The following is a 113260-nucleotide window of genomic DNA, read 5'->3' on the forward strand; positions in this document are numbered from 1 at the left end:
GAGGAATTGGCAGTGTCCCAACCCGAGGGCGCGCGATTTGGCCAATCCCTCCTCGGAGAGATCGACCCCCAGGTAATCGCTGACGCGTTCCGCGGGAATCATGGAGGCGAGACGGCCGCTGCCACAGCCCAGATCCAAAAGGGAAAACGTCCCCGGTGTGGCGAGGATGGTTTCAGTCAGCACGAGATGGCGGTTTTTTTCATCCTCGCCCCAGAAGTGGTCCCACGCTCCGCTGCGGTATTCCCGGTCGAGGAATTCCTGGGGCACGGGTTTGCCGCCTCCCCTGGGTCCCCGAATGAAGCGGTAATCGATGGCTTCCCATGCCCTGTGCAGCCAATTCATGATGGGAATCCCTTTGCGTAGTGGAAGTACACTTCTTCCGGTCGCCTGAAAACCTGGAAAAATCCGCCGGGTAGACCTGGTGCCGCGTGTTGGCTGGCGTGGGCGGCCACCGCTGAGGCGCGCGACCTTCTTTCTTCCGGTCCGACGTAGTGGTAATGCCATTCCCGGCAACCCCGCATGGCCCGCCACAGGGAAGGTGGCGACCAACGGGCCCAAACCGCGTATTCGAGCACCAGGGGACGGAGTTGGCTCTTTTCGATGGCAGCATAAAGCATGCGGCAGGCTGCCCGGTGTTCGCAACTGGGTTCGTCCCGCGCGGTCACCAGCACCATGGAGGGCCGGAGACTTTCCAGGAACGTGGCAAGTTCCGCCACCCGTCCTGGTTCGTTTTGTGCCAGCTGTTCCAGCCGCCCGTCGGGCCAATCGAAGAAATGCAGTCGCTCGGCGGGTATGCCCAAGTGGGTCGCGGCTGTCTGTTCCTCGATCCGCCGCACCCGGCGCAGCTGTTCCTCCGGCCAGGCAGGATCGCCGGGGTGGGAAGCCGCGCCATCCGTCAGGCAAAGGATGTGGATATCTCTCCCGCGTTGGCCGGCTTCCAACATCCATCCGCCGCAACCCAGGGCGGCATCGTCCGGATGCGGGGCGACGACCAGGATCGGACCGGGCCCGAAATCGGGCCAAGTCCGGCTGCCCCCCCGGATCAGGAGCCAAAGTAAGGATAGGAAGGGTCTTCGGACCAGGTCAGCAATCATGGAGCAATCCTTGGTAGAGATCGAGGTAACGTTCCACGGCCGAGGTGGCACTGAAGCGGGCTTCCGCATCCCGGCGGCAGGCGGCGCGATCGATCAAAGACAAACGTTCCACCGCTTCGACACCCCCGTCAAGGGTGCGGAACAAGAATCCGTTCTGTCCCGGGTGGACGATCTCCGGGGCGGCGCCGCGCGGGCAGGTCAGCACCGGGGTGCCGCAGGCCAGGGCTTCGGCAAAGACGATGCCGAACGGTTCTTCCCACTGGATGGGAAGCAGCAGTGCGGCAGCCGAGGAGAGGAGTTCATTTTTGCGGAAATCATCGACCTCGCCGACCCATTCCACCCCGTTCTTTCCCAGCTCGGGCTCGATGTGTTTTTGCCAAAAGGCCTGCCCGCCGGGATCCGAAGGGATGTTCCCGGCCAGAATGAGGCGGCGTCCGGCTTTGCGGGCGATGGCGATGGCGAGATCCGGGCCCTTGATGCGGTCGATGCGACTCAGGAAGACCAGAGGAGCATCGGCCGGTACATGCGGGCCGTAGGTGCAGGCGGCGGTTTCGACAAAGTTGGGAATGGTGGTCCAGTCACCACCGGCCTTCCGGCCCATGTCACAGATAAAGTCACTGCATCCGCTGAACCGGAGGCAGGCTCCGCCCAGCAGGGCGGCGATGCGCACCCCCGCGCCTCCGGTGTGGCGCTGGTAGGACATCACCATGGGTTGGCGGTCGGCCATGAGGGGCAGGAGGAGGGCCAGGCGGGAAAAGCTGTGCACCACGTCCGGTTGGAATCGCCGGGTGCTTTGGGCGAGGTGCGCAGCTTGTCGCATTTGAGATGTGAGTCCGGTGGTGCCGAGGTCGGGCCATGAAAACAGCCGGACGCCCGGGCAGGTGGAATCGGGATGGGCCACCAGGGCGACCGCGTGGCCCCTGCCGACCAAGCCCCGGGCCAGGGCGTCGATGATCCGTTCGATGCCACCGTAGCCGGTGGGGGGCACCGGAATCCCCGGATCGGCGGTGAGGAGGATTTTCATCCGGCCAGGGCCTCCCGGACTGAAGCCAAGAATCCGGTCTGCTCAACCTCCCAACAGTAGCGGGTTTCGGCCAGCCGGCGGGCTTCCCGACGGGCATGGTCCACCCCGGCGGGGTTGTTGAAGTGGGCATCCACGGCCGCGGCGGTGGCATCGGGTTGTGCGGGGTCGGCCAGCAGGGCGGCCGAGCGTATCTCCGGGAAAAAAGCGGACTGGGCCGAAGTCGGACTGAGCCATTGCGGTATACCAGCGAGCAGATAGGCGAATATTTTATTCGTCAAGCAAAGGTCCCGGTTGGGGGGCTGGGATTCCTCCAGGGAAAGACCCATGTGGGCGTCGGCGGCCAGCCGCACCATTTCATCCGGAGGAGCGGGAGGAAGGACAAGGATCCGGCAGGGACGGGGTTCCCGTGCGGCCAGCTGTTGCAAATGCGCGATGAAGCCCGGGTCGGGAAATCCGCGCAGATGCAACTCGGCTGGGTGGCGGAGTCGGCCCAGCACACGGACGGCATTCTCCAAGCCCCGGCCCGGCCCGATGGTCTGGGAGAACCAGTAGAAACGGAGGGTTTCCCCGGGACAAAACGACGCCTGTCCGGGTGTGTGGGGGGCATCGCGCTTAGAAAAAACATTGAGGACGGGGCGGATGGGGCGGGTGGTGAATTCCCCCGCTGCGCGGGCGATGCCCGGCGAGGCGGCGGTCAGGTGGTGGCAAAGGGGGAGCCACTTGGCCAGGAGGATGCGCAGGGCCCGATGCTCGGCGGTATCGTTACGGGCGAAGCTTGTTTCCGTGGGATGAAAATCTTCCAGATCAAATCCCAGTCGGGCATGGTTGCGGCAGGCGGCCCCGGCGGCGGCGGCCAGGCCGGCCGGGCAGTGGCCGATGTATAGTTGCGCGGGTATGTGCGAGGCGGCAGCGGTAAGTGTGGAGGCATGGGCATGATGGGCGGTGGCGGCCCATGATGCGGGGATGGGGGTGGAAGTTTTCAGCCAGAAGCGCGCCAGGGCACGGCGTGCCTTGGCCTGGAGGTTGTGCGGCATCGGCACCCGGGTGACTTTCCACGAAACGGAGTCGAGGATCGACCGGTCCAGGGGCTCGACCGGCGGGTAGTGCCGCCCGCTGAGGACATGGATATCATACCCGGCTTCGTGCAAGGCTTGGGCCTCGCGGACCAAACGGGGAGTTGAGGCCAGGTGCCCCGGGGTGATCAGACAAATCTTGGCGTTCATGGGACCGGGGTGGCGGCGATCCACTGGTTATGGAGGGGTGGCCGGAATTCCGGCAGCCATCTCCGCCAAGCGGCTGGGCGGATGACCTCGGTTTGATAACCCCATTCCCGGAGGAGATGGAGGGATTCGATTTCGAGTTCCAGGGAGTGGGTTTCAATGAGCAGCCGGGCTTTGCGTTGTCGCAAAATGGAGGAACCGCTGCGGAGGATACGGGCTTCCGCCCCCTCGGTGTCGATCTTGATGAGCACCGGGGCAGGCAGCAGTCGGGCCACTTCATCCAAGGAGACGGTTCCTTCCCGGTCGTCGATGAATTCCCCGCTGAGGGTGAGGGCAGGCGGCGTCCCGGGAAAATTCAAAAACAGGTTGCGCTTCATCCGTTCGCGACAGGCCTCGTCCGGTTCGTAGGCCAGGACGGGGGCAGTGGGATGGATTTTGGCAAACCAGAGGGAAAGCTCGCCCGAACCCGCGCCTATGTCGACGAAGGCATGCGCCCCCTTGGCCAGCCGGCGGAGCGAGGCATGCGTTTCCATTTCGTATAAACCGGCCCAGATCTGGGTCTCGAAGGCTGGATCGATTTCCAACCAAAGTCCGCGGTAGAGTCCGGAAAGGATGCGCCTGGGACGGGGGCCTTGTCCCAGGGGGAGGAGGGATTTGACGAAGGATTTCATTTTAGGAACAACCTTTAAGTTTGGACAAGACCGATTCGCGCAGGGTGCGGCGGTAGTCGGACCATTGCCAGGCAGCGGCTGTGGCGCGGGCCGCCGGGCGCATGGCCCCAAGTTCCGGGCGGTGGTCGAGGGACCACTGCAGTGCCTGGATAAGGGCGTCCGTGCTGCCGGCTTCGATGAGGAGGCCGTTTTCCCGGTCGCGCAGAAGGTCGGTCGCTCCGGCCTTGGGGGTGGCCAGGACCGGCAGGCCGGAGGACCAGGCTTCTGTGGCCACCAGCCCGAATCCGTCGCAGAGGGTGGGAAAAACCAGGAGATCGGCCCGCTGGTATTCCAGCATGAGTTGGCTGCGGGGAATGGAGCCGCCGAATTCCACGCCGTCGGGAAGTGGATGGGTCAACCGGCGCGGCAGTTCAACGCGTCCGAAAATCCGCAAGCAGGCGTGTCGGTGGAAACCGCCCTTGCGCCAGGCTTCCAGGAGGTAGTGGGCGCCCTTCCTCATGCCAAAGGTGCCGGCCCACAGAATGACCATGGGTCCAAGGCCCCGCGTTCCGCCCGATACCGCCACCCCTTCTTCGACCGTCTCCGGGGCCCCGTAGGGAATAACGATCATCTTGGAGGTGTCGAGCCCGGCGGCGGCATAGGAATCCCGGCTGAAGCGCGAGGCGCAGACGCGGACGTCGGCCGCGGCCCATTCGGCGCGGCGGCGGGCGGTCCGCCGGTCTTCACGTTCGGCGGTATAAGCATGATAGGCCGTGGCCAATTCGGGAAGGACCTGCATTTCGCGTTCCAGAATGGACTGGACAAATAGGGGCTCGGGGGCGGGCAGCTCGTAAACGCAGGGAATACCGAGGGAGCGGGCCCGAGTGAGGGTCGCCAACGAGCTGTATTCAAAGCCATAGACCGCGCGCAGTCCCTGGGGAAGACCGGAAGCGACCAAACGGTCGAATCGGGTTTCGGACCATTCCCAAACCCGGTCGGTCAGACGTCCGTCGCGGTCGATCAGACCGGAAGCCAAACGCAGGAGCTCGCCGGTGGGGTGGGTTTCGATGTGGCTGAAGGGAATGCCGCCGTCGTTGCGGCGCTTCCAGCGGGCCTCGAGCGGATAACTGGCCAGCTTGGCCAGCCGGAAGAGGGCTCTTTGTCCGTGGGAGTTTGGACGGTGGACGAGGGTGGTGACCAAGCGGTCAAGAAGTCCGGCCTCGTGGAAAGCCAAGGCGGCTTGTTGGACGAAGGGGGCGACGGAAGGGTGGAAGACGCGGATCATAGGCGGGAGGATTCGGCAAATCGGGCGGCGGTGTGGTGGTCCAGGAAATCCCACCAATCGCGGTGGGCCGATGGCGAGCGGACCAGCCGCCAGAGGAGCCGGGGCCTGAGGAACAGCGTGACCAGCAGCCGGGCCAGACGCAAGGGGGATTCCCGGTGCCAGAAGAAAAAGGCGGCCGGGGTATAAAGGGCGGCCAAAAGAAGCGGGGCGGTGCATGGGGGCTTTTGGGAAACAGCCCACGCCCAAAGGTGCTCCAACGTTTCCGTTTGTCTTGGAAATCGCTTCACGGATTGCCGCACGAACGTGGCGGCGAGCATGGCCTGCATTTCGGCCCATTCAGCACGATCAAACGAACGCGCGGTGGTGCGTGTGAGGGAAAAATGCGCTTTGGGCGTATTCACCAACACCAAGGGATGGGGGAACATGCGCTCGCGGAACACTTCCACCACAGCGATGGGCACATCGGGTGTCCTCCAGTCATCGCCCGGGCGCGAGCGGAGGAGGAGGGCGCTCTGGGAATGGAGAGCGCCGATGGACTGGAGTGGTCGGCCCCACGACATCAGGGAGTGGGGCCCGCTGCCGTCTTCGATGGGCCAAGTGGTGGTGCCGGTGTCGGTGAACGCACCCTCTACCTCTTCCTTCCAGATCCGCATGTTGGCCCAGAAGACGACGACCTCCGGATGCGCCTCTGCGGCATCAAGCATGCTGCGAAGGAAGTCGGGTTCCCACCAGTTGTCATCCTCCAACATGGAATAAAAGGGAGCGGGGGAGCCTTGGAAAAAAAGGTTGAAGGTGGCCGTGCCTCCGAGATTCCTTGGGTGGACGTCCATCCGGATTCGGGGATCACCAAGCTCGCTGACAATGCGGGAAGGGAGTGGATCGCTGGGATCGTCATTGTGCACTTCGGCCGCCCATTGGGTGAAGGTTTGGGCCCGGAGTGAATCGAGTGCCCGTTGCAGAAGATGGGGTCTGCGGAAGGTGGGCACATAGACTTGGACGAGGGGTGTGGTTGTGTGGGAGGGCGGCATGCGGGGGCATCAATCGGAGTGGATTTGCCTGGGAGTTTTGCCCTGCAAACGGTGACGGAAGTTTTCCAGTGGCCTTTCCACCAGCCGGAAGAAGCACCAACCGGCGGCGAGGCCCAGCAGGACATGCCCCAACCAGAAGAAAAGGTAAGAAGGGCTGTTTGTGGAAATGTAGCGGTGGGCCAGATTGTGAGCCGGACTCATGACCGGGAGGTGGACGAGGTAGACCGAATAGGAAATCGTTCCAAGGGCGGCCAGCAAGCGGGGAGGGCGGGGCCAGGATGTGCCGAAGCGGACCACCAGGACCATCAGCAGGGCGCTGGCCGCCGCCACTGCATGGGCCGCCTGGCCGAAGAAGAGAGAAAATAGAAGCAGTCCGAATGGATAGGCAAGTGCGGCCTGGCGCAGCCGGCATGCCAGATGGGATTGCAGGGCCAGACGTGCGGCACAACCGGCGGCGAATTGGGGCCAAAGATCCAGCAGGGCCGTGCTTCCCCGTGGCAGTAGATGGGCCACAAGCGTGATCGCGGCCAGATAAAGGATTCTCGAGGCGGCGCCTGCAAAGAGAGGTAGAAGAGCGGCAGCGGCAATCAGGTAAAAGCCGATTTCGTAGCACAGGCTCCAATTGACCAGGATCGGGGATTGGATTCCGATCCAATGTCCCGTCAACAACAGGTCGGCCAGGATGTCCGGGGCCCGGGCGGGCCAGTTTGCCGGAATACCGCGCCCGTTGAACGGCGCGGCCAGGCAGGCCAGAACCACGGCGAAAACCCAGGCGACCCAGTAGGCCGGGAAAATGCGCAGTGCACGGTCGAGGCAGAAGGCCGCGGCCTGCCGGTCATCGCCGGTGCGTCGCTCCACGATTCCGGTGATCAGAAAACCGGAAAGGGCGAAAAATGCGGCCACGCCCAGCCAGCCACGGTCGAAGAGCCCGGCCATGAAGACGAGGATCGGGTGGCTGCTGTCCTCAACCAGAAGATGGGAATGATGCAGGACCACGGCCAGACAGGCCGCCCCACGCAGGGCGTTCAGCCAGGGCGAGTATGCGTCCGGATTCAACGGGGGGCGGGGCATGGCAGTGGAGGCGCGATCTGGGAGCGCCCGCCGTTCGATAACAGGTGGCGGATGCGTTTGGCGGCACGCCAACCCACCAGCCGGGAAAGTGCTTGGAAGGTGGGGCCTGCAGGAAAGGGGCGCAGGCTGCCCCCGAGTGCACGGCTCGCGTCCTCGGCACGGCGTGAAAGACCGGGGGCCCCGGGATAAAGTTCGAAGGCAAGCCATTTCCATCCCGCGGCCATGATGGGACGGGCGGTGTCGGAACCCGCGGTTTTTTCCAAGTTTTGAAAAATCAAGGAGGTGGCATCGAAGAGGGATTGAAGGGATCGTGCATCCGAGCGGCTGCTCAGGGAGCCCGACGGCAGGCTGCGATAGTAGATGCGGGCGCCCGGGCAGAAATAGATGCGGCCCGCGGCCAGCATCACGCGGGCAAAATATTCGCCATCGTCGTTCAGCGTGATGTTTTCGTTCCAGCTTCCTGCTTCGTCCAAGAGGGTCCGGTGGCTCAACCAGGCGCCCGGTTGCATCATCCATCCCCCATGGAAAAGAAGGGACAGGAATTCTACGGGATCGAGGTCTTTCCAGTTGGGCTGGGGTCGGAACCGGGCTTCGTTCGGGTTGGTTAGGAAGCGGTCCCATTCCCCGGACATCAAGCGGATGTTGGGTTGGCCGGCGGCGAGGCGGACCTGGCGTTCGATTTTGTCGGGCGCGAGAAGGTCGTCGGCATCGAGGAACTGGATCCACTGCCCCTTGGCGGCATGGAGGGCGGTGTTGCGGGCAGCGGCGGCATTGCGCGAGGGTCCTTCGATCAGCCTGAGTCCGCGGGCAAGATAGGCCCGCGCGATGGCGAGACTGCCGTCGGTGGAACCATCATCGACAAGGATGATTTCTTTTTCCGGCCAGGTTTGGGCGAAGGCGGAGTCCAGGCAGGCGCGCAACCATGGGGCGGCATTGCGGCAGGGGATGAGGATGGAAACGAGAGGGGAGTTCACGCCAGGAGACTCTGCCAGCTGTGCCGGAAATACCATTTCTTGGAACTAGCCACGTAATGGTGCAGGACGGCGCGGCGTTCGATGGCTTCAGGCAGGACGGGTAGGGTCACATAGTCATCCGCCGGCAGGATGGTCCTTGCGCCAGCACGTGCCACGAGGGTGGCGATCAGGGCCTGCTCCAGATAGTAGTGAGTGCCGTGGCGGGTGATCCAATCGCGGCACATCGCTTCCAGCCAATCCCAGTCGAGGATGCTTCCGTCCAAACCGGTCAGGCCGACGTTGACCAGCGGGGGCACCTTGCAGCCGGCCCATTCCTGCAGGGTTTGATCCGGGTATCCGTAGGAGGTTTCGTGATCGACAGCGTGCAGGGGAGTCGCGGGCTGGTCGAGCCACTCCAGAAGCAAGCCGGGATTGCGGAAAAACAACATGTCCGAGTCGAGGACCAGGTTCCAACCGACGTGGGCCAGATGCGGGTCGATTAGTTTGCGGATGTTGGGATAGGTGTGCCACTGCCTGTGCAGGAAGGGGTAACGTTCCCGGGGAAGTTCGGCCTCCAGCCGTGAGAGGGCTTCCGTTCGCCCGATCACCCGGACTTCTTCGAAGTGGTCATGGAACAATTCGGTCCGTCCGGGCTGCAGGGAGCCGTCATCGATTAAGCAGATGCGCCACCGGGAGCTGGTGGCCCTGCGGAGCGACCAGGCGCAGAAGAGGGTGAGGTGCCAAAAACGTTGGCCGGTGAGAAACCATATCGTCCGGAGAGGGGTCTGTGGGTCGGCGGTGATGATGGGCAGATGAAGGGCGGCCTTCCGCATGGCCGCCTCCCCCCGGTGCTCAAGCCAGGAGGGGTAGAATCCACCCCGTGCCCGGCAGCGGGCCAGAAAGGACCGGGGCCGGTGCCATATGTGATAAAGCATCCGTCCGGGGGTCATGCTTCGGGGGGAGCGCCGGCCTTCCATTTTGGATCATTTTCCGGAGTGGATTCGGTGAAACGGTTGCGCAGGAACAGGCGGCTGATCCAATGTTGTTGGCGCAAATGATTGCGTAGGGCGATGGGAAACAATGCACGACCGGCGTGACGCAGGAGTTGCAGCCCGGCCATGAGCCAGGCCCGGGTCAATTCTTCCGGTTGGGAGTCGTCCATCAGAACGGCATCCAAACGGGGGATGTAGACGCGATTGCCCAGCTGCCGGTTGAGGCGGACGGTCAGTTGGTCAAGATGGGCTTCGCCCCGGCCGTGGAGAATGCGCACATTGGCACAGGCAAAATCCAGGTGGTGCGGGGTGAAGTTGTATTCGGGGCCCAGCACGGCGACGGACAGTCCTGATTCCCAAACCGTTTGGCGGAGGCTCTTTTGGTCGCTGGCATTCGAGTAGTGGTAATAGCCATCCCGATTGAGGGCAAAATAGGCATCAAACCGTTCGATCCAACGAGCGAAGAATCCATGAAGACGGGGCGAGTGCTGGAAGCCCAAGACCCCGCCATTGAACTCGGGGAAAGCATCCGGAATACCTGGTAATGGACAGTCATGGCCCTCAAAAAGTTGATGGCCCGCGAAATCAAATCTTTTGAGCAAAGTAAAAACATCTTCCAGACCTGCCAGCACGCGAGTGTCGGCGTCGAGGTAAAGAAAATGTTGGTAGGGGCAGAGGCCCATGAGGATCTTGTCCCGGAAGCCGAAATGGGGATGGGTGACGGGAACAAGGTCATCCCAAAAGGGATCGGGGTCGCTTTCCGCACAGTCGGAAACAAGACAAATAGCCAACCCGGGGTTGTGGAGTCGCACATGAGCGGCGGCGGTCCGGGCCTCATCAAGGAACCGACGACTGGTGGCGACGTAAACAACGCCTTGGCGGTCTGGCAGCGCGACGGTTGGCCAGGCCGGATGGCGGGCATCGATGGAGGGATGGATGGTCATGGGGAGCGGGGACGGAGAACGGCCACCCCATGTCCGCGTTCACTGGCGAAAACGTGGATGTCGAAACGGTCCTTCAATTCCACCAAAGAACGACGGACCCCGGGAGCGCTGACCGCATCGTGAAGCACCAGGAAGCCGCCTGGGGCCAGGCGGGGGGCGTAGGCCAGGATTTCATCACGGGTGTCTGGATAGGCATGGGATGTGTCGAGAAAGATCAATTGGGCCTGCGGCGGAAGCTGCTCCATCACCGAAGGATCGAGAGAAGTTCCCTCGACCCAGGTGGCCCAGCCTTCGAGTTGATGGCGTTTGAGATTGGCGTGGGCGGCATCGAGATACCTGTGGCAGGGGTCCAAGGCCCATACCTTTCCGCCAGTCTGTTGTATGGCCAGGGCCAGATGCGCGGTGGACCAGCCGGTGAAGCAGCCGAGTTCGATGATGGTCTGCGCAGGAATGGAAAGTGCCAATTGATAAAGAAATCGGGAGACGGAAGGTTCGGAATGGAAGTGACCCGGTGCTCCTTGCGGGGTGAACGCCTCTGGATCGCCCAGATCCACGGGCATCCTTTGTTTGGTCTGCGTCTTCGTGAGCATTCCGGCCAGATCGAGCGGTCCGGTGTTTCCAATGACGTCCTGGTAATCCATGCCGTATTCGCGGGCCAAGGCGGTCACATCGTTCCAGATGAAGCGACGGGTCAGGGCGATACGCAGGAGATGAAGGCGGGCGGAAATGTTGGATGACATGCTGTTTAGTTGGAGTTGGACGCGGGCTTGACCAGACATCTTGCGGTATAGTCGATTCGGTGAAGGTAGGGAGCCGCGGGCAGCGAGAAAAAAAACTCATCGGCCGCGCGTCGCGCCCCCTGCCAGTGTCCGTAATCATCCAAAATCAGGATGCCCCCGGGTGACAGCAACGGGTAAAGGTGTTCCAGTTCGTGACGGGTCGACTCATACCAATCGGTATCCAAGCGCAGCAGGGCGATGGATTGAGGCAGCCGGGCCGGAATGGTTTTCTCCACCGGGCCGACGATGTAGTGGGTTTGCTCCCCGGGATAACCGGTGGAGTGGAGATTCTGTCGGACATCGTCGAGACCGGCCACACAGGCAACGGCTTCGCTGTGGAGCGGATCTCCAAGAAGCGTGCTGGCCGAGCGACCGGCCAGATCAAGATCCTTGTCGGTGGGAGCGGTCATTCCCGTGTAAGTGTCGTAAAGCCAGAGTGAGCGCGAGTCATCCTGGAGTCGGAGCAATTGGAGGGCGGCGGCCATCATGCTGCCTCCGCGCCAGACCCCGCATTCCACGATGTCTCCCGGAATGGCTTGTTCCACGCAGTGGGCGACTGCATTGAGAACCGAGGCCAAACGGGCCGGACCCGTATAGGTGAAGGGCGATACCCTGCGGATGATTTCCCGTTCCTCGGGCAAAAGGTCTGGCACCTCTGCGGCCGGGTCATGCGGCCGGTAACGGCGGATCTGCCAACCAGCATGGTTGAGGAGGCTATGGATGCGGTCGTACCATTTCATAGGGGGATGCGCCCGGCGAAGTGACCGCAGGCTCCATGCCAAGAAATCCGGGCGGAGGGTCCCTCCCAGGCACGGCAGCTGAAGTAGGCCTTCCATTGACGCAGATGGAGGGTCCAGCGCGGGATGGGAAACCAGGGGTTGCAACCGTGTTTGGTCAGAACGCGCATCCAGGAAGCCTGCATGGATTCGTGGAGCCGGGCAAGATAGGCCGGTTCGAGACGCGAGGCCGGAATCAGGTGGGTCAGCCGGAGTCCCGGGGAGTAGGCCACTTCCCAGCCGGATTTGAGGACGTGAAGAACAATGTCGTTGTCCCCGCCCGAGGCCAGGCTCTTGCCACAGCGATCTGTAAGGGAAGTATCGCTGTCGTTGAGCCAGGCCCCGAGGGCAGAGCGGCGGAGGACCATGCCCGCCCCGATGGGGGCGCAAGCCGGATATTCTCCGTTCCAGGTCGCGGTCATGAATGCATTACCCAGATCGCGCAGGGCCAACAGCCCGTGGTGAGGGATGGACCAGTCCGGCGGGGGGGCTTCGAATTCGGGAAGAGATGCTCCACCAGCGGCACCGACCTGGGGATTGGTGCGCATGAGATCAAGTGCGCTTTCGAGGTAGTCCGGTGCCAGGAGGTTGTCATCGTCGACAAAAACGAGGAACTCGGCGGAGCTGGCCCGCACGCCGGTGCGACGGGCGTGGGAGAGGCCCATTCGGGATTCGGCGATGATGCGCGCTCCTGGGAATCGGGAGAGATCCACGGCCAGGGGAGGCTGGGAGGCATTGTCAATGATCAGCAACTGCCATTGGTCGATTGGCAGGGATTGAGAGGCCAGCCCCTCGAGTGTGCGGGCCAGGCGTTCCCGGTGGGGTTGGTGGGCGGGGAGGATGACGGAAACATTCATGACCTGTGGCGCAGGATACGCGCCGGGTTGCCCACCGCGATGGCACCCGTCGGCAGATCATGGGTGACAACAGTTCCGGCTCCGATGATACAGCCATCTCCGATGGTGACGCCACCGGTGATGATGGCACCGAAGCCGATCCAGACATCGTCTCCGATCCGTACCGGGAGAGGTTGGTCGGGCTGGCTGCGGATCAGGGTTCCCATGGGCGGGATGTCGTGGTTGGAAGAAGCAATGCAAACGTGTCCGGCAATGAGGCAGTCCTTGCCGATATGGACTCCCCCATGGCCGTAGATCACGACATGGGGGCCGAGAAAGGTGTGGGATCCGATGATGATGCTGCCATTCCACGGATGGAGGATCACGCCTTGGTCAAGGTGGGCAAGGGGTCCGATCTGGAGGGTGCCTCGACGCGCCGGTGCCGGACCTAGGCCGACTTCGCAGCGGGCTCCGATGAAAGCACCCATACCAACAGAAACGCCAGTTGCCCGCACCAGGGCAATTCTCATGCGGGAAGCGTAGATGGCCGCGTGATGAAGGGTGGATAAGAGGGGGCGCTTCAAAGATTTTTCCGGGTGGAATTCTGGGTGGCTTGATCAAATAGAGTCAAAACATCCGAGCAAGGGTGGGGCTTTGTGAGAGTGAGCGCATGTTGGCGGGCTTCCTGTCCCATGTTTTCCCATTGGTGGCGAGCATCCCAACAAGCTTTAAGCGTCTCGGTCAACGAATTGGCGGAGATATCGCGGCAGACAAAGCCGCTGATGCGGTCCTTGATCCATTCATCCACGCCGCCCACCGGAGTGGCCAAAACCGGACGTCCGCACAAGAGGGCCTCCATCATGGCCAGGGAACAGCCTTCAAGACGCGACGGCAGTAGTAAAAGGTGGTGTTCCCGCCAGAGCGCTGCGATATCCGTGGTGTGCCCGCAGAAAGCGATCCGATCGGCCAGCCCGTGCCCGTGCGCCATTTTTTGTAGAGACAAGGTATCCGGGCCCTGGCCGAAAATATCGAGATGCCATTCCGCTGATTCACCAAGGGCTCCCGCCAAAGCAGGGATCAGGAGATCGAGTCCCTTGTCCCGGGATTCGATGCGCGAAACTGTGGCCATGCGGTAGGGGGGGGATGGGGGCCAGGGAAGCCCGGTCAATCCGGTATGCGAGGTGGGGTTGTATACGACATGGGCACGCGGAATGGAACTCCCGCTCTGCTGTTGGGCCAGCAGTAGATTATGCTTGGAAACAAAAATCGTGGCGGCGGCAGATTCAAAGCATCCATGGGCAAGGGCTTGGTCCCTGGTATTCAATTCGACGGCTGCATCGTTTGACTGGCAGATGAGAACGTAAGGTAACTGTGTTGCTTTCAACCAGTCGATCAACAAGGGCTCAACCAGGAAATCGAATGTGCCGCCCTGGCAAAGACAAAGTATGTCTGGGGAGAATCGTTCGAGTGCACTGAAGATCGCCGGACGGGTGGAGAGAGTTGAGCACCAACGCATGAGGCGTTTTTTTATTCCGCCCCTGACGAGACGTTCGTCCCGACGATGGATGGTGGCGCCCCGGCCGACGAGATGGAGGATACGTGGATGGGCGGAGGTCAGGGGGGATAAAGCGAGGAAAAGATGGTCCCCACGCTGGGCGGCGGATTCGGCGGTTGTGGTCCACAGCGAATCCGCCCCGCCCCATGGGTAGGTGAGTATCGTCGAGGCAAAAGCAACCTTCATGAAGGTGTTGGCTGGCTTTTTGGGGGGCGCCGGCTGGGTTTACCCGACTTGGAACGTGCCCGAGCGATCCAGTCTTTAAGGATCGGAGGCAGCAGGCGGCCCAGGTGGTAAAAGAAATTTGGCTTTTTTGGAACATAGGGAAGGACAAGCGCCTGGATATCTTTCGGCAGGAGACCACGACCGAGGAGGGGTCCATAACACCACGGCTCTGCCAGCAGGGGCAGAATCTGATGGATGGAATGGTCAGGGCAGTTGGTCAGTCGGTCTGCTAACAGCAAAACAAACCCTGATGGATCATCCAGCATGTCCAACAAATGATGGGTTGTTTGAGAGAAGTTTTGTGATTGTTCCAAGGCATCGTAACGATGAGTGTCCTGGCCGGGATGCAACCTGATGCAGACCGAGGGCGTGGGGGAATACGTCAGATTGCCGACGGCGGCCAGGCAGACCCCCAGCAAGCGGTCGTTGTCAAAAGGATTGGCCCGCCGCAATGCGGGCATGATCCTGCGTATACTGTCGGTGTGGGCCACAAGCGTGGAATAGCGGACCGGGGTTCCCCAGAGACTTGCCAGGATCATGTCTGTTTTTGGGAGATTCCAGTCATGCCTCGTGTCCGGGAATCCGGCGCCGAACCAAAGCATGAGATTAGAGCCACAGCCGAAGGGGGATGACTCCGACCTGGCTTCCAGGTAGCCCGAATAAGTGGAGGATGGACCGCATCCTGTTCCGATGCGGGCCAGTGCGGATTCGAGGTGATGGGGCATCCACCAGTCGTCATCGTGCAGCATGGCCATGGAGCCGTCCTGTTCGAGGTTGTCCATGAGGTAGAAAAGGTGTTCCAGCGGGGGCAAGGGCGTCGTGTGCGAGACGAAATCAATGGGAAGTTCCCTCGAGAACTCGCCTGCTACGGAGCGTGTGCGGGCCGGAGTCCGATTTTCGGAGATGAGGACGCGTCGGATGCGCGGGCGGGCCGACTGCGCGGCAACGGATTGGAGGGCGGTACGGAGAAAATCCGGGCGGTCAGTGGTGGGAATGACCACAGTGACATCGGATGAGGGGGCGTCTATCGGGTGCATTTACCGGGCATCCCTGAGGGAATCAGTCGGTCAGGCGAAGGGATTCAGTCTGCAGATGGGGGCGGATGCAGCCATTGATCGTGCCGCCGTAGTCGTCTCGCCCGCTGCCAGTCTCATGAACAAAAAAAGAAATGGCATCTGGGATATGAACCTCGATGCGGGTGGCGTCGCGCACCAACATGATGTTGAAGGTGTAGCGGCCGTCATTCAGGAAGTTGGCCGGCAAATGGTATCGGTGCAGGTATCGTCCGGGCTGATAGCTGGCGCTCTTGAGGCCGGAACAAAGGACCCAGGTGCCCTGCTTGTCAAACAAGTGGATGCTGGAGGAAAGATGGTTTTCGGCCTGCATGGCCTCGATTTCGATTTCCAATACCACTTCCCTGTCGATGGGGACATCGACGCATGTCCTGCCTTCACAGACTATTTGCGCAGAGCGTATGGATAAATTGCTGCGGGTGGCGATGGGGTCGTTTTCCCAGGAAATCCTGCCCCCTGTGGACGCGATGGTTCCGATGCTTTCCGCGATAACCGGGCCTGGCGGGCCCTGCAGGGCCAATTGACCGCTTTTCAAGAGCAGCACCCTCGAACACAAATTGGAAACGATGCCCAGATTGTGGCTGACGAAAAGCACGCTGCGTCCCTCGTTTTTGGAGACAGACTGCATCTTCCCGAGGCATTTTTTCTGGAACTGGGTGTCCCCGACTGCCAGAACCTCGTCGATGATGAGGATCTCGGGCTCGAGGTGGGCGGCGACGGCGAAGGCCAGGCGCACATACATGCCGCTGGAGTAATGCTTGACCGGCGTATCGAGGAATTTTTCCACTTCGGCGAAAGCCACGATCTCGTCGAATTTATTCCGGATTTCCGCCCGGTTCATGCCGAGGATGGCGCCGTTGAGGAAGATGTTTTCCCGCCCGGTCAGCTCCGGGTGGAAGCCGGTGCCGACTTCGAGGAGGGAAGCCACTCTTCCCCGCAGGCGGACACGTCCGCGGGTGGGTTCGGTGATGCGGGAGAGTATTTTGAGCAGGGTGCTCTTGCCGGCGCCATTTCTTCCGATGATCCCGAGGACTTCTCCCTGCCGGACTTCGAAGGAGACGTCGTTGAGGGCTTGGAAAATTTCCGATTTCCGATTTTTGGGTTCTGGTTTGCGGAACAGGCCGCTGAGGGTTTCGCGCAGGGTTCGATAGGAAGCCTCCCCTCCCTGGTGGGTGAGGATGTAGTCCTTGCCGAGATTTTCGACGGAGATGACGGGGGCACTCACTTCGTTCGTATGCTTAATGGTGGAGCAGCGGGCGCTTGAAAAGGCTGGATGAAGGTTCGCTCTTTACCCGATTTGGGCCGTTGATTTTGTTAGTGAACAAAAGAAAGTCATATCACGTCGGCGAAGGTGCGCTCGGTGGCGCGGAAGACTTTCAGCCCCAAGAGGACGAAAAGCAAAGAGACGACAAGAGCAAGGATCACCTCGAAGATGGGGAAGATGGCATGGCCCAGAATGGCCCAACGGAAGCCCTCGATGACACCAACCATGGGATTCAGGGCATATAGAAGGTATAGGGTTTCGCCCAACTTGGCGCGAACGACATCGTTGCTGAAAGCGACGGGTGAGACATAAAGCCCGAATTGGAGGATGAACGGGATGATGAAGCGGAAGTCCCGGTAGGTGACATTGAGGGCGGTCAGGAGCAAGCCGGGTCCGAGGGCGGCGAGAGTGGCCAGGAGCATGAGGAGAGGGAGGGCGAGAATCTGCAGCGGGGGAAGGAAATGGAACCAAATCATGAGGCCGGCCAGCACCGCGAGGGAGATGCAGAAATCGATCAAGCTGACCGCGAGCGCCGCACCGGGGATGATGAGGCGGGGAAAATAGACCTTGGAGATGAGGTGGGCACTGCCGACGAGGCTGTTTCCCGAAGAGCCGAGGGCGCTGGAGAACAACTGCCAGGGCAGCAGGCCGGCGAAGACCATGAGCGCGTAAGGGGTGTCTCCCTGACTAGGCAGACCGGCCACACGGCCGAAAACCACGGTCATGATGAGCATGGTGAGGACGGGGGGGATGATGGCCCAGAGCACGCCGAAAACCGTTTGTTTGTAGCGCACGGCAATGTCCCTCCATGCGAGGATGAGGAACAGTTCCCGGTAACGCCAGAGGTCGGCCCAGTAGTGCAGGGCGCCCCGACTGGGCTCAATGACGACTTCTGTTTTTGCTTCAGACATGCTGGTTTTTTTCACACTTCGTGCCGGTCCCTTCGGCAGGTGATTTGGCCGAAGTTCCAGTAATCCAGCAGGTTGTGCAGACTAGGAGAAGGGCTCGAGCCAATCGGGCTCGATTTCCAAAGCCACGGAACGCTGCAGGATTTCGACGGATAAAATCAGTTTGGTGCGTCCGCTCCTGCGCTGGACCACGCCTTCGAGGCCCTTGAGCCGACCGGTGGTGATGCGGGCGCGGCGTCCGACGCCGAGGTAGGGACAGTCCTCCGTGCCGAGGCCGGATGCGAGCACAAGCCGGATGGCTTCCAACTCGGCTAGCAGGCGGCCCTGGTCGTGGACCTCGATCACCGCGGCCACGTGGCCGGAGCCGTAAACTGCATTGCGTTGGAGAAGACTGAAGGCTCCGAAGGTGTAGCCCGCGAAAAGGGGGTGGTGGAAGGCGGTGCGTTTGCCGGGATAGACCCGTATTCTTTCCCGGAGCGGGAGGTAATGCCCCAATCCCTGTTGGGCCAACCACTGGTCTAGTTTTTTTTCGCAGCGCGGCCTGGTGTGCAGAACCCACCATTTGCAACGACCGTCGACCGAAGACGGAGGGCGGAAAGAAGGGGGGGACAGCGTGATCATAGAAGCTTCTCCGCCAGAGGCAGGATCTTGCGGATGCGGGTCTCGAACTGGTGAAGTTTGGTCAGGCGGCCCTGGATGAATTCGGAGTCTGCCCCCTTGGCACCCCGGGCTGAGACGAGGACTTGCATTTCCTCCAACTGCCGGGAAGTGGACTCCAGGCGGGGCCTAATGAGGGCACCGAGAAGGTGGCGGAGAACTTGGCGGAAATCAGGATTGGCCTGGTAGTAATCGCGGCGGTCGCCCTTGACCCAGACCTGTTCGAGCGCCCCCCAGGACTTGAGTTGACGCACGCCCATGCTGGCGTTGCCTTTGCTGATGTGCAGGGCGTCCATCAAGTCGTGCAGGGAAAGCGGTCGGGGACTGAGGTAAAGAACCGCGTAAATCTGGCCGAGGGACCGGGGCAGACCGAGCCTTTGGGCCGAGCGGCTGCCCAAATCGATGAAGCGTTCGCGGATGGCGGTGTCCTGATCGTTCAAAACAAATTGAACGATACCGGCTGGATCGCACTTTGGCAAGTGGGAAGCGGGGGCGATCAGGAGAAGGAATGACAATCGTGGGCGGGCGGGCGTAGTATGCGCCATGGACTTGTCGCGATACCAAGCCGCAGATTTCGACCGAGGTGCCCCTGTTTGGAAAGAAGCCTTGTGGCGGCTTTGCCAGGGATTTTTTTTCCAAGCCCTCTGGCCGGTGCCCTCAAGCTGGCGGGTGGGCTTGCTGCGATGGTTCGGTGCCCGTATTGGTGCGCGGGCTGTGATCCGCGCCGGGGTCAACATATCGTTCCCTTGGAGGTTGGAGATGGGCGACGACGTTTGGATCGGGGAAGAAGTGATGATCCTTTCCCTGGCCCCGGTGCGATTGGGATCGAATGTTTGTCTGTCCCAGCGCTCTTTTCTCTGCACGGGGTGGCACGATCGCCACCGTGAAACCTTCGATCTGGTGGTGAAGCCGATCACGATCCATTCTGGATGCTGGGTGGCGGCGGCGGCTTTTGTTGGTCCCGGGGTGGATATGCCCTCCGGAACCGTTTTGGCGGCCGGAGCGGTCCTGGTGAAGTCGCCGGAAAAACCTGGGATGTATGCCGGCAACCCGGCGCGGGCCATCGGCGTGTGAAAATCCTGTTGTTGAACCAATACGTCCCCCCGGACGCATCGCCAACCGCGCTGCTTCTTGGCGACCTGGCCCGTATACTGGAGCAGGAGGGGCACGAGGTCCGTCTCGTCGGAAGCGGATCGAGCTATGGGGTTAGGCGGCGTGGTTGGGGTCGCTGGTTGCATGAAGGGTGGTCCCTGCTGCGCATGATGTCGGCGGCCGTGTCCGGGCCCAAACCCGGGGCTGTCATCGTGCTGAGTTCGCCGCCCTGTCTGTTGTTGGTCGGCGTGTTGGTGGCGCGGGTGCGCGGGGCACGTCTTCTGCATTGGGTGATGGATGTGTATCCGGAAACCGCGGTGGCCCTGGGGGAATGTGGTTGGTGGGCGGGCGAAGTTTTGGGCGGGTTGATGGGATGGGCCTATAGATCTTGTGCCAAGGTGGTGGTGCTGGATGACGACATGGCCCAGTGGTTGGAGAAGAGGCACGGCATCCAAGCCGAGGTGTTGCCGCCCTGGCCTCCGGAACTCGCGGCTTCTGATGTTTCAGCCCGGGCAGTCTCCGGCAGGCGTATATGGATGTATTCAGGCAACTTGGGCCGGGCCCATGATTGGGAAACGTTGGTGGACGCCCAGGAAATCTTGGAAAGAGAAGGAAAGGCCTGGGATTTGGTGATCCAGGGCGGAGGTTCAGGATACGAAGAAGCACGCTTGGAGGCGGAAAGGCGTGGCTTGAAGCATTGTCGCTGGCTGCCCTACGTTCCCAGGGAGCAGTTGATGGGAACATTGATGGAAGCCGAAGTATTGGTGGCCACCCGGCTCCCTTGTCTGAGGGGATTGCTTTGGCCGAGCAAGCTGGCGGTGATGCAATCTTTACCCAGAACCATACTCTGGGTTGGGGAAAGGCATGGGGCCGTGGCCCGGATGTTGAGTCAACGGGGCGGCGTCGGGATTTTTTCCTGCGGCCAAAGCGAAGAAGTCGCCCGGTGGTTGGCTGGATTGCCCGGGGAGCGGCTCCCGATGTCGGGTGAGCCGATTGCTTTGCGCCGCCGCAGATTGCAAGAACAAGCTCTGGCTGTCTTTGCAAACGCATTGAAGTAAGGCATAACCGGTCTATGTTGGCCCCGGATGATCATCGCGGCAATTCTCGGATTGGTCGGCATCCTGGTGGCACTCTTGGTGACGCCATGGGTCATCCATTTGGGTGAAAAGGGCTGGGGTCTGGACCGGCCGGACAATTACCGCAAGAAACACCGTCAACCCGTCTCCCGTCTGGGAGGGGTCCCCGTATTGTTCGGATTCCTCATCGCCGTTTCGGTTGTCTTCTTTTTCCATCCGGAATACACAACGCGGTGGCTGCCCGTGTTGGTCACGGTGGTTTTGATGTTTGGCCTGGGTTTTTGGGATGATCTGCGCCCGCTGGGGGCGCGTCTGAAATTGTTCTGCCAGATATTGATCGCGGTGTTGGCCTACTGTCTCGGCCTGAGTATTGAGTCGGTCACCTATCCGGGATCGGGGGTGAGTGTGAATCTGGGGGCGCTCGGCTTTTGGGTGTCGATCTTCTGGCTGATCAGTGTGCCCAACATTGTCAATCTGATTGACGGGGTGGATGGCTTGGCCGCCGGACTGGGCGCCTTGTTGCTCTGTACCCTGGGCTATGTCGGCTGGTCGATGGGGCAAACGGACGTGTCCTGGGTCAGTTTTTCCCTGGTCGGTGTGTTATTGGGTTTTTTGTGTTTCAATTTCCCGCCCGCCCGCATTTTCCTGGGCGATGGGGGTGCGTATCTGATTGGCAGTGCCGTGGCCTGTCTCTCGCTGGTGAGTGCCAACAAGGGGGCCGTGGCCGCGGTCATCCTGGTCATGATGGTGGCCCTGGGGCTGCCGATCATGGATACGTTGTTTGCCCTGGTCCGTCGGGCCTTCCGGGGGTTCCCTTTGTTCCACGCCGATGCGGAACACATCCACCACCGCTTGCAGCGGTTGGGCCTTTCCGAGCGGAGGGTGGTCCTCGGGCTTTACCTTGTTTCCGCCATTTTCAGCATGGTGGCGCTGAGCGTGCTTTGGTCGCAGGGACGGACCCTGCCCATCGTGCTGGGCATGCTATTTCTGGCCATGGTGCTGATGGTCCGCTACCTGGGTTACATCTGGAGTTGGGCCGACCTGGCCTCGCAGGTCCGTCGTTCGATCGAGCGGCGCCGCGAGGTGCGTTACGCCCTGCTCCAGGCCAGTTTGATGGAACTGGAAGTGGAGCGGTGCCAGAGTTTGGCGGAATTCCGCGTGGTGATGATCCAGGCCCTGCGACGGGTGGGTTTTGTCCTGGATGAGCATATCAACCAGGACCGCTACCTCAATGTCACCCTTTATTTTGTCCATGAGGAGTCGCTGGTGTTGCAGGCCCCGAACGATCTGCGCGACAGCGAGCATTGGAGGCGTCTGGCGGAGTGTTTCCGCCGTCCCTACATGATGGCCCTCAAGCGCTGGCAGGATTGATATGGGGCGGACGCGACTGTGCGTTTTGGCCGGGATTCCGGTTTTGGCGGTTGCGCTGGGTGGCGGGACAAGCCCGCTAGGGCAGGGGGTGGTGTTTATCTTGATGGGATTGGCGATGGTCTTTTGGGAGCCCCGTTCGGCGCCCCGCCCGTTTCTCCTCTGGGCGTCCATCGCGCTCGTCCTGTGGTGTGCCATCCCGTTCCTGCCTGCGGGTTGGTTGTCTTCGCCCGCTTGGCGACACGATCTGGAAGCGGTTTTGGGCCATGCCCTTGCCCCAACCCACACGGCGCAACCCTGGTTGACCCTGGGTGCATGGCTCACTTTGGGCTCGGTCGTGGCATGGGTGGTTTGGTTGGACGCCCAGGACCTGGGTGACCAAGAGCGCACAGGGGTGTTGAAGATCTATCTGCTGGGTTTTGCCGGAGTGGCGCTGGCCGGCTTGATTTGTCAAATTGCCGGGGTCCGGCCTCCGCTCTGGGAGGGCATACAACCGGGTCCATTCCCCAACCGCAACCAGAGTGCGAACGTCCTGGCGCTGGCCGGGGTTGCGGCGTTGGCGCTGGGCATGCGCCAGTTGCACCATGGAAGGCGGCATGGATGGATTTGGCTGGGTGCGGTCGGCTTTTTTCTCGGGCTGCTCCTGCTTCTGGGATCCCGTGCCGGTTTCATCCTCTTCTTTTGCGGCGCGGCTGCCTGGTTGGGCTGGGAATTTGTCGGATCGCGCAAAAAAAACCACGTCGTGGCCGGCGTGGTTCTGTCGCTTTTTTTGCTCGCGGCCACACTCTTCATTGGCGGCGAAACAGTGGACCGGCTGCTGCATGCGGCCCGGGATCAGACGACCTGGCAGAAGGAATCGAGACTCCTTCTCCAGCATGACGCGCTGGACATGGTGCGGGACCAGCCGGTGTTGGGATTGGGACTGGGCAATTTTGACGGGGTTTTCGGCCTCTACCGGGACCGTTACCAGAACTACAGCCGCCCCATCCACCCGGAAAGTGACTGGGTTTGGTGGATGGCGGAAACCGGGGTTCCGGGAGCGGTGTTGTTGATCGTCCTGGCTGGGTGGCTGCTCCGAGTGTCCTGGCCCGGGGCGGTGGAGAATGATCGGCGACTGCGTCGTGCCGCGATCGTGGTCCTGCTGCTTTTCATGGTCCATGCGGCGGTGGACGTTCCGGCCCACCGATTAGGTTCCATCTTGGCGGTGCTGTTTTTTCTCCCTCTTGCGCTCCCGGCCAAGTCAGGGTCCATTCCGGCGATTCGTGTGCGCGCGGGCTTCATGCTGGCTGGGGTGACCGTGGCGGTCTGGGGCTTCCTTCTGGCCGGCATGTCCCTGGGATGGTTCGATCTGCCGGGGCAGGTCCGGCGCGAACGCCTGATGTCGGAGGCGGAAGCCCATGATCAGGCCTCCCGCCATGCCGAGGCGTTGGAATGCGCACTGGAGGGCCAGAAAATGGCACCACTGGACTGGCGTTTATACCGTCAGGAGGGCTTTTCCCGCCTGGGACTTAACCAGGGCGGAGAACTGGCCAGACGGGCCTTCCGGTTGGTCAGGGCACTTGAGCCTGACAGCCCGTTTGTGCAATACCAAATTGGTGTCGCCTGGTTGGGCCGTGATCCCGCCCAGGTGATCGCGGCCTGGGATGAGGCGCTGAAACGCAGGAGCCAACAACGCACCAGTTTTTATTTGGAAATGCTCGGGGCTTCAGGCCGTGACCCCCGGGTGAGGCCCCTGTTGGACCGCATGGCTGCGGACTATCCCGAGTTGGATATCTTCAATCTCGCACGGGCGCGCGCGGAAGACTTTGAAGGGCACTTAGAGCGGATTTTGGCGCATGCCCCCTCCTATTACAAACTGCCGCCGGATGGCATGGATTCGTTTTTTGAGGCCTGGCGGGAACGGCGGGGAAATCTCCGTTTCATCCAGGAAATCTGTGCCCGTCCGGACTGGATGAACGCCGGCTGGTGGACCTTGGCCCGGGCCCACGTGGCCCTCAAGCAGCCGCACCGTGCCATGGAATTGGCCAAGCAAAACCTCATCCCTCCGGTGCTGCCACGGCTCGATTTGGACGAAGACAAGGCCCGCGAAATCCTTCGCAAACATCCCGATGACGTGCCGGCCGGACTGGCCCTTTATGAATGGGCCCTGCGATCCGGTGATGGCCCGACCGCACGCAAGCGTTTGGATGTGCTGCTGGGCCTGAAAGACAAGCCGGTCTACCTCCACTACCTGGATGCCATGTTGTGCATGAAAGAAGGACGCGATGCCGCGGGATGGGAAGCCCTGGAGCGTTTCCGCCAAGCCAGCGCGCAGCAGCCTTGAACGGGGCTGCCGCCATCAGGGGCTTCCATCCATTTGCAGCCGCCGGATGGGTTTCCGATAGATAGTCGTGCGTCCGGCCAGTAATCCTTCCGGGAATCCCGGCACGTCGAATACGGCATCCCACATGCGCTCAAACGCATGGGCGGCATCGTTCCGGGCCCGTGACGCCGCCTCCGCGCGTAGGTAAAAATCGTGCGGGCGACGATGGATGGTGCTGCGTGTGACGGCAAACTGGGCCCCGCAGGCGAAGGTGAATGTTTCCGGGCAGGGCCGGTCGAAAACCGCAGACCAGGTGTCCGCCATGTCGAGCGGGGTCCGCTCCGCGTTCTTCGACCATCTTTGGTACAGGCGTGATCCGGTGGCATCGTCGGTATCGATGATGTGCCCCAGCCATTCGAAGCCGGGAGGATCGGCCAATCCCTCGCGCGCCAAGCGGGCCAGCGAGTCGTGGAAATCAAAGGCGTGATCGAAGGGGCGGCCCTGGCAGAAGATGGTTGTCTCCGGGAGTTCGTGGTAATGACTAACAATATGAAATAAGTAGGACTGTGCTTCCCGGCCGTGATTGGGCAGTGGGATTTCCGAGGTCCGTTCACGGGCCGTCCCCTTGTTGTAAACAAAGGACCTGATCCCCCGGGGGATGTTGCGCAGCCATCCGGTGTCTTCGTTGTGGCGGGCGACGACAAGATCCACGGTCATGGTGCCAATCTACAGTGCCGGGTGGGCCCGATGCAAAAACTCCGTGTGCCCGAGATTGTTTGTGCTTGAATGGGCAGCGGATGAACATGGAGATTCAGGTCAGGAATTACCGCTGTTTCAACGAGGCCCATCCGGCCGTTCTCCGCATCCACCGGGGCACCACCGCGCTCATTGGTGCCAACAACGCCGGCAAATCCACCCTCCTGCGTTTGTTTTATGAACTCCGCCCGCTTTTCGCCAAATTGGCCGAGTCCCCGGCGGTTTGGGCCGCGCTCCTCAACGAGTCGATTCCCCTTCCTCAACCGCTGGAAGTGGAGGATCGCGAAGCCATCCTTCACCGGCATGCCAGGGGTGACCTGGTCCTGAATATTCGTGTTCTGGATTGTGACCTGTCCGCCCGCAAGCCAGATCCCCGGCCCTACATCGTTCCCGGTGAGATCGACCTGGTCGTCTCGAGGAAGAACTTCCGCGTGATCGCCCGGGTGGATGGCGCGCGGGGTCGTTTCCAAGTGGTCGATGCCCGGGGTTCCCATGCCCGTTTGACCGGGGGCGAGGCCGCCCTCATCACCGTGTCCTGGCCGGTCTTGCAGGAACTCTTCGGTTCCCTCGCCGACAGTCTGTACATCGGGCCCTACCGTGCCCTGCGCCCGTTCCCGGAGGAAGACCACAGCTATGATCTCCAACTGGGGGCTTCGTTTTTCAAGAAATTCCTCCGCGTCCATGAGACGGAGAAGGCGCGCTTCAACGAGGGTGCCCGGCGCCTGGAGCGCGACATGCGGTCCATCTTCCAATTCAAAAAATTCGAGGTCGCCGTCCTGGGCCGGCCGGCGGCGCTTTTTTTTGACATCAACGGGGAACGTTACCGCATTGACGAACTCGGGAGCGGGGTCGGGCAGGTCTTCCTCATCCTGGCCCATGCCCACCTCCTGCGGCCGGCCTATGTCTTCATTGATGAGCCGGAGTGCCACCTGCACCCATCGATACAGGCGGAGTTCGTCACCGCGCTCAATGGCTACGCCCGCAAGGCGCTTTTCCTGGCGACCCACAGCATGGGTTTGGCGCGTTCGGCCGGGGACAGGATCTACCAAGTGGTCCGGCATCCCTCCGACCGTTACACCACCGTGCAACGATACCGACCGGAGGAGCGATTGAGCGAGGTCTTGGGGGAAATCAACTTTTCCGTCCAGCAACAGGCGGGCTGCCGCAAGATTCTGCTGGTCGAGGGACCGACCGAAGTCAAGGCGGTCCGCCAGTTCCTCCGCCACCTCGGCCAAGACCGCCAGGTGGTGATCATCCCGCTGGGGGGCAGCAGCATGATCAACGGACACCGGGATGACGAATTGCGGGAGATTGCCCGCATCTGTCCGGATGTCTTCGCGCTCATCGACAGCGAGAAACCATCGCCCCGTGAGGTTCTGTCTGTCGAGCGCCAGGGGTTTGTCAGATCATGCGGCAAGTCGGGCATTGAGTGCCATGTCCTGGAGCGGAGGTCATTGGAGAGTTACTTGACCCGCGCGGCGATCCAGAAGGTGCTGGGCAAGGGCTTCCAGGAACTCGGCCCGTATGACGATGTCAAACGCCGCTACGGCCACTGGCCGAAATCGGACAACTGGAAAATTGTCCGGGAGATGGCATTGCGGGATTTCGAGCAAACCGATCTCGGGCAGTATCTGCGATTTGTCATCGAGTCGCCCTGTCGTGTGGCCGGGGTGAAAGAGGATTGAGGGCTTCACGGGCGAGGAGGAATTGTTTGCGGGCCATGCCCCAGCGGTAGCCGCCGAAGGCGCCGGTGCGGCGGATGACCCGGTGGCAGGGGATGAGTACCGCGATCGGGTTGGCCCCCACTGCCGTGCCCACAGCCCGGGCGGCTTCCGGTCGTCCGACGGCACGGGCCAGGGTTCCGTAATCCACCAGCGCACCCTCGGGTATGTCCAACAGGGCGCGCCAGACCTGGAGTTGGAAGCGGGTGCCGCGCAGATGGAGAGGGGTTCTGTGGTTTCCATCGAAAAGCCTGCCTGCGCGGACTGCCGCACCCCGGGGATCGTGAATCCATCCTGCTTCCGGCCAGGTCCGGGCCAGGTCGCGGATTTGATGGTCCAAGGGTGCGCGGTCTGGAAGGAAGCGCACCACGCTGAGTCCACGGGCCGTCCAGGCGAGGAGTGTTCGCCCGAGAAGAGTGCCGGTTTCCCCGTAGCGGATTTCCGCTCCGGCGCCGCCGCGGCGTGCTTCACCCGGTGTCAGCCCGTCGGTGCGGATGATGAGGTCGTGCAACCGGCCGGGACCACTCAGTCCGATCTCCAGCGAAGTGTGAAGGATATCCTGTCCGGTTTGGAGGCGGGCCAGGGCAGCTTCCCTGCTCAGGTGCTGTAAGAAAAGGGCGGGCGAAATCCCGGCCCAGCGTGTGAAAAGGCGTTGAAAATGGAACGGACTCAGGTGGACATGTTCCGCCGCGGCCTTGAGGTCGGGGGGGTGGGTGCTGTGCGCGTCCAGAAATTGCAGCGCCTTCTCAATCCGGGCGTAATCCATTTCGGCCTGGCAGGGTTTCCGGGTGGGCATGGGTTGAATCTGGCAAAGCCCGGATGTCCCATCCACCCGGATCTTGCGGACATCGTTGACCGCGAATGGATGCAAATCCTCGCCATGGAGCACGGACCTGGAGGGCTTCAGCTTTTGTCTCTCCCATTGGCGACTACTCGCGTCCGTTCGCGGTTTCAATCGTCCGAAACCGGCCGTCCGCCGCGTCCCGCCTTGATCGAGGCGCGGTGGCGCTTGCCCTCGACGGCCCGGCGTTTGGCTCCCTTGGAGGGTTGGCGGTACTGGCGCCGCTTCTTTTCCCTCTCCTGTTGGCGCGCCAGAACGGCGGCCTTGCGGGCATCCAGGATGCGGGAGAGGAGGCGTTCCCAGGCCAGGGTGCGGTTGCCCGACTGCGAGCGGCCATCCTGGCAGCGAACGGACAGTCCGGTGGGATGGTGGATCAGCTCGACCGCGGTGGAGACCTTGTTGACATTCTGGCCCCCCGGCCCAGAGGAGCGGCAAAAACGTTCGGTGAAATCCTCTTCGCGCAGGCGGAGCGTTTTCAGTCGTTCCTGGAGGGTGGAGTCCATGGTCCAGATTTACCACAGAGGGTGGGGAGGACCCAGAGAAGATTACCGGGCCAAATCCCAGAAAGCTTGCAAATCCCCGGGCAGGGCAGAGACAATTTGTATCCGTTCCGTTTCCCAGGTGAAGCCGATACCTGAAGCGTGCAGCGCGTGGCGGTTGAGATGCAGCCGTGCTTCCAGCGACGGGGTCCAGCCGGTGCGGATGAATTCCAGATAAGCTTCCGGAGCCGGACCGTAAATCTTGTCGCCAACGACCGGAAAACCGAGGTGGGCCAGATGGACCCGGATCTGGTGCAGTCGTCCGGTCTCGGGGAAACAGGCCACCTGGCTGATTTCACCCGCCAGGGGGTGTTGCCTCGTTTCGAGTCGTTGGATGCGGGTCCGCGCCGGGCTGCCGTCCGGATGGACGCCTTGTTTGAGATGGATCTCCGAGGGGCCGTGGTCGCCCAGGCGGGCCAGCGGAGCGTTGATTTCCGCTGTGTCCGGAGTGCGACCATACACCAGGGCATGGTAGGACTTTCCGACGGTGCGGCGCATGATTTGCTTGCCGAGGGAAGAGGCGCCTTCGTGCGTGCGGGCCAGGAGCACGATGCCGCTGGTTTCGCGATCCAGCCGGTTGATGCAGGCATTGAGCTCGCCGGGGAATTGTTCCAGGGCCCAGTCACGCAGGGTGGGGGGACCGCCTGGTTTGGTGGGGTGGCAGAGGACGCCCGAAGGTTTGTCCACGGCACGCCAGTGCAGGCCTGATTGAAGAATGGGAAACAACACGGGAAAATCTCACACTGGGTTAGAGGATTCCTTTTGCCAAGCCGCGTTCTTCTACCGATATTCATGGCTGTTTATGCAACGGATTCCGACCATGGCTTTGGGCCTCGCCCTATGGGGGCTCTTATTCTCGGTTGCCCCGCACGTCCGGGCGGCAGAATGGGTCGCCATTGCCGTCTCGGGTGAACCGGTCAAGGTGGTCTCCCCGGACCGGGTAGAGGAACTAGGAGAGATGGTCACCCTGCGGGATGCCGGTGGACGGGCCTTGGGAGCTTGGCAGAAATCGTTCGTTCTGGAACGCATGGTCCAACCCCCTGCTGAAAAGAGTTCATGGGAAGCCGGGGCGCTGCGAGCGCGGTTGGGTGAGTGGGAGGCTTTTCTCGGACGGCATGCCGTTGCCGAACCGTTGGTGGGACCGGTACTCAAGGAAGTGCGCGCCTTCGTGAAATTTCAGGATGAACAGGCCGCGGCAGCCCTCGCCGAAAAACAAAAACGCCTGCAAGGCCGCCTCGAGGCGGTTTTGGCGATGCCTTTGCCGCCCAAAGATCCGACACCCGATGCGGAAATGATCCAAGCCCACATCCGGGATGCCCGCGCCCTGCTCGCAGAAATGCCGGAAGCGAGCGCGAAACTTCAGGAACACCTCAAGCCATGGGAGGAAATCGGGGACGCTCTCGCTGCGGGCAAGGTGTGGTTCGAAGACGCTTGGAAAACCCCGCAAGAAATCGATGCCCTCAAGCAGGAGCGCCTCCGGAAGATAAGGGAGGCGGCCATGGAAAAAGTGGGACGCATGGAAATTCCCGCCACCGTCATCCCGGCGGACAAGATGGGCCAGCTGCAGATCGGAGTGTTGGTCAGTTTCGGTCTGGGGGTGCTGGCTTTGCCCGCCCTGCTTATCTGGCGGACCACCACAAGTACGGTCATCAAGTCGAAAAGCCAGGGCCATGTCCGGCTGACGCACAAGAGCGGACTGTTGGAGTCGATCAAGATCCTTCTTTTCCTGACCTCGTTTGTCGTGGTCGCCGTCGAGGGCTACTATATCTACCGTCTCTGGTTCGCCCCCCGTGGGGCGGAAGTGCAGCTGGCCGAGCCGGCGGCTTGTCCGGATCTCCTTAAAATGGCCTATGCCTGCAGCCGTCCTTCCGATCTGAAAATGGTCGATGTGCCGAGGGAAGTGAAAGTGGCGAATGCCGCCCTGAACAGCCATCTGGCCCAATACCTGGCCTTCACCGGCGGGGGGCAGGAGGGTGCGCTTGAACGCACCGCTTGGTCGGTCCGGATCGACCCACAAGCCATTCTGATACAAGAAAATCTCCGTTGTGGTTCACGCACCTGGACCGCCACTTACACCATTGAGTTATCCGAAGATGCGGGCGGCAAGCGCTTCCGCACCGGGCGGGTCTTGATCGATGGGATGCAGGTTCCCCAGATACTGGGCGGGCTGTTGTGGAATTCCTTCCAAGCCGAGCTCCAATCCTGGGCCAAGCGGAGCGCGGTTTCGCAGCATTACCAATTCGCCGGGGTCGAGGAAGACAAACTGCTGCTGCGCATCAGCATGATGCCCCCGCTCCAGCCTTAGACGGAAAAAGCATTTCACCGCGAAGTGCGCGAAGCTCGCTAAGACATACGGGTTTGAGTATGAAACAACCTCGTTCACCAATCGGTGAGACTGAATCCAACCCCGATCCTTATCAGGGTTGGATTGCTTGATAATGTAATATAATCAAGCGTTTCCGCTTCGCGTTCTTCGCGTCTTTGTTGGTGAGCCCGTATCCCGTATCGTTAAGGCTGGGCATCCGAGATGTGCCGGGCCAGGCCTGCGGCAAAAGGCAGGGGATGGAAGTCGAGATCGGCCGCGGCCGGTGAAGTGTCGGCCTGTTGGTCTTCTTCCAGCATGGCCACGTGCCCGGGGGTGGGGATTTTCCACGGCGAGACCGCTTCGATGAACCAGGCCCCGAGGATGGCGAATTCCACCGGAACTGCCAACGGGTGGATGCGGACCCCGTTCTGTCGGGCCAATGTTTCGAGGACCACCCGGAACGGCAAGGGAGGGCCCCCAAGTTCGAAGGTTTTTCCGATCGAGGCCGGAGTGTCGAGCGCGCGCGCAAAGGCCCCCGCCACTTCATCCACATGCACCGGTTGCATCAGGGTGGTGCCATCCCCGACCATGGGGATGATCCCACCGGTCAGCCAGCGCAGGGGCGGGGTCATTTGGCGGACGAAGATGGAACAAAATCCGTCGCCCGGCCCGTAGATGACGGCCGGGCGGAAGATTGTCCAATCGAGTCCGCTGGCGCGCACCGCGCACTCCCCCTGCCATTTGGTGCGATGGTAAGCGGAAACCGCATGCTCCCTCGTCCCGCTGGCGCTCATGTGCAGGAGGCGGCGGACACCGGCGGCGTGGCAAGCATCGACGAGGTTGCGCGTCCCCTGGGCGTGGATGGTGGAGAAAGTCTGGGAGCCGCGCTCGAAGATGATGCCGACCAGGTGGATGACGCCGGTGACACCGGTCATGGCCGCCTGCAGAGAAGATGGATCCGTCACGCTTCCTGCGACCAGGGTGCATCCGGTTTCCGATTGCAATCGGAGGGCGGCGGCGGATTCCGGATGGCGGGCCAGAACGCGGGCATGGTGTCCGCGGCGGTGGAGTTCGCGTACGATGGCCCGCCCGACAAAACCCGTCCCACCGGTGACCAAAATCATCCCCCAGCAATAAACCAAAGCCCGGCGAAGGCAAAGCGGATTGGTTGAAAGCGGGCTTGCGCTGGGAAGGATCCCCACGAACTTGGTGCAATGAAAACGGCATTGGTCTGGTTCCGGCGTGATCTGCGGTTGGAGGACAACACCGCCCTGCACCGTGCCTTGTCAGAGGCGGAGCAGATTGTCCCCGTGTTTGTCTTCGATCCCAAGATCCTGTCCTCGCCCGACGTCGGCGGGCGGCGGGTGGCCTACCTGCTGGCCTGTCTGGATTCGTTGGACAAGAACCTGCGCCACATCGGAGGCCGGCTGATCCTCAGGGAAGGTGACCCCGTGACCGCGCTGCGGGAATTGGCCCGGGAGGCCGGGGCCGAAGCGGTCTTTTGGAACAAGGACTATGAGCCCTTTTCGCTCAAGCGGGATGCGGCGGTGGAAGCCATGTGCGGATCGTCCGGCTTGGCTTTCCGGGCCTTTGACGATCAGTGCGTCCATGCCCCGGGCACGGTCCTGAAGCAGGACGGAACCCCCTACACCGTGTTCACGCCTTTTTCCCGGGCTTGGAAGGAAAAGCCCGAGCCTTCTCCCTGGCCAAGACCCAAATCCATCCGCGTGCCGGGTGGTCTGGCCGGGGCGGCCCTGCCCACCTTGGAAAGCCTGGGCCACCGCGTGGATATCGAGCTGCCCCCCGCGGGAGAGCGGGCGGCGCACGAGTCGATGAAAGCCTTCCTGGCGGAAGCGGTTGGCACTTACAAATCGCAGCGCGATATCCCCTCGGTGGAGGGCACCTCTCGCTTGTCACCCCACCTGCGGTTCGGGACCCTTTCGCCGCGAACCGTTCTGGCGGGCGCGCGCGCAGCCCTGAGCCGCGGGGTGGGGCCGGAGGCCGAGATCGGGGTCTTCGTTAACGAACTCATCTGGCGCGAGTTTTACAAACACATCCTCCATCATTTCCCCCATGTCGAGAGTGGTTGTTTCCGGAAGGGGTATGACGCCCTGGCGTGGGAGAATGATAAATCCCTTTTTGCCGCATGGTGCGAGGGCCGCACGGGCTACCCGATTGTTGATGCGGGCATGCGGCAGTTGAACCAGACCGGCTGGATGCACAACCGCCTGCGCATGATAACGGCCAGCTTCCTGACCAAGGACCTGCTCATCGATTGGAAGTGGGGTGAACGCTACTTCATGAAGCAGTTGCTCGACGGTGACCTGGCGGCCAACAACGGGGGTTGGCAATGGGCGGCGGGGACCGGGACCGACGCGCAACCCTATTTCCGGATCTTCAATCCTTCCAGCCAGACGGCCAAGTTCGACCCGGAGGAGAAGTTCATCCGTCGCTATGTTCCCGAGGTCGATACGCCCTCGTATCCGCGCCCGGTGGTGGTGCATTCCGAGCAACGGGACAAAGCACTCGCCTTGTACAAGACCGTGCGCGATGCCGGTCTGTAAACTGGGAAAGGCCTTTTTACCGCGAAGATGGGATAGCTGGTTGTGAACGGATGGCGAAGCCGTTCGTATGCAGGGGGGGCGGATTTGTCCTCCTTAACTCACGCCCCTTTACGGTGTGAGATATGATGGCTAAGTTTGATCCGTGGCCGATCCAAGGAAACCATTGCTGCTGCGCCCGTTGTTGTGGCTGCGCCACGGTTGGCCTTGGGCTTTGGCGGTGGCGTTGCTGGGATTGGTTTCGACGGTCCTGGTCCTGTGGAGGGTGGCTTCCTACGACCACAAGGATCTCGTGCGATGGGCCGGGCGGCAGGTCGGGTATGAAGTCGAGGCTGGCTCCGTAACTTTTCCCAAAGCCGGGCGTTTGGTCATCCGCAACCTGCGGGTGGAGGACTTTGCCCGGGTCGAATACCTCGAATTGAACGGGTCCATCTCTGGCTTGTTCGGACGGACGTTGGATACCCTGCGCGTGCAGGGGTTGGAAGTGCAATTGGGCAAAATGCAGACCGCCCTGAATCAGCGCCAAGGGGGTGTTTCGACCAAAAAAACAACAAAACTTTTTTCTTTTACCTTAAAGAATCTGATGATCGGCCAGAGTCGGTTGATATTGGATAATCTGGGTCCGGGCATTCCTCCCCTGCCGGTGCGATTGGGGGATGTGACCCCCATGGTCTTCACGAATCTGCACTTGGGCGGGGCGGAAGAAGATCCGGCGGCGCGGGAAATCCAGATCGCCACCCTGGAAAACATCATCATCTATTCGCCCTATGATGCCTCGGCGCCGGTGCTGGCTTTTGACAAGATCCGGGTCGGCTTCAGTTGGTCGGGCATCCAGCAAAAGCAGCTCGACCAGTTGGTGCTGGAAGCGCCAACCATCTACATCGGGCCGGACCTCTTCTGGTTTTCCGACCGGATGAAGGAAGCAGCGGCGCGCGCGCCCAAGACCGTGGCTTCCGAAACTCCGTGGGGCATCGCGGATTTCCAGATCATCCAGGGTGGGCTTGTCCTGACCCGCGATGGCCAGCCGGCGATCAAACTGCCCCTCACTTTCGAGTCGCAGCAAAACGGCCTGGTGTTGTCCGATTTCAGCAGCCTGCAATTGGCCCGGGCCGGTTTCCGCATTCCGCTGACCAACCTGCCCTACCCGGAATACAACCTCAGCATCGTGGGGATGGAGGGGGAACTGTATTTCAGCCTTCCGCTCGAGGAGCGTGGCCAAAAGGAAAAAGATTTGAGCAACATCACCCCTGCGTTGAAAATCAAATCGGCACTCTGGAAGGGGTTGGAGCTGCGGGATGTGGCCATTTCGGTCACCTTCGACCGCAAGGGCGTTTACGGGGCGGTCGACGGGCTGGCCTACCAGGGCTCGGTCAAGGGGGGATTCACGGTCATGCTGGACCATGCCATGAGCTGGAATGCCTGGGCCTCGACCACTGGAGTGGAGTTGGACCCGGTGACCAATCTGCTCAGCCCGGAGCACTTTGTCATGAGGGGTTTGGTGGACAGTTCCTTTGCCGTCAAAGGCCGGAGCCGCACGGTCGATGAGTTCACTGGCAAGGTCGATCTCAACCGCCCCGGGAGGATGACCGTCAACGCCGTCGACCGCGTGCTCCAGGACCTCCCGCCGGAGTGGAATTCCCTCAAAAAAGAACTGGCCCGGATCAGCCTGGAGGCTTTCCGCGACTACGATTACACCGGGGGCCGGGCCGAGATTGCCTTCAAGCCGCCGCACAGCGCCTTCCGCTTGGACCTTGACGGGAAGCAGGGTAAAAGGAACGTTAACCTGACCTGGGAAGACCGGGGCCTGCTGGCGCCGGAAAAAATCAACCCCATCACCCAAACCAAATGATCATGACCCCTACCCAATCTTTACGCCGCGTGCTTTTCCTGCTGCCATTGGTTTTCCTCTCCTGCGCCCCCACCGTCAGGCTTTCCACCCCGGACCCGGTGAAAATCGACGTGAACATGAACGTCCACGTCACGACCGAGGCGGTGAAAAAGTCGGTCGACGGCGACCCCGGAAGCTATTCCCCGAGGCAGGCCCGGCGCGAGCGCATGGCCGAGTTGCAGGCTTTGAAGAACAACCGCATCGTCGGCGAGGGCAATGACGGCCTGATCGTGCTGAAGGAACCCCCGGTGGACCCTGCCTATCAATCTTATATCGCCCGGGTGGTCAAGGAGGAGAACGCCGACCGGCAGATGATCCTGAACGATGACGCCGAGTCCAAGAAACAGCCCGTTTCCGTGGTGGCGCGGGACTTCGCCCGCCGCAACCGCGAGGCCGCCTTCCCCGGCGAGTGGGTGCAGCAGGAAGATGGGACCTGGATCAAGCGGTAGGGGAGCGTTTCACCACATAGGGCGAGGGCGCAAAGTTCGCCCAGGAAGCATGTGGACTGCGGGGGAATAAAATCAAAAGGCCGCCCTGGAGGGGCGGCCTTTCAAAGGATCACAAAGGATCAGATAAGACCAACTTCGCGTGCTTCGCGCTCTTGGCGGTGAGAACCTCAGAGCGTCTGCAGGAAGCGGACGAGTTGCTCGCGGTTCGGGCTCTGGGCGTGGCGGACGTAGAAGCCCGAGTTGGCCACGGCCAGTTGGAGGGCGTGGGCCAGGCTGAGGCCGAGGAGTTGCCCGATGAGCAGGCCGGCATTGAAGTGGTCGCCTGCACCGGTGCTGATCTTGGGCTTGGCGGTGAAGGGACCGTTGACGAAGAATTCACCGGTGGCATCGGCGCCGCAGGCATACTGGACCGGGTGGACGACGACCGTCTGAAGGCCGAGTTTTTCCCGGATGGCGCCGGCCATGGCGGCGTAGCCTTTGGGGTTTTTGGGGAAGGATTTCAGTCGGAGCACCTTGCCGACGTGGTTGGCTTCGCTTTCGTTCAGTCCGAGGGTGACGTTGTGGAACTGTTGGAATTCCGCGATGGTCTTGAGGGCGGCGGTGAGGTCGGCGTCGATGCGCTTGGCCGGATCGGCCAGGTCGAAGAAGAGGTGCTTGCGCTTGCCTTCCTTGATCGGCTTGAACTCGCTCAGGATCTTTTTCCACAGGGCGGACATGTGGGGGAGCATGGTCCAGTTGACCATGGCGACAAAGTCGGATGCGTCCCAAAGTTGGCGGAATTTCTTGTCGCCGAGTTTTTTCTTGATCGTTTCCCAGCTCACTTCATGGACGGTGGCGTGCTGGCCGATCATCAGTTTGCCGTCGCCGAATTCGAGGGCCGAGGTCAGGGCGGGCTCGGAAATGCCGTGGATTTTGGCGCGCTTGGCGAACTCGGAGAAGACGGGGTGGACCTTGGGGTAGCCGACCATGCCGACGTATTCGACCGGGGCGCCGAGGGTGCTGAGGGCGAAGGCCATGATGGGGCCGTTGCCCCCGATCTTTTCCACCGTGGAGACGACTTCGAAGTTGGCGCTTTTCCCGGCGGCCTCGCTGATTTTCTTGCCGAAGTCCTTCATGGACTTGTAGGCGGTGTATTTGGTGGCGGTCTGCCGCTGCTCCACCACTTCCTGGATGGTGTCAACGAAGCCGTCGAAGCCGACCAGGCCGTTGTATTTCAGGAGCTGGGCGCGTGATCCGATGAGGCGTTCAGCTGTTTGGCGGGCAAGGCGAGAGTCAGTCATAAGCGCCCGAAAATAGCGATTTCATGGCAAAATTCAAGCGCTAAGGTGTCGCCACCCGAATGAGGCGCGGACTTTAGATCTGCCAATCGACGGCGACTTCGCGTTTCAGCCGGGTTTTGTTGCTCTCGTAGAAGACCTTGCCATGGGTGGCGCCGAACTCATGCACGGCTTTCGTCACCTTGACGTCGTAACAGCAGTATTCGGCGATCTCCCTCAGCCTGCCTTCCTTCCACCACTTCAGGGCGTCGGTGCCGACGGCCGTCTTGTTGACCCCCAGGGAAGCCTCGGCCACGGCGTCCAGCCCGATGCGGTGGCCGATTTTGGACTCGATGTCGACCATGAGGTCGAGGGTGGGCACCTGGGAGAAGTCAAAAAGGGTGTAAGGCATGAGGACGGTGTAGTCGAAGCGGAGGAGGTTGAACCCGATGACCAGGTCAGCGCGTTGGAGTTCCTGGATGAGCAGGTCGACGTCGCGCTCATGATAGATGGTGTAGCCGCCGCGGGCTGTGCTGTAGGTGACGCCGATCGACATCTTCATGTCGGCGATGTGGTCCCAGCCACCGACCTCCTGGGCGCTCTTTTGGGTTTCGAGGTCGAAGTAAACGAGGTTCCTGGCCATGGGTGCAATCAACGGCGTCCGTTGAGTTGGAAGCGACCCATCTGGTGCCTGCTGCGTGCGTCGGTGGTTTCGCCGACGGGATCGACATACCACCACAAGCGGCCATCGGCCTGCCAGCAGCGTTTGCGGCTCAATTCGACATAGGCCACCCAGTTCCAATCAATGGCGAAACCGGGTTTTTTCCCGAAATTCCGTTCATACCAAGGGAAGATACGGGTGTGGAGGTCTTTGAGGGCGTCTTCCTTGGTCTTGCCCCAGCCGTTGGGTTGGCTGATGTAGCGGACCATGCCGGGCTTGACGCCCGGCGGGAGAGAGGCGGGATCGGCGTGGTCAGGAACCGGGGTGGCCAGCGCCGCCAATGAACCGTGGACGCCGCCAAGCAGCAGGATGGTGCAGATGAGAAAACGCATCCATGCAGCATGAAGAGGGGGGCGCAGGATGGCCAAGTAAAAACCGCTCCCGGGCAGACGGGACGTCATTTTTGACTCCTCAGCCGGGATAAAGGCAAAAAAAGAGCGGGCTACAGGCCCGCTCTTCACAAACTAAACTAAGGAGGAAACACAAAAACGAATATCTAAACATTGGACAAGCGGCGTGGGATTTCGTTCAAAAAAGATGGATCTATGGTAACGAACACAACAGTTGATCTAAGCTCATCCTGTTGCATATAAATGACTTACGAACAAAAAAGAAATTCAGAAAAAAGCTTAAAAAAGGCTGCGGGGTGGGCGCGAAAATAGGATTTGACGAAAAAAAGCATTTCACTAAGTTTCTTCACGTGTGGCGGATCAGGAGTCGCTGGCATGTTTCATGCTGGTAGGTTTCTGGTCGTTGTTTCCTGACATCAGGGAACAGGCCACCAAACAAAAACACACAAGGAGAAATAACAAACATGAATAAGATGATCACCGGTTTCTTCGCCGCTGTCGTGATCGCCTCGCCCGCTTTCGCGGACGTCGGCGCTCCCGCCCCCACGGCCAAGGACCTCGAGAAAGTCGTCGAAAAAGTCAACTACGTTGAGACCGCCAAAGAAGGCGTCAAGCTCAGCGGTTACGTTGATGCCGGTTACACCTACAACTTCCAAGGCGCTCGCGTCGGTGGAAACGCAGTGGACGACAAAGCCCGCGGCGATTTCAACCTCAACGCGGTCAAGTTGACCCTGGAAAAGCCCCTCAGCAGCGCCAACGAGTTCCAAGCCGGTTTCCGCGCCGACATCAAAGTCGGTGAAGATTCCACCTTGCTCGCGACGCCTAAAGTCTTGGCTGACATCCCCGATGGCTTTGAAAGCAATGACACGGGTACCTCGGACAACTTCTCGCTTGACCAAGCGTATGTCATCATCCGCGCCCCCATCGGCAACGGACTCGACATCACGGTTGGTAAGTTCGCCAGCCTTCTCGGCTACGAAGTTGACGATCGTCCGGCAAACCTGAACATCACCTACGGTTACGACTGGTTCTTCACCACCACACACCAGACCGGCGTCAAGCTGTTCTACCCGGTGAATGACACCATCGAACTGCAGGCTGCCATCAGCAACGGTTCCGGTCTCGACACCCAGGGCCTCGACACCAGATCCGACGGCTACGGCTACAACTTCACCATCAACGTGAAGAACAGCGGTGGCAACGCCAACATCTTCAACGGTGTGTACGTCAGCAACACGGCCGAAGACGGCATTGGTTCCGGCGCTTATCTCTGGAACATCTGGGGTAACTGGGCTCCGAAGTTTGCCAATGACAAGCTTCTGCTCGGCTTCAGCTCGAACCTGAATGTCAACGGGCAAGATGGCGAAGGCGATGACATCACCGTCTGGACCGGCTCCCTCTACGCGAAGTATCAAGTCACTGATATCTTCAGCTTGGCAGGTCGTGCCTCCTACCTCTCGACGGTTGACGGTGAAAACTTCGGTTTCGCCGCTGCTGCCGGCGATGCCTACTCCTGGACCGGCACTGCTGGTTTCGACTTGCTCGAAAACCTGCTGCTCCGTGCTGAGTACCGCACCGACTTCACCACTGGCCTCGACAATGGCACTGAAAGCGAATCCGACGATTTTGCTCAGACCATCTCCCTGCAGGCCGTTTACACCTTCTAATCTGAGATTAGCTTAGGTTCTTTAAAGGCCCTCGTCCCGCGCAAGCGGGACGGGGGTCTTTTTTTGTATAGGAGAGGCGCGTGTCAGCCTCTTGCTGCCTTTGATTCGTATCCGGTCGCATACCGATTCCCTGGATTTCCGTATTTTAGGAAATACCAAAACAAATGGAGCAGGTGATAAGGCGCCCTACGGGAGGGCGAAGCTCCTGCTGAGCCACCCTTGGAAGACGTTGAATATGAACAAAAAAACAGAGCCACTCAATCACATGGCCTTTGGATCCAGACTCACGGATGGGTGAATGGATTTTATTTCAGTATCCAAGCCCCCAATACCTCGCGTCCTTCGCGTTCTTCGTGGTGAGCAACTGCATAGCTACAGCTCAGGAGAATCGCCCTCCCGCTGATTCAGTCCGCCGGCAAATGGGGTTTGCCGAAGGGATCACCCCAGCACGGTGAGCGTGCCGCTGGTGACACCCAGCTGGCTCGCCGCATGGAGGTCGCCCAAGAGATCCTGCGCTTGGACTTCACCCGCGAGCAGCTTTCGGTATCCGTCCAAGATGCGGTCTACCCGGGGCCCGTCCTCGTCCAGCAATTCAATACGAAAGTCCCGCACCCCTTGGGCCATAAACGCCCCCGCGTAGGCGGCCCCGCTCTGGGCTTTGCCATGGTAGACGGTGTTGCGACAGCCCACATCGGCTTTCAGCGGGTGCAGCAGGCCCACCCGGTCGCGCAGGCGCACGTCATGCTTTTCGCAGGGGCGACCGCAGTCGGTGTAATCCTTGCCCTTGGACAGGAAGGCGGCAAAGACGCAGTGCTCCATGTGGAACATCGGCATGTGCTGGTGCAGGGTGATTTCAAACCAGGTCGCCGGAGCCGCCACCAGCAGATCGCGGACCTGGTCGGCATTCAGATCGTAGGAAACCGTCAGTCGCTCGGGGCCGTGTTCCATCAGCAGGGCCGCGGTCAGCGGGTTGGCCACGTTGAGGGAAAAATCCGCCAGAAAGGGGATCTGCCGTTCACGGAACCATTCCAGGCCGCCCAGGTTGCGCACCAGGACACCGTCCGGCTGGGCGTTTTCGATCAAGCGGAAAAACCCCTCTTCTGCTGACTTCTGGATGCGGGGGGTCGCCAGATAGATCTGCGATGCGCCCCAGGCCCGTGCTTGGACCACGGCTTCGCGGTAACGACGGATGTCCTCGAAATCGAGGTAAACCGTGGGAACCTGAGCCCGCACGGCGGTTTCCAGTTGCTCCATGGTGCGACAGAGGACATGCAGCGCAGGAGAGCGATGCACGGATGACGGAGGGCGGATGATGGAGGACAGCTTTTCTTGCAGGACTCTTTGACCCGGGCGGCGTGGATGGCCGGGGTCCGGGATCGGGAGCTGGTCCACCAATTCGCGACGGAGTCGGTTCAATTCGCTCAGGGGCAGGATCAATCCGGGCTCCAGTTGGAGGTCCAGTTTGCCCAGAGAAAACGGGGTGCCTCCGAGCCTTCCCAATTGGTCGCGCAGGGTTTGTTCACTCAGCGGGCGCCTCTCGGCTTTTTGCAACGGAATTTGCGAGGTAACGGTCACACCGGAACAGGACAAGCGGAGGGGCTGGCCCATTTTGCCAGAAACCGTGACGTCGATGGAATTTGCCGGAAGGTGAATCTCGCGACTGAAGGTTTGGCGGAGGGCCTTGTTGAGTTGGGGATCGTCGGTCTTCCAGACCCGTGACCCGATCGGAATGTCGGGGAAGCGGATCTTGCCGTGCTCGAAGTAGAGCCGGGTTCCACGGATTTCATAAACCCGCCCGCCCTGCTCGTGCTCGGTATCCCCCCCGGTGTCGATGACCAACCCGTCTCCGGGCTGCAATCGGCAAGCGAAGGTCTTGAGTTTGAGGTGGTCGGGCCCCGCACTCTCGACCAAGCCGAGAAAGGCGCCGCGCTTCTTGCCGTAGCGGGCGTGGACCAATTCCTGGTGGTTGACCCCATGCATCCATCCACTGCTGAGACCGCGCGAAAAAGCCATCTCCAATTGATAGCGGTCGGAATCCGTGACTGTATTCCCGCGGTCCTCCGTCGTCCGCCCTCCGTCTTCCGATGCGGCCAGTGCCGCATCAATGGCCTTCCGATACACCTGGCAGACGGCGGCGACGTATTCCGGCGACTTCAGCCGGCCCTCAATCTTGAAGCTGGCCACTCCCAGGCGGATCAATTCGGGGATGTGTTCCACCGCGGCCAGGTCCTGCGGGGAGAGGAGGTAGCGCTTGTCGCCCAGATCCCTGACTGCCCCGTCCACGACCAATTGGTAGGGCAGGCGGCAAGCCTGGGCGCATTCTCCGCGATTGGCGCTGCGCTGGCCCAAGGACTCGCTGGTCAGGCACTGACCCGAGTAGGCCACACAGAGGGCCCCATGGACGAAAACCTCCAAAGGGGGGCATCCGGGGTCGCGGAATCGGGCCATCTCCCGCATGGATAGTTCACGGGCCAGGACGATGCGGGTGACACCGAGGGAGGCCGCAAAACGGGCGCCCTCCGGCGAGGTGATGGTCATCTGGGTGGAGGCGTGGACTTCCACGTCGGGTGCAACCAGCCGGGCCAGCCGGGCCACCCCCAAGTCTTGGACAATGATGGCATCGACGCCGGCTTCCTGAAGTTTCAGCAAGGTGTCCTCCAGATCCGGGAGTTCCTTGGTGAAGACCAGAGTGTTGAGGGTGACGTAGGCCTTTTTGCGGTGGTTGTGGAGAAAATCGACGACCTGGGAGAGGTCAGCTTCGGTGAAATTGTCCGCACGCAGCCGGGCATTGAACCGGGGCAGTCCAAAAAAAACGGCATCGGCCCCATTGGCCACGGCGGCACGCACACACTCCCAGTCCCCGGCGGGGGCGAGCAATTCGGGGCGGTCGGCCATGGGGTAATTTAACCGCGAAGAAGGCGCAGGGCGCTAAGAAATTTAACGGGACAGGCTCTGAGCCGGAACAATTCAGTTCACCACGAAGAACGTCCCGTCACCGCGTTGGTCACGCCGAACGGGACCTCACGCGGCGAAGAACGCGAAGCAGAAACACATGATTGGGAATACATGATGAAGTCATCCTACTGCATGACATTTGGATTCGGGTTGACCGATCGGTGAATGGAGTTTTTGCCAGCCAAAATCCGTATAACTTCGCGAACTTAGCGTTCTTCGCGGTAAATAACTGCATAGTTACGGATGAGACTGGCCATAGCGGGCCACGAGGAGCGCGCCGAAGAGCAGGACCCAGCAGCAAGCGTAGGCCCAGAACATGGCCACCATGAAGGAACCGAAAGCCACCGGAAGGGGGCTGCCGCTCCAGAGAACGGGAAGGGCACGCCCCAGAATCGTCCCCATGACAATCCAGCACAAACTCACCCCGAGCGCCCCCCAGGCCGCCGCAGAGAAGCGGGGTGTGTGGCGGGGCACGAGCAAATAGGTCAGGAGAACCGAGACGAAGAGCAGAAGCAGGGTGACGGAACTGCGGAGCAGGGAGGCCCCGCCCGAGGCCAAAGTCGCCAAAACCGGCCAGTGGGTGCTGATGCCGCTGCGGATGCTGTGGCCCAGGAGCAGAATCACGGCTACGCCGACCACGGCCCCGCACCAGACGCCCATCAGGCCGATGGATTTGATCCAGCGCCTCCATCCGCCGGCGGCGGCGTCCATCCGGTCGGCAAAGATCTGGTGGATCGCCCTGGCCAGTTCATTCATAAAACTGGCGGTGGCCCAAAGGGTGCTGATAAACCCCAGTGTGAACCAACCCCGCGAAGTGCCCATCTGGACAGCCTTGCCCACCCGGTTGGGGGTGCCCTCGAGACTGGCGGGCAACAACGTGCGCAGTACTTCCTCCAATTGCGGCACGATGTCGATGTGAAGCACGTGAAAGACCAGCGTGGCGGCGAGGATGAAGAGAGGCACCAGGGCCAGGAGGAAATAGAAAGCCAAAGCGCCGGCATATGTGCCGATGAGCCCGAATCGGTCGAAAAACGTGATACGCATAACGCTGCAGCAAACTGGGGGACCGTTGCTTAAGGTCTGAAAAACGTTCCCTGACGGGGAGGAATGGGAATCAATGCCGGAAGTGGCGCCGCCCGGTTAGGACCATGGCCATGCCGGCCTTGTTGGCGGCCGCGATGACTTCGGCATCCTTCACGCTTCCGCCCGGTTGGATGGCCGCGGTCGCTCCGGCACCTGCCGCGGCCTCGATGCCGTCGGGGAAGGGGAAAAACGCATCCGAGGCGATGATGCTGCCCTCGAGGGAAAGGCCGGCCTCGCCCGCTTTCCACACAGCGATACGCGAACTATCCACGCGGCTCATTTGGCCGGCCCCGATGCCGAGCGTGCGGTCGTGCGCGGCGTAAACAATGGCATTCGACTTCACGTGCTTGACCACGCGCCAGCCGAAGCGGAGGGCTTTCATTTCCTCGGCGGTGGGTTGGCGCTCTGTGACGATTTTCCAATCGGTCTCGCTCGCCGCGATGGTGTCGGATTCCTGCACCAACATGCCGCCGGTGACGGATTTGAAATCATAGGCCCCCGCTGCTGCCGCGTAATGGTTTTCGATCAGGCGCAGGTTCTTCTTTTTCATCAACACGGCCCGGGCCTCCTCGGTGTAAGAGGGGGCGATGATGACTTCGGAGAAAATTTCCGCGATGGCCTCGGCGCAAGAGGCGTCCATCGGTTTGTTGACAACGATGATCCCGCCGAAGGGGGCCTGGCGGTCGGTGGCGAAGGCTTTCTCCCACGCTTCTTTGAGTGAGTTTCCGGTGGCCGCACCACAGGGATTGGTGTGCTTGAGGATCGCCAGTGCGGGCTCGTCCCCTTGAAAATCGCCTATCAATTGCACGGCGGCCGAGATGTCGATGATGTTGTTGTAGGAAAGTTCCTTGCCGTGGATCTGCTTGAAGAAGTCGTGGAATGGGCCGTAAAGCGCGGCTTTCTGGTGGGGGTTTTCCCCGTAGCGCAGGGGCTGGGCCAGGCGGTGACCGACGGTGAATGATTCCTGCAGGGCTTTCGTCTCGGGCTCGGCCTTGGAGGTCAGGTATTGGCCGATGAGGGCGTCGTAGCGTGAAGTGTGGCGGAAGACTTTGGCGGCCAGTTTTTCGCGCGTGACCGGGCTGGTGTCACCGGAGGCCTCGATTTCGGCCCGCACCCTGGCGTAATCGGCCGGATCGACGACGACCGTGACGCTGCGGTAGTTCTTGGCCGCACTGCGGAGCATGGAAGGTCCGCCGATGTCGATGTTTTCGATCAGTTCGTCGTGCTCCACGCCTTTCTTGGCCAGGGTTTGTTCGAAGGGGTAGAGGTTGACCACGACGAGGTCGATGGGTTCGATGCCGTGGGCTTCCGCCTGGGCGACGTGTTCTTTGTGGTCGCGGAGGTGGAGCAGTCCTCCGTGCACCTTGGGGTGGAGCGTTTTGACGCGGCCGTCCATCATTTCCGGAAAGCCGGTGAAGTCCGAGACATCGGTGACGGCCAGGCCCGCCTCGCGCAGCATTTTTGCCGTGCCCCCGGTGGACAGCAGGCGGACGTTGCGCGCGGCCAGGAATTGCGCGAATTCGAGCAAGCCGGATTTGTCGGAGACGGAGAGGAGGGCGTTTTTCATGGGGAAGTTTTACCGCGAAGGACGCGAAGCGCGCGAAGGACTAAGTGAGTTTTGGGGGAGTAGGAGGTTGGTTGGGATGCTTGTTAGAATGGGCTCACTAGGGATGTGGGGATCACATCAAAACTTGAGTTTGACCGTCTGGTTGCCCTTGGTGACCTGGCCGATGATGTAGCCTTTGGTCAGGGCGAGGGTCTTGGGGGCGTCTTTCGCGCTGACGATGACCGTCATGCCGATGCCCATGTTGAAAACCTGGTAGAGCTCGTTCATCGGGACGAAGTCGCCGCTGGCCAGCAACTGGAAGATGGGGGGCACGGGCCAGCTTCCGGACAAGATCTCCACCCCGGTGCCTTTGGGGAGGACGCGCGGGATGTTGTCGATGAAGCCGCCGCCGGTGATGTGGGCTAGGCCCTTGATGGTGACGCTTTGGCCCACTTTTTTGAGCAGGGGCTGGTAGTTGAGGTGGGGGGCCAGGAGCAGTTCCCCCAGGGTCTGGCGCGTTCCCGACACCGGCGAGTCCAGTGTCAAACGCATCTTGTCGAAGAGCACCGAACGGGCGAGCGAGTAGCCGTTGGTGTGCAGCCCGGAGGAAGGCAGGCCGATGACGACGTCGCCGGGTTTGATTTTGGAGCCATCAATCATCTTCGGGCGGTCGACCACGCCGATGATCGTGCCGACCAGGTCGTAATCTTCGCCGTGATAAACGCCAGGCATCTGGGCGGTTTCACCCCCGATGAGGGCGCAGTGGGAGGCTTTGCAGGCTCTGGCCAGTCCGGTGAGGATCTGTTTGAAGACGGCGGGATCGAGTCGCCCGGTGCCGATGTAGTCGAGGAAGAAGAGCGGTTCGGCGCCGAGGACGGCGATGTCATCGATGCAGTGATTGACCAAGTCGCCACCAATGGTGTCGTGTTTGTTCATGGCGATGGCCACCTTGAGCTTGGTGCCCACGCCATCGACGCTGCTGACCAGGACGGGGTCCTTCATCTTGGGGAAGTTGGCCCGGAAGAGACCGCCGAAGCCGCCGATCTGGGAAAGGACCTCGGGTCGGCGGGTGGAGGCGATGAGTTTGGGGATGCCTGATTTGACCTTGTTCCCGAGGTCGATATCGACCCCGGCGGCGGCATAGGCTTTGGTGGTTTTGGCGCGGCTCATGGAAGGTGGGGAATTTACCGCGAAGAACGCGGAGGACGCAAAGGGGAAATCCATAACGGCCCAAGAAAGCCTTGTCGTTCTAGTATCCATGTATAACATGGATACATGGATAAGATACAAATCCTTTTCCCCGCGCCAGTCATGCGACGGTTGAGACGGGTGGCAAGCCGGGAAGACCGGCCTGTCAGCGAAATCGTGCGCCGGGCGGTTGAACGCCACCTGCAAAGTCTGCCCGAGGGCTCCTCCGATCGCAGGGTCGAACCTCCGGCCTTTGACGGCGGGGCGATCCTGGTTTCTGCGGAAAAGCTGCGAGACGTGGTATACGAAGGCCGATGAACAGCCTGGATACGAATATCCTGCTTTATGCCAGCAACACCGCGTGTTCTGAGCACGAAAGGGCACGGGCGGTGGTCGATCTCCTTTTGGCTAAACCGGGCGACTGGATCATCGTCGATCAAGTGTTGCTGGAGTTTTACCGTGCCATGCGGAACCCCAAGGTGCTGGCGCGCCCGCGATCCGCAGGTGAAGCTGCGCGTCTGATCCATTTCTACCGGGCGGAAGCCGGCTGTGCCCATGTCGGTTATGAGGAAGCTGCGTGGAAACTGATTTATCCCTGGCTTGAAAAAAGCAGCTTTCCGGCAAGCAGGACCTTCGATGCTCAATTGGCCGCCACTCTTCGACACCATGGCGTCACGCGCTTTTACACCCGAAACACCAAAGATTTCTCCGGCTTTGGATTCAAAGATGTCATCAACCCGTTGGATTGACCATGGGGCATATCATTGGTCGCGACGATTCTGCATCTAGGCCTCCAACTGCAGCCCGCCCTCGCCGTCCTTGAGTTTGGCGATGGTTTTGTCGAAGCGCTCGAGGTCGCGGCCGGCCTTTCCGTAGTCCTCCTGGGCCTGCTGGAGGCGCTGGCCGACTTTGAGGAAATCTTCCTTAAAATTCTGGAAATGACGGTCCATGTCCTGGATGCCCTTGAGCAGGGTCTTGGCGTTTTCCTGCATCTCGTAACCCCGGAAGGCCAGGGCCACGGCGTAGAGAGTGGCGGCCAGGGTGTTCGGTGAAACCGGCGTCACTTTGACCTTCCGGCAATGCTCGATCAACTCGGGCATCTTCAAAATTTCGTAAAATAAACTCTCGCTCGGCACAAACAAGAAGGCCTGGTCGGCGGTGCCGAGGTCGGGGCGGACGTATTTCTTGGAAATGTCGGTGGCCATCAGTTTGATGACGGATGACAATTCTTTGCGGGCCAGTTCGCGGGCGGGCTCGTCCTTGGCCGCATCGAGCACTTCGGCGATGCGGTCCTTGGGGAATTTGGCGTCGATGCAGAGGCGGACGTTCTTGATCTTGATCGAGGCATCGGGTTGCAGGCCTTCGGCGATGCGCGGTTGCCACTCGAAGGCCGAAGGCGGGAGGATGTCCTGGAGGAGCTTTTCCAGGGCGGTTTCGCCGAAATTCCCCTGAAGCTTGGGCGAGGCCAGGATGTGGTTGAGTTCCCCCACCTGTTCGCTGACCTTGAGCATCTGGTCGGCGCTGGATTTCAATAAGACCAGACTGGCGCTCATTTCCTTGAAGGCTCCGAAGTTCTGTTCGAGGTTGTCCTGGAGTCGTTTTTCCACGTTGGCGCGGATCTCCTGGAGGCGTTCGTTGGTCTGCTGCTGGAGGGCGGCGAAGCGTTGCTCGAGGATGAGTTGCTGGTTGGTGAGGGAATCCTGGATCATCTTGCGGAGCTGCTCGCCGGAGGCGGCGTTGACATCGCGGAAATCGGCCTTCTGGTCGCCGAGGCTTTTTTCCAGGGCGGCGCGGAGATCGGAAAGCGGGGAGGCCTGGGATTGGCTGAGGGAGGAGGGCAGTCGGGAAACCAGGTAAGCCAATGCCGCCAGCAGCACGAGGATGAGGGCGCAGAGGATGAGGATGGCGGGGAGCATAGGCTATTTTTTCGGAGGCAAGGGTTGGAGGGTGATGAGGGAAGAGAGGGGCTCGAATTCCGGATCGCGATGGATCAGGGTCGATTGGTGGATCTGGGCGGTGGCGGCGATGAAAGCATCGGCCAGACTGAGCGGGGTGGAGGCTTTGATCCGGGCGGCGGCCAGGCAGAGCGGTTCGTCCGAATGGACCCACTCCACCGGCCAGGAGCGGGCCAGGGCGAGGAGTTTATCGGCTTGTTCCGAACCGAAGCGGCGGGAGGAAATATAATGGATTTCCGCCAGGGTGACGAAGGAGCCGTAAAGCAGGATCTTGCGCTTTTGTGCTAAACGCAGGGATTCTTCCACGACGGCCGCCCCGGGTTCATCGCCAAAGAGGGCGAAGATGGCGGAAGTATCGAGGACGTAGCGTTCTTCAGCCGCGGGCACGTTCTTTCTTCCGTTCCTTGAGCAGATCGAGATTCAACGCCGCACCGGCCAGGATGCCACGGGAAGCGCGGATGGTGTCCTTGGGCAGGGGGATGACCCGGATCTCCTTGCCGTCGGCGATCCACTCCAGCTTGGCGTTGTCCTCGATCCCGAACTGGCGTCTGAGATCCGCCGGGATGACGGTCTGGCCGCGTGTCGTCACGGTGGTGATCATGATCAGAGCTTATAAGACGAAATAAGAAATACAAGACAAAAACCGAAATGACATGCAAACGTATGATGCTGGCAAAAGGCCGTTAATTAACCACTAAGACTCGAAGACGCGAAAGAGATCAGATTGGTAACTTCTGAAAACACGGATGCACGGCCCCCAAATACCCCTTTTCCGATCTTTGTGTCTTTGCGTCTTCGTGGTTCAAAGCCTTTCCCTCTCAGGGGCTAACAAAATCATAAACCACGAAGCGGGCCACCAGAGGCTTGAGCACATCTTCCACCGCTTTCTTGTGGGCGGGGTGGTTTTCGTAAGCGCGCAGGGCGGCTTCGTCGCGGAAGGTCATGGTGAGGGCGACATCGAACGAATCATCCACAACCGGCCGGTCCGAGGGGAGCGGGGTGCCGGCCTGGACATCGACCACCCCGGGCAGGTCCTTGAAGCCGAGGGAAGTGCCGATGAGTTGGGCGCGGGCGGTGGGGTCGCCCGGTTGTTTCAGCCAGCAGACGACCACATGCTGGACCGTGCCGGTGGTGGCTTGGCCTGCGGAGGGAGCAGCCGGTGGCTTGGAACAGGCCGCGGCGATGAGGAGTAAGAAAAGAGATAAGGAAAGGGTCAGAGGGGTCGGGGCTTTCATGGGGATTTCTTTGTGATTTATCGCGTTCTTATCTCGTTAATCTTACTCGATCTCGTGCTCGTTCTCTCTAACCCCGAGAGCACGAGAATGAGAAAGAGTACGAGAACGAGTAGTTGATTAAACAGCAATGCTTAGGATGCAAGCGCACCGGAGGGCACGGGCTTATTCATGATGTTATGGTTTCAGGAGTTTCCGCAACCGCGCCGTGGTGTCATCACGATCAATCCGGCTGGCGGCGACGTCGAGGGTCAGGGCTTCCCATTCGGGACCGTCTTTCTCGGGATGGAGGCCATTGAGCCGGAGGAAAACCAGGCAGGCACCGAGGGCGGCACGCTTGTTGCCATCGATGAACGGGTGGTTCCGGCACAAGTAGAACAGATAGGCCGCCGCGACTTCGATCAGATCGGCGTAGGGGGAATTCCCCGCAAACGTGGCTTGGGGGGCGGCTACGGCCGATTCCAAGAGCGCCGGTTCACGCACCCCGTCCGAGCCTCCAAATTGGTCGATGGCTGCGGCGTGGATCTCGCGCACGATGTCGACGGTCAGATGGAAGCAGTTCCCGGGCTTGGCACTCATGCGAGGCGTTTCATCGTCCTCGAATAGTCCTTCATGGTTTCCTGGATGACCTGGGTGACCTCCTCCGGGGAGACGCGCGGATGCAGCGGGGTCAGGGTGATGGTCCCTCCTTCGTGCACCGAGACCGTCATTTCGTCCCCGGTCTTGAGGTGAGCCATCTCCATCAGGGCGGCGTCGAAGATGATGCCCTGGGAGTTGCCGATTTTGCTGATCGTTTTGATCATGTCGTCATACTATGTTTTACGGCGACGGAAGTCAAGTGAGGGGGTCCGCTTAGTCACACGCGAGGAGCATGACTTACTCAACTCGTCCGGTCTGCGTTCCGCAATGCCTGTTGACTGGGATGGGGCAGATGTATTTGCGCGCTATGCCAGCGCTGGCATTAAACTTCCTGAAGCTCCAGGGCTGCCTCAATGACTTTACCGAGCAGCATGGGCTTTTTTGAACCAGCGCTGCTGTTCGATCAGGCCTGCTCCGTCTTCGCGATCAGGCGCCCGCCAAATGAGCGAGCTGTCACAATCGAGGCCGGCAAAATCACGCGCCGACTGTTCCTCTGACAGATTGCGAAGATCCTCCCACTTGATTTGATCGAGGAGTTCGCCTGTCTCTTTCCAAATGCCGATTTGGCGTTTGGTGAGATCACGCTGTTCTTGAGTCATGCTTTGAGTTTAAAGAGTTACGTTCACCTGCCCATGACATTTTTTCCAGAAAATCATGCGGGCCACGGGGGTTTCCGGATAGGCTCTTAGCCGGAACAATGCATTAGCTTTACCACGAAGCGCGCGAAGAACGCGAAGAACGCGAAGAAGAAACTTTTGGCATTGAGGGCTTTATAAAGCAGTTCAACCCCGATAAGAATCGGGGATCAACTGAGGCTCACTGATCAGTGAATCAAAAAGTCGCCTTGCACAAGTCCGAATGACTTCGCGGCCTTAGCGCTCTTCGCGGTGAAAAACCGCCTTTCCTGTCTCAATAACTCCGGTTGCTGGCGGAGTTTTCGTAGTAGTTGATGAAGGCTTGGTTGAGGACTTTGTAGCCGCCGGGGGTGGGATACTTCCCGGTAAAATACCAGTCGCCGGAATGGTTTGGCAGAGCCTTGTGTAAGTTCTCAATGGTCTGGAAGACGATCAAGACCTCGCCCTTCCAGGTCTCGGTTTTGGGGGTGACCAGTTGGGAGATGCGCCGCGAAATTTCCACGGTGGTGAAGCGGTCGTAGATTTTCTTCACGTGGTTCTGCATTTCCACCGGCTTTTTCTCCGCCTGGGCGGTGCAGAGTTGATAGACCTCGCGCAGGACATCCTCCTGCCCGTGTTCCTTGAGCAGGGAGACGGCGGCCTGGAAGGCGATAAACTTGCCCAGTTGGGACATGTCGATGCCGTAGCAGTCGGGGTAGCGGATTTGCGGGGCAGTGGAAGCGATGACGATCTTCTTGGGGTTGAGGCGGGAGAGAATCTTGATGACGGAATTTTTCAGGGTCGTGCCGCGGACAACGGAGTCGTCGACGCAGACCAGGGTGTCGCCGGAGTTGAGGGTGCCGTAGGAGATGTCGTAAACGTGGGAGGAGAGCTGGTTGCGGTCGCTTTCCTGGCTGATGAAGGTGCGGAGTTTGATGTCCTTGTGGGCCAGCTTTTCCGCGCGGGGCCAGCCGTGCATGATGAGCGGGTCGAGGAAGTTTTCGTCCAACTGGCCCTTCTTGGCCGCATCCAGGATGAGGTCGCGCACTTCCAGTCGGCGGCGCAGGCGGAGTTCGGCCAGCAAACCGTAGTAGGCGATTTCGGCGGTGTTGGGGATGAAGCTGAAAACGGTGTGGTCGAAGTCGCGCCCGCATTCTTCCATGACCTGATCGACGAGGAGGGCGCCGAGTTTTTTGCGCTCGGCGTAGATGTCGGGGTCGTTGCCGCGGGAGAAGTAGATCCGTTCGAAGGAACACTGCTTGAGCGGGGCGGGATCCTGGAAGCGGTCGATGCTGACCTGGCCGCTCTTTTTGATGATCAGGGCGGTGCCGGGTTCGACTTCTTTCACCTGGTCCTGTTCGAGATCAAACACTGTGAGCAGGGGCGCGCGTTCCGAGGCCAGGGCAATGACCTCGTCGTTGGCAAACCAGTGGAACGGACGGATGCCGTTGGGGTCGCGGACGGCGAAGACATCGCCGTTGCCGATGAGCCCGGCCAGAGAATAACCGCCATCCCATCCGCGGGAGGCCACGCGGATGATTTCCAGCACGCGCAGTTCCTCGCTGATGCGACGGGCGATTTCCGCGCCCTTGAGGCCGTCGTCGCGGAATTTGCGGTAGAGCGCGTCGTGTTCCTGGTCGAGGTGGAAGCCGATGCCTTCCAGGAGGGTCTGGGTGTCGGTGTCGAAGAGCGGGTGCTGGCCGTGGTCGATGAGGTCCTGGTTGAGGTCCTCGTTGTTGGTGATGTTGAAATTGCCGGCCAGGACGAGGTTTTTGGTCGGCCAGTTGCTGCGGCGGAAGTAGGGATGGCAGGAATGGATGTTGTAGCCCCCGGAGGTGCCGTAGCGAAGGTGGCCGAGGTAGATCTCGGCGGCGTAGTCGAAGTTTTGTTTCACCGACTGGGCGAATTCCGGGTGGACGATGCCCTTGCGGACCAGCTTGGCGTAATCCTTGAACTGCGCGTCGAAGATCCGGTCGAGCGGATTCGACTTCATCTCGCGCTCGCGGAAGATGTAGGGGAAGCCCGGGGGGACATCGAGTTTGACCGCGGCGATGCCGGCGCCGTCTTGGCCGCGGTTGTGTTGTTTCTCCATGAGAAGGAACAACTTGATGAAGCCCCAGAGCGGCGTGTTGTATTTCTCGTAGTAGTAGGAGAGCGGTTTCAGCAGGCGGACGAGGGCCACGCCGCATTCGTGGTGGATGGGGTCGCTCATGGAAGCGCAGTAAAATAAACGGACGGGCGCCGGGGGGGAAGCAACATCTGTAGAGTTTACCGGTTTCCGCCGGGGGGACAAGGGGGTCGGCGGGAGCGGGCGATCCTGGCCGCGGCCAAGAGGATGAAGAGGAGGTTGGCGATCATGATGACGGCGACGAGCGTCGGACCCAGCCGTTCGAGGCTTCCGGTCAGCCAAAGGATGACAAAAGCGGCCAATTCGGCACCCAGGATCAGGGAAAGGATGAGACCGGGGCGGGGAACGGGCATATTCTTGATTTAACCGCTGCGCGGCAGGGTGCAAGTCGGTTAAGAGCCGTGTGTGGTTGATTCCGTCATCGTTCTCGTACTCTTTCTCCTTCTCGATCTCTCGGGGAGGGAGAGAACGAAAACGATAAAGAGAAACGAGTGGACGACAAGGTGCCTTACGGGAGGGCGAAGCTCCCGCTGAGCCGCTCTTGGAAGATTGACAACAAACCAGCACGGCAGGAGCCTCGCCCTCCCGTTGATTCTATTTTGGGTAAGAGAAACGGGTGGCAACTGTTGGCAGCGGGGATGGGAATCCCCGTCTACAAAAGGAAAATCTGGGTCCTGCGTTTTTGTAGCTGGGGAATCCTTTTCCCCCTGTGTCTCATCTTGATCTTCAGGGGAGGGAGAGAACGAGAGCGAGTATGAGAACGATTGAGAGAAACGTGGGGACGACAAAGTGCCTTACGGGAGGGCGAAGCTCCTGCTGAGCCGCCTTGGAAGATTGACAACAAACCGGCTCGGCAGGAGCCTCGCCCTCCCGTTGATTCTGTCTCTCAGTTGATTCTGTTTTGGGTAAGAGAAACGAGCGGGATCTGCTGGCCATGGAAGGGAAAGGACTCTAGCCAAGGAGGATGTCGTCGCATCCCGGGCCGGTTCTTTGCTTCGGGGAAATGCTCTGGGATGAGCTGTCCACGGGAAGGCGCCCGGGCGGGGCGCCGATGAATGTGGCCTTCCACCTGAACCGCTTGGGGCGTCCGGCCCTCCCCGTCAGTGCCGTGGGGGACGATGTCGCAGGGGAGGACCTGCTGCAATTCCTCCGGGATCGGGGCGTATCGACCGTCGCCGTGGCGAAATCCCCCCGCTTTCCGACCGGGTCGGTCGAAGTCCTCATCGATGAACGGGGCGATGCGCTTTACACCATCCGGCAGGGGGTGGCTTGGGACGAGATTCCACTGACTGCGGAGATTTTGTCACGGGCGGCGACCTCCCCGGCGTTGGTGTTCGGATCGCTGGCCCAAAGATCGGCTTCCAATCGGGAATCCCTCACGAAACTCCGGAAAGCCATGGGGGAAGGTGCCCTGTTGGTTTTCGATGTGAACCTGCGCGCGCCTTTTGATGATTTGGACCGGGTCCGCTCGCTGGCAGTTGATCTGGGCGCGGGGGTGATCAAATGCAACCACGAAGAAGCCGCCCGTTGGACCGGGGGAGAGGCGATGGATTGGGAGGGAAATGCCCGGAGGATTGCGTCGGATTCGGGGGTGGCCGGGGTTTGTGTGACGGCCGGGGCCCATGGGGCGGGTTTGTGGTGGAATGGGGTGTGGTCGCAGGAGACCGGCCGACCCGTGACCGTGGTGGATACGGTCGGGGCGGGCGACGCCTTCCTGGCGGCGCTGATCGACGGCCTGCTGGCGGGCCTCCCCGCGGGAGAAATTCTCGCCCGGGCCTGCCGCTTGGGGGAATGGATCGCCAGCCAATCGGGAGCGACACCGGACTACGAACCTGAAAGGATCCTTGGCCCATGAAACCCAAAGCCGCCCCATCGATCGGCCTCCTCCGCCGCGCATTGAAAGCTGCCGCCCGTCCGCAGCGGGTGGCGGAACTGTCGGCATTCTTCAAGACCGGGCCGGGTGAATACGCCGAGGGGGACCGGTTCATCGGCGTGAGCGTGCCGGAGATGCGGCGGATCGCGGCAACCGGCGACGGTCTCCAACCGGAGGACGTGCTGCCCCTGCTCCATTCCCGCATCCATGAGGAACGTATGCTGGCCCTGATGGTCTGGGTGCGGGTCTACCCACGGGGCGACGACCCCACGCGGGCCCGCATCTTCCAGCTCTACCTCCGGGAAAGAAAATGGATCAACAACTGGGATCTGGTGGACGTTTCCGCCTATCACATTGTCGGTGCGCACTTGCTCGACCGTCCGCGGGGCCAGCTGGACCGGATGGCGCGCTCGCCCCACCTGTGGACCCGGCGCATCGCGGTGGTTTCGACCTATGCCTTCATCCGCCGGGGGCAAACGGCGGACATCTTCCGCTTGAGCAAGATCCTTCTGGGCGACGGCCACGACTTGATGCACAAGGCCTGTGGATGGATGTTGCGCGAGGCCGGGAAGCGGGAGCCGGACGCCCTGCGGAAATTTCTACGGGTCCACACGCCCTGCATGCCCCGGACCATGTTGCGCTACGCCATCGAAAAATTTTCCCCGGCGGAGCGCCGGGAATGGCTGGCCGTCCCCCGTGCCTTGAAAAGTCGCTGAAATGACGCATCAAAACACTTGATGGCCGCTCCAGCTTCGTCAGGGTATGGGGTCCAATGTCAGAAGCAGCCCACGAACCTCTGTTCAAAAGCCTGAAATTCCGTGGCGGAATGGCGGATGTTCTGGCGGGTCTGCTGGTGGGCCTGATGACCCTGGCTTTGGCGGGTTCGTACAGCCTTCTCATCTTCAACGGGGTGCTGGCGCCTTATGCCATCTGGGGGGTGACCCTGGCCCTGGTTTCGGCGGTGGTCATCGGTCTCTGGAGTGTCCTCAACGGGGCCTTTTCCGACCAGGTGTGCATCCCCCAGGACCGCATCGCGCCCATCCTGGGTTTCATGTCTGCGGCCCTCGTGGCCGTGATGGGCGAGGTCGCACCGCCCGGGCGCATCTTCGCCACCCTGGCGGTGAGCATCGCGCTCTCGACGTTGTTCACCGGGTTGCTGGTCTACGGCCTGGGGCGGTTCCGCCTCGGGAACCTGATCCGCTTCATTCCCTATCCGGTGATTGGCGGATTCTTGGCGGGCTCCGGGTGGTTGCTGGTTGCCGGTTCCGTGCGTGCCGCCACCGGGGTCGCGTTCAATTGGTCGAATCTGCCGGGTCTTTTTCTCCAGGGTGGGATCCTTCCGTGGTTCCCGGTGGCCTGCTTCGGGGTGGGGCTTTTTGCGCTGCAGCGGTTCTTCCGTCATTGGTCCGTGCTGCCGGGCTTCCTTCTTTTCAACGTCGGGCTCTTCTATGTCTGGCTGCTGGCCACGGGGCACACCCTGGATTATGCCCGGGCCCACGGCTGGTTGATCACCCTGGTGGCGTGGGAAGGCGTGCAGTGGCCGGGCTTTTTCGAAGTCCTGCAGCAGGCCGATTGGTTCCGGGTTCTCCAGATGGGCGGGGCCTTCACCGCCGTGGCCCTGACTTCGGCCGTGTCCATCCTCCTCAATTCCAGCGCCCTCGATGTCGAGTCCAGCCGCGAAAGCGACCTCAACCATGAATTGCGCACCCTCGGTGTCGGCAACCTCCTGGCCGGGCTCTGCGGCGGCATGGTGGGATTCACTTCGCTCAGCCTTTCCCGCCTGGTCCGTGAGGCCGGGGGGCGTTCGCGCCTGGTCGGTGTGAGCATGGTGGCGGTCTGTCTGGTCTGTCTGGCTGGTAACATGCATTGGATCGGCTACCTGCCCAAGTTCGTCCTCAGCGGACTGCTGCTGTATTTGGGTCTGATCTTCCTCCACGAGTGGCTGGTCCTGGCCTGGTGGAAACTGCCGCGGACCGATTATGCCGCCGTGGTGGCGATCCTCGGGGTGATTGCTTCCTCGGGATACTTCCAGGGCGTGATGGTGGGGTTGCTCATCGCCACTCTGCTCTTCGTGGTCAATTACAGCCGCGTCCGCATCGTCACCCATGTGCTCAGTGGGGCGGAACAACGCAGCAATGTCGACCGTTCGCCGCAGGAGCAGGCCCTGCTGCGCGAAAACGGTGCCAAGATCTACATCCTCCGGCTGCAGGGGTTCATCTTCTTCGGTTCGGCCAGCAGCCTGTTGGGCCAGATCCGCGACCGCCTGGCCCCGGGCGGCGGCGAGCCGGTGGAATACGTGGTCCTCGATTTCACCCGGGTTTACGGCTTGGATTCTTCCGCGGTCCTATCGCTGCGGCGATTGCGCGACCTCGTCGCCGCCTCGGAGGTGACCCTCATCCTTTGTGGGGTGGCGCCCCGCATCCTGGAGCAGATGCGTCTTTCCGGGTTGGACACCGCCAACGACCCACGGGTCAGTGTCCATCCGGACCGCGATCATGCATTGGAGTGGTGCGAAGACCGGTTGCTTTGGAAGCAGGCAGGGGATGGCGGCCCTGCGGCGGCAATGGATTTGTTTGCGCGCCTGGCCTTGACCTGGCCGGTGGGGCCGGTCCGTCCGGATGCACTCAAGCCCTACCTCGATCGGATCGAAGTGCCGGCCGGGACCCGCCTGCTGCGGCAAGGCGAGCCATCGGACGCGCTCTTCTTCCTCGAGCAGGGTCGCCTGACGGTCAAACTGGAGTCCGCCAATCAACCCGATGTCCGTTTGCGGAGCATGAATCCCGGGGCCGTGGTGGGCGAGCTCGGCCTCTACCTGGGGGAACCCCGTACCGCGTCCATCCTGGCCGATGTGGATTGCGTGCTCTTCCGCATGGGACGGGATACTCTCGATCGTTTGCAAGTGGAACAACCCGCCCTGGCCTCGGCCTTCCACCAGTGCATGCTGCGCATGGTCGCCTCCCGCTTGGTCAACACCAGCCGGACACTGCAGATGGTGATGGAGTGAGGGTTTGAACAGGAGGTAACGGAGGAAACAGAGCAAGTCACATGTTGATTTTTTGGAAAAGAAACCGTCGAGAGAATGGAATTTAACGCCATGCCTGCCCTTTCCCTGGATTGCTCTGTTATCTCTGTTGCCTCCTGTTCAATCGTCCGTACTTGGATTTATTCCAACCACCGGCGGAAGCGGTTGTAGGAAAACCCGATGCCCACCAGCAACACGGCCAGCGCGGCCGAGGCGATGATGCGGTGGAAAGTATTGTCCAAGTCGTGAAAGAAGAGGCGGACGATGCCCAGGGCGAGCAGTGCCAGACCGGTGAGTCGATAGGGTTTGAGGCGGGCAGCAAAACCAAAGGCAAGCACCACCACACCCGCTACCGCCCAGAGAACGGTTCCATAGGCATCGACCCCCAAATTCGGGGTAATGGCCAGAATCATGATGAGTCCGGCCGGAGCCACGGCGTGGAACCAATGGGAGAACGTTGGGGTTGATTCCGGATGGGAGCGTTTCAGGGCATAACCCTGGAACAAACCGGCTACGGCGACCAACACCGCCGATATCCAGAATGGCTGGGCATCAAGCCCCGCATCCCGGATCAGCAAAACAATCAGGGCCGCGCCAACCCAAACAAGAACAGCCATGATCCCCGCTGGGAGGGAAGCAAAGGCCCACGAGGCGCAAACCAGAAGAACGGCTCCAACGACCAATACAGCCGGGCGCCAGGGTTCGGGAGGGGCCCATGAACCGACGTAAAACCAAATACAGGCCCCGGCCAAAGCCGCCCAGCTTTGGTTCCAGATGCGTAATAGGATAGGATCCGCGGCATCCCTGAACCGTGCCTCGATGGCCAGCAGGCCCATGACCGCAACCGCGGCCAGCCACCACGACAGCGCATGTTGGGGCAGATGGGGCAATCCAAGAAATACCGCCAGATGGAGCCATCCAGCCATTCCGAGGAGGGGCCAGATGCCGCGCAATTCGCGGAGCGATTCCCGTTGTGATGCGAAGGCCAATCCGGCGGCGCCGAGGGCGAGGACTGTGAAGGCGCAGGGGGCGGGCATGTGTTGGAAACACAAAAAGACCGCAGCCACAGCCGCCATGAGCCAATAGACCAGCGACTCCCGAGAACTGCCCCCCAGGGGCCGGACTCTCCAGGCGCCCAGGGCCCAAAGCAGAGAGAGAAGTGCTGATAAAGTCGCGCTCGCTTTGCCTGGATTGTAATCATTACTTAAGAAAACAATATGCAACCATCCCATGGCGGCCAATCCGAAGGTCCACCATAAGGTGCGGGGCTCGCGCGAGCCGGAAACGGTGGCCAGACTGCCGGCGAGGGCCATCCAGCCGAGTGTGATGGCCGGTATGACGAGCCCACCCGTGGAGATACACAAGAGGGAGAATACCGCTCCACCCGCAGCGAGGGACCATGGTGACACCCCCCGTCTTTTGATTGCCGGAGCGGCCAAGCCGAGCAGTTGGGTGAGTGCGGTCACCAACACGCCCCAGGTCGCGGCCAGCACAACGGGATATTCCTGCGGATGTTCCAGAAAAAGGGAACGGGCACTGCCCAACAGGCCACAGGCCAGAGCGATGCCGAAGCTCAGATACAATGCCAAAAAACGGCGGGTGGGCTCGATGCGGGATGCGGGAGCGAGATATACGCCACAGGCCAGCAATCCCCATAATCCGCCATGGATCAATCCCAGTTCACCGGGATGGGCATAGGCTTGGTTGAAATCACCGAAGACAAAGCGTACCGTGGCCGCGATGAGCACCAGGGCTGGTGCTGCCCACGCCAGGGGTGCACGGGTCGCCAAGACCACGCCTCCCATGAGCACCAGGGTCACTACACCGAAAGCCAGTGAGGTTTCACCCCGCAGGTAACTGGTGCCGGTGATCGCGCCGAGAAGACCGACCAGAAAAATACCGGTGGCCGGCCAGGATAGATTCCACGAGACGTCACGGGTTGCCGGGTTGATGCCGACCTTGCGCCGGTGATACAGGGCGGCCGTGGCCAACGCCGTGAGCAGAAAGGCATGGCGGGCGATTTCCCCGCTCCATGCCGGGAAGAGGGAATCTCCCAAGCGCCAGATCATGGCCATGAGGGCCCAGACCCAAGCCAGCGACCAGATGGCCAGGAAGGCGAACTCGCGCACCCGCCCCGATTGTCGCCACCACGAGAATAGGAGGCTGGCAGATTGCAGAGCCAGCGAAACCCAACGGGCAGGTCCTTCGAGGGTCAGCAGCAGCCAAGTGGTGAAGAGGAAGGATCCTTTGAGGTAATAGTTGGCCTCGAAATAAGGGTCCGGCATCCGGCGGCGGAGGACGTAGGCGGCAGAGAGGGCGATAATGGACGCCACCAAAGCGAAAGGTTTAAAGTAGGTATCGCCGGCGTGGTGGCTAAAAAGCCAAGCTAGGGCGAGGACGCCCGAGGTGTTGGCCGTGGTCCAGAAGCGGTCCAGAATTCGGTTGAAGGGCCAGTTCCCCCGCGCATGGCCCCGCCAGGGCGCGGCCACGTGGATGAACCAGACCACCGCCAGCCATGTGCTGAATAGCAGGGCGGATTGCGCCTTGCCCGAAAGGATCAGTGTGCCGCCGAGGATGTAAGTACCCACCAACGAAATCAGGGCGGGCAGGATCCAACCGCGTCCAAGCAACAAGCCGGGTCCGGCGGCGGCGAGCAATACAGTGGCCAGAAGGGCAAAACCGTGGAAGCCGTGGTATTGGGCAAATCCGATGGCCAACAATCCACCGAGGATGCTGAAGGTTCCGGCGACCCGCAACCTGGCCGCCCAAGCCAGGGCAAAGAATCCCATAGCGGCAAAGATTTGTAATAAAACGCCCGCCATGGGTGATTCCACGATCCGGACGGGTGCCAGGGCATAGGCGGCGAATGCGGAAAAATAAAGCATGGCCAATCCGCCCCCGAGCACGACCTCGCCGTAGCCCTTGGTGGTTTCGGCGGTTTCGTCCTTCGGTCGGGTCAGGCGGAAGCCCCAATAGGAAACCCCGAGCGCGACGGCCAATAATTCGACCCAGCGGACCCAGGGTGGGGATTGGTGGGAGACATAAACGGCGAAGAAGACAGCGGCGATGATGCCGAGGAGGATACCGACCCGTGTGGTCCACCATCCGGCCAGGCCGGCCTCGGTCCACTCTTTTTCCGGGGGCAAAAGATGCAACCGGCGGAAAAGACCTGCCCAATCGTAGGGCTCAAACGAAGCCGATGGGCCCGAAGGAGGAGAGGGTTCTTCCGTTCTTTCCCACTGCGGAACAAACTTCTTGGCGGGTTGTTCAGAAGAAGTGGGAAGCGGGGGTGTAAGCGACGCTTGGGCTTCTGCTGACTGTGGGGGTGGTGTGGCTGTCGGATCTGGATCGTGCGGCCAATGGGTTTCTGGAACAGGGGGTGTCCACACTTTGGTTTGGACCGGGGCGGGTGTGGGCCTTTCTTGCGGGGTAGGCTTGTGGATCATGGGAGGAAGACCTCCCTGCCTGAGTTCTTTCAGTTCGATGCGTAGATCTTCGACTTTATGTTTGAGTTGTTCGACTTCCTCGCGAAGGCTCCGGCCCTTCCACCACGCCACGATTCCAAAGACCGTCAGGATAAAGAGAAAAAATACCATCACAAACCCCTTTAGAGAAAAGGTTAGTGAGACCCGCACTCATGGGGCAAGTGCAAATAAAAGAACAATGGAACAGAAGATAACGAAGGTAACAAAGCAAGCCCGGGGATGGGGGGTGTCTAACTTCGACCCGGTGAAGTGTTTTTCAGAATCAAAAAACCTCTTACTGCCTTGCTTTGATGCCTTTGTTAGCTTCTGTTTATATCAATGGGGAGCGCACACGGCGCAGCCGGCGATGTTCTGGAAGAAATCGTTGCCCTTGTCGTCGACGAGGATGAAGGCGGGGAAGTTTTCCACCTCGATTTTCCACACCGACTCCATGCCCAGTTCCGGGTATTCCAACTGCTCGACTTTCTTGATGTTTTCCTTGGCCAGGATGGCGGCGGGGCCGCCGATCGAGCCGAGGTAGAAGCCGCCGTGTTTTTTGCAGGCGTCGGTCACGGCCTTGCTGCGGTTGCCCTTGGCGATCATGACCATGCTTCCGCCCTTGGCCTGGAACTGGTCGACGTAGCTGTCCATCCGGCCGGCGGTGGTGGGACCGAAGGAGCCGGAGGCATAACCGGCGGGGGTTTTGGCGGGACCGGCGTAGTAGACCGGGTGTTTCTTGAAGTAGTCGGGCAGGTCGCCGGTTTTGTCGAGGCGTTCCTTGAGCTTGGCGTGGGCGATGTCGCGCGCGACCACGATGGTGCCGGTGAGTTCGAGCGGGGTGGTGACGGGATGCCTGGACAACTCGGCGCGGATTTCATCCATCGGGCGGTTGAGATCGATCTGGACCGCCTGGCCGTTGCGGGAAAGACGGCGGAATTTTTCCGGGATGTATTTCCCGGGCTCGTATTCGAGTTGTTCGATGAAAATGCCGTCGGCGTTGATCCTGGCCTTGATGTTGCGGTCGGCCGAACAGGAAACGCCGATGCCGATCGGGCAGGAGGCCCCGTGGCGGGGCAGGCGGACGACGCGGACATCGAGGGCGAAGTATTTTCCGCCGAACTGGGCGCCGATGCCGCACTCGCGGGCCAGCTTGAGCATGCGGGCTTCCATTTCAAGGTCGCGGAAGGCCTGGCCGAGTTCGTTGCCCTGGGTGGGGAGGGAGTCGAGGTATTTGGCCGAAGCCAGCTTGACGGTCTTCAGGCAGGCCTCGGCGCTGGTGCCGCCGATGACGAAAACAAGGTGATAGGGCGGACAGGCGGCGGTGCCGAGGGTGAGCATCTTTTCCGTGAGGAACTGTTCGAGCTTTCCCGGGACAACCGTCGCGCGGGTTTCCTGGTAGAGGAAGGTTTTGTTGGCCGAGCCTCCGCCCTTGGCCACGAAGAGGAATTCATAGGCGTCGCCGTCCGTGGCGTAGAGGTCGATCTGGGCCGGGAGGTTGGTGCCGGTGTTTTTTTCCTCCCACATGGTGAGTGGGGCGTTCTGGGAGTAGCGGAGATTTTCCTTGGTGTAGGCATCGTATACGCCGCGGGAGAGGGCCTCTTCATCGTGGCCGCCGGTCCAGACCTGCTGGCCTTTCTTGCCGATGATGGTGGCGGTGCCCGTGTCCTGGCAGAAGGGCAGGATGCCGAGGGCGGCGGTTTCCGCGTTGCGGAGAAGGGTCAGCGCCACCGTGCGGTCGTTGTCCGAGGCTTCGGGATCGTCCAGGATGGCCGCCACTTGTTTCAAGTGGGCCGGGCGGAGGAAAAAATTGATGTCGTGGAAGGCCTGGAAGGACAGGAAGGCCAGGGCATCGGCTTCGACCTTGAGGATGGTCTTGCCCTCGAAGGTCGAGGTGGAGATGCCCTCCTTGCTCAACAGACGGTAGGGTGTGTCATCGGCTCCGAGGGGGAAGGGCTTTTGATAGACAAACGGCGGCGTGGGCATGGATTTCCTTTCCCTTCCAAATTAGCGGACGTGAGCTCGAAAATCCAGATCTATTAGAGGAAATAATTGAAAAGGCTCGGCGGCATGAGCTTTTTGCGCGTCGTCCAGCTGAATGAAGCAGCCGTTTGCCCGGGCTGGTCGGGCATGTTCAGCCGCCCTTTTTCAGGATCTCTTCCAGCTTTGGCATGATTTCGGAGGGGTGGACCCATTCGGAAGAGCCACGACCGGCCAGCTCCTTGCCATCGGCGTCGGTGACGACGAGGTAGGGAATGCCCTGGGCGGAGAGCTTGCGCAGGATCGGGAAGCTGTCCTTTTTGTCGTAGGCCAGGGCCGGGAATTCCATTTTCCCCCAGTCCATGTATTCGGCCATGTCTTCTGCGGAACGGTCGCTGCTGACAAAGATCAATTCAAACCCGGGATACTTCTTGGACAGTTTTTTGTAATCCTTGGAAAGTTCCGGGGTGAAGGCCCGGCAAGGCGGGCACCAGTGCGCGGAAAAGTAGAAAGCCAGCACCTTCTTGTTGGCCAGGGCACCGGCCGGACTGGCCGCCACTTTCCTGCCGTCCAGATGGACCAGCGCACTTTCCAATTTGTCGGTAAAGGGTGTGGCGCTGAGCATCAGGGGCATGAGCAGAACGAGGAGCAAGGCAAGCAGGGTGTTTTTCACGCTCCAATGGCTAGCACAATCCGCGACCTTTGGCACCTGACTTTTGCATGACGAATCGGAAAATCGTCGCTTGTCGTTGCAAGTTCCGCTTATACTTCATCCCTTATGTCGGATGAAACGATCCAAGTCGGCCTGATCTCCCTCGGCTGTGCCAAAAACCTGATCGATTCCGAGATCATGGTCGGCCACCTCCAAAAAGGAGGGATGACCATGACCCCCGATGCCGGGAAGGCCGATGTCATCATCGTCAACACCTGTTCGTTCATCGATTCCGCCAAGGAGGAAAGCATCGACGCCATCCTCGAGGCCCACCGCGCGCGGGGCCTGCGCAAGAACCACACCGGCCAGAAGATCATCGTCGCCGGCTGCATGGCCCAACGCTTCGCCGGCGAACTCAAGTCCTCCATGCCCGAGGTCGATGCCTTCATCGGCCTCGATCAGATCAAGGACATCGTGCCCATCGTGGAAAAAGTCTGCGCCCACGACCGCGATGAAGACGGGGCGCCGGAGAACTTCGTCACCGAGCGTCCGACCTACATCCCGGACTACGACACCCCGCGCTTCCGTCTGACCCCCCAACACTACGCCTACGTCAAGATCGCCGAGGGTTGCAACCACCCCTGTTCGTTCTGTGTCATCCCGCGGATGCGCGGGCGGCATCGCAGCCGCACCGTGGACTCCGTCGTGCGCGAGGTCAGGCAGCTGGTCGCCGAGGGGGTCAAGGAGATCAACCTCATTTCCCAGGACACGACCTACTTCGGCATGGACCTTTGGGAGGAAAAAGCCTCCCCGCGCCAGCCGGTCGATTCCTCCAAGGGCGCGGCCCTCACCACCCTCTTGCGGGAAATTGAAGCCCTGCCCGGCGACTTTTGGGTCCGTCTCCTCTACACCCACCCGGCCCATTGGAGCGACGAACTGATCCACACCATCGCCGACTGCAAAAAAGTGGTCCGCTACATCGACATGCCCCTCCAACACATCAGCGAGCACATGCTCGGGGAAATGCGCCGGGAGACTTCCGGGCAGCACATCCGCGACCTCATTGCCCGCATCCGGGCGGGCATTCCGGGGATCGCCCTCCGCACGACCTTCATCGTCGGTTTCCCCGGCGAAACAAAAGCGGATTTCGCGGAGTTGCTGGCCTTCATCCGTGAAACCCGGTTTGAGCGCTTGGGAATCTTCCAGTATTCGCGTGAAGAGGGCAGCCGTGCCGCCAAGATGGTCCGGCAGATTCCGAAGAAGGTGAAAGAAGAGCGCTGGCACGAGGCCATGGCTTTGCAGAAAGAACTGGCGGCGGAGATCAACGGGCAGTGGGTCGGGCAGAACCTCCGTGTCCTGGTCGAGACTTCCGGGGTGGCCCGGGCCCAGGCCGACGCGCCGGACATCGACGGCCGGGTTTACGTCGACCCCGATTTGGCGGTGGGCGAATTCCACGAGGTGAAGATCCATGCGGTTCGCGACTACGATTTGATTGCCGAAGGGGCCGGCCGGGTCAAGGGAGCGGGCGGGCGGGCCTATGCGGCGGCGCGTTGAGCTTTTTTCTTGGCAACCCTCTTCGGAGCAACCGATTCCACAGACAACGGGACTGTCTACTTGAACGATATGAAACCCCTGATTTTATTCATCCTGCTTTCTGGAATAGGCCTGGCCCGGGATGCGGCGTGTGCTGGAGAGACGGCAAGGAAGGCTGACTCCAATGGCGATGGGTTGCTGGATCGCAAGGAATGGATCGCTTTCCTGGGCGAGGATCTTTTTTCGCGGATGGATCGTGATGGGGATGGAGTCGTTTCTCGCCAGGAAGCGTCCCGACATGCCGGCTTGGGGGTGGTCCGGGGATTGGAGCGTCCGCAAGTGGAGTTGGGTTTTGACCAGGTGGACCGGAATCGGGATGGGAAAATCACGCCCATGGAACTACGAAAAGCCCTGGCCCGACAAAAGAACGTGGAAGTCGTCTTCGATGACTACGATATCGACAACGATTTGCATCTGCAAAAATGGGAATTGAAAGAGCCGCCGAACAATGTGGGGATCCAGTTCCGTTTTTGACTAGGACGCCACCAAGCCCGCCACACCGGCTACGGCCATGGCGCCGCCCAAAACGGTGCGCAGCGTGGGTCGCTCGCCTTCCAGCCACCAACTCCAAGGCATGATGACCAACGGTGCCGTGGCCACGACGGGCAAAACGAGCGCACTCGGCCATTCGCGCAAGGCCGCCTGATAGCACGTCACGCCCAACACCGGGCCGCTCAGGGCATTCAAAAAAGCCCAGGGTAAGCCAGCTTTAAAAGTCGTCGGATTTCTCCAAAATTGGAGTGATTTTCGACTGATTACCAAAACAACAACGATAAAGATTACCCCGCCGAGCATTCGCTGAGCGGTGGAAGAAAAGGCGTCGAGGGTGACCAGTTCCTGCCGGTTGGCGGCAAAGCCCACTCGGCTGAGGACCGCTCCGAGTGCCTGGCCCGTGGCGGCCACCAACCCCCAGGCCAAGCCGCCCAGAAGGGACCTGCGGTCCGCCGCAGGCAGGGAGTTCGGTGAGAGGGCGATGGCCACTCCGGTCAAGATGAGCGTGATCCACGCCGTTTGGCCTGCGTGAAGCGAGGTACCCAGAAAGCACCACTCGATCAGCGCGGCGATGGGTGCCGCCAGGCACTGCACGATCAAGAGGCTGAGCCGCGCTCCCAAGGGTGGAAGGGCCCGGAAGAGGGCAAAATCGCTCAAGCCAAAACCGACCACCCCACTGAGGAAAAACCAACCCAGGCCCGGCCCGGAAAATCCGGCTCCGAAGGCCAAAGCCAAAGGGAAAAGGATGCAGGAGGCCAGGGCAGTTCGCAGCCAAACGGCGTCCCATGTGCCCAGCGCCGAGGTCGAGCGCCGGGCAAAGATCACCGACCAGGAAAAGAGTAGGGTGGCCCCGCAGGCAAAGAGCATGTCGCATTCTGCCCAGAAGCCGTTCTTTCGCAAAAGAATGAAAGCTCGCCTCCATGCACCTCGGTGCTTGCCACTCCGGCCCCCCCCGCTACAACGATTCCACGTCTCGTTTTATCTAATCATCAGAACCCAGGAACCCCATGGCCGCCGATAATTCTCCCGTTGCAAAAGTTGAAGCTCCCGCTCTCAAAGCCCTTTCCATCAAAAACACCCTCGCCGCCACACCCCGCACCGCACCGAAGCACGCTGTGACGGTCAAAAACGCCGCCGGCCAGGCTGTCACCCTCGCCGACCCCCGCGCCACCCGCGCCCTCGTCGCCTGCATGGACGTCCACGCCGTCGTCGGCGGTGCCGCCTGCCACTGGGGTGGACCGGCCGCCCTGGCCGAAGTCATGTCCGCCCTCCACGGCATCCTCTTTTCCACCCCGGGCCGCGAATGGTTTGAGGCCTATAATTTCGTCAACGACGCCGGCCACACCGAGAATGGCGTTTACGCCGTCCGCGCGCTCTACGGCTTCGACGGCCTCGACTACAAGGCCCTTTCCGGATTCCGCAGCATCGCCAGCAAATTGACCGGCCACGGCGAATCCCATCTCAACCCCGAAGGTGTTTACCTCTCCAACGGCCCGCTCGGTTCCTCCCTCCCCCAGGCCCAGGGCCTGGCCATGGGCGACAAACTCATCGGCAACGACCGCGCCACCCTTTGCGTCATCTCCGACGGCGCCGCCATGGAAGGCGAGGCCAAGGAAGCCTTCGCCGCCATTCCCGGTCTGGCCGGCAAGGGCCAACTCAACCCCTTCGTCATGATCCTCTCGGACAACGACACCAAGCTCTCCGGTCGCATCACGCAGGATTCCTTCTCCATGCAGCCCAGCCTGGAAGCCCTCGCCCCCCTCGGTTGGAACGTCATCAAGGTCGAGAATGGCAACGACCTCCAGGCCACCTACCTCGCAGTAGAGAAAGCCCTGGCCGCGGCCAAGGCCGATCCCAGGAAGCCGGTCGCCCTCTGGCTCAAGACGGTCAAGGGTTATGGCATCAAAAAGACCGAGGCCGACAGCTCCGGCGGCCATGGCTTCCCGCTGAAAGACGGCGAGTTCATCCTCGATTGGATGACGGAAATATTCTCCGGCTCCGAAGTTCCCGCTGACATCCTGGCCTGGGCCAAAGACATCCGTGCCACCTGGGAAAAGAAACAGGAAGCCGCCAAAGCCGCCGCGCCCAAACCCGCCGGTCCCAAGACGGCCAAGATCCAGGCCGGCCTCTCCGCCGGCGCCATCAAGGCCGCCCAGGAAGGCCTGCCCGTCGTCACCGTCTCCGCCGACCTGGCCGGTTCCACCGGCATGAGCACGTTCGCCAAGACCTTCCCCGAACGCGCCTTCGATATCGGCATTGCCGAATCCAACATGGTCAGCGCCGCCGCCGGTCTTTCCAAACAGGGCTTCATTCCCATCGTCGATACCTTTGCCCAGTTCGGTGTGACCAAGGGTAATCTCCCGCTCACCATGGCCGTCCTTTCCCAGGCCCCGGTCATCGCCGTCTTCTCCCACTGCGGTTTCCAGGACGCCGCCGACGGCGCCTCGCACCAGGCCACCACCTACTTCGCCGCCGTCAGCCCCATCCCCCACACCACGGTCATCTCCTGCTCGTGCAGCGACGAAGCTGAAGCCTACATGCACCAGGCCATCCGTCGTGCCGCCGAGGCCCGCAAGACCGGCCACGCATCCGACAATGTCATCTTCTTCGTCGGGCGCGAAAACTACCCGCTCTCCTGGCAGCCCGGGGTTTCCTACGACTGGGGCAAAGCGCAAGTCCTGCGTGAGGGCAAGGACGTGACCTTCCTCACCAATGGCCCGCTCGTCGGCAAAGCCCTGGCCGCCGCCGACCAACTCGCCGCCACCGGCAAATCCGCCACCGTGATCAACAACGCCTTTGTCAACAAGATCGACGTCGCCACCATCGGTGCGGCTGTGAAAAAGACCGGCGGCAAACTCGTCACCGTGGAAGACCACCAGGTCGTCTGCGGCGCCGGGGCCCAGGTCGTGCACGCCCTGGTCAACGCCGGAGTCGATGTCCAAGCCCGCACGTTGGGGATCAAAGGCGAGTTCGGCCAATCGGCCTACACCGCCGACGAACTCTATAACAAACACGGACTCAACGCCGCCGGCCTTCTGGCTGCGGCCAAAGAACTCGGGGTCTAACCCCCTTTACCTGTTCTACTCTAAAAAAGCCTCATTCTCTCCACCCACGTAAACCTGCAGTCGAGTTCCGGCTGGATAGGTCCGTGCGCAGGCATCCGCGGTGGCGGCGTCCGGACTCCAGCCTCCATCGATCACCAATCGATAAAGCCCCGGCGCCTGTAATCGGGGAGGACTCTGCGGCGCATCGCGAAGTCGCACCACCAGCTTCCACTTGTCGCGGAAAGTGGCGGAGGCGTCCGGAGGTGCGCTGCATCCCGACTTCCTCCCAACCAGAACTGATCACCACCACCTCGCGGGGTTTGCCCAACCGGGCCCGACGTTCGGTCTCGGACTCGGCGAAAGGGGAAAAGGCGTTCAAAACGATGAGTAAGACGAGGCCGCCCCCGAGCAAGAACAGGCTGGTGCGGAGCGGGGCGTTCAAGCCGGGCCTTTGCCTTCCCGCTCCCGGAGCAACGCCTCGTATTTCCACTGGCAGACCTGGAGGGCATGTTCCTCGCTGCAGCCTCCCCAACCAAGGGACTCTTCCCACCAGCCGTCGAATTCATCCGCTGGCATCATGGCAGCGATTTTACGGAAAAGAGCCGTGCCCCGTTGCCCATAGATGTCGATGCCGTGGGTGAAGACATCGCTCAGGGGATGATCGCCGGGGCCGCCGCAGGACATGGACTGGTGATACCAAAAAAGACAGGGAAGTCGATTTATGGATTTGTGCGTTTCCGACTCTGCGTGAATCAGGGAGCCTGTGGATTCCGTCGGATCACACAAACCAGGATGCCGTCGCGGCGGATTTCCCGGAAGACCGGGGCCTCGGGAAAATTCCGCCACATGCCGTAGCGTGGCACGCAAACCGTGTAGTCCAGTTTGTCCGGAAAAGCGGCCTGGCCGCTGGAGCCCAGGAAAAGGCCGATCTGTGTTCCGCCCTTGGGGTCGAGGAAATGGGTGAAGCAGGGGATGGAGAGACCGTTGGCCCCGACACCGACGAGCAACGGACGGCCCGCCCGTGCCTGTTCCGCCTGGATGATCCCGGCCGCTTCTTTGTAGCTGGTCAGCCAGTAATCCGTCTCAAATCGCTCGTGCAGGGTCTCTTTGTCGCCGGCCAGGATGTTGTAGAACACATACTGATACGGGTGGGTGGCGATGAGGGCGGGCAGAGCCACGAGCATGAATCCGGCGACGGTGATGGTGGCGCCTGTGGGCCCGAGACGGCGCTGGAGTGTTCCGGCCAGGGTGGCGGCGGCGGTTCCGGCCAGAACGGCCAACGGGGGCAGCAGGAAGAGGAAGTGCCGGATGCCGTCGTAGATGTTCGGGTTGCGCAGGATGACATAGGCCGGGGGAAAAAGGACGGCGAAGAGCAGGACAAACCAGAACGTGCCGGCGTGATTTTTCCAAGAACGCAGCAAGGCGGCCCCGGCCAACGCCATTCCACCCAGGGCAAGCAGGAGGATCGGGACCGGCATGGTCAACGCCACCATGAACGGAAGGTAGTGCCACGGGAGTTTGGCGCTTTCCCAGGTCTGGCCCAGATAAAGCACCGGGTAGGAAATCGGAAAGGCGGTGGATTGGGCGAAGGCTTCCCATGGGTTGAGAACCGGGTTGGCGTGTGCGAAAGGCCAGAAAGCGACCATGATGAGCCAGGCCAGCAATCCGGCCAACAGGGCATGCAAGGGCCAGCGATTGGTGAGGGCAGTGCGCACGGCCTGGGCCTGTTTTCCCTGCAGCAGTTCGCGCAAAAACAGCCAGCCCACGGTGGCGGCGGCGAAGAGGCCGGTCATGATCCCGCCGCCGACGCGCACCGAGAGGGTCAACCCCAGGGCCGCCCCGAAGAGCAGGAAGGCGCGCAAGGTCGGCCGGTCGATGAGGGCAAACAGCGCCACCAATGACCAGGCCATGGCGGTGGCCAGGGGGATGTCCTTGCAATTCATGAACGACTGGCCGACAAACTGCGGCATCAGCACCAGGGCCAGAACCGAAAACAGGGCCGCCCGCTGACCGCCCAGTCGTCGTCCGAGTGCGGCCACGGCCGGCACGGCCAAGACCCCGCAGAGCGCCATGAGCAGGTTGCGGTAGGCGAACAAGTCCTTCCCCAGCCAACGGTGGAGGACCGCACTGGGGAGATCGAAGAGTGTGCCGTAGTTGTAGAGTCCGCCGATATCGGTCTTCCAGCGCATGTCCTTGAATCCGGAAAGGAAGTAGTCGAGAACGTACGAGCCATAAATGGCGTGTTGGGCGTCATCCCAGGCCATGCCATAATCCCGGCAAAGAAACACGGCCGCCAGCGCCAAAAAGGGAACGGCCAGCCAGGCGGCATGGCGCAGGACGAAGGGTTCGTGCGCGGTTGCCTCCGAATCGACGGGGAGGGGCCCGGGTTTGTGCCTCTTCCGGCTCATGAGGGGCTACTTGGCTGCAGGGGCTTTTTTCCCCAAGGCGGTGGTGAGTTGGGGAATAAGCCCGGGTTTGCCCATGCTGGTCAGTTGGGCGGAAAGTTCGGCAAAGAGCTTTTCCTTGGTTGCGGGATCAGCGGATTTGAATGCGGCCGTCCATTCGGCCACCGCTTCCTGTTCGCGGTTCTGTGCCAGGCAGAGCTGGGCCAATTCCAAATGCACCGTGCTGTTGCCGGGCTGTTGCTTGAGGAGGTCGCGCAGGATCAGTTCGGCTTGGGCGGGCTGGCCGGCGGAAATGCCCACGAAACGGGCGAGGTGGAAACGGGCCTCTTCCGGCGACTGTTCCGGCACCACCTTCAACATGAGCACGGTCTGACCGAGGCGGGCGGCCAGTTCGTTGGGCGGAAAGGCCAGCGGCCGGGCCCAAACGGGGATGACCTTGTCGAAGAGCGCCCGCTTGCCGAATGATTTTTCAAACGTCACACCCGGGGGAGGCTCGGGGTAAAGCAGCCGGAAGTAGGGCTGGATGAAATTCTCCCAGGTCATCATGGAGAGGTGGGTCACCCCGTGTTTTTTCATGAAGGCCAGCGCTTCTTCGTCGGACTGGCTGTTCAGACCGGCGGCGGCGGCTTTGAGCCCGGCCCCATTTTCCCAGTACAGAGTGCCCAAGGTGCGGAACCCCCCCAGGCCGGAAAGCAGGCAGGAACTGTTCGGGCTGCTCAGGAGCACGACCGGCTTGCCGTCAGCATCATCCAGAATGGCCCGGGCCATCTGACGGTGCAACAGGGCCAGCCCCTGGTTAGGCGTGATCGGGATCTGGTTGCCGCTGCAGAACTGCAGCCACACACCGGCGAAGCAGTTCATGAACGTGGGCTGGACGAAGAGGAAAGCCAGCCAGCACAGGGCCACGGCCATGATGGCCCGGGGTGGGCCGGTGCGGGGCACCAGGCGCCAAACCTGCGGCACCACAATGGCCGCCAGCGCGATGTAAATGGGTCCGATGAGCATGCCCCAGCGCGTTTGGTAAAATTGGAGCCCGGTCATGAGCACGATTGGGAGGGAAAGGAAGATGGCCACGGCCTTGGTCCCGCGTCCAACGCTGCTGAAACCGGTCAATGCCAAGGCCGCGAGGATGAAGATGGGGAACCAGCCGAAGGCCATCGACCAGGTCAGCCCGCCCAGTTGGATGCGGGTGGTGAGGGGGAGGAATTCGGCGATATTCTGGTGCAGGTTCCAGAGGAAGGGATCCTTCAGCGCGTAGCCGCGGGCATCCCCTCCGAAGGCCCACAAGGGCAGGATGGCGCAGGCCAGCGTGGGCAGAATCAGGGCCCGCCAGGGAAATGTTTTCCCTTCCAGCCGGGGTTTGCACAACCAGGTGGCCAAGAGCGCAAGGTTGGTGCCACCGCCCCACCAGGCCAGTGCGTAAAAGGGATGGTTGACCTCGATCCGCATCGACATGTCGGTGGGGAAGTATTCCAGGGCGTAAAAAAAGAGACTCCCGGCCGCTCCCCATTGGGCCCACAACTTCCACAACTCCGGATGGAAACGCATGAGGGCATTTTCGCGGGTGGTGTCGCGGCCGAAGAAATAAGCCACCGTCAGCGCCGCCACCCCGATGGTGGCCATGACGGTGGCGGCCGAAAGGGCGCTGATCCAAAGTCCGGCCGCTCCGAAGACGGCCGACAGGATCATCCCGTGCCGGGCTTGGTCAAGGGAGCGGGGCAGGGCGTAATCTTTTCCGTTGGGCCCCTGAACCCATCCCGCCCCTGCCCAGGCGATGCCAAAGACCATGCCCAACAGGGTGAATGCGATCAACCCGTGGTGGTCGGGATAGGAAGGCATGAAGCCCTCATAGAAGGTGGGCACACCCACCATGCCCAGGGCGATGACCGAGCCGCACAGGGGACCGAAACGCTTGGCCGCGTAGCCTGAGAAAAGCAACAAAGCCAGAGCGAGGAGGATCGGGTTGGCCCAAATCGACATCCGGTAGATGCTGTTGTGCAGGGTGTCGGGGTGGAACACGCGGTAAACTTCGCCCAGACCGCGGAGATACCAGGCGAAGGCGGAATTCCAGTGCACATCGCGTCCTTCCGGGGCGTTGTCAAAGGTGGTATGGCGGAGACGCCACTGGCCGTTTTGCCCCAGGGATTCGGCATGCCGGTTCCATGTGTAGCCATCGAAGGCGATTTCGTTCAGGAACACCGGCATCCGTCTCTCCTCTGGCATGCCGACATCGGCCTTCTCGCACAGGCGCACCGTCACGGTGTCGACCAGGAAAGCGTGGACCGCCACCCAGTTGACGCAAAATGCCAATACCAGGAAAAATGCGGCCCAGGCTGCGCGACCGGTCCAGGCAGGATTCGAGGCTGGGACTGTGGCCGGCAAGGCCTCGCTTCGGGTGTCGGGGCCGGCAGGCTTCTTCATTTTCTTCGAGGCCATAATAGGTGGGACACTCTGTGCGAAGACCCATTCCAAGAAAAGCGCAAAGGAGGGCGGGAGTAGGCTTATCTCCGCCTTCGCCAAGGTTACAGGGACCACCCTTTGATGGGGGGAATCTTCTGGAGCAGGCTCTGTAGTATCAAGAGCCGGCCTGCCTCCCGTAGCCTCGGCGAAGGGTGGCGGACGGGGTGAGATTTACCCTCCGGGTGGTGCGGATAGACTTTGTGATGGATTAGGCGCCCTTCGGGCGATGCGCGGAACTTCGTTCGAATCAAGTGGAGACGCCCGCTGTCGCGGGGACCGCCTAATGCGGACGGGGGTGAGATTCGAACTCACGGAACCTTTCGGTTCAATGGTTTTTCGCGTGATGGCCGCTCGGCGGCCAAACGCGATCACGTTTGTTCCGCAACGCGGAACATCACGTGACAAGACCTTGCGTGCGCAGCCACTTCCTCCCCCAGCCCGACTTCAAGTATTTCTCCCTCTTAAGGGCATCGCTGCGGGATTCGAGGGATTCCAGATGGATGCGTCTCCATGGACGATGGGGTGCGGTGGATCTCACCTTGCCCCTGTTATGCTGGTCCAACCGTTGGTCAGGTTCTTCTGATGAACCGATGTAGTATCGGCCCGCATCGTTGCGCAGCACGTAGACAAAACAAACGGCCATATTTTGTGGCGGACGGGGTGAGATTCGAACTCACGGAACCTTTCGGTTCAACGGTTTTCAAGACCGTCGCAATCGACCACTCTGCCACCCGTCCCGGAGGGTGAAACATAGGACATGGGGCCGGTCGGGAAAAGGTTTTTTCAGGTTCGACGGAACGCCTGGCAGTTGACTTCGAATGCCCGGGCCATCGGGAATATCGGCTTGGGGAAAAGGGAGCGACCTCCCCCCGCCATGATCGGGTTGCGAAAAGAACCGGAAAAGGCAAAGTCACTTCATGCATGTCTTGATCCTCGGAGCGGGTTATGTCGGTCGGCCGCTGGCGGATTCCCTTCAGGCTTCCGGCCACCGGACGACTTGTTGGGTGCGATCGGAGGAGTCGGCGGAAAAGTTGCGGGCCTCTGGACACGCGGTGGTTGTGGGTGACCTCGGGGATGACTGGGTCTGGCGGGGATTGGTCGATGACTGGGATGCCGTCGTGTTTTGCGCTTCCTCATCGGGGGGCGGGCCGGAGGCCTATCAGGAAATTTACGGCAAAGCCCTCCGTCTGGCGCTCTCGCGCGCCCGCGGGGCCGGACGGTTTGTTTACACTTCATCGACTTCGGTTTACGGACAGGATGATGGTTCGTTGCTGACTGAAACCGACCCGGCCGTGTCGGCCGACCCGAAATCACGGGTCTTGCAGGATGCGGAGGAATCGGTCGTGGCGGCATGGGGGACGGTGTTGCGGCTCTCGGGGATTTATGGCCCGTCCCGGGCGATCTATTGGACGCGTTATGTCCTCGGCGGAGCGGTGCCCCCGGGTGATCCGGACCGCTGGGTCAACATGATCCACCGCGACGACGCCGTGTCCGCCATCCGGCATGTGTTGCAATGTCCGGAAACCGCCGGGCAAATCTACAACACCACCGATGATGAGCCGGTGCGGCTGACCGACCTGCTGGCGTGGTTGCGGGAACGGCATCCAGGCGGGATGGTGCCGATGTCATCATCCACCGTCGCCAAAAGCAGAAAAGCCACCAGCAAGCGGATCTCCAATAAAAAGTTAAGGGATTCCGGCTGGGAGCCGTTGTATCCGACGTTCAGGGAGGGGTATCAGGGATTGATGGCGAATGGTGGATAGCGAACCGCGGCCGAAGAACCAGGCACGGCTCTCCTCCTACCTCAAATTCCAGCCTCCACTCACCACCAAATGAGATCCGGTGAGGTATCCGGCTTCCGGTTGGATGAGGAAGCGGACGGCCTGGTAGATGTCGGAGTGGCTGCCGTAACGGTTGGCGGGGATGAGTGAGGGGTGAGGGAGATCCACACTGTTGTCCAGATATCCGGGAGAGACCATGTTGACGGTGACCCCGTGTTCCGCCTCGGCCACGGCGAAGGATTTGGTGATCATGAGCACGCCGGTCTTGCCGATGTGGTAGCTCAGGGCCAGATCGCGCGCCCCGGGGTGGTCGCAACTGGAGTCCCCTATATTGACCACGCGGCCCTGTCCGGCCAGTCGGAGCAGGGGCAGGGCGGCCCGGGTGGTGAAGAAGGTGGCCGCGGCCGTGCTGTCGATCCCGCGATCCCAGGAATGGCGTCCGGTCTGGCCCAGTTCCTCTGGTTCGTAATCGCCGGAATTGTTGATCAGGATGTCGAGCCGGCCGAAATGGTCGGCGATTTCGTGGATAATCCCCCAGGCCTGGAGTTCGTCGGCCAGATTGCCGCGGACCAGAAAGGCGTCGACCCCGGCGTTCATCAACTCGATGGTCAGGTCGGTGGCGCTCTCGATGCTGCGACGGGCGTGAATGGCGACAGAGTATCCGTCCAGCGCGAGGTGGCGGATGAGGTCGGCTCCGAGGCCGCGGCCGGCACCGGTGACCAGGGCGACCGGGTTCACATCCCGGCCTCCATGGTTCGGACCACGCCACGCACCCGGGCCACTTCATGGGTGCGGAGCAGGTCGGTTTTGCCTAACATGGCCAGGACGGCAAAGAAACCCTCCGCGCTGCGCACCTCTTCCTCGAAATACTCGAAGGCGTGCGGGAGGGCGTGGCAGGTGGGCCAGCCCAGCGTGCGCAGGCGGAAGGTTTCAAGGAAGGTCCGCATTTGGTAGCGCACCCGTGCGGCGCTGTCCTGGAGGTTTTTGTAGTAAAAGCCCATGCCGGGGTCGATCCAGATGCGGGTCACCCCGCAGGACCGGGCCAGATCAATCTGCCGGGCAAAGTAGTCGCGCAGGGTTTCGGTGTGGTCGTTGGCCAGATTCAGGTCGCCCACCGCACGGACATGATCACCGGCAACATAACAAATAATGACAGCAGCGTCGTGTTCGGCGACCAGGCGGAAGTGGGCTTCGTTGTCGCGGGTGCCGGTGAGGTTGAGCACGGCGGCCCCTGCCTTCAGGCAGGATTCGGTCACGGTGGGATGATAGGTTTCCACCGAAACGAGCACCCCGGCCTGGGTGAGTTCGCGCACCACGGGGGGCAGGACGCTGCGCTGTCCGGCCTCATCGACGTGGGCCGCGTGGAGGATGGTCGACTCCGCGCCGACATCGACCAAATCGGCGCCTTCCACGGCCAGACGTTTTCCGCGTCGCACAGCGGCCTCGGTGTTGAGGACGACGCTTTCGCGATACCAGGAATCCGAGGACAGGTTGACCACACCCATCAGGTGCGTCCCCCGGGAGGAATCGAAACGCTTGCCGCGGAGGTCGAATGCGGCCACTGGGGCCTTGAGAGCTTCACGATGGGCGTCATGCAGCGCGGCTAAGGATTCCAAACTGAGCATGCGCTTTATCCTATCATGATTTTTCCTTCCGACAGGGAATTTCTGAGTATTCGGATTGTGGCCAAGAACCTGAGTTCATGGAGATGAACAGCGCTCAACCGATCCCGGCCTGGTCGAGGAGGTCCTGGCAAACCTTGCGGGCGTCGAGATGTTTTTCGGCGAAGGCACGGGCGGCGCGGCGGTGCGTCTCGTAATCGGCGTTGATGGCCGCGATACCGCTGGCGGCTTCATCGAGTGTTTGGAAGGCCAGCAATCCAGTTCCGTGGGGGAGGTGCTCGGTCCAGCCGGTGTCCTGCACCACGGCGGGCCGCCCGAGGGCGAGGTAGCAGGCGGTGCGGCAACTGAACCATCCGGTGCGACCGGCCACGTAGCCGTGTTTGGCGATGCTCCATTCGCCCCGGGATTGGCGCAGGAAGTCCCGATAGGTGAGGTGGTCGGGCAGGACCTGGTCGGGCTCGAGGATGGTCCACTTCCTTTCCAGCAACATTTCCGTGGGACGCTTGCGTCCGATACCCTGGCCCATGGCGATGACCATCGGCTGCGGGGTGCGGAGTGGAAGATCGGCGAACTTGAGGAACTCGATGTCCTTTTGCCCGTATTCCTTTCCCTGCCAGATCTTGGGTTTGTAACTGGCCCAGTTCATGACCGTGGTGAAGCGGTCGGGCGGGGTCGAATCTTCATAAGGCCACCATTCGAGCGCCACCGGTTGGAGGGTCTTCTTCCAGCGGATGCCGGTATCGGGCGCGAGGCAGTCGGGGTCGTTGAGTTTGAGGCCGAAGGAGAAGTGGCTGTCATGATTGCGCAGCCTTTTGGTGTAGTCCCCTTTGTCAGGATCCATCATGCCGATCTGGGTGAACATCGGGTCGCCGTCGAGGAACATCTGGTGCTTGACGCCGACTTCGTAATCGGTGAACCAACTGGCGGTGGAGACGTTGACGAGGAGATCGCCGTCCTTGATGAGTTCGCGGGCCAGTTTTTCCCCGGCGCCGTGGAATTTCCCATCGGCCGCATTGCGGTAGATCCAACGGTCCCCCAGGCGGAAGAAATCCATGATCCGTCCGAGGGCTTCCACCTGGTAGGTGCAGTCGTCGGTGATGGTCTCCTTCACGGGGTCGTAGGGCCAGACCCCGGTGTCCTCGAGGTAATAGACGTCGTGGCCCAAGGCCTGGAAGCCGAGGACGTATTGGACATAGTCCCAGATGACGCCGCCGAAGGGGTATTGGCCGACCAGGCCGGTGACGATGATGCGCACGCAAGAAGGAAAGCAGGACCGTGGAAGAGCGCAAGAACGGCAAGAATGCATTTCCACCCGTCCCCGGCTGCGCTATGCGGGAGGAATGGACCGACGCTATTGGGAGGAAAAGGGACGCGCCTACGATGCGGAGATTTTCGATGTTTACGCCGAGGACCGGAAAGGGGTGGTGGCTGCGGCCATCCGGCGGACGCTGCGGAAAAGCGATCGGGCGGCGGATCTGGGGTGTGGGACGGGCAAAGCGCTTCCCCTTCTGGCCCCACGGGCCCTTTCCGTGGAGGCGGTGGACCTTTCCGAGTCCTGTCTCCGGAAAGCCCGCCATTTCGCAGATGCTTGGAAGAACATCACCTTCCGCCGCGCGGACCTGGCCCGTGAACGCGTATCCGGGCGGCTCGACTTTGTCCTCAATGTCAACGTCCTCATCATGCCCGATGCCGGGGTGCGTCAGGCCATTTTGCGCCATATCGCCGTCCGGTTGAAGCGGGGCGGACGGCTGCTCTTGGTGGTGCCCTCGCTGGAGTCCTCCCTCTGGGTGGCCCGGCGGCTGTATGATTGGGAGTTGAAGGACGGACGGACCCCGGCACAGGCAAGGCGCGGGGTCCAGCGTCTGCTGGGTGACCGCTTCCGCGTGGGTCTGGCGGACGGGCTGGTGCCTATCGATGGGGTCCCCACCAAACACTTCCTGGCTCCCGAGTTGTCGTCGGTGCTGGCCGCGGTGGGGTTGGAACTGCGCGGCCTGGAAAAGGTCGAATACGCCTGGCGGACGGAATTCGAGGACCCGCCATCGTGGATGCGCGCCCCCTACCCTTGGGATTGGCTGGTGCGGGCGGTGCGGGTTTGATGGGTCGGTCCGGGGTTTCTTTTGGTTTGATCTGACCCGTGCCGGGGCCAATCTCGTTTTTTGCCTCCGCCCATGTCTGAGAACCTCACCCCCATGATGCAGCAATACCGCCGGATCAAGGCGGAGATCCCGGCGGATGCCCTGCTGCTGTTCCGCCTGGGGGATTTTTACGAGATGTTTTTTGACGATGCCAAGGACGCGTCGGCCCTGCTCAACCTCACCCTGACCAAGCGCAACGGCGTGCCCATGTGCGGGGTGCCGTATCACGCGGCGGAAAACTACGTGGGCAAGATGATCCAGTCGGGCCGTCGTGTGGCCATCTGCGACCAGGTCACCGAACCCCGGCCGGGCCAGATCGTCGAACGTGCGGTGACCCAGATCCTCAGCCCGGGGAGCGTTTTCCACCTCGACCTGACCGCACCCAAGGAAAACCGCTTCATGGCCGCCGTGGTCGAGCGCGAGGGGGTTTTCGGTTTCGCCTTCCTCGACCTGACCACGGGGGAATTCCGCGTCACCGAACTGCACGGGGCCAAGGCCTGGCACGATGAGTTGTTGCGCCTGCATCCGCGCGAATTGATCCACCCCTCCGAGGTGCGCCCGCCCAAGCTCCCGGACGGGTGCAAGCCCGCGGTGGTGTCGCATGACGACTGGACCTTCGAGCACGACCACGCCGAGTTGTTCCTGCGCGAGCATTTCAAGGTGCAGTCCCTCGATGGCTTCGGTTGTTCCGGCCTGCGCAAGGGCGGGCTGGGGGCGGCCGGTGCGTTGCTCCATTACGCCACCCAGACCCTGCGGGCCCAAGCGGGCCACGTGCTCAAGCTGCTCCCTTACTCTGGCGATGATTTCCTTGTCGTGGACGCCATCACCCAGCGGAATCTGGAACTCGTCCAGCCGATGAGCCACGCTGCGGGTGACACCACCCTGCTCAAGGCCCTGGACAAGACCGTTACCGCCATGGGCGGGCGAGAACTCGGGCGCTGGATTTTGCGGCCCTTGCGGTCGCGCGACCCCATCCTGGCCCGCCAGAAAGTGGTCGACCGCTGGCTGGAGGATGTCGGCCGCTTGGAGGATTTCCGCACCCTGCTGCACGAAGTCCGCGACTTGGAGCGGATCATCGGACGCCTGGCCCAGGGCTCGGGCAATGCCCGCGATCTCCAGGCCCTGCGGCTTTCCCTTGACCCGCTCACCGGCATCAAGGCCATGGCGGAATCGCTCCAGACCCCGTTGGCCGAGGAACTCGCGGCGCGCATCGAACCCCAACCCGATCTGATCGATTTGATCGAAAGGGCCATCGAGCCCGAGCCACCCCTGGCGGTGAAGGAGGGCGGCATCATCCGCGAGGGTTTCCGGCCCGAGGTCGACGAGTTGCGCGTGGCTATGCGCGACGGCAAAGCCTGGATCGCCGACCTGCAGAACCGCGAGCAGGAGCGCACTGGCATCCGTTCGCTCAAAGTCCGTTACACTGAAGCCTTCGGGTATTTCATCGAGATCACCCGGAGCAACCTCGACCAAGTCCCGGCCGACTACACGCGCAAGCAGACCCTGGTCAATGCCGAGCGTTACATCACCCCCGAGTTGAAGGAAATGGAAGGCAAGCTGCTCGGGGCGGAAGAACGTTCGCGCCAGTTGGAATACAAGGTTTTTCTGGAAATCCGCGAGCAGGTGGTGGCGCGCACCGCCGCCATCCAGGAAGTGGCCCGCGCGGTGGCCCAGTTGGATGTCCTGGCCTCCTTCGCCGTCAGCGCCCGGCTGATGGACTATTGCAAACCGGAGATCAGCACCAACGGACGCATGGACGTGGAGGAGGGACGGCACCCAGTCCTGGAGCAACTCCTCGTCGGGGAGAAATTCGTCCCCAACGACATCCGTCTCAACCAGGACGACTGCCGCCTGGTCATCCTCACCGGTCCAAACATGGCCGGCAAAAGCACCTACATTCGCCAAGTGGCCCTCATCGCCCTCATGGCCCACCTTGGCAGCCACGTCCCCGCCCGCGCGGCCACCGTCCCGGTGTGCGACCGCATCTTCACCCGCGTGGGTGCGAACGACGACCTTTCCCGGGGGCAGAGCACGTTCATGGTGGAGATGAACGAGACGGCCAACATCCTCAACAACGCCACCGCCCAGAGCCTGGTCATCCTGGATGAGATCGGTCGGGGCACCAGCACCTTTGACGGGTTGAGCATCGCTTGGTCGGTGGCCGAGCACCTGCACAACATCGTCAAATGCAAAACACTCTTCGCCACCCATTACCACGAGTTGACCGAACTCTCGGTGGCCCTCACCGGGGTCAAGAACTACAACGTGGCCGTGCGCGAGTGGCATGACCAGATCATCTTCCTGCGCAAGATCGTGGCCGGGGGCACCGACAAGAGCTACGGCATCCAAGTGGCTAGGCTGGCGGGTCTACCCAAGGAAGTCATCGCCCGCGCCAAGGAAATCCTCCGCAACTTGGAGGAAAACGAACTGGACGCCACCGGCAAGCCGCAATTGGCGCGGCACCCGGAAGAGAAGCCGGTGAAAAAGGTCAAAAAGAAAAAAGGCAAAAAACAGAAGGGCCCGATCGAAGTCCCGCAGATGGACCTCTTCCGCCGGGTCGAGACACCGGGGAATTGAACAGAAGGTAACGAAGATAACAGAGCAAGACAACTGCTGGGCTTTTGATTGATAGAATTATGGCAGCCAAACATCTTTCATTCAAAAAAGCGGCGGAGGGCTGAGCGGTTTCGTTCTGTTATTGCCGTCTTCCGTCCTCTGCACTCCGTCTTCTGACTTCCCCCCCCCATGACTGTCTTCCTATCGATTTTACCGATCTACGGCGTGATCACCCTGGGCTGGGTCTTGCGGCGGACGGGGTTTCTGAGCCGGGAGGCGGATGACACATTGTTTCGCCTGAGCGTGAATGTGCTTTATCCCTGCCTGGTCTTCGATGCCATCCTGGGCAACCCCTCACTGCGCGATACCGGTGCCTTGGTGGTGGCGCCGTTCCTTGGCTTCGCCCTGGCGGCGGGCGGGATGGGACTGTGCCGGATGTTGGCGGGAGCCGCGGGGGTGGAAGGGTCGTCGTCGCGGGGCACCTTCGCCCTGGCCACCGGGATGTTCAATTGGGCCTATCTGGCGTTGCCCATTGTGCTTGCCCTGTTTGGCAAAGGCGCAGCAGGGGTTTTGTTTGTTTTCAATGTGGGTGTCGAGGTGGCGATGTGGACCGTGGGTCGGATGTTGCTGACGGAAAAAGGCGGGCCGGGGATGTGGCGGAAGATGGTCAACGCGCCGGTGGTGGCCGTTTTCCTGGCCCTGGCGGCCAATGCCCTCAACGACGGTGCGTGGGTTCCCGATCCGTTGCGCGATACCATCCATCTAGTGGGTCTGGCTTCGATCCCGATCGGGTTGTTGCTGGTGGGGGCTTCGTTTTTTGATTTCTTCGGCGAGATCTGCTGGTTCCGGCAGCGGCGAGAACTGGCCTCGGCCTTGGTCCTGCGACTGGGCCTGTTGCCGCCCCTGTTTCTGGCGGTGGCGGTCTGTTTGCCCTTATCACGAGAGTTGCGAGAGGTGATTGTGGTTCAGGCGGCCATGCCCTCGGCGGTTTTCCCTTTGGTCATGGCGCGTCTCTACGGCGGCGATGCCCCCCTGGCACTCCTGGTCATCCTCGGGACGACTCTCGGATCGCTGGCGACCATGCCCTTTTGGATTCACTGGGGGATGGAGCTGGTGGGGAAATTTTAGATTTTAGATTGCTGATTTAGGATTGGAAGAGTGCATGTCTGAATGATGCTCTCCATCGTTCTCGTACTCGTGCTCCTTCTCGTTCTCTCGGTTTTCTGCAATCTAAAAGGCCATGGAGAGAATGAGCACGAGAGCGAGTAAGAGAACGAGTTTAGCAGGATGAAAACGAACTCGTTTGCCGAAACGGGTTGTCTATAGTGGATTTCATGGGTCAAGATCATACGTTCGATCATGAAAAACTTCGGGTCTATCAAGCAGCCCTTGACTTCGTAGTTTGGACGACGGATTTCTTGTCGGAAATGGATGTAAAGGCTTCGTTCAAGGATCAGTTGGACCGGGCTTCGACCAGCGTTGTTCTCAATATCGCGGAAGGAAATGCCAAATGGACGTCGAACGACCGTGCGCGGTTTCTGCGAATTGCCATGGGTTCGGCCTTGGAGTGTGCGGCTTGTTTGGATGTGGCTGTTGCCAAGAAAGCAATCGAGGCCGCGAAGACTGTCCGTGGGAAAGAATTGCTGAGAGCGGTGGTCGCCATGTTGACCGGATTATTGCAGGATTCGGCCTCACGTTTGAGGGAAGAGCCATGAAAGGTCTGCCTCAATCGTTCTCGTACTCGTGCTCTTTCTCCTTCTCTCGGGTTTTGTGCCCCCCTCCCCCTCCCTCCCGCAGGGACAGGGAGAGAACGAGCACGAGAGCGAGTAAGAGAACGAGTTTGGGATCATGAATCCGACCCGTGAGCAAATCACCTTCCGCCTGGAGCGCATCCGGGCGGTGGCCAGCGGGGTCGTGGAGCCCTTGGGTGGGACCTTTTTCCTGATGATCGCCATCAAGTTTTACGGGGCGGGCGATACAGCGCAGGCGATTGCGGCCACGGGGGGCTCGGCGGGATTGTTGCTCGGACCGCCGGTGGTTTCGTGGGTTCAGGGTACGGGGTGGCCGGTGAACCGGGTCTTGGCGGGATTCCAACTGGCCTTGGCGTTCTTCCTTCTTCTGGCCGCATGGGTCCCCTGGTTGCCGGTCTATGTGGCAGCGGGGTTGGTGACATTGACGTTGTTGACCGCTGCTGTGCCGCTGGCGACGGAGTTTTACCAGCAGAATTACCCCCCGGAGCGAAGGGGGACGTTGTTCAGCATTTCTTCGACCATCCGGCTGGGTTTTGCCGCTGTGGTGACCTGGGCGGCGGGGGAATGGATGGTGCGTGACCCGGCAAATTTCCGTGCGCTCTTCACCCTGATGGCGGCGGCGGCTGCGATCTCCGGCTGGTTGTTGGCGCGGAGTCCCGGCGATCCCCTGGATCGATCCTCAGGCAGCCACCCGTTCCGTGCCCTGAGCCATCTGGGCCGCGACAAGGCTTTCCGCTGGCTCATCGTCATCTGGATGTTCATGGGTTTTGGCAACCTGATGATGACCCCGTTGCGGGTCAAGTTCCTGGTCGAGCCCCACTTCGGTTTCGCCTACAGCGAGGCCCAGGCGGCCTTCCTCATCGGGGTGGTGCCTTCGGTGGTGATTTTTTGCCTCACTTGGTGGTGGGGGAAATTATTCGACCGGATCAACTTTTTCGTCCTGCGGGCCTTTCTCAACATCACCTTCCTGCTTTCCAATCTGTTCTTCTTCCTGGTCGGGCATTATTGGGGATTCCTGGTGGGGATGTTGCTGCTGGGGGTTTCCTTTGCCGGGGGCAACGTGGCCTGGAGCCTATGGGTGACGAAAATCGCCCGGCCCGAGCATGTGGCGGATTACATGTCGGTGCACACCTTCATGACCGGTCTGAGGGGGGTGGTGGCCCCGATGCTGGCGGTTTATCTGGCGAGCGTGCTGCCCATGCCCTGGATTGTCGCTTTGAGCAGTCTGTTGATTCTGGTCTCGCTGGCCCTGATCGGTCCCGAACTGAACCACTGGCACCGCCGTCGCAAGGCCCAGCCGGTGGCGGAAGGCATTGCCGAGTGACTTTTCACCACGAAGGACGCCAAGGACGCGAAGCAATTCTTTTTTGAAAAGGGTGAAAACTTTGCGCCCTTCGTGATCTTCGCGGTAAACTATGCGGGTGCCCAATGCCCTGATCCACGAGAAGTCGCCCTACCTGTTGCAGCATGCCCACAACCCGGTGGACTGGTTGCCGTGGGGGGAGCCGGCTTTCGCCCGCGCTCGGGACGAGGACAAACCAATCTTTCTTTCGGTGGGCTATTCCACCTGCCATTGGTGCCATGTGATGGAACACGAGTCGTTCGAAAATCCGGCGGTGGCGGCGGTGATGAACGGGCATTTCATCAACATCAAGGTGGACCGCGAGGAACGCCCCGATGTGGACCAGATCTACATGGCCTTTGTCCAGGCCACCACCGGTCATGGGGGCTGGCCGATGAGCGTCTGGCTGACGCCGGACCGGCTGCCTTTCGCGGGCGGGACGTATTTCCCTCCGGAAGACCGATACGGGCGGCCCGGCTTTACCACGGTATTGCGTCGCATCGCCGAACTTTGGGCCAACGAACGCGAGCGATTGATCAAGCAAGGGAAAGAGGTGGTGGAGGCCCTGAGAGGACAGGCATGGACCGGCGCGGGTGCGGGAGAGGGTCTGCCGGGTGCGGAGGCGGCGTCACGGACCTTCCGGCATTTCCAGCGCAGTTTTGATCCGGAACAGGGCGGGTTCGGTGGTGCGCCCAAGTTTCCCCGGCCGGTGGTGCTGGATTTTTTGTTCCGTCATGCCCATCAATTGGGCCTGCACCATGAGGAAGGCGGGGCCGCGGCCGAAATGGCGCTGGCCACCCTGCGTGCCATGGCCACGGGCGGGATGATCGACCATATCGGCGGCGGCTTCCACCGCTACTCCGTCGACGCCCGGTGGCACGTGCCGCATTTCGAAAAGATGCTCTACGACCAGGCACAGCTGGCGGTATCCTATCTGGAGGCCTTTCAAATCACAGGCGAATCTTTTTATTCCGGAGTGGCGCGCGACATCTTTGATTATGTGGCGCGCGACCTGACTTCGCCGGAGGGTGGATTCTATTCGGCCGAGGATGCGGACAGTTTACCCCTGGCGGGCGCGGAGAAAAAAACGGAAGGGGCGTTTTATGTCTGGCGGGAGGAGGAATGGGCCCGCGTGTTGACGCCGGAAGAGGCGGCCTGGTTTGCGGGGGCTTTTGGGCTCCGCACCGGGGGCAATGTGGATCCGGCTTCCGATCCCCATGGAGAATTGATGGGGCGCAATGTGTTGTATGGGACGCCGGGCGGTGATCCCCGCTGGCCGGGAATCCGGGATAAGCTGCGGGCGGCGCGGGGCCTGCGGCCACGGCCCCACCTCGATGACAAGATCCTGACGGCGTGGAATGGTTTGATGATTTCGGCATTGGCCCGCGGATCGATGGTGTTGGGGGATAAGGAGCTGGCGGGACGGGCGGGGAGGGCGGCTCGTTTCCTCCGCGAACGGATGTGGGACCCGCAGCACGGGATGCTGTGGCGCAGCTACCGCGAGGGTCGTTCCTTGGTGCAAGGGTTTCTGGCCGATCATGCGTTTTTGATCCGGGGGCTGCTGGATTTGTATGAGGCCGATGGCGATGCAGGCTGGATGGAGTGGGCAGTGGAATTGCAAGCGGTGCAAGACCGCTGGTTTGGCGAGGAGGGCGCAGATTGCGGAGGGGGCTATTTCGTCACCCGGGCCGGATCGGACGATCTCATCCTGCGCATGAAGGAGGATTACGACGGAGCCGAGCCCTCGGGCCATGCGGTGTCCGCGTGGAACCTCCTGCGTCTGCACCAGTGGACGCGTCAGGAGGTATATCACGACAGGGCACTGAAGTTATTGAGCGAATCGGCCACAGCGCTGCGGCAGCAGGGCCCGGCGCTGCCCTTGTTGCTTTCGGCAACTGCCGCCGCGCGCGAGCCTTGGCAGCAGGTGGTGTTGGCGGGTGATTTTTCCTCGGGGCACGGACCCGCTTTATTGCGGGGAGTTCGCGGGAAATTCGTTCCGCACCAGATCCTGGTCCACCGTTCCTCGGAAGAGGTGCCCGGAGTTTTCTCCGGCATCAAGGAATGGTCGGCCATGAAGCCTGTCGATGGGAAGCCGACGGTTTATCGCTGCCGGGATTTTGTGTGTGAAGTGCCGCTAACCGAACCCCAGAGAGGGCATATCGTGGGCGGCAATCAATCCCGGTGATAGGGATGGCCGGTGCGCAGGGTGTGGGCGCGGTAGAGTTGCTCCAAGACCACAACCGCGGCGAGTTCATGCTGGAGGGTCAGGGGGCTGAGCGACCAAGTCCAGTCCGCCCTAACTTTCAAGGTGGGGGCGTGGCCATCCGCGCCACCGATGAGAAAGGCGACCTTGTGTAGAGCACGGTTCTCCCAAGCGGTCCATTGGTCGGCGAGTTGGCGGCTGTTGGGGGACTTACCGGTTTCATCAAGCACCACGCGGAAGCAACCCTCGCTGGCAGCCAGCAGACGGGCGCCCTCTTCGTCGCGTGGGCCGCTTTTCAAGGCGGTCCACTCGACCGCGCCGCGGAGACGGCCGAGGTATTCGTCGATGCCGGCCCTGGCGTAGGCGAGCTTGGGCCTTCCGATGGTGAGGAGGAGGAGCTTCACCGCCTCAGAATTTTTCCGAACCGGCCTTCATGCGCTTGCAGAATCCGAGGAAGCCCTCGGCCTGCTTGTTGAGTTTGATGACCTCATCCTGGTCGATCATTTCAGAACTCGCGTCAATTTTATCCTCGGCGTCGTGGAGGAGCATGCGGACGGGGTAGATGTATCCATTTTTCCGGCCACCGAAGATTTCATGGAGTTGGTCGACCGGGGCCTGGGCGCCGCCCTGTTCGAGGGTGGAGAGGCCGATGAAGCAAACCGGGCGGGCCTGGAGGTTGGCGCGGTTGCGGATCCAGCCGAAAAAATACTTCATCACATTGGGGATCTCCCCGTTGTATTCCGGGGCGATGATGACCAGGCCCTTGGCGGCGACGAAGAGGTCGGCGATCTCCTTGAAGCCGGGGGGTTCCTTGGTGGCATCGACGGCGTCGTCTGGAAAGGCGGCCAGATCGATCAGCCAGACTTCTGCCCCGAGGTCGTGGTAGGTGCGACGGGTGAACTCGGCCAGAACGCGGGTGCGACTCCCCGGGCGGTTGGTGCCGGAGATGACCGTGATGAGCGGACGCGAGGGGCCGGAAGACATGACTAGTAGGGCATAGCAGCCGCCCCAACATAGGAAAAGCGGAGATTTGGAAGCGAAAGCCGCAACCTACTCCCCGGCCGAGAGGAAGTGTGAGGCGAAGGTGGCGAAGCCGGTGGCCTGGGCGTTGAGGCGTTCGTAGAGTTCAGCGTTTTTGAGGGTGCCCTCGCTGGTGAGCTGGCCGCCGACGCCGGGGATGAACACGCGTTCGGGGTAGATGAAGGCGTTGCGGTAGCCAAAGATCTGCTGGAGGTGTTCCACCGGGCGGAGGGCGCCCCACATTCCCGCAGCCAGGCCGATGAAGCAAACCGGGCGGGCTTGGAAGCTTTCCGGGAAGGGCAGCATATCGATGAAGTATTTCAGCACGCCTGGCATACCGCCGTTGTATTCCGGGGTGATGACGACGAGGCCGGAGGATTCGACCACGGCGCGGCTGAAGGGTTCGAAGGCCGCCGGCTTCTCACCATAGCTGGCCGGCGAGAAAAGATCCCGAGGCAGGTCGGCCAGGTCGAGGGTGCGGACCGGGATCTGGTTCTTTTCGTAGATGCCCTGGACGATGGCCGTGATTTTGCGGGTGTTGCTGTCTGGGCGGTTGGTGCCGGAGATGAGGGTGATCATGATGAAGTTTTAAGTTTTAGGTATTAAGTTTTAAGTGGGAAGTAGATTAGAGGACTTCGGATAATTCTTTGATGCGTTTGCGGAAGAGGGCGAGGGTGGCTTCGATGGGGGCGGGGGTGGTCATGTCGACCCCGGCCTCCCGGAGGGTGTCGAGCGGGTATCTCGAGCCGCCGGACTTGAGGAAGCCGAGGTAGCGGTCGCGGGCGCCGTCTTTCCCGGCCAGGACTTGGTCTGAAAGGGCGATGGCGGCGGAGATGCCGGTGGCGTATTTGTAGACGTAAAAGGCGGAATAAAAATGCGGGATGCGCAGGCATTCCAATTCCAGCTCGCTGTCGAGCACCAGGCCGGGGCCGTGGTAGACCTCCAGCAACTTGCGGTATTCGGCACGGAAGGAATCAAGGGTCAAGGGCTCGCCGGCTTCCTCCATCTCGTGGATGACTTTCTCGAATTCCGCGAACATGGTCTGGCGGACAAGGGTGGCGCGGATGTCGTCGACCTGGCGGTTGAGGATGTAGGCCCGCATGCGGGGTTCGGATGTGGTCTCCAGCAGGTGGTGGGTGAGGCATTCCTCGTTGAAGGTGGAGGCCACCTCGGCCAGGAAGATGGGGTAGCTGTAGTCCTGGAAGGCCTGGTGCTTCTGGGAGAACCAGGAGTGCATGGAGTGCCCGGCCTCGTGGGCCAGGGTGTAGACGTCGGAGAAGACGTCCTCCTTGTAGTTCATCATGATGTAAGGTGGGTTGCCGTAGCTGCTGGAGGAAAAGGCTCCGCTGCGCTTGCCCTTGGTCTCGTAACGGTCGCACCAGCGGTCGCGGAATCCCCTGGCCAGGGTGGTGGTGTATTCCTCACCCAGCGGTGCGACGGCGGCCACCACCTGCTCACAGGCGCGGTCAAAAGTGGTGCGGACTTCGATCTTGTCGACCATGGGGACGTAGGTGTCGTAGTGGTGGAGTTCCTTCAATCCGAGGACGCGGCGGCGGAGTTCGTAGTATTCCCCGATGGCGTCGAGGTTTTTGCGCACGGCGGTGATGAGGTTGTCGTAGACGGCGACGGGAACGGCGTCGGGAAAGAGGGCGGCTTCGCGGGCCGAGGGGTGGTTGCGGACGCGGGCGCGGAAGACGTCGGCCTTGACCGAGTGGGCCAGGGTGGCGGCGAGGGTGAATTTGTGGTCGCTGAATTCCTTGTAAAACTGATGGAAGGCGGCCTTGCGCAGTGCGGGATCGCGTTTCACCAGGAAAGAGGAAAAGGCGCCCTGGGAGAGTTCGACTTCGCGGCCGGTTTCGTCGCGAAGGGTGCCGAAGGTCATGTCGACGTTGGTCAACTGGGAGAAGGCTTCATCGGCGGCCCGGAGGGGGAGACCGGCGAGGGCGAGGAGGCGTTCTTCCTTTTCCGAGAGGATGTGGGGTTTGAAGCGGCGGAGTTTGCGCAGTTTGTTGGCCCAGGGTTGGAGGAGGGGATCGGCGAGGAAGGCCTCGAAGGTGGCGTCGGGGATGGCCTGGATTTCCGGGGTGAGGTAGGAGGCGGCCTCACCGGCCAGGGTGATGTCGTGCATGAGCCGGGCTTCGCGTCCGAGGTAATCGTTGTTCGAGCCGTCTTCGGCACACTGGAGGGAGCAGAAGTGGTAGAGGCGTTCGACGAGCAGATCGAGCTGCTTGTCGAATTCCAGGCAGTTGAGGAGGTGGGTGGCGGAGCGGGCGAGGGTGTCTTTGAACTCCGTGTATTTGGGGTAGAGTGACTGGTATCGTTGCAGGTCGGCTTCCCAAGTGTCGATGGAGGGGTAAAGGTGGTCGAGATTCCAGGTATCGGAGGCCGGGATTTCCGAACGCAGGGGGACTTTCTTGGCGGCTGGCGCAGCCGGGGTCGGGGAGCCGAAAAGCATCCCTGAAAGCTACCAAAGGAGACTTGTCCGGCAAGTGTTCGTGTTGTCGGAATCGGCGGTTGTTTCGTCGGACGACCCGTGGCAGGTTGTCGTCGCTTGAAACCCGATCCGACACCCCTGGAAGCGGCCTTGGCCCGGCAACACGCGCACCACGAGGCGCGAACGGAGCGGACCAGTTGTCTGGTGGTCGCTGGGGTGGTATTGATTTGTTATGTGATCGCCGTGGCGGCGCGTCCGTCCGCGAATCCGGCAATGTTCTCCGGATTCACCCTTCTGACCGCCCTGGGAACGGGGATGATGCTGGGGTTGTATGTGCTGGTTGGACGGGGTTGGCACGCGCCCCTGGTCAAATACCTCAATGTGACCGTGCAGGTGAGCCTGGTGAGTGCGGTGTGTGTGATTGACCATCTGATTGTCGGGCCGGTTTTTGCGTTATCCTCCCTCGGGCCGATGGTCTATCCGTTGGTCATCGCCCTCACGGCCCTGCGCTTGAGTCCGGGTTTGAGTGTTTTTGCCGGGCTGATGTCGGCGGTTCAATTTCTCGGGCTGTATGCCCTGGTTTTCCGGAGTGGACCGGGAGGCGGGGCCCTGGATGCGGTGGAAAGCCTGGGTTGGGGGGTGACCTGGATGAAGACCACGGTTCTGGTGGCGGTGGGGGTGGCGGCGGCATTGGCCTCGAGGCAATTTGGACGCAACACGCGCCAGCAGGTGGCCTCAGCCTTGAAGAACCAATCGCTCCAGCGATTGTTCGGGCGTTATGTTTCCCCGGCGGTGGCCCAGGCGGCAGTGGCCGAAGAGGGGCTCCTCCAAACAAGGCGGATACACGCGGTCATTGTTTTCGGCGACATCCGAGGGTTCACCTCCTTCTGCGGGGGGCGCAGTCCGGAGGAAGTGACCGGGGTCCTGAACGCCTATTTTGAAGTGGCCTGCCGGGTGGTGGAGCAGGAGGGCGGGATGGTGAACAAGTTTATTGGAGATGGCTTTCTGGCATTGTTTGGGCCTTTTCCCTCCGGGATTTTGCCGGAAGAAGCGGCGGCCCGTTCAGCGCGGCGGTTGATGCGGGAGATACCGGAAGTGCTTTCACGTCATGGATTGCGTCTGGGTTTGGCCATTGGTTCCGGGGAAGTGGTGGCGGGAGAGATTGGTTCGCGCGACCGGTGTGAATTCACGGTCATCGGCGATCCGGTCAACCGGACGGCCAGATTGGAGGGCTTGAACACTGTGCTGGGGACTACCTGTCTGGTGACGGAGGAAGTCGAAGCGAAATTGTCGGCGGAGTTTGCCAGAATACCCCGCGGGGAGCATCTGCTCAAAGGTCTGGCCAATCCCGTGAAGGTTTACGAACTGCCAGAATAGCCAGGACTCTCAGGCTGAGGGGATGGTTGTCAGTTTGATGCGCAGGGCGCGGGTCACTTGGCGGAGGTCGCCCTTGACCTTGATCCATGAACTGGTGCGTTCGCTCTGGCTGAGGAAGACGTAGCCGGGACACCTGGGGGTGGTGGTGAGGGCCTTGACCAGGGGCGGGGTGACCCAGACCCCGGCTGACCCGGTATCGAGCCGGATGTTCCAAAAGGTCCGTTGGGGTTCGGAGGAGCCCCGTTTGACGGGGGGGAGGGAGAGCATGAGACCGATGTCGTCCTTGGGGTCGAGGACACGGCTGAGGGTGACCCCGCCGGCGTCCAAGGCTTCCTGGTCCACCCAAAGCAGGGCCCCATTGCCGCGTGGTCCGCCCGACTTGGGGATGGCCAAGGGGGTGAAAAAACGAACGGGATTGGCGGTGGGTGTGGGCGCTGGAGAGGTGGCAGGCATGGAGGGGAATGGGGTGGGGTGAAGTGCGTGTGAATGAAGATGTGAAAATGAAGACGCCGGCTGACCGGGGTGGGGCATAGTATCCTTGTTACAGAATGGAGTCGAATCTTATTCGTCCCAGCTGTTTGGGTGATTAGGATTGGAAAGAACCGGCCTTTTCGTTAAGTTGTTGCCGGTTCGAGGAGCGGAAAAAGCGGAGAAAGAAATGGAAACCAGCCAATACCGCATGGTTCTCGCCCGATGGGGCGTCATCGCCTTTTTTCTCACCGCAGGGGTTTCACCCGTTCGGGCGTTGATATTGTTCAATCTCGACAACAACGCCAACCAGACAGATCCCGGAACCGGTGTGCCTTGGCAGACAGTTGGCAAAGTGACCAATGCCGCGGGCACGTCGGTGTCGGGTTCAGCCGTCTACCTGGGGGACGGGTTCCTGCTCACGGCCAACCATGTGACGGTGGGCGCCGGTTTGGACCACATCACGTTTGATGGAACCACCACCTATCCCCTGGACCAGACCTATTTTGCCGGACAGGTTTCTCGCTCCATCGGGGGCAGTGTGGATTTGAAGCTCCTGCGGTTGACTTCCTCACTGCCTTTTTCCGGGGCCAACCTGTTGCCTGTGGGGGTGGAGACGACCGGTCCTGCCACCGCCATCGGGTGGGGGGTCGGGCGCAATGCCACCCCGCTTGGCAATGCCACGGTGGGTTGGGGGGGTGATGCCACTTCCGCCAAGAGATGGGGCTTGAACGGCCCGGAGGCCGTGGTGAACATCGGTTACGGCAACGGAACCTATCAGGCCATTGCCACCTCCAACGGGGGGGACGACGGGGCCGGTTCGGCCTACAATCCGGACGGTCTGGGGGATTCCGAGGCCGCCCTGACGCTTTACGATTCCGGTTCCGGGCTTTTCCAAAATATATCCGGCAATTGGTATCTGATCGGGATCGGCACGGCGGTGGATGTCAATTTCACTTCGCTCTATGCCAACGACACCTTTGGCGTATCCGGCAGCGGGCATGGCAATTACTACGTCCGTGTTTCCAGCTACTATACCGGCATTCTCGCGGCCATTCCGGAGCCATCTACCTCTCTGCTGGTGGTTTTCGGGCTCGCGGCCCTGTCGCGCCTTCGTTGCCGTTCCCGTGCTTGATGGGCCTGCCCCGTTCACCAGTCAAATATCCAGCCTGGCGCCCTATCGATTCGCGCTTTGGCGCGCCATGACGTATCTTGGTTCCATGGAAACGGTCCCATACCCCTTCGCCGACGGCACGGTTTGCCAATTGCGTTTGTTGGCGGCGGGGGACGAACCGCTCCTGCAGGCTTTTTTTTACTCCCATCAGCCGGAGTCGATCCATCTGCGCTATGGCTACATGATCACCCAGATGACCGGGGAACGGGCGCATGAATTGGTCGCGGTGGACCAAAGCCGGGACTGTGCCCTCGCGTTGGTTGAGCAAAGCCCGGAGGGTCCTGTCATCCATGCAGTGGCGCGTTACTGTCTCGATGCGGATGGGAAAGGGGCGGAAGTCGCCTTCATTGTCCGGGAAGCCAAGCAACGCAACGGAATGGCCACGCTGCTGGTGAAGGAGCTGGTGAAAACCGCACGTGTCCGCGGGTTGGAACGGGTCTGGTCCCAAGTTTTGCGCGAGAACACCGGTGCGCTGCGCTTGTTGAAAAAATTGGGCTTCAAACAGACCGGGGTGGATGAAGGCAACCTCGTGATGACTCTTGCCCTGCAGCCCGCTCCGGGCGGAAAGAAAAAAGGGAAGGGTGCCTGAGGGTTGGAGCATTTTGCATTTAAACTGCCGCTCGTTCCCATGCTCTTTGAATGAGAGAGAACGGGCACGAGAGCGACTAAGAGAAACGAGTCGAAACCCCCGCCAATTGAACGCAATGCGCTCTAAAGGTTAAGGATTAAGGGTTAAGGATCTAGGGTCTATACCGGTGCCCGCATGGAGTGGGGTGGATTCGGTCCGAACTATTTTCGGATACGGGCCGTCGGGATTCGCGGGCAAAGGCCTCATGGCCCCATGAGATTTCCGCATCTTGGCCCAGGCGAATCAGACAAAAAAGGCGCCCGGGTAGTGGGCGCCTTTTTTAACCAAGGAGGATCACCAAAAATTACTTGATCATGCCTTCCAACTGTTGATCACGCGGGATGCCGAGTTCGACCGCGCGGTTGTAATGGCGGCGGGCCAGTTCGAGGGAGGGTGGTTTTTGCGTGGCGTAAATGACGGCCAGGTTGAAATGGGCATCCCCGTAGTTGGGATCCAATTCGATGGCCTTGCGGCATTCCTGTTCGGCCGCTTCCTGCCAGCCCTTCTGCGAGGCAGAAATACCGAGGTAATTGCGGGTTTTGGGATCGTTCGGGTCGAGCGCAATGGCGCGGCTGAGCATTTGCACGGCTTCGTCATACTTGCCCTGCTGGTAGAGGGAAATGCCGAGGATGGAGTGCGAGAAGGCGTCCTGGGGGGATTGTTGCACCGCTTTGCGGAGGTAGATTTCCGCCTCTTTGTAGTTCTGCTGTTGGAAGCGGACCACGGCGATGTTGGAAAGGGCGTAAAGGGAATCGGGGTAGGTGTTGAGGATGGTCTGGTACTTGGCGGCGGCCTCATCGAATTTGCCCTGGGCGAAGAGCTCGTTGGCCTCGCGGGCCAGGTCCTTGAATTCACCGGGGACGCGCGGGCGGTTGGCGTAGTCGGCTCCGGTTTCTGAAAGCGGGGCGGAGAAGTTGCCTCCGGCGGTGTCCGCCGCGACGCTGGCGGTGGGCTGGCGGAGCAGGCCTTTTTCTTCCTCGGTCAATTCCACCAGGGGAGAACCCAGGATGTCGAGTTGGGTTTTGAGCTTGGAGGACTCGATGTTGAGGGCGGCCAGTTCCTCCAGTGCCATGCGCTTGGCGACTTCACGCCGGGCCTGTTCCTTCATTTGCCGGTCAACGATGCCGCGCAGGAGGCCGACTTCCTTGCGGAGGGATTCCGTGGCGGCGGCGGTTTTGACTTCTGCTTCAGCAAGCTGCTTTTGAACTTCGTTGAGTTTGTTGCGGTATTCTTCGTTGGTCTTTTGCAGCGCTTCGTTTTCCGAGCGGCTGAGCGCGAGCTGGTCCTGGATTTTTTTGACCTGTTCCTGGAGGTTGACCAGGGAAGCGCCGCCGGGGGAAGTCTGCATGCTGGCAATGGCCCCTTCGGTGCTGCCCAGCTTGGCCCGCATCTGTTGGTTTTCTTTCATCAGCATCGCCACCTTCTCGTCGGTGCTGCCTTCGAGCGCGATGCGGATCTTGTTGTCGAGTTCGTTGACTTTGCTGCGGAGCTGGGCCGCCTCGGCCCGGGCTTCTTCCAGGCGTTCCTTGGTTTCCGAAAGCTGGCTTTCGAGGTCGCGGATGCGAGACTTGAGGGTCGAGGGTTCATCCGCCCCGGTGGCAGGGGCCCCGCCGTTGTTGGTCGTCTCGATCATCGGGGCGGCGCTGACGTTCAACTTTTCGTTGGGGGAAAGATCGCGCGGCGGCGCGGATGGCGCCGGTGCCATCTGGCCTTGGACCAGGTCCGAAGGAACCGGGGGGATGATCTGGTCGGGGTTGGCGTCAGTGGCCTCCTTGAGGGTGTCGATCTTGTCCTTGCAATACTTCTGCCGGTATTTGACGATGGTGGATTCCCAGTCGGGATTGCTTTTTTGGAGGGAGTCGAGACGGTCCAAAGCGATACTGTAGCGTTCACGGGCCGAGGCTTTTTGGCCGGCGATTTCCAGTTTTTCCGCCTCTTGGATCAGCAGGTAAATCCGCAAATACAGGTCTTGCGGCGAGCTGGCGGCACGGGCCTGGGGGCCCAGAACCAAAGCAAAAACCAACCCGAGTACGAACAGCATGCGCGTCATAGTCAGGCATTTAACAGTTTTTTAGGTAAAAACGCAACTAATATCATGATCGTATTTTAGCGGTATCGGGAGCAACCCCGTAAAGGACATGGGTTTGTCACGCTAGACCCGTTGACGGTCTGGTGTCGCTGTGCTAACTTTGCGCAACCAAAGAAAACCATGGAAGCGGTGCTCTCGCAACCCGTCCTCGTTTTGAACCGTCTCTGGCAGGCGGTCAACACCTGCTCTGCCAAGCGCGCTTTTTCCCTGCTCTATATCGGGCATGCGCATGTGGTGCATGCTGAGGATGAGTCCTTCCAGACCTTTGACTTCGAAAAGTGGTTCGATCACTCCCAGTCCAGCCGGGATGCGCATGGGGACTGGGTGCAGACCGTCCACTTCAAGATCCGGGTGCCCAAGATCATCGTGCTCATGGCGTTCGACCATTTGCCGATGAAGGAGGTCAAGCTGACCCGGCAGAACATTTTCGAGCGCGACAATTTCACCTGCCAGTATTGCCACAAGCCCTTCGAGCGCGCCCTCCTGAACATCGACCACATCATGCCCCGCGACCGTGGGGGCAAGACCACCTGGGAAAACGTGGCCACTTCCTGCATTCGTTGCAACACCAAGAAGGGCAACCGCCTGCCCCATGAAGCCAACATGCAATTGCTCAAGAAGCCGAAGAAACCCAAGCTCCGGCCCTTCATCAATGTCCACATCACACGCGAGCGCCACCCTTCTTGGAGCCACTTCCTTGATTTCGGCAACTGGAAGGTTGAGTTGAGCAGCTGATCCGCAGAATCGCAGGGCCGCTGGATCCCTACTGGCCCGTCCACATCTCTCCGCCGCCTGTCCCGTGCCTTCATTCCTGCTTGGAATCACCCCCTGTGCTGGTAGGGTTTGATGTCCGTCCTTAGCCGCCATGAATCCAGTCATTTACTTCGACAACAACGCCACCACCGAGATCAATCCGGGGGTTTTCGAGGCCATGGTGCCCTTCCTCACCCGGCACCATGCCAATCCCTCCAGCGCCTACGGCCCGGCCCGGGTGGTGCGCGAGGCCGTGGAGTCGGCCCGCGACCGCGTGGCCGCGCTCCTCGGTTGTGAAAGCCGGGAAGTGGTCTTCACCAGTTGCGGCACCGAATCCGACAACGCCGCAATCTCCTCCGCCCTGCAAACTTCCGGCGGTCGCCACCTCGTGGTCAGCGCGGTCGAACATTCCGCGATCAAAAACCATGCCGAGCGTCTTGAACTCCAGGGTTATGCGGTCACCTGGCTGCCCGTGGCGGGCGATGGCACCCTCACCCCCGAGCAGGTCGAAGCAGCCCTGCGACCCGACACCGCCCTGGTTTCCATCATGTGGGCCAACAACGAAACCGGGGTGCTTTTCCCGGTGGAAGAAATCGCCGCCCGCTGTGCCGCCCGCGGCGTGGCCTTCCACACCGATGCCGTCCAGGTTCCCGGCAAGCTCCCCATCCGGCTCAAGGATACGTCCATCGACTACCTTTCCATCTCCGGCCACAAATTCCATGCCCCCAAAGGCGTGGGCGCTCTTTATGTCCGGCGGCGGTCCAAGTTCCTTCCCTACCTCATCGGTGGTCATCAAGAAAAGGGCCGCCGTGGGGGCACGGAGAACACGGCTTCCATTGTCGGTATGGGGGAGGCCGCAAGCCGCGCCCTGGAAACGCTCGCTGTCGAGCAAACCGCGGTGCGCGCCCTGCGCGACCGCTTTGAAGCCGGTGTGCTCTCCTCGATCGCGGGTGCCCAAGTCAACGGTCACCGGGAAAACCGCCTGCCCAACACCACCAACCTGGCCTTCCCCGGGGTGGCGGCGGAGGCCCTCATCCTCCTGCTCGACCGCGAGGGCGTGTGCGCCTCGGCCGGATCGGCCTGCACCACCGGCTCGATGGAACCCTCACACGTGCTGCGCGCCTTGGCGGTGCCCCGTGAATTGGCCCTGGGCTCGGTCCGGTTTTCCTTCTGCCACACCAATACGGATGCGGAAGTGGACCGCGTGCTGGGGTTGCTTCCGGGCTTGGTGAGTCAGTTGCGGGAAAAGCCCCCGACCATCGAGGAAATACGCGCCCTGGCCGTGCATTGACCTGCATAGGCCCTGGGGAAGGGCCTCGGTCCCAAGCGAAACGCGCTCAGCGTTTGTGGTGACAAACGATGGGATCGCTTCCGGCGGTGGGAGTGAATTTCAACGGTTCAGTGCCGCGTGGGCCCTGGCGACGTGGATGTACTTTTCCGCCCAAGCGCGCAGGCCGGCCCGCTCCTCGGGTTTGAGCGGACGTACAACCTTGCCGGGCGAGCCCAGGACCATCGAGCCATCGGGGATGACGGTGCCCTTGGTGACCAGGGATCCGGCGCCAATGATGCACTGGTTTCCGATGTTTGCGTAGTCGAGAATGATGGCGCCCATGCCGACCAGGGTTTCGTTGCCAATGGTGCAGGCATGGATCATCGCCTGGTGTCCGATGGTGGTGTAATCACCGATGACCGCCGGCCCGTCGTCGGCCAAGTGGACCACGGTACCGTCCTGGATGTTGCTGCCCTCGCCCACGGTGATGGTCTGGATGTCGCCCCGGAGCACCGTTTGATACCAAACGCTGCTGTCTTTTTTCAGGGTCACAGCGCCCATAACGTCGGCTGAGGCGGCAACGAATGCGGCGGCGGCGGTATCGGGTTTTTGCTGGAGGTGGTGTTGCAGGCGGGCAGCGGCGTCCATGGAGAACTTTTTACCGCGAAGGCGTGAGCGGCGCAACGCCTCATGAGTGCGCGGAGGTCGCGAAGTATTTTATGTCTCCAGATCACCATTTGGAAAAGCGTCGCGTCCTTGGCGCAATTCGCGGTATACATCGCGGATGGAAGTTCGAAACCGCGAGGAAGTTCCCGCCTTCACCACCAAGGACGGATCGACCATACGGGAGTTGTTGGCTTATCGTAATTCAGAGATTCGGAATCAAAGTCTGGCCGAGGCGATCATCCCGGTGGGGGGAGCCACGGTAGAACACCTCCACCCCAAGGCCGAAGAGATATACTACATCCTTAAAGGAACTGGGAAAATGAAAATTGAGGGTGAAATAAGCGAAGTGGGGCCATTGGATGCGATTGCCATTCCCCCGGGGAAGGCACACAAAATCTGGAATATCGGAACGGAAGAACTCGTCCTGCTGTGCTGTTGTGCGCCCGCCTATGAGGATGGTGACACGGTGTTGTTGGAATAGCGGCCCGGGCGGCAGGGTGGGTAAAGCATCCTGGTGGAAAACACCCTCGGGTTGGAGGGGATGTTCCAAGGTTCAGCGGGGCCATCCGCCGATCACGGCTGGAACCAGAGGGTTTCCAGGTCGTCCGACTGTTCCTCCGTGCCCTGCCGCCAGCGGGCTTCGACCCTCAGGAGGAAAAAACCGTTGAGGGGGGCGTTTTTTTTGCCCCGGATGTCGGCCTTCTTGATCTCCAACAAATAACTCACGCCACGGCTGTCGCGATCCTGTTCCTCGCGCAGGGGCTGGATGTTGCCCTTTTTCAGGAGGGCAATGCGGCTTTCCATCTGGCCGCGCACATAGCGGGCGTGCTCGACCCGGCCGGCGGCGTCGATCAATCCGGCCAGCACCCGCCCGATGCCGACAAAGGCGGTGGCGAAAACCGCCAGGGCGATCAGCACCTCGAACATCACGATGCCGCGGATCAGTCGCTTGCGCGGGCCGTTCATCGGGCATCTCCGGCGATGACCCGGCTTTCCTGGTCGACGGCCCCGGTCAGGGGATGGATGCGGAAACTGATGAACGAGGCCCCCTGGGTGAAGCGCAGGCTCAGGGGCATGCAGATGCCATTGGGCTGGAAGACCCAGTCGACGGTGTTTTTGTCCCTGGGGCTGATCCAACGGTCATCGGGCCAGACCTGGACCTCGAACTTCACCCCCGGTGGAATGGCCAGTGTCCGGGGAAAGGGCTTGGAATCTTCCGCAGTATCCAACACCAGGCCTTCGCCATCAACGCGCAGCTTCATCTCGCGTCCGGACTCCATTGCCAGCGCCCGGGTGCGCAGAACCAGCAATCCCGCCTCATCGCGCAGACGCGCCAGTTCGGTGTCGCGCACCCCCATCTTGACGATGCCGGCGGCGATGCTGAAGAGGGTCAGGGCCAGGAAGAGGGCGATGCAGATTTCGATCAGCGTGAATCCCCGCCCGGGGTTGGGGCGGGGGGCGGCACGCTCAGGAGTCGGCAGCATGGCGACGGGTCACTTGGTGCCCCAGTTGCCGATATCGTCGTCGCTTTCCTTTTTGTCGGGCCCGAGGGAAAAGAGGTCGAAGCTGCCGGGATTGTGCGTGCCCGGGTTGCGGTAGACGTAGGGGGAATTCCAGGGATCGGTCGGGAGGGTGGCCATGAGTTGCTCCCAACGGCGCGGCACCGGCGGGCTGGAGGGCTTGTTGACCAACGCTTCCAATCCCTGTTCGGTGGTGGGCAGGGAGAGGGAGAACAGTTCATACGTGCGCAGCTGGGTGGTGATGGCGTTGAGGTCGTTGTCGACCTGGATCTTCTTGGCCACTTCGGTGGTGCCCTTGATCTTGAAGATGACCCCGCCGGCCAGCACGACGATGATGCCGACGACGATCATGATTTCAAACAGGGTGAAACCTGCTTGGGAGGATTTGCGTTTTTTCATGGGGTGAGGGTGTTGGAATTCGCTGGAGGTTGGATCGTTTGGATCGTATCGGGATTCAATCCCGTGGTGGCGGAGGGAACGGGCAGGAGGGCGGGCGGGGGATCGAATGCGGCCTGGAAGAACACGCGGCGGACGGAAGGGCCGCCCCCGAAGGACAAGGGGGCATCGAGTTGGAAAAGGTTGGAGCCGGCATGGAGAAGGGACCGGTCGACCCAGGCCCGGGCCTTGCGCCAGCCGGCGTGTCTGGTCCGTCCATCGGGCTCACGGAACCAGCCCGGATCCCAAAGGTCGGGGAATTCCACCGACACTTCCCCGGCCATACGGTTGTTGATCCAAAGCAGGAGCGGGCTGCCCGGGTCCAGATTGGCCACCTCGCACTCCCAGAGCACGCGATCCGGGATCGCCACCAATTCCGCTTGGAACGCCGGATCCTCGGTCAAAGCGACCGGGGCGTCCTGCAGAAGGGCGGCGACCACCCGCGAACGCAGGGCATCATCCCGGGGCTCGGGCGGCGCGCCCTCGGCTTCGCTACGTCCAATGCCGCGTTCGTCGAGCAAGACGTAAGGAGCCCGGGACTCATCGGAGGCGTAAACGGCGGAAGCGGCCACCCAGTCAAAGGCGAGGCGCTTGAGCCGGGCGCTGCCGGCGTCGCACTGCACCACCACCGCGCCCCCGCTGGCGGCGGTTTCGGCTGGGATGAGGAGGGTGCGGCGGTTGAGCATGTCCACCCCCTCGATCAAACGGTCGCCAAGGAGAAGATCGCCGCCACCGGTCCCGCTCCAGAGAACGCGCAGGACGCCGCCGGTGCCATCCTGGTAAAAGGCGGTGACGGCAAGCGCGCGTCCCGGTCGGGTGGCGGGCCGCACGTGGAACTGGAAGGCATCGAGTGTGGAGCCCGGGGTGGACTGAACGGAAGTGATCCAGGCCGGAGCAACCCTGGGGACGCCGGCATCCCAGACCCAGGGGTCGGTGGCACGGAGATCCGGCGGCGCCGCCAGGAAGACCAAGGCGGCGAAAGCGGGCAAACAGGTGTGAATGGACCGGGGAGTCATCGTTGGACCTTGAGCGAGCTGACCGCTTCCATGATGGTGTTCACCACTGAGTACGCCACCAAACCGACCCCGAGGGCAATCACCAAAATCACCGTGGGTTGGATCAGGCCCATCATGCGGGTCAGGCCGGACTGCATCTCCTTGTCGTAGCGCTGGGCCGCGCGTTCCAGGGCCCGCGGCAGATCCCCGGTGCGCTCCCCCACGCCCACCATGTCGGTGAAAAGCTGGGGGAAGATCCCGGCCACCTTCATGGCCCGGGAAAGCGACCCGCCGTCGCCGACGGCGTCGCCCATGCGGTCCATTTTGGCGCGAAGAAAAACATTCTGGGTGGCCTGGGCGGTCAGCTTCATGCCCTGCAAGAGGGGGATGCCGTTGGCGGCCAGACTGCCGAGGGTGTGGGCGAACTGGGCGTAAAAGCGCACCATGAGCAACGAGCCGAAGACAGGCAGGCTCAATTGGCGTTCATCCCACCAGGCCCGTCCGCGGGGGGTGCGGACCCATTGGCGCCAGGCGAATCCGATGGCCGTCCCGATCCCCAGCAGGACCGGCCACCAAGCGGTGACAAAACGGGCGGCGAGGATGAGCCATTGGGTCAGGAGCGGCAGGTGGCCCTTGGTCTGGGCAAAGAGCGATTCCAACTGGGGCAGAAGCACGGTCATGAACAGGATCAACACCACCCCGCCGGCGCCGCAGATGAAGGCGGGATAAATCAGGGCCTGTTGCATCTGGCTGCGCAGTTCCTGCATGACCCGGAGGTAGTTGATCTGGCGTCGCATCATGTCCCCCATCACCCCGCTGGCCTCACCCGCGGCGATCATGCTGCAGTAGAGTTCGCCGAAGCTGGGAGAGGCCTGGCGGAGGGCGGTGGCGAAGGGTGTGCCCTCGCGCACCAGCCGTCGCGCGCGCGCGGCCACGATCTGGAGATTGCCGGCCCCCGGTCGTTCCTCGACCACCTTCAGCGCTGCTTCCAACTGCAGGCCGGCATCCAGCAGATCGGCCACATCCTCGGAAAAAAGGATCACCTGTGCCTGGCTGAGCTTGACCGAGCCGCCCGCCGCCATGGAAACCGAATTCTCTACCGCCTTGAGAGAGACGGGCTGCAGGCTCTTTCCATCCAGTTGCTGGAGCGCGGCTTGCCGGCTGGGGGCTTCCAGGGTGCCCTGGACGCGTTTGCCCCCGGAGGCCACGGCGGTGTAGGTGAAAGAGGGCACGGCTTTGAAGGGTTGATGTTTATGTGTGAAGTTTTAAGCCCAAAAAAGCAGGGAATGGGGTGTCACTCATCCAGAACTTCGAGGTCGGCGGTGGTGACGCGCATCACTTCTTCGATGGTGGTCGTGCCCTGGCGGACCTTGGCCCATCCGTAGTGGACCAAGGGGACCATTTTTTCCTCGATGGCGATCCTGCGCAGTTCGCCGGTGGTGGCGCGGCGGCAGATGGCGTCGTGCAGGTGCGGGGTCACGGGAACGACTTCATAGAGGGCCAGCCGGCCGTCATAACCGGTCAGGCGGCAGCGCTCGCACCCGACCGCCTTGTAAACGGCCTCGGAGGGGAAGGGATACCGGATATCGCGCAGGTATTCCGGCGCGTGGTCGGTTTTCTGGCGGCAGTGCGGGCATAGTGTCCTGACCAGTCTTTGGGCGATAAAAGCCCGGACCGAGGAGGCGACCAGGAACGGCTCCACCCCCATGTCGATGAGGCGGGTGATCCCGCCGATGGCGTCGTTGGTGTGGAGGGTGCTGAAGACCAGGTGTCCGGTCAGGGCCGCGCGGATGGCGATTTCGGCCGTTTCGAAATCGCGCATTTCCCCGACCATGATGACATTCGGATCCGCGCGGAGGATGCTGCGCAGGCCTTTGGCAAAGGTCAGGTCGATTTCCGGTTTGATGGCGATCTGCATCACGCCTGAAAGCTTGTGCTCGACCGGGTCCTCGACGGTGACAATGCGCCGCTCGAGGGTGTTGAGCATGGAGAGCAGGGTGTAAAGCGTGGTCGACTTTCCGCTCCCGGTCGGACCGGTGACGAGGATGATGCCGTTGGGCAATTTGATCAGATCGCGGACGATTTTTTCCTGTGCGGGCTCGAGGCGCAGCCGGATGAAATCGAATTTTTCCTGCCCCAGAAGGCGGAGGCTGACGGTTTCCCCGTGGACGGTGGGGATGGTGGCCACGCGGACGTCGATTGCCTCGCCCTCGTATTCCAGGTTGATGCGGCCGTCCTGCGGGAGGCGCTTCTCGGCGATGTCGAGGTTGGCCATGATCTTGAGGCGTGCGATGACCGAGGCCTTGAGCATCTGGATGTTGGACGGGACCGGGGTTTCGGACAGGACTCCATCAATCCGGTAGCGGATACGCAGGTCGTCCTCCAGCGGTTCGACGTGGACGTCGGTGGCATGCTGGCGCAGGGCTTCCTGGAGGATCTGGTTGACGAATTTGATCACCGAGGCCTCGCTGTCCTCCTCGTCGAGGTCGGTGGTCTCCTGGCGCATGTCCTCCAGCGCCTCCTCGGGGTCGCGGCCCTCCATGATGGCCTCGAAGGTGTCGGCCCCGACGCCGAAGGTGTTGCGCAGGGCCTCGTGCAGCTTGGGGGCGGGGGCTTGGACCCACCGAATCGGACGGTCGAGGTGAAGGGGAACCAATTGGCGGGCGGCCAGGTTGAGCGGGTCGGCGGTGGCGATCCAGACTTCCTGCTCGTCGGCATGGACGGGAAGAACCTGGAAGCCGAGGGCGATCGAAGCGGGGATCAGGGCGCGCAATTCGGGCGTGGCGGAAAAGCCCGCGAGTTCACATTCCGGCAGGATCTGCTCCACCTCGTCTACCTGGGCAAGGGCACCGGAGGGCATCCGCTCAGGTTAGATCGTCCCGGCTTCGAGTCAACGACCGAGCGGATTCACTTCGGTTGCAGGAGTCGGCCCTTGTCTTCGTCGGATAGGGAGGAAGCGCTGATGGCGGCCCGGGCGGAGGCGGGGTCTTTTCTCAACCAATTGGTGAAAATCTGGGTCTGGCGGTTGCGGCGTTGGTTGGCGTCGGAGATGGTGCCGGCCCATTCCGCGGCCAGTTCGGGGTCGCTTTCGCGGGTCACACTGAGGATCTGCTCCACCGCCCGGTCGCGGGCTCCTCCGGCGGGAAGGTTGGCGATCCATTTCGACGCGGTGGTCTTGTCCTGTTCGAGCCACTGGCGGGCGACATTGCTGACAGCATTCTTTTTTTCATCGGTTTCCGGGAGGCGGGCGACCCAATCGGCGGCTTTTTGGGGATTCTGGCGGCTCCATTGGGCGGCCACAGAGTTCACGGCCGAGTACTTGAGGGGCCCGTCGGGTTGGGAATCGAGGAATGCGGCGGCGGCGGTCACGTTCTCCTGCGCCCAGCCGGAGACGGCGTTGCTGAAGGCATCCCTTCGGGCGGACTCATCGGGAAGACTTTGAGCCCAGCGCAGCGCGCCCTGGGGGTCGCGGCGTGCCCATTGGCCCGCGGCGGCGGAAAGGAGGGAACTTCGCGTGCGCTCGTCCTTGATGGAAAAGGCAAAGGCTGCGGCTTGTTGGGGGTCGGTATCCGCCCAGCGGTAGGCGGCATTCTGGACGACTTTGGCGAAAGCCTCGTCGTCTTGGGGGAAGGTTTTCAACCAGGCCATGGCAGACTTGGGGTCTTTTCCGAACCAGTTGCCGGCCACGGCGGCGATGCCCTCGCTCCGGTTCTGGGTGGCGTCGAGGTTCATGGCAAAGGCCATGGCCTCCTGGGGATTCTTCTGGGTCCATTGGGAAAAAATGTTCTGCGCGGCGTTGCGCAGAGCTTCGCCCTGGAGGTTTTGCCGGGCCCACTGGAATGTTTTGTTGGGATCTTGTTGGGCCAATTGGAAGACGATTTGGCTCATGGCCTGGTCCCGGGTCCGTCCGGGGGGGAGGGCGGTGGCAAGGGCGGCGGCTTCTTCGGGATTTCTTTGGGCCATGGTGCTGAGCACTGTGCTGAGCATGCGGTCTTTTTCCTGGCCCTCCGGCTGGGTCCGCACCCAGGCCATGGCCGCCTGCGGGTCCTGGTTGGCCCAGATGGAAACGGCGTTGGAGAGCAGGTTCTGCCGGCTGTCGCCGGGTGGCAGGGCCTGTAGCCGCGCCGCCGCCGCCTGGGGGTCCTTGCGCGCCCAGGCGTAAACCACGGACCATCCGCCGTTTTCCAGCAACGAACCGTCGTTCAGCGATAACAACATTTCAAAGGCCCGGGGCGGATCCTCCTGGGCCATCCCGGACATGACCGCCGAAAGGGCCTGTCGTTTTTCGTTCCCATCGGTCATGGCGCGGGCCGCGGCCAGGGCCGCGGCGGCATCCTGTTGTCCCCAGGCGGCAAACACTTGTTGGATGGCCATGCTTTGGAAGTTGCCCTTGGTTTTGTTTCTTTGTGCGTAGGCCAGGGCCTGGCGCGGGTCGGACTCCGCCCAACGTTCAAAGAGCACCGCCAGGGTTTGTTCCTGGTCCGGTTGGGAAGGCATGGCCACCACTTGGTCCAACAAGGCTGGAATTTCCCCCGGCGGGATTTCGGCCATCAAATTCAACAGCGCGCGCGTCCGCTGAAACCCCGCCTTTTGCTTGAAGAGCATGTTCATCCGGCCCAGGACGTCGCCCGGAGCCGTCTGGCCGCCGGTCGTGCCGTCCTCCTGCACGGACTTCCAGAACGGTCTGTTCACGGAAGGCGAAGTGGCAGCTTGCCCCCCGCCCGTTTGCTGGCCTGCCACGGTGTTTGTCTGCTCCACCGGTCGCAAGCGCCCCAACCCCCAGCCAAGGCCGAAGCCGGTGACCGTCCCCAGGATCACCCATACCCAGAAAGCGCCAAGCTTCATGGTCCGATGAAACACCAAGCGGACGCCCTCTTCGAGGAAAAAGGCGGGCGGGGTTTCCCTGATTTTCAATCTCCGATCCATCAGGAACGACAGGGCCGGACATGCGGGTATCCATCCCGTGTCCAAGCGTTCAGCATCCGCCTTGCCCTCTTCTCTGCGGAAGGCATAACTTCAGGGCATGGACCCATGGCCTTTTCTGCTCTTCGGGGGACTAGTCCTGGTGTTCATTTCAGTGGTCCTCGTTGGCTGGCATCTCGAAAAAAAACGCCGTGAAGCCTTCCGGGCCTTCGCCACCGCCGCGGGATGGACCTACCAACCGGAGAAAGATCCCGCCGCCGCCCGGTCCTACGCATTCCTCAGGCACTTCAGCCAAGGGGACAACCGCTACCTCCACCACCGTTTCCGCGGAGAGTTTTCCGGTAGGGCCTTCGATCTTTTCGAATACCACTATCAAGTCACCAGTGGAGCCGGGAAAAACCGGCGGACAACCCACTACCATTTCCGGGCCGCGGTCAGCCCGCTTCCGCGGGCTTTCCCCGAACTGGTGATTTCCCCGGAAAACTTCCTGGATCGTGTGGCCGCCGTCTTCGGATTCGACGACATCGATTTCGAGTCGGCCGAATTCTCCCGCACCTTCAAGGTCAAATCCCCGGACCGGAAGTTCGCCTACGATGTCATCCATCCCCTCATGATGGAATGGCTCATGCGGCGGACAGGGACCACGGTGGAAATCGAGGGAAACCATCTGGCTGTCATCGACAAAGGCACCCTCGACATCCCCCATATCGAACCCCTCCTGGCCTTCATGGCCGGAATACACGAGCGCCTGCCCGGGTATCTGCTCACCGAAAACCAAACGTGATGGAAATCGTACCCCTCCTGATCCTGCTCGTTCTCTTCGTTCTCCTGCCTTTGGGTTACATCATCGGGCAGTTCAACGGGCTGGTATCGCTCCGCAACCACATCCGCGAATCCTGGAGCAACGTGGACACCGAACTGAAACGACGGCACGAACTCATCCCCAATCTGGTGGAAGTCGCCCGGGGTTACGCCGCCCACGAAGCCGCCCTATTCGCCCGCGTTGCGGAACTGCGCACCCGGGCCCTGGGGGCGGAGGGAATCGCCGATCGTTCCGCCCGCGAGGGTGAACTGGCCCGGGGTCTGGGAGGTCTGTTGGCCCTGGCGGAAAACTATCCCACCCTGAAGGCCGACGCCCATTTTCTCCGCCTCCAGGAAGAGCTGGTCCGGACCGAGGACCGCATCCAGGCCGCCCGCCGGTTCTACAATGGCAACGTCCGGGAATACCAGAACAAGTGCGACGCCTTCCCCAGCAACCTCGTGGCCCGGGCATTCGCTTTCCGGCCGGCGGGTTACTTCGAGGTCGATCCCGCCATCCGCCAGGTTCCGGGAGTGGCCTTTGACTGATTCCGTCAACATGAAGCTGACTTTGTAGCCTTAGCGCAGGTTGATTGACTTCGCCTCATGCGAGTAAAGGAACAGCTTCAGGCACACATGTCTCCAGTCGCCAGCACAGAGAATCGGCAAACAGTGCCGTCTTGGAACCAACACTTCTCTTCATGGATCAGGCCATCCGATGCGAATCCCTTTTGCAGAAAAAGCGATCAGCGGTCGTAAAAAAGAATTGGCAGAAACGGGGAATTCGCTTAGTAAATGAGACTAGATATCAATAAGGAAGCGAATGTTCCATGGAAATGAAATGCCCACAAGTGCCTATGTTTAGGAGAAAAACACGGTTCCTAGCTGGATTTGGTATAATCTATCTCGTTACAGGGATTTTAGAATTAAAGGCTGGCACAGGATTGGGTTTGGATGGACTTGAAAAGACTGCAGATGAGGGGCCAGTCCCTGGCCTGACGGGCGATTGGGGTGGACTGCGATCGCGGTGGGAAGAAAAGGGATTCACTTGGCAGGGTGAATGGCTCCAGGATTTTTTCCAAAATGTCCATGGAGGCCGGGTGAAGAAAAGCTCCTACCCTGGGCTCATCGATTTGGGCGTCGAGCTGGACACGGAAAAAGCAGGGGCATGGAACGGAGGACTATTCCATGTCAATGCCCACTACACGTATGGCCGCGGCACACCGGACGACAGTGGCAGTTTCATCGACTCCAGCAGCATCAATGCTTACGACACGCTCCGGCTCTACGAAGCTTGGTATCAGCACACCACCTGGGATGGCAGATTGTCGGTGCGTCTGGGGCAGGTTGCCCTGGATGAGGAGTTTGCCACCTCCGACCTCGCCGCCACCCTATTGGTGAACAACTTCGGCTACTCCGGTATCGTTTCGGCATTCGATGGCCACAGCCAGTTTGCCGTGGCCGGCCTGGCGGCTCGAATCCTTCTTGAACCCCGCGTTCGTGCGGCTCCGGGGGCCTATCTCATGGGAGCGGTTGGAGAAGGAAATCCTGACGGGGCGGTGGACCAAAACGGAGGACCGCTCAACACCACGGGTGTGCGTTATGATTTCCAGTTCGGCTTGGTCGCAGCCCTGGAAGCAGGCTACCGACTCGACCCGGATCATGGCTGGAATGGTCTCCCGGGGGTGTACAAGGCGGGCTGTTATGTCCATGCCGCTGAGGGGCGTCCAACGCCCAGCCAGGCCTTCTTCGGCAGCGAGGTGGTGGAAAACCAGGTGGTCTACCTTCGCGCCGACCAATGGGTCTGGACGGAAAGCAAGGAACCCTCACAGGGTCTGGCCCTCTTCGCTTAATTCGACCATGCCCCCAGCGTGATCAACGACCACAATTGGGAACTGGGCGGGGGTCTGGTCTATACCGGGTTAATCCCCGGGCGTGACGCCGACGCGGCCGCAATCGGCGTGCTCAACACCAACCATTCCGGAAGCTTCCAAACAGCAAACACCGACAGCAACGGGCAATTCCACGACGGCAACGAATTCGTGGTCGAGGTCTGTTATGTGTGCCAAGCGACACCCTGGTGGAAGGTCCAGCCCGACATCCAATACATTGTCAACCCATCGGGCGGGATACCCCGGGATCAAGATGGCCGTTTTGCCGGCGACGCGCTGGTGGTCGGTATCCGCAGCACGCTCCTTTTTTGAAAGGACGCCTACCGAACGGCGCTTTAAGACTTGAAGAATCGTGACCAATCGACGCCGCGCATGTTGCCGGTGTCGAGGAACTGCTGATGCATGGCGAAGGCCCCGCCGAGTGTGGCCGGGGTGTGGCCGTTTTTCACCCGGTCGAAGTAGCCGTGCAATTCTTCCCGGAAATCGGGGTGGGCGCAGCAGTCGACGATGAGTGAGGCACGCTCGTGCGGATTCTTCCCGCGCAGATCGGCCACGCCCTGTTCGGTGACGATGACCTGCACCGAGTGTTCGCTGTGATCCATGTGGCTGACCAGGGGCACGATCGGGCTGATTTTCCCGCCCTTGGCCAGGGAAGGACAGGTGAAGATGGAGATGTAGCCGTTGCGGGTGAAGTCGCCGGAACCGCCGATTCCGTTCATCATGTTGGAGCCCATGACGTGGGTGGAATTGACGTTGCCGGAGAGGTCGACCTCGAGGGCGGTGTTGACGGTGATGATCCCCAGGCGGCGGACCAGTTCGGGATGGTTGGTGATTTCCTGCGGGCGCAGGCAGAGGCGCGGGCGGTAGAAATCCAGATTGGCGTAGATTTCCTGGAGAACTGGCGGACTGACGGTCAAGGAGGTGCCGGTGGCGAAGAGGCACTTGCCCGATTTGATCAGGGCGATGACCGAATCCTGGATGACTTCGGAAAACATTTCAAAGGGCGGGATGTCGGGGTGCTGGCCGATGGCGGCCAGGACGGCATTGGCGATGTTGCCCACGCCGGATTGCAAGGGGAGGAAGTCCGGGGGGATGCGACCGGCCCGGATCTCGGCGGCCAGGAACCCGGCCACGTTGCGTCCGATCTGGTTGGTGGTTTCATCCGCCGGGTCGAAGCCGCCCACTTCGTCGGGCAGATTGGTCTCGATGAGACCGGCAATTTTGGAGGGATCGACCTTGATGTAGGGGCGTCCGATCCGGTTGGAACAATTGGTGAGGGGGATGGGATCGCGGTAGGGCGGGTCCTTGGGTTCGTAAATGTCGTGCAGTCCGCGCAGGGCGGCGGGATGGGCCCGGTTGACTTCAATCAGGATCTTGTCGGCCACACGGCAAAATGTGGGGGAGGCGCCCACGGAGGTCGTGGGGTAGATGCGCCCGTCCTCGGTCACGTCACAGGCCTCGATGATGGCCCACTGGAATTTGCCCAGGAATCCGTAGCGCACGTTCTGGGGAAGGGTGGAGAGGTGCATGTCGAAGAAGCGGGTCTTGCCGGAGTTGATGGCCTCGCGCAGGTGCTTGTTCGATTGATAGGGCGTGCGCCAGGCGATGGCCTCGGCCCGGGCGAGTTCGCCGTCGAGGGAATCCCCGGTGGAGGCGCCGGTCACCACCCCAATTTGCAGGGGGCGTCCTGCTGCATGTTCGTTTTTGGCGCGGATGGCAAGGGCTTTCGGAATGGCCTTGGCGGCACCGGCGGGGGTAAAGCCGGAAAATCCGATGGTGTCACCGTGTTGGATGAGGGAGGCGGCCTGTTCGGCGGTGAGGCGGGGGAGGGGCATGGCTGGAGAGTTTTTGGGTTTAAGTATTCAGTTTTAAGCTGAGGGGGTTATTCGATCTGCAGCATGGCCTGGCCTTCTTCGACGGCGTCACCGACGGCCACGTGGAGGGCGGTGACCTTTCCGGAACGGTTGGCGTTGACGAAGGTGTTCATTTTCATGGCTTCGAGGGTGAGGAGTTGGTCGCCTTCTTTGACTTCCTGGCCGACCTGGACGCCGACCGCGACCACGCGTCCGGCGAGCGGGCTGAGGATACTGCCGGGACCAGCGGGAGCGGTTGGTGAGGAAGCGGCCGGGGCCGCGGGAGTGGCGGGGCTGGGTGGGCTCGTCCTGGCAACAGGAGCAGGCGCAGGTGCGCTGACGGGAACGACGGCAGGGTGGCCGGTGTCGAGGACCTCGACGTCGACTTCGTAGGCCTTGCCTTCAATGGTGACTCGGAGTTTTTTGATCATGGGGATGGGGGTGAGTGGAGGAGTGAGGGGTTCAGCGCACTTTGTGGGAACTGAAGATGGCGGAGCGGCCTTCCACGGTCCAGGTATGGAGCATGGATTGGGTCCATTCCGGGGGGGTGTCGAGGGCACGGGCGTCGAGGAGGATGTGGGGTTGGCGGACCAGGCTGGAGACGACGGCGGTGATGATGGCCAGATGATGGGCGGGGATGGGTTCGGCTGCCGGAGACGATGCGGGGACAGTCGAGGACTGTGCCGGAGTGTCGGTGGATCCAATGGGCTTGAGGCCCATCCCTTTGATGCGCGACAGCAGGGTGAGGTTGACCGCGATGAGGGCGATGACGCAGGTGACCAGCACCAAGACGAGGGGGACAAGCATGCCGAATGAGGGATCTGGGTTCATGGCGGATGGTTTGGGGGTGTCTGGCTTTAGAGCGGGATGGTGCCGTGTTTCTTCGGGGGACGGGTTTCGCGTTTGGTGAGGGAATTGCGCAGGGCCAGGGCCACGGTGGCGCGGGTTTCCGAAGGGGCGATGACATCGGTGATCATGGCCTTGGCGGCGGCGTTGTAGGGGGAGCAGAACTTGTCGCGGTATTCCTGGACCAATTTGGCCTGGAGGGCCTTGGGGTCCTCGGCCTCGGCGATCTTTTTCTTGTGCAGGATGGTGACCGCCCCCTCGGCGCCCATGACGGCGATCTCGGCGGTGGGCCAGGCGTAGACGAAGTCCGCCCCCATGTCCTTGCAGCACATGGCGAGGTAGGCGCCGCCGTAGGCCTTGCGCATGATGATGGTGATTTTCGGCACCGTGGCGGCGGCGTAGGCGAAGAGCATTTTGGCGCCGTGGCGGATGATGCCGCCGCGTTCCTGTTGCACCCCGGGCATGAAGCCGGGGACATCCACCAAGGTGACGATGGGGATGTTGAAGACATTGCAGAAGCGGATGAAACGGGCCGCCTTGTCCGAGCTGTCGATGTCGAGTGTGCCGGCCTTGACCGTGGGTTGGTTGGAAACGATGCCGACGACGATCCCCTCGATCCGTCCGAAGCCGATGACGATGTTCTTTGCCCACTCCTGGTGCACTTCGAGGAATTCGCCGCCATCGACCAGACGGGCGATGACCTTGAGGGCGTCGAGCGGGGTCTTGGCGTCGTCCGGGACGAGGGCGTTCATGTCTTCATCCGGGACGAGGTTGATCGAGGGGGTCGGGCGGTGGGGTGGATCGAGCAGGTTGTTGGAGGGGAGGAAGGAGATGAGGCGGGCGGTGAGGGCGAGGGCGTGCTGGTCGTTTTCAGCCAGGAAGTGGATGTTGCCGCTGACCGAGGCGTGGGCCATCGGGCTGCCGATGTCGTCCATGGTGCACTTCTGGCCGGTGACCGCCTTGATGACATCGGGTCCGCAGATGAACATGTTCGAGCTGCCCTTGACCATGATGATGAAGTCCATCAGGGCGGGGGAGTAGGCCGCGCCTCCGGCGCAGGGGCCGGCCACGATGGAGATCTGGGGCACCACGCCGGAGAGGAGGACGTTGTGGAAGAAGACGCTGCCGTAGCCGGACAGGGCCTCGTCGCCCTCCTGAATGCGGGCTCCGCCGGAGTCATT

General features: G+C 61.4%; 106 protein-coding genes and 1 tRNA gene (2 of these 107 only partly in view). 35 read left to right on the forward strand and 72 right to left on the reverse strand.

The features are described from left to right. The 21 genes from SFU85_05710 to SFU85_05810 form a co-directional block, all read right to left on the reverse strand. Positions 1-342 carry the 5' portion of a class I SAM-dependent methyltransferase gene (locus SFU85_05710; protein MDX6766267.1) on the reverse strand. It extends 279 nt beyond the left edge of the window, so only the first 342 of its 621 coding nucleotides appear in the window; its start codon is at positions 340-342; its stop codon lies off the left edge, out of view. Beyond that, positions 339-1094, reverse strand: a complete 756-nt coding sequence (locus SFU85_05715) for a PIG-L family deacetylase (GenBank protein MDX6766268.1) — start codon at positions 1092-1094, stop codon at positions 339-341. The genes SFU85_05710 and SFU85_05715 overlap by 4 nt, the downstream gene beginning before the upstream one ends. Further along, positions 1084-2118, reverse strand: coding sequence for a glycosyltransferase (locus tag SFU85_05720; protein ID MDX6766269.1), 1035 nt, complete (start codon positions 2116-2118; stop codon positions 1084-1086). Before SFU85_05720 ends, SFU85_05715 begins: the two co-directional genes overlap by 11 nt. Beyond that, positions 2115-3341: a hypothetical protein gene (locus SFU85_05725; protein MDX6766270.1), complete on the reverse strand. Its 1227-nt coding sequence runs from the start codon at positions 3339-3341 to the stop codon at positions 2115-2117. The genes SFU85_05720 and SFU85_05725 overlap by 4 nt, the downstream gene beginning before the upstream one ends. Further along, positions 3338-4009 (reverse strand): FkbM family methyltransferase, encoded by a 672-nt coding sequence (locus SFU85_05730; GenBank protein ID MDX6766271.1) that lies wholly within the window; start codon positions 4007-4009, stop codon positions 3338-3340. Before SFU85_05730 ends, SFU85_05725 begins: the two co-directional genes overlap by 4 nt. Position 4010: 1 nt before the next feature. Next, on the reverse strand, positions 4011-5273 hold the full coding sequence (locus tag SFU85_05735; GenBank protein ID MDX6766272.1) for a glycosyltransferase family 4 protein: 1263 nt from the start codon (positions 5271-5273) through the stop codon (positions 4011-4013). Beyond that, positions 5270-6301 (reverse strand): glycosyltransferase family A protein, encoded by a 1032-nt coding sequence (locus SFU85_05740; GenBank protein ID MDX6766273.1) that lies wholly within the window; start codon positions 6299-6301, stop codon positions 5270-5272. The genes SFU85_05735 and SFU85_05740 overlap by 4 nt, the downstream gene beginning before the upstream one ends. 9 nt (positions 6302-6310) lie before the next feature. Further along, positions 6311-7372: an acyltransferase gene (locus tag SFU85_05745; GenBank protein MDX6766274.1), complete on the reverse strand. Its 1062-nt coding sequence runs from the start codon at positions 7370-7372 to the stop codon at positions 6311-6313. After that, the gene (locus SFU85_05750; GenBank protein ID MDX6766275.1) at positions 7354-8346 is read right to left on the reverse strand and encodes a glycosyltransferase family A protein; all 993 of its coding nucleotides are present in this window, start codon (positions 8344-8346) and stop codon (positions 7354-7356) included. Before SFU85_05750 ends, SFU85_05745 begins: the two co-directional genes overlap by 19 nt. Then, positions 8343-9260, reverse strand: coding sequence for a hypothetical protein (locus tag SFU85_05755; GenBank protein ID MDX6766276.1), 918 nt, complete (start codon positions 9258-9260; stop codon positions 8343-8345). Before SFU85_05755 ends, SFU85_05750 begins: the two co-directional genes overlap by 4 nt. An 11-nt stretch (positions 9261-9271) precedes the next feature. Beyond that, positions 9272-10261 (reverse strand): hypothetical protein, encoded by a 990-nt coding sequence (locus tag SFU85_05760; protein MDX6766277.1) that lies wholly within the window; start codon positions 10259-10261, stop codon positions 9272-9274. After that, positions 10258-11001, reverse strand: a complete 744-nt coding sequence (locus SFU85_05765; GenBank protein MDX6766278.1) for a class I SAM-dependent methyltransferase — start codon at positions 10999-11001, stop codon at positions 10258-10260. The genes SFU85_05760 and SFU85_05765 overlap by 4 nt, the downstream gene beginning before the upstream one ends. 5 nt (positions 11002-11006) lie before the next feature. Next, the gene (locus SFU85_05770) at positions 11007-11780 is read right to left on the reverse strand and encodes a TylF/MycF/NovP-related O-methyltransferase (GenBank protein ID MDX6766279.1); all 774 of its coding nucleotides are present in this window, start codon (positions 11778-11780) and stop codon (positions 11007-11009) included. Then, on the reverse strand, positions 11777-12673 hold the full coding sequence (locus tag SFU85_05775; protein ID MDX6766280.1) for a glycosyltransferase: 897 nt from the start codon (positions 12671-12673) through the stop codon (positions 11777-11779). Before SFU85_05775 ends, SFU85_05770 begins: the two co-directional genes overlap by 4 nt. Beyond that, complete coding sequence (locus tag SFU85_05780; GenBank protein ID MDX6766281.1) at positions 12670-13182, reverse strand: acyltransferase; 513 nt, start codon at positions 13180-13182, stop codon at positions 12670-12672. Before SFU85_05780 ends, SFU85_05775 begins: the two co-directional genes overlap by 4 nt. A gap of 50 nt (positions 13183-13232) precedes the next feature. Next, positions 13233-14393: a glycosyltransferase family 4 protein gene (locus SFU85_05785; GenBank protein MDX6766282.1), complete on the reverse strand. Its 1161-nt coding sequence runs from the start codon at positions 14391-14393 to the stop codon at positions 13233-13235. After that, the gene (locus SFU85_05790; protein ID MDX6766283.1) at positions 14390-15469 is read right to left on the reverse strand and encodes a glycosyltransferase family A protein; all 1080 of its coding nucleotides are present in this window, start codon (positions 15467-15469) and stop codon (positions 14390-14392) included. Before SFU85_05790 ends, SFU85_05785 begins: the two co-directional genes overlap by 4 nt. A 22-nt stretch (positions 15470-15491) precedes the next feature. Then, positions 15492-16730 carry a polysaccharide ABC transporter ATP-binding protein gene (locus tag SFU85_05795; GenBank protein ID MDX6766284.1) on the reverse strand — a complete coding sequence of 413 codons (1239 nt, stop codon included), beginning with the start codon at positions 16728-16730 and terminating at the stop codon, positions 15492-15494. Positions 16731-16837: 107 nt separating this feature from the next. Next, on the reverse strand, positions 16838-17680 hold the full coding sequence (locus SFU85_05800; GenBank protein ID MDX6766285.1) for an ABC transporter permease: 843 nt from the start codon (positions 17678-17680) through the stop codon (positions 16838-16840). Between the two features lie 81 nt (positions 17681-17761). Further along, positions 17762-18298, reverse strand: a complete 537-nt coding sequence (locus SFU85_05805) for a transcription termination/antitermination NusG family protein (protein ID MDX6766286.1) — start codon at positions 18296-18298, stop codon at positions 17762-17764. Then, positions 18295-18774: a hypothetical protein gene (locus SFU85_05810; protein MDX6766287.1), complete on the reverse strand. Its 480-nt coding sequence runs from the start codon at positions 18772-18774 to the stop codon at positions 18295-18297. Before SFU85_05810 ends, SFU85_05805 begins: the two co-directional genes overlap by 4 nt. 103 nt (positions 18775-18877) lie before the next feature. Between SFU85_05810 and SFU85_05815 the strand changes: the two genes are divergently transcribed. The 4 genes from SFU85_05815 (at position 18878) to SFU85_05830 (ending at position 24193) form a co-directional block, all read left to right on the forward strand. Next, positions 18878-19408, forward strand: coding sequence for a WcaF family extracellular polysaccharide biosynthesis acetyltransferase (locus tag SFU85_05815; GenBank protein ID MDX6766288.1), 531 nt, complete (start codon positions 18878-18880; stop codon positions 19406-19408). Then, complete coding sequence (locus SFU85_05820; GenBank protein ID MDX6766289.1) at positions 19405-20484, forward strand: glycosyltransferase; 1080 nt, start codon at positions 19405-19407, stop codon at positions 20482-20484. The genes SFU85_05815 and SFU85_05820 overlap by 4 nt, the downstream gene beginning before the upstream one ends. Before the next feature lie 27 nt (positions 20485-20511). After that, positions 20512-21873 carry an MraY family glycosyltransferase gene (locus SFU85_05825; protein MDX6766290.1) on the forward strand — a complete coding sequence of 454 codons (1362 nt, stop codon included), beginning with the start codon at positions 20512-20514 and terminating at the stop codon, positions 21871-21873. 91 nt (positions 21874-21964) lie between these two features. Continuing rightward, positions 21965-24193, forward strand: coding sequence for an O-antigen ligase family protein (locus SFU85_05830; GenBank protein ID MDX6766291.1), 2229 nt, complete (start codon positions 21965-21967; stop codon positions 24191-24193). 15 nt (positions 24194-24208) lie between these two features. On the opposite strand, the gene SFU85_05835 is transcribed toward SFU85_05830, so the two are convergent. Next, positions 24209-24889, reverse strand: a complete 681-nt coding sequence (locus SFU85_05835) for a DUF3431 domain-containing protein (protein MDX6766292.1) — start codon at positions 24887-24889, stop codon at positions 24209-24211. An 80-nt stretch (positions 24890-24969) separates the two neighbouring features. On the opposite strand from SFU85_05835, the gene SFU85_05840 reads away from it, so the two are divergent. Beyond that, positions 24970-26613: an AAA family ATPase gene (locus tag SFU85_05840; GenBank protein MDX6766293.1), complete on the forward strand. Its 1644-nt coding sequence runs from the start codon at positions 24970-24972 to the stop codon at positions 26611-26613. On the opposite strand, the gene SFU85_05845 is transcribed toward SFU85_05840, so the two are convergent. The 3 genes from SFU85_05845 to SFU85_05855 all read right to left on the reverse strand — a co-directional run bounded on the left by SFU85_05845 (position 26570) and on the right by SFU85_05855 (position 28758). Continuing rightward, positions 26570-27445, reverse strand: coding sequence for a methylated-DNA--[protein]-cysteine S-methyltransferase (locus SFU85_05845; protein ID MDX6766294.1), 876 nt, complete (start codon positions 27443-27445; stop codon positions 26570-26572). The two genes, SFU85_05840 and SFU85_05845, sit on opposite strands and share 44 nt — an antisense overlap. 155 nt (positions 27446-27600) lie before the next feature. Further along, entirely contained in the window at positions 27601-27993 is a 393-nt protein-coding gene (locus SFU85_05850) for a peptide chain release factor-like protein (protein MDX6766295.1), read from the reverse strand. Between the two features lie 42 nt (positions 27994-28035). Next, positions 28036-28758: an RNA pseudouridine synthase gene (locus SFU85_05855; GenBank protein ID MDX6766296.1), complete on the reverse strand. Its 723-nt coding sequence runs from the start codon at positions 28756-28758 to the stop codon at positions 28036-28038. A 73-nt stretch (positions 28759-28831) separates the two neighbouring features. On the opposite strand from SFU85_05855, the gene SFU85_05860 reads away from it, so the two are divergent. Next, entirely contained in the window at positions 28832-30334 is a 1503-nt protein-coding gene (locus SFU85_05860) for a hypothetical protein (GenBank protein MDX6766297.1), read from the forward strand. A 203-nt stretch (positions 30335-30537) separates the two neighbouring features. On the opposite strand, the gene SFU85_05865 is transcribed toward SFU85_05860, so the two are convergent. Continuing rightward, the gene (locus SFU85_05865; GenBank protein MDX6766298.1) at positions 30538-31458 is read right to left on the reverse strand and encodes a complex I NDUFA9 subunit family protein; all 921 of its coding nucleotides are present in this window, start codon (positions 31456-31458) and stop codon (positions 30538-30540) included. A 90-nt stretch (positions 31459-31548) separates the two neighbouring features. On the opposite strand from SFU85_05865, the gene SFU85_05870 reads away from it, so the two are divergent. From SFU85_05870 to SFU85_05880, 3 genes are all read left to right on the forward strand, one after another. After that, entirely contained in the window at positions 31549-32898 is a 1350-nt protein-coding gene (locus tag SFU85_05870; protein ID MDX6766299.1) for a deoxyribodipyrimidine photo-lyase, read from the forward strand. Between the two features lie 142 nt (positions 32899-33040). Further along, entirely contained in the window at positions 33041-34744 is a 1704-nt protein-coding gene (locus tag SFU85_05875; GenBank protein ID MDX6766300.1) for a hypothetical protein, read from the forward strand. Positions 34745-34746: 2 nt separating this feature from the next. After that, positions 34747-35232 carry a DUF1318 domain-containing protein gene (locus SFU85_05880; protein MDX6766301.1) on the forward strand — a complete coding sequence of 162 codons (486 nt, stop codon included), beginning with the start codon at positions 34747-34749 and terminating at the stop codon, positions 35230-35232. Between the two features lie 167 nt (positions 35233-35399). Here the strand turns inward: SFU85_05880 and SFU85_05885 are convergent, their stop codons facing one another. From SFU85_05885 to SFU85_05895, 3 genes are all read right to left on the reverse strand, one after another. Continuing rightward, a complete protein-coding gene (locus SFU85_05885; GenBank protein ID MDX6766302.1) occupies positions 35400-36512 on the reverse strand; it encodes a PfkB family carbohydrate kinase in 1113 nt (370 codons plus the stop codon). Positions 36513-36585: 73 nt separating this feature from the next. Continuing rightward, the gene (locus SFU85_05890; protein ID MDX6766303.1) at positions 36586-37131 is read right to left on the reverse strand and encodes a ribonuclease H-like domain-containing protein; all 546 of its coding nucleotides are present in this window, start codon (positions 37129-37131) and stop codon (positions 36586-36588) included. 8 nt (positions 37132-37139) lie between these two features. Further along, a complete protein-coding gene (locus tag SFU85_05895; GenBank protein ID MDX6766304.1) occupies positions 37140-37541 on the reverse strand; it encodes a hypothetical protein in 402 nt (133 codons plus the stop codon). A gap of 482 nt (positions 37542-38023) precedes the next feature. Here SFU85_05895 and SFU85_05900 point away from each other — a divergent pair, with 482 nt between their 5' ends. Continuing rightward, positions 38024-39226, forward strand: a complete 1203-nt coding sequence (locus tag SFU85_05900; GenBank protein ID MDX6766305.1) for an outer membrane beta-barrel protein — start codon at positions 38024-38026, stop codon at positions 39224-39226. 438 nt (positions 39227-39664) lie between these two features. On the opposite strand, the gene SFU85_05905 is transcribed toward SFU85_05900, so the two are convergent. The 4 genes from SFU85_05905 to purM form a co-directional block, all read right to left on the reverse strand. After that, the gene (locus tag SFU85_05905; protein ID MDX6766306.1) at positions 39665-42121 is read right to left on the reverse strand and encodes a U32 family peptidase; all 2457 of its coding nucleotides are present in this window, start codon (positions 42119-42121) and stop codon (positions 39665-39667) included. Between the two features lie 297 nt (positions 42122-42418). Next, positions 42419-43225 (reverse strand): YhjD/YihY/BrkB family envelope integrity protein, encoded by an 807-nt coding sequence (locus SFU85_05910; protein MDX6766307.1) that lies wholly within the window; start codon positions 43223-43225, stop codon positions 42419-42421. A gap of 70 nt (positions 43226-43295) precedes the next feature. Continuing rightward, positions 43296-44831, reverse strand: coding sequence for a bifunctional phosphoribosylaminoimidazolecarboxamide formyltransferase/IMP cyclohydrolase (gene purH / locus SFU85_05915; GenBank protein ID MDX6766308.1), 1536 nt, complete (start codon positions 44829-44831; stop codon positions 43296-43298). A gap of 117 nt (positions 44832-44948) precedes the next feature. Next, complete coding sequence (gene purM / locus SFU85_05920) at positions 44949-45980, reverse strand: phosphoribosylformylglycinamidine cyclo-ligase (GenBank protein ID MDX6766309.1); 1032 nt, start codon at positions 45978-45980, stop codon at positions 44949-44951. A gap of 105 nt (positions 45981-46085) precedes the next feature. Between purM and SFU85_05925 the strand changes: the two genes are divergently transcribed. Beyond that, a complete protein-coding gene (locus SFU85_05925) occupies positions 46086-46316 on the forward strand; it encodes a hypothetical protein (GenBank protein ID MDX6766310.1) in 231 nt (76 codons plus the stop codon). Further along, complete coding sequence (locus SFU85_05930) at positions 46313-46747, forward strand: TA system VapC family ribonuclease toxin (protein MDX6766311.1); 435 nt, start codon at positions 46313-46315, stop codon at positions 46745-46747. Before SFU85_05925 ends, SFU85_05930 begins: the two co-directional genes overlap by 4 nt. A 36-nt stretch (positions 46748-46783) precedes the next feature. Here the strand turns inward: SFU85_05930 and SFU85_05935 are convergent, their stop codons facing one another. The 9 genes from SFU85_05935 to SFU85_05975 all read right to left on the reverse strand — a co-directional run bounded on the left by SFU85_05935 (position 46784) and on the right by SFU85_05975 (position 52919). Then, a complete protein-coding gene (locus SFU85_05935; protein ID MDX6766312.1) occupies positions 46784-47914 on the reverse strand; it encodes a DNA recombination protein RmuC in 1131 nt (376 codons plus the stop codon). Positions 47915-47917: 3 nt separating this feature from the next. Continuing rightward, positions 47918-48340, reverse strand: a complete 423-nt coding sequence (locus SFU85_05940; protein ID MDX6766313.1) for a type II toxin-antitoxin system VapC family toxin — start codon at positions 48338-48340, stop codon at positions 47918-47920. Beyond that, on the reverse strand, positions 48327-48554 hold the full coding sequence (locus SFU85_05945) for an AbrB/MazE/SpoVT family DNA-binding domain-containing protein (GenBank protein ID MDX6766314.1): 228 nt from the start codon (positions 48552-48554) through the stop codon (positions 48327-48329). The genes SFU85_05940 and SFU85_05945 overlap by 14 nt, the downstream gene beginning before the upstream one ends. Positions 48555-48771: 217 nt before the next feature. Next, the gene (locus SFU85_05950) at positions 48772-49188 is read right to left on the reverse strand and encodes a Dabb family protein (protein MDX6766315.1); all 417 of its coding nucleotides are present in this window, start codon (positions 49186-49188) and stop codon (positions 48772-48774) included. A 174-nt stretch (positions 49189-49362) separates the two neighbouring features. After that, the gene (locus SFU85_05955) at positions 49363-49764 is read right to left on the reverse strand and encodes a type II toxin-antitoxin system death-on-curing family toxin (protein ID MDX6766316.1); all 402 of its coding nucleotides are present in this window, start codon (positions 49762-49764) and stop codon (positions 49363-49365) included. Beyond that, complete coding sequence (locus SFU85_05960) at positions 49761-49988, reverse strand: hypothetical protein (protein ID MDX6766317.1); 228 nt, start codon at positions 49986-49988, stop codon at positions 49761-49763. The genes SFU85_05955 and SFU85_05960 overlap by 4 nt, the downstream gene beginning before the upstream one ends. 195 nt (positions 49989-50183) lie before the next feature. Next, complete coding sequence (locus SFU85_05965) at positions 50184-50423, reverse strand: hypothetical protein (GenBank protein ID MDX6766318.1); 240 nt, start codon at positions 50421-50423, stop codon at positions 50184-50186. 310 nt (positions 50424-50733) lie between these two features. Then, positions 50734-52650 (reverse strand): hypothetical protein, encoded by a 1917-nt coding sequence (locus SFU85_05970; protein MDX6766319.1) that lies wholly within the window; start codon positions 52648-52650, stop codon positions 50734-50736. 56 nt (positions 52651-52706) lie between these two features. Beyond that, on the reverse strand, positions 52707-52919 hold the full coding sequence (locus SFU85_05975) for a hypothetical protein (protein MDX6766320.1): 213 nt from the start codon (positions 52917-52919) through the stop codon (positions 52707-52709). A gap of 611 nt (positions 52920-53530) precedes the next feature. Here SFU85_05975 and SFU85_05980 point away from each other — a divergent pair. From SFU85_05980 to SFU85_05990, 3 genes are all read left to right on the forward strand, one after another. Then, a complete protein-coding gene (locus SFU85_05980; GenBank protein MDX6766321.1) occupies positions 53531-54421 on the forward strand; it encodes a carbohydrate kinase in 891 nt (296 codons plus the stop codon). Continuing rightward, positions 54418-55155 carry a DNA alkylation repair protein gene (locus tag SFU85_05985; protein ID MDX6766322.1) on the forward strand — a complete coding sequence of 246 codons (738 nt, stop codon included), beginning with the start codon at positions 54418-54420 and terminating at the stop codon, positions 55153-55155. The genes SFU85_05980 and SFU85_05985 overlap by 4 nt, the downstream gene beginning before the upstream one ends. A 110-nt stretch (positions 55156-55265) precedes the next feature. Then, positions 55266-57443, forward strand: a complete 2178-nt coding sequence (locus SFU85_05990) for a SulP family inorganic anion transporter (protein ID MDX6766323.1) — start codon at positions 55266-55268, stop codon at positions 57441-57443. Between the two features lie 158 nt (positions 57444-57601). Here the strand turns inward: SFU85_05990 and SFU85_05995 are convergent, their stop codons facing one another. The 3 genes from SFU85_05995 to SFU85_06005 all read right to left on the reverse strand — a co-directional run bounded on the left by SFU85_05995 (position 57602) and on the right by SFU85_06005 (position 63575). Further along, positions 57602-61057, reverse strand: a complete 3456-nt coding sequence (locus SFU85_05995) for a hypothetical protein (protein ID MDX6766324.1) — start codon at positions 61055-61057, stop codon at positions 57602-57604. 204 nt (positions 61058-61261) lie between these two features. After that, on the reverse strand, positions 61262-62908 hold the full coding sequence (locus SFU85_06000; protein ID MDX6766325.1) for a fumarate hydratase: 1647 nt from the start codon (positions 62906-62908) through the stop codon (positions 61262-61264). Positions 62909-63056: 148 nt separating this feature from the next. Continuing rightward, on the reverse strand, positions 63057-63575 hold the full coding sequence (locus SFU85_06005; protein ID MDX6766326.1) for a thioredoxin-like domain-containing protein: 519 nt from the start codon (positions 63573-63575) through the stop codon (positions 63057-63059). A 105-nt stretch (positions 63576-63680) separates the two neighbouring features. Here SFU85_06005 and rimO point away from each other — a divergent pair, with 105 nt between their 5' ends. Continuing rightward, positions 63681-65108, forward strand: a complete 1428-nt coding sequence (gene rimO, locus SFU85_06010; GenBank protein ID MDX6766327.1) for a 30S ribosomal protein S12 methylthiotransferase RimO — start codon at positions 63681-63683, stop codon at positions 65106-65108. Positions 65109-65177: 69 nt separating this feature from the next. Beyond that, positions 65178-65621, forward strand: coding sequence for a hypothetical protein (locus SFU85_06015; GenBank protein MDX6766328.1), 444 nt, complete (start codon positions 65178-65180; stop codon positions 65619-65621). Here SFU85_06015 and SFU85_06020 read toward each other — a convergent pair whose 3' ends face one another. Then, positions 65622-66506 carry a DMT family transporter gene (locus tag SFU85_06020; protein MDX6766329.1) on the reverse strand — a complete coding sequence of 295 codons (885 nt, stop codon included), beginning with the start codon at positions 66504-66506 and terminating at the stop codon, positions 65622-65624. Positions 66507-66646: 140 nt separating this feature from the next. Between SFU85_06020 and SFU85_06025 the strand changes: the two genes are divergently transcribed. Next, positions 66647-68704, forward strand: a complete 2058-nt coding sequence (locus SFU85_06025) for a transketolase C-terminal domain-containing protein (GenBank protein ID MDX6766330.1) — start codon at positions 66647-66649, stop codon at positions 68702-68704. Positions 68705-68735: 31 nt separating this feature from the next. Here the strand turns inward: SFU85_06025 and SFU85_06030 are convergent, their stop codons facing one another. The 5 genes from SFU85_06030 to SFU85_06050 form a co-directional block, all read right to left on the reverse strand. Then, positions 68736-69125 (reverse strand): hypothetical protein, encoded by a 390-nt coding sequence (locus tag SFU85_06030; protein MDX6766331.1) that lies wholly within the window; start codon positions 69123-69125, stop codon positions 68736-68738. Continuing rightward, positions 69122-69367 (reverse strand): hypothetical protein, encoded by a 246-nt coding sequence (locus SFU85_06035; protein ID MDX6766332.1) that lies wholly within the window; start codon positions 69365-69367, stop codon positions 69122-69124. The genes SFU85_06030 and SFU85_06035 overlap by 4 nt, the downstream gene beginning before the upstream one ends. A gap of 68 nt (positions 69368-69435) precedes the next feature. Next, on the reverse strand, positions 69436-71091 hold the full coding sequence (locus SFU85_06040) for a glycosyltransferase family 39 protein (protein ID MDX6766333.1): 1656 nt from the start codon (positions 71089-71091) through the stop codon (positions 69436-69438). Between the two features lie 6 nt (positions 71092-71097). After that, positions 71098-73509, reverse strand: a complete 2412-nt coding sequence (locus SFU85_06045; protein MDX6766334.1) for a tetratricopeptide repeat protein — start codon at positions 73507-73509, stop codon at positions 71098-71100. A 688-nt stretch (positions 73510-74197) separates the two neighbouring features. Beyond that, a tRNA-Ser gene (locus tag SFU85_06050) sits at positions 74198-74285 on the reverse strand. A 180-nt stretch (positions 74286-74465) separates the two neighbouring features. Here SFU85_06050 and SFU85_06055 point away from each other — a divergent pair. Continuing rightward, on the forward strand, positions 74466-75311 hold the full coding sequence (locus SFU85_06055) for an NAD-dependent epimerase/dehydratase family protein (GenBank protein MDX6766335.1): 846 nt from the start codon (positions 74466-74468) through the stop codon (positions 75309-75311). Positions 75312-75347: 36 nt separating this feature from the next. On the opposite strand, the gene SFU85_06060 is transcribed toward SFU85_06055, so the two are convergent. From SFU85_06060 to SFU85_06070, 3 genes are all read right to left on the reverse strand, one after another. Further along, on the reverse strand, positions 75348-76067 hold the full coding sequence (locus tag SFU85_06060; protein MDX6766336.1) for an SDR family NAD(P)-dependent oxidoreductase: 720 nt from the start codon (positions 76065-76067) through the stop codon (positions 75348-75350). Next, entirely contained in the window at positions 76064-76954 is an 891-nt protein-coding gene (locus tag SFU85_06065) for a dihydropteroate synthase (protein MDX6766337.1), read from the reverse strand. Before SFU85_06065 ends, SFU85_06060 begins: the two co-directional genes overlap by 4 nt. 94 nt (positions 76955-77048) lie before the next feature. After that, positions 77049-78206: a hypothetical protein gene (locus tag SFU85_06070; protein MDX6766338.1), complete on the reverse strand. Its 1158-nt coding sequence runs from the start codon at positions 78204-78206 to the stop codon at positions 77049-77051. Between the two features lie 85 nt (positions 78207-78291). Between SFU85_06070 and SFU85_06075 the strand changes: the two genes are divergently transcribed. The 6 genes from SFU85_06075 (at position 78292) to SFU85_06100 (ending at position 86920) form a co-directional block, all read left to right on the forward strand. Then, on the forward strand, positions 78292-79047 hold the full coding sequence (locus SFU85_06075) for a class I SAM-dependent methyltransferase (GenBank protein MDX6766339.1): 756 nt from the start codon (positions 78292-78294) through the stop codon (positions 79045-79047). A 72-nt stretch (positions 79048-79119) separates the two neighbouring features. Then, positions 79120-81663, forward strand: coding sequence for a DNA mismatch repair protein MutS (gene mutS, locus SFU85_06080; protein MDX6766340.1), 2544 nt, complete (start codon positions 79120-79122; stop codon positions 81661-81663). A gap of 168 nt (positions 81664-81831) precedes the next feature. Continuing rightward, entirely contained in the window at positions 81832-82770 is a 939-nt protein-coding gene (locus SFU85_06085) for an AEC family transporter (GenBank protein ID MDX6766341.1), read from the forward strand. Between the two features lie 206 nt (positions 82771-82976). Then, positions 82977-83357, forward strand: a complete 381-nt coding sequence (locus SFU85_06090; protein ID MDX6766342.1) for a four helix bundle protein — start codon at positions 82977-82979, stop codon at positions 83355-83357. Positions 83358-83490: 133 nt separating this feature from the next. Continuing rightward, entirely contained in the window at positions 83491-84717 is a 1227-nt protein-coding gene (locus SFU85_06095; protein ID MDX6766343.1) for an MFS transporter, read from the forward strand. 97 nt (positions 84718-84814) lie between these two features. After that, positions 84815-86920 (forward strand): thioredoxin domain-containing protein, encoded by a 2106-nt coding sequence (locus tag SFU85_06100; GenBank protein ID MDX6766344.1) that lies wholly within the window; start codon positions 84815-84817, stop codon positions 86918-86920. Here the strand turns inward: SFU85_06100 and SFU85_06105 are convergent. From SFU85_06105 to pepF, 4 genes are all read right to left on the reverse strand, one after another. After that, positions 86908-87342 (reverse strand): 23S rRNA (pseudouridine(1915)-N(3))-methyltransferase RlmH, encoded by a 435-nt coding sequence (locus SFU85_06105; GenBank protein MDX6766345.1) that lies wholly within the window; start codon positions 87340-87342, stop codon positions 86908-86910. The two genes, SFU85_06100 and SFU85_06105, sit on opposite strands and share 13 nt — an antisense overlap. A gap of 4 nt (positions 87343-87346) precedes the next feature. Then, positions 87347-87922, reverse strand: coding sequence for an NADPH-dependent FMN reductase (locus SFU85_06110; protein MDX6766346.1), 576 nt, complete (start codon positions 87920-87922; stop codon positions 87347-87349). Positions 87923-87988: 66 nt separating this feature from the next. Further along, complete coding sequence (locus SFU85_06115) at positions 87989-88537, reverse strand: NAD(P)H-dependent oxidoreductase (GenBank protein ID MDX6766347.1); 549 nt, start codon at positions 88535-88537, stop codon at positions 87989-87991. A gap of 46 nt (positions 88538-88583) precedes the next feature. After that, a complete protein-coding gene (pepF, locus tag SFU85_06120; GenBank protein MDX6766348.1) occupies positions 88584-90413 on the reverse strand; it encodes an oligoendopeptidase F in 1830 nt (609 codons plus the stop codon). A 96-nt stretch (positions 90414-90509) separates the two neighbouring features. Between pepF and SFU85_06125 the strand changes: the two genes are divergently transcribed. Next, positions 90510-91769 (forward strand): adenylate/guanylate cyclase domain-containing protein, encoded by a 1260-nt coding sequence (locus tag SFU85_06125; GenBank protein MDX6766349.1) that lies wholly within the window; start codon positions 90510-90512, stop codon positions 91767-91769. A 9-nt stretch (positions 91770-91778) separates the two neighbouring features. Here SFU85_06125 and SFU85_06130 read toward each other — a convergent pair whose 3' ends face one another. After that, the gene (locus SFU85_06130; GenBank protein MDX6766350.1) at positions 91779-92222 is read right to left on the reverse strand and encodes a hypothetical protein; all 444 of its coding nucleotides are present in this window, start codon (positions 92220-92222) and stop codon (positions 91779-91781) included. A gap of 169 nt (positions 92223-92391) precedes the next feature. Between SFU85_06130 and SFU85_06135 the strand changes: the two genes are divergently transcribed. Continuing rightward, positions 92392-93372 carry a PEP-CTERM sorting domain-containing protein gene (locus SFU85_06135; GenBank protein MDX6766351.1) on the forward strand — a complete coding sequence of 327 codons (981 nt, stop codon included), beginning with the start codon at positions 92392-92394 and terminating at the stop codon, positions 93370-93372. 85 nt (positions 93373-93457) lie between these two features. Then, a complete protein-coding gene (locus SFU85_06140) occupies positions 93458-94000 on the forward strand; it encodes a GNAT family N-acetyltransferase (GenBank protein MDX6766352.1) in 543 nt (180 codons plus the stop codon). Between the two features lie 343 nt (positions 94001-94343). On the opposite strand, the gene SFU85_06145 is transcribed toward SFU85_06140, so the two are convergent. Next, positions 94344-96089 (reverse strand): tetratricopeptide repeat protein, encoded by a 1746-nt coding sequence (locus SFU85_06145; protein ID MDX6766353.1) that lies wholly within the window; start codon positions 96087-96089, stop codon positions 94344-94346. 159 nt (positions 96090-96248) lie between these two features. Between SFU85_06145 and SFU85_06150 the strand changes: the two genes are divergently transcribed. Beyond that, positions 96249-96863 (forward strand): HNH endonuclease, encoded by a 615-nt coding sequence (locus tag SFU85_06150; protein ID MDX6766354.1) that lies wholly within the window; start codon positions 96249-96251, stop codon positions 96861-96863. A 130-nt stretch (positions 96864-96993) separates the two neighbouring features. Then, complete coding sequence (locus SFU85_06155; protein MDX6766355.1) at positions 96994-98172, forward strand: aminotransferase class V-fold PLP-dependent enzyme; 1179 nt, start codon at positions 96994-96996, stop codon at positions 98170-98172. Between the two features lie 99 nt (positions 98173-98271). On the opposite strand, the gene SFU85_06160 is transcribed toward SFU85_06155, so the two are convergent. Further along, entirely contained in the window at positions 98272-98799 is a 528-nt protein-coding gene (locus tag SFU85_06160; GenBank protein ID MDX6766356.1) for a gamma carbonic anhydrase family protein, read from the reverse strand. Between the two features lie 136 nt (positions 98800-98935). Between SFU85_06160 and SFU85_06165 the strand changes: the two genes are divergently transcribed. Further along, complete coding sequence (locus SFU85_06165) at positions 98936-99298, forward strand: cupin domain-containing protein (protein MDX6766357.1); 363 nt, start codon at positions 98936-98938, stop codon at positions 99296-99298. Between the two features lie 92 nt (positions 99299-99390). Here SFU85_06165 and SFU85_06170 read toward each other — a convergent pair whose 3' ends face one another. The 7 genes from SFU85_06170 to SFU85_06200 all read right to left on the reverse strand — a co-directional run bounded on the left by SFU85_06170 (position 99391) and on the right by SFU85_06200 (position 106612). Further along, positions 99391-99783 (reverse strand): hypothetical protein, encoded by a 393-nt coding sequence (locus SFU85_06170; protein ID MDX6766358.1) that lies wholly within the window; start codon positions 99781-99783, stop codon positions 99391-99393. Beyond that, complete coding sequence (locus tag SFU85_06175) at positions 99780-100301, reverse strand: hypothetical protein (protein ID MDX6766359.1); 522 nt, start codon at positions 100299-100301, stop codon at positions 99780-99782. Before SFU85_06175 ends, SFU85_06170 begins: the two co-directional genes overlap by 4 nt. A 9-nt stretch (positions 100302-100310) precedes the next feature. After that, complete coding sequence (gene gspG / locus SFU85_06180) at positions 100311-100736, reverse strand: type II secretion system major pseudopilin GspG (protein MDX6766360.1); 426 nt, start codon at positions 100734-100736, stop codon at positions 100311-100313. Then, positions 100733-101788 carry a hypothetical protein gene (locus SFU85_06185; protein MDX6766361.1) on the reverse strand — a complete coding sequence of 352 codons (1056 nt, stop codon included), beginning with the start codon at positions 101786-101788 and terminating at the stop codon, positions 100733-100735. Before SFU85_06185 ends, gspG begins: the two co-directional genes overlap by 4 nt. After that, entirely contained in the window at positions 101785-102999 is a 1215-nt protein-coding gene (locus tag SFU85_06190; GenBank protein ID MDX6766362.1) for a type II secretion system F family protein, read from the reverse strand. The genes SFU85_06185 and SFU85_06190 overlap by 4 nt, the downstream gene beginning before the upstream one ends. A 62-nt stretch (positions 103000-103061) precedes the next feature. Then, positions 103062-104627 carry a GspE/PulE family protein gene (locus SFU85_06195; GenBank protein ID MDX6766363.1) on the reverse strand — a complete coding sequence of 522 codons (1566 nt, stop codon included), beginning with the start codon at positions 104625-104627 and terminating at the stop codon, positions 103062-103064. Between the two features lie 47 nt (positions 104628-104674). Beyond that, positions 104675-106612 carry a hypothetical protein gene (locus tag SFU85_06200; GenBank protein ID MDX6766364.1) on the reverse strand — a complete coding sequence of 646 codons (1938 nt, stop codon included), beginning with the start codon at positions 106610-106612 and terminating at the stop codon, positions 104675-104677. 178 nt (positions 106613-106790) lie between these two features. On the opposite strand from SFU85_06200, the gene SFU85_06205 reads away from it, so the two are divergent. The 4 genes from SFU85_06205 (at position 106791) to SFU85_06220 (ending at position 109692) form a co-directional block, all read left to right on the forward strand. After that, a complete protein-coding gene (locus tag SFU85_06205; protein ID MDX6766365.1) occupies positions 106791-107474 on the forward strand; it encodes a hypothetical protein in 684 nt (227 codons plus the stop codon). Continuing rightward, the gene (locus tag SFU85_06210) at positions 107474-108037 is read left to right on the forward strand and encodes a LemA family protein (GenBank protein ID MDX6766366.1); all 564 of its coding nucleotides are present in this window, start codon (positions 107474-107476) and stop codon (positions 108035-108037) included. Before SFU85_06205 ends, SFU85_06210 begins: the two co-directional genes overlap by 1 nt. A gap of 551 nt (positions 108038-108588) precedes the next feature. Beyond that, the gene (locus SFU85_06215; protein MDX6766367.1) at positions 108589-109341 is read left to right on the forward strand and encodes a carbohydrate porin; all 753 of its coding nucleotides are present in this window, start codon (positions 108589-108591) and stop codon (positions 109339-109341) included. 18 nt (positions 109342-109359) lie between these two features. Beyond that, complete coding sequence (locus SFU85_06220; protein MDX6766368.1) at positions 109360-109692, forward strand: carbohydrate porin; 333 nt, start codon at positions 109360-109362, stop codon at positions 109690-109692. A 23-nt stretch (positions 109693-109715) separates the two neighbouring features. Here SFU85_06220 and SFU85_06225 read toward each other — a convergent pair whose 3' ends face one another. The 4 genes in view from SFU85_06225 to SFU85_06240 are tightly spaced (at most 47 nt apart) and all read right to left on the reverse strand, a layout consistent with a single transcriptional unit that may run on beyond the window. After that, positions 109716-111215 (reverse strand): acetyl-CoA hydrolase/transferase family protein, encoded by a 1500-nt coding sequence (locus SFU85_06225; GenBank protein MDX6766369.1) that lies wholly within the window; start codon positions 111213-111215, stop codon positions 109716-109718. A 47-nt stretch (positions 111216-111262) separates the two neighbouring features. Then, positions 111263-111664 (reverse strand): biotin/lipoyl-containing protein, encoded by a 402-nt coding sequence (locus SFU85_06230; GenBank protein ID MDX6766370.1) that lies wholly within the window; start codon positions 111662-111664, stop codon positions 111263-111265. A gap of 31 nt (positions 111665-111695) precedes the next feature. Continuing rightward, a complete protein-coding gene (locus tag SFU85_06235) occupies positions 111696-112064 on the reverse strand; it encodes a hypothetical protein (GenBank protein MDX6766371.1) in 369 nt (122 codons plus the stop codon). Positions 112065-112090: 26 nt separating this feature from the next. Then, positions 112091-113260: the 3' portion of an acyl-CoA carboxylase subunit beta gene (locus tag SFU85_06240; protein MDX6766372.1), read on the reverse strand. The gene runs 384 nt beyond the window's last position; only the last 1170 of its 1554 coding nucleotides appear in the window; its start codon lies off the right edge, out of view — the gene reads right to left on this strand; it ends in the stop codon at positions 112091-112093.

The sequence above is a fragment of the Candidatus Methylacidiphilales bacterium genome (assembly GCA_033875315.1).
In the GTDB taxonomy this organism is placed as follows: Bacteria; Verrucomicrobiota; Verrucomicrobiia; order Methylacidiphilales; family CAZTYG01; genus JANRJG01.

What these genes read in the sequence shown, in the direction of transcription:
- SFU85_05880 (MDX6766301.1), top strand. Translation starts at nt 34,747, where the DNA reads ATGACCCCTACCCAATCTTTACGCCGCGTGCTTTTCCTGCTGCCATTG.
- SFU85_06205 (MDX6766365.1), top strand. Translation starts at nt 106,791, where the DNA reads ATGGACCCATGGCCTTTTCTGCTCTTCGGGGGACTAGTCCTGGTGTTC.
- SFU85_06170 (MDX6766358.1), bottom strand. Translation starts at nt 99,783, where the DNA reads ATGAACGGCCCGCGCAAGCGACTGATCCGCGGCATCGTGATGTTCGAG.
- SFU85_06185 (MDX6766361.1), bottom strand. Translation starts at nt 101,788, where the DNA reads ATGACTCCCCGGTCCATTCACACCTGTTTGCCCGCTTTCGCCGCCTTG.
- SFU85_05960 (MDX6766317.1), bottom strand. Translation starts at nt 49,988, where the DNA reads ATGATCAAAACGATCAGCAAAATCGGCAACTCCCAGGGCATCATCTTC.
- SFU85_05740 (MDX6766273.1), bottom strand. Translation starts at nt 6,301, where the DNA reads ATGCCGCCCTCCCACACAACCACACCCCTCGTCCAAGTCTATGTGCCC.
- SFU85_05760 (MDX6766277.1), bottom strand. Translation starts at nt 10,261, where the DNA reads ATGACCATCCATCCCTCCATCGATGCCCGCCATCCGGCCTGGCCAACC.
- SFU85_06165 (MDX6766357.1), top strand. Translation starts at nt 98,936, where the DNA reads ATGGAAGTTCGAAACCGCGAGGAAGTTCCCGCCTTCACCACCAAGGAC.
- SFU85_06055 (MDX6766335.1), top strand. Translation starts at nt 74,466, where the DNA reads ATGCATGTCTTGATCCTCGGAGCGGGTTATGTCGGTCGGCCGCTGGCG.
- SFU85_05735 (MDX6766272.1), bottom strand. Translation starts at nt 5,273, where the DNA reads ATGATCCGCGTCTTCCACCCTTCCGTCGCCCCCTTCGTCCAACAAGCC.
- SFU85_06130 (MDX6766350.1), bottom strand. Translation starts at nt 92,222, where the DNA reads ATGCCTGCCACCTCTCCAGCGCCCACACCCACCGCCAATCCCGTTCGT.
- SFU85_05945 (MDX6766314.1), bottom strand. Translation starts at nt 48,554, where the DNA reads ATGATCACCACCGTGACGACACGCGGCCAGACCGTCATCCCGGCGGAT.
- SFU85_05995 (MDX6766324.1), bottom strand. Translation starts at nt 61,057, where the DNA reads ATGGTATTTTTTCTCTTTATCCTGACGGTCTTTGGAATCGTGGCGTGG.
- SFU85_06115 (MDX6766347.1), bottom strand. Translation starts at nt 88,537, where the DNA reads ATGATCACCCTCATCTCCGGCACCAACCGCCCAGACAGCAACACCCGC.
- SFU85_05715 (MDX6766268.1), bottom strand. Translation starts at nt 1,094, where the DNA reads ATGATTGCTGACCTGGTCCGAAGACCCTTCCTATCCTTACTTTGGCTC.
- pepF (MDX6766348.1), bottom strand. Translation starts at nt 90,413, where the DNA reads ATGCTTTTCGGCTCCCCGACCCCGGCTGCGCCAGCCGCCAAGAAAGTC.
- SFU85_06200 (MDX6766364.1), bottom strand. Translation starts at nt 106,612, where the DNA reads ATGAAGCTTGGCGCTTTCTGGGTATGGGTGATCCTGGGGACGGTCACC.
- SFU85_05890 (MDX6766303.1), bottom strand. Translation starts at nt 37,131, where the DNA reads ATGGCCAGGAACCTCGTTTACTTCGACCTCGAAACCCAAAAGAGCGCC.
- SFU85_06230 (MDX6766370.1), bottom strand. Translation starts at nt 111,664, where the DNA reads ATGATCAAAAAACTCCGAGTCACCATTGAAGGCAAGGCCTACGAAGTC.
- SFU85_05965 (MDX6766318.1), bottom strand. Translation starts at nt 50,423, where the DNA reads ATGACTCAAGAACAGCGTGATCTCACCAAACGCCAAATCGGCATTTGG.
- SFU85_05770 (MDX6766279.1), bottom strand. Translation starts at nt 11,780, where the DNA reads ATGAAATGGTACGACCGCATCCATAGCCTCCTCAACCATGCTGGTTGG.
- SFU85_05720 (MDX6766269.1), bottom strand. Translation starts at nt 2,118, where the DNA reads ATGAAAATCCTCCTCACCGCCGATCCGGGGATTCCGGTGCCCCCCACC.
- SFU85_05910 (MDX6766307.1), bottom strand. Translation starts at nt 43,225, where the DNA reads ATGCGTATCACGTTTTTCGACCGATTCGGGCTCATCGGCACATATGCC.
- SFU85_05930 (MDX6766311.1), top strand. Translation starts at nt 46,313, where the DNA reads ATGAACAGCCTGGATACGAATATCCTGCTTTATGCCAGCAACACCGCG.
- SFU85_05730 (MDX6766271.1), bottom strand. Translation starts at nt 4,009, where the DNA reads ATGAAATCCTTCGTCAAATCCCTCCTCCCCCTGGGACAAGGCCCCCGT.
- SFU85_05900 (MDX6766305.1), top strand. Translation starts at nt 38,024, where the DNA reads ATGAATAAGATGATCACCGGTTTCTTCGCCGCTGTCGTGATCGCCTCG.
- SFU85_06075 (MDX6766339.1), top strand. Translation starts at nt 78,292, where the DNA reads ATGGACCGACGCTATTGGGAGGAAAAGGGACGCGCCTACGATGCGGAG.
- SFU85_05800 (MDX6766285.1), bottom strand. Translation starts at nt 17,680, where the DNA reads ATGTCTGAAGCAAAAACAGAAGTCGTCATTGAGCCCAGTCGGGGCGCC.
- SFU85_06140 (MDX6766352.1), top strand. Translation starts at nt 93,458, where the DNA reads ATGGAAACGGTCCCATACCCCTTCGCCGACGGCACGGTTTGCCAATTG.
- SFU85_06020 (MDX6766329.1), bottom strand. Translation starts at nt 66,506, where the DNA reads ATGCTCTTTGCCTGCGGGGCCACCCTACTCTTTTCCTGGTCGGTGATC.
- SFU85_05925 (MDX6766310.1), top strand. Translation starts at nt 46,086, where the DNA reads ATGGATAAGATACAAATCCTTTTCCCCGCGCCAGTCATGCGACGGTTG.
- SFU85_05955 (MDX6766316.1), bottom strand. Translation starts at nt 49,764, where the DNA reads ATGAGTGCCAAGCCCGGGAACTGCTTCCATCTGACCGTCGACATCGTG.
- SFU85_05980 (MDX6766321.1), top strand. Translation starts at nt 53,531, where the DNA reads ATGTCGTCGCATCCCGGGCCGGTTCTTTGCTTCGGGGAAATGCTCTGG.
- mutS (MDX6766340.1), top strand. Translation starts at nt 79,120, where the DNA reads ATGTCTGAGAACCTCACCCCCATGATGCAGCAATACCGCCGGATCAAG.
- SFU85_05850 (MDX6766295.1), bottom strand. Translation starts at nt 27,993, where the DNA reads ATGGACTCCACCCTCCAGGAACGACTGAAAACGCTCCGCCTGCGCGAA.
- SFU85_06025 (MDX6766330.1), top strand. Translation starts at nt 66,647, where the DNA reads ATGGCCGCCGATAATTCTCCCGTTGCAAAAGTTGAAGCTCCCGCTCTC.
- SFU85_05870 (MDX6766299.1), top strand. Translation starts at nt 31,549, where the DNA reads ATGAAAACGGCATTGGTCTGGTTCCGGCGTGATCTGCGGTTGGAGGAC.
- rimO (MDX6766327.1), top strand. Translation starts at nt 63,681, where the DNA reads ATGTCGGATGAAACGATCCAAGTCGGCCTGATCTCCCTCGGCTGTGCC.
- SFU85_06175 (MDX6766359.1), bottom strand. Translation starts at nt 100,301, where the DNA reads ATGCTGCCGACTCCTGAGCGTGCCGCCCCCCGCCCCAACCCCGGGCGG.
- SFU85_05865 (MDX6766298.1), bottom strand. Translation starts at nt 31,458, where the DNA reads ATGATTTTGGTCACCGGTGGGACGGGTTTTGTCGGGCGGGCCATCGTA.
- SFU85_05860 (MDX6766297.1), top strand. Translation starts at nt 28,832, where the DNA reads ATGCAACGGATTCCGACCATGGCTTTGGGCCTCGCCCTATGGGGGCTC.
- SFU85_06000 (MDX6766325.1), bottom strand. Translation starts at nt 62,908, where the DNA reads ATGCCCACGCCGCCGTTTGTCTATCAAAAGCCCTTCCCCCTCGGAGCC.
- SFU85_05905 (MDX6766306.1), bottom strand. Translation starts at nt 42,121, where the DNA reads ATGGCCGACCGCCCCGAATTGCTCGCCCCCGCCGGGGACTGGGAGTGT.
- SFU85_05765 (MDX6766278.1), bottom strand. Translation starts at nt 11,001, where the DNA reads ATGTCATCCAACATTTCCGCCCGCCTTCATCTCCTGCGTATCGCCCTG.
- SFU85_06095 (MDX6766343.1), top strand. Translation starts at nt 83,491, where the DNA reads ATGAATCCGACCCGTGAGCAAATCACCTTCCGCCTGGAGCGCATCCGG.
- SFU85_05825 (MDX6766290.1), top strand. Translation starts at nt 20,512, where the DNA reads ATGATCATCGCGGCAATTCTCGGATTGGTCGGCATCCTGGTGGCACTC.
- SFU85_06110 (MDX6766346.1), bottom strand. Translation starts at nt 87,922, where the DNA reads ATGTCTTCCGGCCCCTCGCGTCCGCTCATCACGGTCATCTCCGGCACC.
- SFU85_05935 (MDX6766312.1), bottom strand. Translation starts at nt 47,914, where the DNA reads ATGCTCCCCGCCATCCTCATCCTCTGCGCCCTCATCCTCGTGCTGCTG.
- SFU85_05985 (MDX6766322.1), top strand. Translation starts at nt 54,418, where the DNA reads ATGAAACCCAAAGCCGCCCCATCGATCGGCCTCCTCCGCCGCGCATTG.
- SFU85_05975 (MDX6766320.1), bottom strand. Translation starts at nt 52,919, where the DNA reads ATGCCCGTTCCCCGCCCCGGTCTCATCCTTTCCCTGATCCTGGGTGCC.
- SFU85_05950 (MDX6766315.1), bottom strand. Translation starts at nt 49,188, where the DNA reads ATGAAAGCCCCGACCCCTCTGACCCTTTCCTTATCTCTTTTCTTACTC.
- SFU85_05780 (MDX6766281.1), bottom strand. Translation starts at nt 13,182, where the DNA reads ATGAGAATTGCCCTGGTGCGGGCAACTGGCGTTTCTGTTGGTATGGGT.
- SFU85_05835 (MDX6766292.1), bottom strand. Translation starts at nt 24,889, where the DNA reads ATGACCGTGGATCTTGTCGTCGCCCGCCACAACGAAGACACCGGATGG.
- SFU85_06155 (MDX6766355.1), top strand. Translation starts at nt 96,994, where the DNA reads ATGAATCCAGTCATTTACTTCGACAACAACGCCACCACCGAGATCAAT.
- SFU85_06040 (MDX6766333.1), bottom strand. Translation starts at nt 71,091, where the DNA reads ATGAGCCGGAAGAGGCACAAACCCGGGCCCCTCCCCGTCGATTCGGAG.
- SFU85_05840 (MDX6766293.1), top strand. Translation starts at nt 24,970, where the DNA reads ATGAACATGGAGATTCAGGTCAGGAATTACCGCTGTTTCAACGAGGCC.
- SFU85_06015 (MDX6766328.1), top strand. Translation starts at nt 65,178, where the DNA reads ATGAAACCCCTGATTTTATTCATCCTGCTTTCTGGAATAGGCCTGGCC.
- SFU85_06225 (MDX6766369.1), bottom strand. Translation starts at nt 111,215, where the DNA reads ATGCCCCTCCCCCGCCTCACCGCCGAACAGGCCGCCTCCCTCATCCAA.
- SFU85_06195 (MDX6766363.1), bottom strand. Translation starts at nt 104,627, where the DNA reads ATGCCCTCCGGTGCCCTTGCCCAGGTAGACGAGGTGGAGCAGATCCTG.
- gspG (MDX6766360.1), bottom strand. Translation starts at nt 100,736, where the DNA reads ATGAAAAAACGCAAATCCTCCCAAGCAGGTTTCACCCTGTTTGAAATC.
- SFU85_05895 (MDX6766304.1), bottom strand. Translation starts at nt 37,541, where the DNA reads ATGCGTTTTCTCATCTGCACCATCCTGCTGCTTGGCGGCGTCCACGGT.
- SFU85_05990 (MDX6766323.1), top strand. Translation starts at nt 55,266, where the DNA reads ATGGCGGATGTTCTGGCGGGTCTGCTGGTGGGCCTGATGACCCTGGCT.
- SFU85_06145 (MDX6766353.1), bottom strand. Translation starts at nt 96,089, where the DNA reads ATGACGCGCATGCTGTTCGTACTCGGGTTGGTTTTTGCTTTGGTTCTG.
- purH (MDX6766308.1), bottom strand. Translation starts at nt 44,831, where the DNA reads ATGAAAAACGCCCTCCTCTCCGTCTCCGACAAATCCGGCTTGCTCGAA.
- purM (MDX6766309.1), bottom strand. Translation starts at nt 45,980, where the DNA reads ATGAGCCGCGCCAAAACCACCAAAGCCTATGCCGCCGCCGGGGTCGAT.
- SFU85_05815 (MDX6766288.1), top strand. Translation starts at nt 18,878, where the DNA reads ATGGACTTGTCGCGATACCAAGCCGCAGATTTCGACCGAGGTGCCCCT.
- SFU85_06235 (MDX6766371.1), bottom strand. Translation starts at nt 112,064, where the DNA reads ATGAACCCAGATCCCTCATTCGGCATGCTTGTCCCCCTCGTCTTGGTG.
- SFU85_05970 (MDX6766319.1), bottom strand. Translation starts at nt 52,650, where the DNA reads ATGAGCGACCCCATCCACCACGAATGCGGCGTGGCCCTCGTCCGCCTG.
- SFU85_06045 (MDX6766334.1), bottom strand. Translation starts at nt 73,509, where the DNA reads ATGAAGAAGCCTGCCGGCCCCGACACCCGAAGCGAGGCCTTGCCGGCC.
- SFU85_06065 (MDX6766337.1), bottom strand. Translation starts at nt 76,954, where the DNA reads ATGCTCAGTTTGGAATCCTTAGCCGCGCTGCATGACGCCCATCGTGAA.
- SFU85_05805 (MDX6766286.1), bottom strand. Translation starts at nt 18,298, where the DNA reads ATGATCACGCTGTCCCCCCCTTCTTTCCGCCCTCCGTCTTCGGTCGAC.
- SFU85_06150 (MDX6766354.1), top strand. Translation starts at nt 96,249, where the DNA reads ATGGAAGCGGTGCTCTCGCAACCCGTCCTCGTTTTGAACCGTCTCTGG.
- SFU85_05845 (MDX6766294.1), bottom strand. Translation starts at nt 27,445, where the DNA reads ATGCCCACCCGGAAACCCTGCCAGGCCGAAATGGATTACGCCCGGATT.
- SFU85_06160 (MDX6766356.1), bottom strand. Translation starts at nt 98,799, where the DNA reads ATGGACGCCGCTGCCCGCCTGCAACACCACCTCCAGCAAAAACCCGAT.
- SFU85_05785 (MDX6766282.1), bottom strand. Translation starts at nt 14,393, where the DNA reads ATGAAGGTTGCTTTTGCCTCGACGATACTCACCTACCCATGGGGCGGG.
- SFU85_05725 (MDX6766270.1), bottom strand. Translation starts at nt 3,341, where the DNA reads ATGAACGCCAAGATTTGTCTGATCACCCCGGGGCACCTGGCCTCAACT.
- SFU85_06090 (MDX6766342.1), top strand. Translation starts at nt 82,977, where the DNA reads ATGGGTCAAGATCATACGTTCGATCATGAAAAACTTCGGGTCTATCAA.
- SFU85_05790 (MDX6766283.1), bottom strand. Translation starts at nt 15,469, where the DNA reads ATGCACCCGATAGACGCCCCCTCATCCGATGTCACTGTGGTCATTCCC.
- SFU85_05775 (MDX6766280.1), bottom strand. Translation starts at nt 12,673, where the DNA reads ATGAATGTTTCCGTCATCCTCCCCGCCCACCAACCCCACCGGGAACGC.
- SFU85_06035 (MDX6766332.1), bottom strand. Translation starts at nt 69,367, where the DNA reads ATGTCCTGCGGCGGCCCCGGCGATCATCCCCTGAGCGATGTCTTCACC.
- SFU85_05755 (MDX6766276.1), bottom strand. Translation starts at nt 9,260, where the DNA reads ATGCTTTATCACATATGGCACCGGCCCCGGTCCTTTCTGGCCCGCTGC.
- SFU85_05885 (MDX6766302.1), bottom strand. Translation starts at nt 36,512, where the DNA reads ATGACTGACTCTCGCCTTGCCCGCCAAACAGCTGAACGCCTCATCGGA.
- SFU85_05745 (MDX6766274.1), bottom strand. Translation starts at nt 7,372, where the DNA reads ATGCCCCGCCCCCCGTTGAATCCGGACGCATACTCGCCCTGGCTGAAC.
- SFU85_06085 (MDX6766341.1), top strand. Translation starts at nt 81,832, where the DNA reads ATGACTGTCTTCCTATCGATTTTACCGATCTACGGCGTGATCACCCTG.
- SFU85_06210 (MDX6766366.1), top strand. Translation starts at nt 107,474, where the DNA reads ATGGAAATCGTACCCCTCCTGATCCTGCTCGTTCTCTTCGTTCTCCTG.